Here is a 115343-nt window from a genome sequence, read left to right as displayed (position 1 = left end):
ATCAACGTGCCGGTCCGCGCCCCCATAGCGCGTGACGCTTCGATGACCCCTCTATCCACCTCGCGTAAGGCGATTTCCACCAGCCTGGCATAGAAAGGGGCGGCGCCGACGATAAGGGCCGGCAATGCGGCATTGGCCCCGAGAATGGTGCCAATCACCACCTTGGTGAACGGGATCAGCAACACGATCAAAATAATAAACGGGATGGAGCGGAAAACATTGACCACGACCGACAACACCCCATAGACCACGGGACGGTGAAACAGACCACCGCGGGCGGTGAGAAATAACGCCATCCCCAGCATCAACCCCACTATCCCGGTCGCTACACCCGCTAACGCGGTCATATACAGGGTTTCGCCGCTGGCGGCCCAGAGCTGGGCCAGATTCACGTGGGGCAACAGAGGCTCAGCCATGTTTTATCACCTCCACGGCAACAGGATGCTGGCGTAAATCGGCCAATATCGACGGAAGTTGTTCGGCGCTAATCGCCCCATGAAGCCATAATTCGCCAAAAATGCCGTTGGCGGTCTGAGTGATAGCGCCGTGCAGAATCGTCAGTGGCAGGTTATAGCGCAGCATCAACTCCGCCACTACCGGCTGCTGTACGCTCAGGCCAACAAAGGTCAGTTTTAAAGTGACGCCGGGCAGGGTTTGCAGCAATCGCAGGTCTGTTCCGGCGCCGGGGTCACGAAACTGGCCGCCCTGGTTGACAAATTGCCGGGTGATGGGCTGCTGAGGACGGGTAAAGACATCCAGGACGTCGCCTTGTTCAACGATGCGCCCGTTTTCCATTACCGCTACCCGCCGGCAGATCTTGCGCACCACGTGCATCTCGTGAGTAATCAGTACAATCGTCAGATTCAGCCGGCGGTTGATATCCAACAATAAATCCAGAATGGCATCCGTGGTTTGCGGATCCAGTGCCGAGGTGGCCTCGTCGCACAACAGCACTGCCGGCGCATTGGCCAACGCCCGGGCAATACCGACCCGCTGTTTTTGACCGCCGCTGAGCCGCGAGGGATAGCTATTCTCTTTTCCCTGTAACCCCACAAGCGCGATCAATTCGGCCACGCGCTGACGTATGACGGCTTTGGGCGTGCCGGCGATTTGCATGGAGAAGGCGATGTTTTCACTCACCGTGCGCGACCAAAGCAGATTAAAATGTTGAAAAATCATGCTTATTTTCAGCCTCGCCTGTCGCAGCGCCTCGCCGCGGGCCTGGGCGATATCTTGACCGGCGATATGTATCGTTCCCGACGTCGGCGTTTCAAGGCCGTTGAGTAAACGGATTAAGGTACTTTTACCCGCCCCGCTATACCCGATAATGCCGTAAATCTGGCCCTTCTCAACTTCTAGACTGACATTATCCACAGCCATGATCGGCTGAGCGTGATGCATGAAAACTTTGGATACCTGAGAAAGCGCGATCATAAACGGATGATCCTTTTGCCGCTAACAAAATTATGACCAAAATAAAAGCAATAAAGTGATTATTGTTAATTCCTGTGAAGCGCTGGCGCTTGGCGGGATAATAAGTGAATCATAGGGCGCTAAAAAGAAACATTAACTTCTTAGATAGATGAAAATTGTCTATATCGTCGTGGTTATTTTATCTTGGCTTAATACTTGGATGCCGATTATCTCTTTCGCGCATTTTCTTTGCCAAAATTGTTATTTGTCCGCAGGCTTAACGCCATGAATTCGGTTATTTCATCGCACAACCCAGGCTTATTTAAAACCGGCGCGGTAAACACAGTAATGCGCCCCGCGTTCCCATACCCGATGACCGCGCTGGCTTAATGCGCAGCCAGGCCTTCATCGGGCGCAGGGTAATAACGTCCTGACCGGCGCGATGCTAGCGCGTTACCCAACCGAGAGGTTTCGGGTCAGAACATAAGGACTTTCGCCGGTCGGCCGGTGGCCAACGCTTTGCCGCGACGGGCCACCGCCCGGATATCGGCCCGGATAACGGTTATCGATCACCTCTTGTTTTAGGCCTGCTCCCGGCGCCCGCAGCCATCCGAGTCCGCCATCGCCTGCCTTATGCGCGCGCAGAGCATCGTCGACAACGGCTCGCCAGACGCGTCGGCAGCCACGGCAAGCCGCAATAATCCCAGCCAGGCGGCCATGAGGCGAAGCTCGTCGGCCAGCCGCGCCAGCGTCGACGGCGGCGCGCCCGGCTCGACATGGACGCGTTGCACCCAAAGCGTCGCGGTTTTGCGATCCGCTTTGAGATCTACCCGCGCCACCAGCGCGCCATCAAGCAGGAAGGGCAAGACATAGTAACCGTGCTCGCGTTTGTGGGCGGGAGTGTAAATTTCCAGCCGGTAGCGGAACCCGAACAGCCTTTCGGTGCGCGGCCGGTGCCAAATCAGGGGATCAAAAGGGGAGAGAAGCGCCGCACCCGCGATCTTGCGGCCGGCGCGCGCGTCACGGTGTAAATAAGCCGGCTGCGTCCACCCACGCACACGCGTCGGAATGAGGACGCCCTCTTCCACCAGTTGTTCAAGCGGCAGCCGAACGTCGGCGGCGGGGAGACGGTAATAATCGCGCAAATCATCCGCGGTCGCGATGCCCAGCGCCCGTGCGGCGTGCTGGAGGAGCCCGCGCCTGGCGTCAGTGTCATCCGGGGTGGGCAACTGCAAGACGGCGCGCGGCAATACCCGCTCCGGCAGGTCATAAACGCGCTCAAAGCTGCCACGGCGGTGGGTAGCGGCCACCAGCCCCGCCCAGAATAGCCATTCGAGCGCATGTTTGGCGTTGCTCCATACCCACATACCCTTTGCGGCCTTGCCCCCCGCCACGTCGGAAGCCGCCAGCGGCCCCTCAGCGCCAATGCGGGCGAGTAAGGCCTCCGCTTCAGGCCGTTTTTCATGCGCATAAGGGGCAAGCTGACGCCAGACGCCTTGGCCCCGCAGCGCGCGCGCCATACGCCAGCGCAGCAGCGGGTGAAGCGCCACCGGCAGTAAGGAGGCCTCATGCCCCCAATACTCGAAGTAGCGTTTGGGCCTGGCCGCGACCAGCGCATCAAGCGCGACGCGATCGTAATTGCCCAAACGTGAATATAGCGGTAGATACTGAGCGCGAACCAGCACATTGACGCTGTCGATTTGCAGCAGCCCGAGTTTGGCCAGCGATCGGCCTAACTGCGCCGCGCTAACGGGCTCGCTGCGCGTCAAGCCATTAAAGCCTTGGGCGGTAAGCGCGATACGGCGCGCTTGCGCAAGGGAGAGGTCCAGCTTCACGGCTTCACCTCCCTTACCAGGGCGAGGCAAGCGCGCCACGTCGCCTCTACCCTGCCCGGTCGCGCCCGGGCGATACAGCGGCATCCCCTGCTCCATTCACTTCCCGGCTCCGCGTTCTCACCGCCGCCGGCATGGCCTTTGCGCCACGCAGCGCTGTCGAAAGGCCGACGCTCACCCCGGAGGGTACCATTCACCGGCCGAGTAGAGGGTCGTGCATTGAAAATAAGGAAAGTGCAAGGGAAAATCATCGTCATCTCCTGGTGGGTGCCGCCGAGCCGACGTGGGAAGGTAAGCTATCGCGACTCCCACTATCCTCTATCTTGTAGTTTAGACACGATGAGGGTCAAGCGTGTGGCGAGCCGGGCTTTCGTCAAGCCAATTTCCATCAAACGCTCCGTTATGCCACCGCCCGTGGCGCGACGCCTGCCACGTTTGCAACGATTAACCCCGCCCTCGCTACCGTTTACCGAAGCACACTGACACGATTCAAGGTGAAAGCCTGATGGCGCCTTGCCGGCGGGAATTGCATAGTGATGCGCCAGAGGGCGGCGCTCCATGCATCGATTCCTACGCGGTCAATTAACGCCCCTAACGCACGGGCGGCCGCGGTTCCCTTGCCGTTTTCTTTTTGCATCCTGATATGACCCCTTGCAGCCTAGGCCGAAAGCGGTGTCGCGCGATATTGCTTAACACACCGCCCCTTTCGGCCTAGGCGGCACAAGACGATGGTTGCTATCAGGCGCCTACTATCGAGGTAAGAATGCCATGTCTCCCGTACCCGCCATCGCGAAAGATCTTTCAGCCGCACATTTACAACGCATCGATCCCGACAACTCCCCCGACGATGCCAGACTCGTCCGCTCGTTGATTGCGGCGACCGCCCCGCCCGCAAAGGCCCCGCCAAGCGTACCCAGACTGGTAACCCTGGCAGCAGCCCGTTATTTACAGCCGGCGTTTCGCCCCTTCGATCTCCGCCAATACAGACGACTTTGCCTACAAGCGCCACCGATGTGCTGGCGTCAGTTGAGGCGAGTGGCCGGTGAAACGTTACGCACCATTCCTCTATGGGGCTATGTCGGTATGGCCAAGGTCATCGCCGATGAACGGGTCATACAGGGCGAATCCTGTCATAACGTGGGACAAATCCTGGGCGCATTGACCCCGCAGGCTAAAGAAGCGCTAGAGATGGTCTCGGTAGAAGGCCCGGCGGGGCAGCGGGTGAAACAAGGTGAATCTTGCCTCAAGGTCTCTGACACTTTCGGCATCACTACTTACACGGCTATTAACGTGCTCGAAACGCTTTCGATGGAGGGTCCGGCGGGCGAACGCGTTAAACGCGGTGAACACTGCCAGAAGGTCGCTGACGCCTTCGGCATAACCCATTGGAAAGTGAAGAATGAGCTAGAGCTTAAAGCGGTGGAGGGACCGGCCGGTCAGCGCGTCAGGCAGGGTGAATCCTGCCGGACCGTCGCCGCGGAGTTCGGCATGCTTGAGTATCTCGCCAATGAAGAGCTTGAATTGATAGCCGTATCGGGCCTGGCCGGAGAGCGCGTCAAGAACGGCGAATCCTGTGAGACCGTCGCCCAGGCCCACGGCATTGAGTTCTATTGGCCCAGAAGGGAGCTTGAGTTGATTGCGGTGGACGGCCCGGCAGGGCAAAGCCTGCGCCGGGGTGCCTCTATTGAATCGGTTGTCGAAAGGTTTGGCCTGGTGGACGAGGATGCTTTAGCGATCCTGGGTGAAATCGCCTTGGAAAATGCCGCCGATAAGCAATTAAGCAGCGACGAAGAAGATAAGTAGCTGGCGTCGCATTCGCCGGCGCGCAAGCCCGCGTCTCGCGTTCGTCATTCCGGGGCCGGCCGCGTGGCTTACCATTGTGCTTTGCGCAACCGTTGGGGCGTGGTATTCAGGCAGCGTAAAAAGGCTTTACGCATTAAGGCGGTGTCGCTAAACCCCGCCTGCGCCGCAATGGCCGCGGGCGTTTCATTACTGCCTTCCAGGCGGCTGCGGGCATATTCTACCCGTAATCGCTCTACCGCCCGCGCGGGGGTCAGGCCGGTATGGGCAACAAACTCGCGCGTGAATTGCCGGGTGGAGAGATGCGCTTTCTCGGCCAGCGTAGTGACGTTGAGGTTGCCGTGAAGGTTGTCGCCAATAAACGCCAGCACGCGCTGAACGCGCGGGGACGGCGGCGTAATGTCCCGTAGGCGCATAAACTGTAATTGCCCCTGCGTGCGGCGGTTGGGGATGAGTAGCTCGCGCGCGACCTGATGGGCCAAGGATGCACCATTTTGCGCCTCTATCAACGCCAGCGCGATGTCCATGCCGGCGGTGGCTCCCGCCGACGTCCAGATATCGCCGTCCTGCACCACAATGCTGTCAGGCTGCAAGCGGGCGTCGGGCACCAGGCGCTGGAGCTCCGCGGCGCGCCGCCAATGGGTGGTCACCCGTTTTCCCGCCAGCCTCCCCGCCGCCGCCAGAAGGAACGCCCCGGTACAAACGGAAACATAACGCCGGGCGCTATCGCTTTGCAGCAGCGCCAGTAAGGCACTATCGCGACTCGCCTGACTGACGCCGCTCCCGCCCACCACGATGAAGGTGGTAAAAGGTTTATCCACCGCGCGGGCCTGCACCCGCAAGCCGTTGGAGCTGCTTATCATGCCGGCGGTCGCCGCGCAAACCTGCAAGAGATAGCGATTTTCCCCGGCCAAATGCTGATTGGCGGTCTCGAATACGCTAAGCGGCCCGCTAAGATCGAGCAGATTAAAACCGGGAAATATCAAAAAACCGATGCGCTGCGTCATGTCCGAAAAAAGCCGAAGTATGTCATTTAAGACAAAATATGCTGCGATATACTCGCTGATGTCAACCCATACCCGCAGGAGAATCGCGATGACCTATACGATGGATCCAGAACTCGCCGCCCAACTCGCCCGGCTACAGCCCCGCTTTGATCGGTTCCCCGCTTATCAGGTGGGCGATGTGATGAGCTGGCGCACCCGCAGTGAAGCGTTTTACGCCTTAGTCAACGACCAACTGCCCGAAACAGCGGGCATCAAAACGCAGGATGTGAGCCTTCCCTTTGGTGAAGAGACGCTCTTGGCGCGCTGGTACCATCCCGCCGATAGAGCCTCCGCCGGCGCGGTACTCTTCATCCACGGCGGTGGCGGCGTTGCCGCCGACATTGCGCTATATCATAAGATAGTGGCGAAGTATGTCGCCCACAGCGGGGTCAGCTTTTTGGCGCTGGATTACACGCTTGCCCCTGAGGTTACCGGAGATGTGCAAACGGAGCAGGCATTAAGCGCTCTGATCTGGTTGCGCAATAATGCCGCGCGCTGGCGCATCGATCCGGCACGCATTGTACTGATGGGCGATAGCGGCGGCGGCGGTATCGCCGCATCGACGGCAATACTTGCGCGCGATCGCGGCATTCCCGTGGCCGGTCAGGTGCTGATTTACCCAATGCTTGACCATCGCACGGTGGAACAAAGCGCGGCGATATCCCCTTTTTTGACCATTACCGCCGATGAGATTCAAACCGCCTGGCGCGCCAGACTTCCGCCGACCCCCCGCGACGCGGTTCTTCCCTACATTAGCCCGGCTCGGCTGGAGGATGTTGCGCGACTGGCGCCCACCTATCTCGATGTGGGTGAATTGGATCTGTTTTGTGGGGAAAACATCCTCTGGGCGCAAAAATTGTCCGCAAGCGGCGTGCCGGTGGAGTGCCATCTTTATCCGGGCGTCAACCACGGCTTCGAGCTACTCGCGCCGGACGCGGCTATCGCCCGTCAAGCCCTACAGCTGCGCTGCGCGGCGATTGGCCGTTTCCTAGGCACCTCCCCCGCGGCCTGATACGCCGCCGCAATTCTTCTCTAGGCGAGAACCGTTGTTCCAGGCGCCAACAGCACCTGTTGCCGGGCCCGCCGCGCGCATGCACCCGGGCACGCCAGCTTCCCGGGAAGCGCCGGCTAGGTTAATCACTTCGGGACAGGGCGTAACGGCGGCAGCGGCAGCGGCAGCGGCAGCGGCAGCGGCAGCGACAGCGACAGCGACAGCGACAGCGACAGCGACAGCGACAGCGGCAGTCTGATGTACGGTTAGCGCCTTGTCACGCTAATTTGAATACTCACTCCAGGAAAGGGCGTAACGGCGGCAGCGGCACTCTGACGTATGATCAGCGCCTTAGCCGTGCCCGCGGGTGATACCGCCCAACGGTGGCCGCCCCATCGCTTCCCCCAAACTGCGCCACGGCGCCCGCTTTGCGCTCTTTATCCTGTCATCGCCCCACCTATTGACCGCTGCGGCCCGTGGCGATTTTCCACCTGTTCGGCAAGACCGACGTTTGCATGAAATTGGCTCAACCCGTCACAAAACGGCAATATGGGATAAAAAAGAATGGATCTATACATTATTTATTGGTATAGAATATTTCATACATAAATAATTGTATCGTTTTATTCATTAAGGGATGCGTTATGTCTGCTGCTGAAATGCTTGAATTTGACGTGCCAGATCTGGATATACAGTTCAGAGCCCGGCTCTTACGTGAACAAAACCCCGATGTGGTTGAGCAGGTGCTGGCGCAACTCCCGCTGAAAAGCGTGCTCGGCCATGTAGTGGTGTCTGGAGAGGCGATCTGGATGCCTACGCGCATTGTTCATCTCGGTCGCAGCAACATGGTCCAGCGATCCCCCGGCGCGGTTTATCTTTACGCCCCTGGGCAGACAATTTGCCTGACCTATGGCCGCATTACCGAGAGCGCCACCGTGAATCAATTCGCCGAGGTGCCGGCGGAGGATCTCGCGCAGCTTGAAAAGGTGGGCACCTATGTCTGGGAAAACACCGTCGCGTTACCGCGGCGCAAAGTGATTGAAATTAACGTCAAGAGGGCGTCCTGATGTCAACTTTCAGCAAATTTGACGGCGATTGGCAACAGGCCAAAGCGCTTATCGAAGCGGAAATTGATCGCGTATGGCGGCATGAGCCGGAAGAAATCCAGAAGATCCGCTGGGGCATTATCGATAGCGGCGCCGGCAGCGCGGAACAGTCCTTCTCCGTCCTGGTCCATCTTGAAGCCTATCTGATGTTGGTGGGTGCGGACGTGATGTACCGCTTTCTAAAAATATCGCAATACGACGATTTGCCGCTGGCCACGCTCAACCGGATTACCCGTGAGTTTCTTACGGCGACCTTTAATGTATTCGAGTTCATGACCGATCTCGGCCTGACAAATATGCATCAGATCGGTCAGATGTATTCCGACGCGTTAGACAAACTAGAGACCAAGGAAGACTATGTTAAGCTTACCGGCGCAATGATGACGTACGTTATTCGCATGCACCGCTGGATCCATTATATCTTCCCGTGGAACCTGGGCGTGGCGTTTCCGCACCGTAAACCCGCTGAAATGCAGGGGATGGCGCAACTGCTGTCGCTGATTGAGAAACCTTATTAACCTTGCATAGCCACGTTAACAGACGTACGCGCAGGCCAAAGAAAAGTTGCATTACGCTGTCAAATGCGGGAATGATGGCGGCGAATGGCGGGACAGCGTGATTGTGATGACGTTAGCGAAGTAAATAACCTAGGGATAATGATGGCTGATAGCGAACTGACTCAGGATACGGTTTTCGTCGACGCGGCCGCCGAAAAGGCAGGTCAGGCGCCGAATGAGCGTAGCGCTATTTATGGTGAGCTTGAGCGGCGCGCCAAAGGTAAGCGGCTCACGCCGGCACAGCGCAGAATCGCCCAATGCCTGATAGAGAACAGAAACGAGATAGGCTTCCTGTCCAGCCTGGAGGTGGCCAAACTCGCGAACGTAAGCCAGCCGTCCGTCACCCGTTTTGCGACGTCGCTGGGGTTTAACGGCTATCTGGAAATGCGGAAACACCTGCGCGCCAACCTGGTGGCCTCCGACGCGCCAATGGAGCCGACTACCAACCGTTATCAGGCGGCCGCGCTGGCCGAAATACAGAACCTGGAGATGCTTAACGCTGTCCTCGGCGATGAAGCGCTCATCGACGGCTTCGGCAAAGCGATGGCGACGTCACGTCCGCTGGCCGTTCTTGGACTCAGAGCCGCCGCGGGGTTGGCCGCGCAATTTTCTTATTTCGCCGCCAAAGTTCATCCGGATGTCCGATTACTGAGCGGCGGCGGGTCGATTATCGAAGATATTCTTGAACAGGTGAAAGCGGCGGGGGGAAAAACGCTGCTGGCGTTTATGATGCCGCTTTATCCCCGAGAAACGCTCAAGGCGATGGAATTCGCCAAAGAAATTGGTTTAACCGTGGTACTCGTTACCGATGTCAGTCTGGCGGATAATTCGGCCTGGGCGGACCGGGTATTACAGGCGCCGATCAATACCGACCTGGTTTTTGATTCTTATTCTTCGCCGGTGTTGTTGGTGTCGGTATTACTCGACGCCATGTGCAACCACATGAAAACGGAATCTCAAAAAAGGCTGGATCAAGTCGATATTTCATCGCGGAAAAGAAAAGTCTTTATCCGCTAAATAAATGAAGCGACGCAGGGCCGCATTAATTGCACTCCGTGCGGCCCCGTCAATAAGCGTGAACAGAACTGAATGACATTCCCCGATAAGGGGCGCCGTGGCGCTTGCCTATTGCCCCGTATCTGAAGGGCGAACGGCACATAACTTTCTGAGCTGACGACAATTTAATACATGATGGCTGGCATCGATTCTGTCGCAATGGCGATAGGACTTTGTCTGCGCTGCGCGCGCTCGCCGTAAAGAGAAGAGATGAGGGTGATATGGGCATGATAATGAAGCCGGGCGAAGTCACGCTGGCCATGTTGCAAGCCATTTATTGGCAGGGGGAAATAGCGCGACTCGACCGCAGCGCGGACGCTGCCATTATACGCGGCGCCGAACGTATTGCCGTCATTGCCCAAGGAGAGGCACCCGTTTACGGCATCAATACGGGATTTGGCAAACTGGCTTCCATTAAAATCAATAGTGGCGATGTGGCAACCTTGCAGCGAAACTTGATTTTGTCCCACTGCTGCGGTTTCGGCCTGCCTTTGCCGGAAAACGTCGTCCGGCTTATCATGTCGCTGAAACTCATTTCGCTGGGGCGCGGGGCTTCCGGGGTACGACTTGAGCTGATACGCCTGCTCGAGGGGATGCTGGCGCAAGGGGTTATACCCGTGATCCCCGAGAAAGGCTCGGTGGGCGCCTCTGGGGATCTGGCCCCCCTTGCCCACATGAGCGCCGTGATGATCGGCGAAGGCGAAGCCGATTACCAAGGGGCGCGCCTGCCCGGCGCCGTTGCGCTGGCAAAAGCGGGCCTGTCGCCGGTGACGCTGGCCGCCAAAGAAGGGCTGGCGCTGATTAACGGCACCCAAACCTCCACCGCCCTGGCTCTGGCGGGCCTCTTTCGGGCGCATCGGGCGGCCGTGTCCGCGTTGATTACCGGGGCAATGTCAACCGAAGCCGCCATGGGCTCGGCGGCGCCCTTTCATCCCGATATCCATGCGTTACGCGGTCACCAGGGGCAAATTGACGCCGCCGCCATGTTACGCCATCTGCTGGCGGGTTCGGCCATTCTGGCAAGCCATCTGGAAAACGATGAGCGCGTACAGGATCCCTATTGTATCCGCTGCCAGCCGCAGGTGTACGGCGCCTGTCTGGATCTGCTGCGCACCGCGGCAAAAACGCTGCAAACGGAAGCGAACGCGGTCACCGATAATCCCCTGATTTTATCGGATAATACGGTGATTTCGGGGGGCAATTTCCATGCCGAGCCCGTGGCGTTCGCCGCCGATCAAATAGCCATCGCGGTTTGTGAAATAGGCGCCATCACCCAGCGCCGTATCGCGCTGCTGGTTGACCCCGCCCTGTCTTATGGCCTGCCTGCGTTTTTGGCCAAACGTCCCGGGCTGAATTCCGGCATGATGATTGCCGAAGTGACCTCTGCCGCGCTGATGTCGGAAAACAAACAGATGGCGTTTCCGGCCTCGGTGGACTCCACGCCAACCTCAGCCAATCAGGAGGACCATGTTTCCATGGCCTGCCACGGGGCGCGGCGTCTCCTGCCAATGACGGAAAATCTCTATGGGATCGTCGGTATCGAAGCCATGGCGGCGGCGCAGGGTATAACGTTCCGCGCCCCGCTCACCACCAGCGCCATCCTGGCCGCCGCCGTCGCGACGTTAAGGGAGGTTATCCCCCCGTTAGAGGTGGATCGTTACATGGCTACCGATGTCACCCTGGCGGCTGAACTGATCGCGTCAGGCGCGCTCAATGCGTCGGTTCCGGTGCCAGAGGCCCTTGTTCTGTAATCTGTTTTGCTGATTTCTCCGTCGGCGGCGCCGCCGACGAAAAAGTAAAAGAATCATTTTATACATAACTTTTTAATATTGTATTTTTCAATTCACCTAATTTACTTTACTCACACGGACGAGGTCGTATTTCACAGCCGGCAGGGCGGCGTTAACGCACTCTGTCGGTTTGACTAGCAGATCCAGCAAACGGTTCTCCGGGCGGATATCAATGTGAACAGTGAAAGCTTTGTGACGTTACTCGGTTTCGGTCAGCAAGGATGGGGAGCCATTCTGTTATCAGGCGTACGGGTGACGCTGGCCGCCGCCCTGGGTGGGCTTATCCTCGGTCTTGTTATCGGGACCGTGGTCGCCTGGGCCAAGCTCGCCGGCGGCAAGGTCCTGCGCCTGCTGGCGGAGGGTTACACCACTGTGCTGCGCGGCGTGCCCGATCTGTTGGTCATTTACCTGTTTTATTTCGGCAGCAGCGCGGTGATGACCCAATTAGCGGATTATTTCGGCCGTCAGGGTTTCTTCGCGTTGCCGGGCTTTCTCGCCGGCACCCTGGCTATCGGCGTCATCGCGGGCGCATTGAGCGCCGAAGTGCTGCGCGGCGCCTTCCTGGCGGTCGCCAAAGGCGAACTGGAAGCGGCAACGGCGTTCGGCATGAACTTTTTCCTCCGCTTTCGCCGGATCATCGCGCCGCTGACGTTACGGCATGCCATTCCCGGCATCAGTAATGTTTGGCTAGGGCTGTTAAAAGAGTCGTCGCTGCTTTCCGTCACCGGCGTCGCGGAGCTGATGCGCCAGGCGCAGGTGGCGGCGGGTTCGACGCGCTTACCCTTCAATTTTTATCTGGCCGCCGCCGCGCTGTATATCCTGCTGGCGTGCCTGTCGAGCATTCTGGTCCACTTGTCCGAGCGCCATTACTCGCGCGGCGTGAGGAGGGCATAATGGATTGGGTCTTTCTGCTCGACTGCATCAAACGCATGGCCGCCGGCATTCCGCTAACGCTGGAGCTGGCCGCCTTGTCATTGTTATGTGGCGCACTGTTGGGACTGCTGTTTGCGCTTATTCGCCTGGCGCGCAACCCCTTTGCCGCCACCGTTGGCTGGGTGTATGTCCAGGTCATTCGCAGCACGCCGCTGCTGGTATTATTATTTCTGATTTATTACGGCGTCGGGCAATTCGCCGCCGTGCGGCATAGCATCCTGTGGCCCTTTTTACGCACGCCCTATTACTGCGCGCTGCTGGCATTGATTATCAATAGCTCGGGATACGCTGCCGAAATCATTCGCGGCGGTTTGCAATCGGTGCCGATTGATGAAATCGAAGCCGCCCGTGCCTGCGGTATGTCCGGCGTGGTGTTATACCGCAGGATTATTCTCCCCATTGCCATTCGCCAGGCCTTACCGGCTTTTAGTAATGAGGTCATCGCTATGATCAAGGCAACCTCAATGGTGTCGCTGGTGACTTTGATGGAAGTGACCGGCATTGCGGGTGAAATAGCGTCAGAAACCTATCGTCCTCTTCCCGTGTTTATCGCCGCCGGCGTTATTTATCTGGTCATCAACTTTATTCTCACGCGGCTAATACAGGCCATCGAATACAAACTTAGCGCCCATAAGCGCCCTGTTACCGTCAATGTCAGGTTAAAAGCGCCCGGTTCCGATTTTCATTAACGCAACCCGAAATGCAGTCCATTACGTTCACTTACACACAGGAAAAGTCATATGAATACGCTTGTTGCCTCGCGGCTTGCTGTCGCTGTCGTCCTGATCTTCATGGGCTGTCTTTCCGTTCAGGCTGCCGATAAGAAATGGACAGAGGTCAAAATTGTCACCGAGGGCGGGTTTTACCCGTGGAATTATACCCAGGCAGACGGCACGCTGGCCGGCTTTGAAATTGATCTCGCCAAAGATCTCTGTAAGCGGATGGGGGTAAAATGCACGCTCACCAGCCAGGCATTCGACAGTATGATCCCGGCCCTTAACGCCGGCAAATTCGATGCCATTCTCGATGACGTGGCCATTACGCCAAAACGCAAAGAATCCATCGCATTTTCAATCCCCTACGCGTCGTTATGCTATACCTTCGCCACCACACCCGGCAGCGATATCGCCAAACGGTTGCCGCCAGAGGATAGCATTATTTCGCTGGAGGACAGCGCGGCGTCCGCGTCCGCCCTACAGAAGGTCAATGCCGCTTTAAAAGGCAAAACCATGGGAACGCTGGCCGCCGGGACGTCGGTGACTTTCGTCAATACCTATCTGAAAGACGCCGTGCAAATCCGCCAGTATAAAACCCCAGATGCGCGCGATTTGGATCTCGCTTCCGAGCGGGTCGATGTCATCGTGGGCTCAAAAGATGCCTTGTTGGGCGTCATCAAAAAACAGGGTAGCGACGCTATCGCGTTGGCCGGCCCTTGCTTTCAGGGCGGCGTGGTGGGTGAAGGCGCCGGTATCGGCTTGCGTAAAAGCGATACCGATCTGAAGCAGATGTTTGATGAAGCCATCAAAGCCGCCCGCGCCGACGGGACCATTAAAAGGCTATCGCAGGCCACCTTTGGCATGGATGTCACCCCACTTTGACGGTTCATTTCAATCCTTTAACGCCCGTATCGGCCGCGCGCCGGGGGGCGCACGATGACGGTCGTCCCGCCGCGCTGTGCAGCACGGCAGGACGGGCGGCCAACACGCATGAGAATGAGGGGAGCAAATGACGATGGAGCCGAAGGCAAACGTGCAACGCCACGTCAGAATAGGGGTCGATTCCGGCGGCACCTTTACCGACATTTGTCTGTATGACGAAGCCGAAAGGTCGATGAACGTTTGGAAAGTGCGCAGCACGCCGGACGATCCGTCGATCGGTATTACCGAAGGAATTGCTCAGGGCATCGCGTCACTCGGCCTGCCGCAGAACGAAACCTTGCAGGTCACCTATCTGGGGCACGGCACTACCGTCGCCACCAACGCGCTTATCGTGGGGCGCGGTGCCCAAACGGGGGTCATTACCACCCAGGGATTTCGCGACGTCATCGAACTTCGGCGTCAGAAACGCGATGCGCTCTACGATGTCCAGACGGAGAAACCCCGGGTGCTGGCGCGCCGCCATCAGCGGCTTGAGGTCAGAGAGCGCGTGTTATTCAACGGCAGCATCATGACCCCTTTAAACGAGGACGATGTGCGCCAGGCGGCGCGTAAATTGTACGCCGACGGTATTACCGCCATCGCAGTATGTTGCCTCTTTAGCTATTTAGAACCCCGGCACGAACTGCGTATCCGCGAGATTGTGGCTGAGGAGATCCCCGGCGCGTTTATCAGCGTCTCCCATGAGGTCAATCCAGAGTTTCGCGAGTATGAGCGTTTCTCCACCACGGTGGTGAACGCCTATCTCGGGCCGATTATGAAGCGTTATCTGCAACAGCTACAGCCCCGCCTCAACGCCATCGGTATCACCGCGCTTCCCCATCTCACGCAGTCAAATGGCGGCGTTATCTCCTCGGAAACGGCTCAGCAATTTCCCGCGCGCACAGTGCTGTCCGGGCCGGCGGCCGGCGTCATGGGCGCCAGTACTCTGGCCACCCTGGCGGGGATTGGCGATGTCATTACCTTCGATATGGGTGGTACCTCCACGGACGTTTCGCTTATCGCCAACGGTAAGCCGCGGATGGCCAATGAATCACAGGCCCATGGCTATCCCCTCAAGCTGCCGATGTTGGATATTCACGCGGTCGGCGCCGGCGGCGGCTCCATCGCCGCCATCGATGCCGGCGGGCTATTGCAGGTGGGACCGCAAAGCGCAGCGGCCGATCCGGGCCCTATCTGCTACGGCATGGGGAATGAAGATCAGCCCACCGTCACCGATGCGAACGTGGTGCTACAGGTGCAAAACCCCACCCATCTTCTAGACGGCCGTCTCGCCATCGATCGCGAAAAAGCGCAAGCGGCGATTGCACGCCTTGGCGACCGGCTGGGTATGGATGCCATGACCGCCGCGCAAGGGATCATTAGCGTGGTGGTCAGCAATATGGCGAAGGCCATCCGCGTCATTTCCGTCGAGCGCGGCTATGATCCGCGCGATTATACATTGTTCGGGTTTGGCGGCGCGGGTCCGATCCACGCCGCCCGCCTGGCCCGCGCCCTCGACATGCCGCGCGTGGTCATTCCGCAGCATCCAGGCATCCTGTGCGCTATCGGCCTGATGCTCATCGACCTGCGCACCCATTTTGCCATCAGCCGGCGGCTAACGCTTGAGAAGCAAAGCGCGCCGGCTATAGCGGGCTTTTTCTCCGAACTGGCGCAGCGCGCCGAAGCCTGGTTCGACCAAGAGCGCATCCCGCAGGACAGCCGGGTGACCGCCCGCGCTGTCGATCTGCGCTATGGCGGGCAAGGTTATGAGCTCACCATTCCCTGTCCTGACGGGGCCATTGATGCCGCCGCTATTGCGGCTTTGGAAAGCGAATTCGCCAGACAGCACCAACTGCAATACGGCTATGTCGCCAAGGGTGAGCCCGTGCATTTGACGACCCTGCGCCTGGAGGTAATCGGACGCGTACCGAAAGCCGAGCTCAGGCCCGCCGCGCCGGCCACCGCGCCGGTCAGCTCGGCCGTTCGCGGAGAGCGCGAGGTCTGGCTGCCTGAGACCAACGGCTTTACGCGCTGTCCGGTTTACGATCGCGCGCGCCTGGGGGCCGGCCATCGCCTCACCGGGCCGGCTATCATCGAGCAAATGGACTCGACAACGCTTATCCTGCCGGGTCAAAAGGTCGCTATCGATCCGTTTCTGAACATCATCATCGAGGAAGCCTAGATCATGTCTGAGGACTACGCTTTGAGATCGGAGCAGACAGACCCCGAGCGGGCCTGCGATCCCATTACCGTCGCGGTCATCGCCAGCGCGCTGTCAACGATTGCCGAAGAGATGGGTAAATCCATCATCCGCTCCGCCTACTCCACCAATATTAAAGAACGGCAGGATTGCTCCACGGCGGTGTTTGACCCGCAGGGACGGACCGTGGCGCTGGCCGAGCACATCCCCATACATCTGGGCTCGCTAATGGGGATTGCCAAATACGTGCTTGAGCATAGTGATGTGTCCGATTTGCGCGCGGGCGACGCCTATATCGGCAATGATGCCTATACGGGCGGCGGCACTCATTTGAATGATTTTGTTCTGATGGAGCCCGTGTTCTTTGGCGGCGCGCTGGTCGCCTGGGTGGCCAACCTGGCTCATCATTCCGATTTCGTCGATCGCGGTCATAAGCATATCTTTCAGGAGGGGCTGCGCATTCCGCCGGTGCGGCTCTACCGCGCCGGCGTGCTGCAGGCCGATATTCAAGCGCTGATTTTGCTTAACTGCCAGGTACCGAAAGAGCGTATTCACGATCTTAGCGCGCAGATGGCCGCCAACCGCCTGGGTGTACAGCGGGTACAGGGGCTGTGTGCCAAATATGGTGTACCGCTGTTGGCGCAGGCGGCCAATGAATTCCTGCTGGCGACCGAACGCCGCACCCGTGCCGGCATCGCCGGCATTCCCGACGGTGTTTACACCTTTAGCCACCCGTTTGATTCCAACCTTATCGACAACATTATTGATTTGAAGGTGGCGGTGACGGTGCGAGGGGAGGAGATTTTTTTCGATTTCCCCGACGCGCCCGCCCAGATGCCTGCGCCGATCAATATGGTGTATACCGCCCTGTTGGCCACCGTTTATTTCGCGGTGAAAGCGATGATCGATCCGGCGATCGTCGTCAACGAGGGATTTTACCGCGCCATTCATGTCAACGCCGCCGAAGGCAGTGTGTTGAATGCACGGGCGCCAGGCGCGGTGTACAGCCGGACCGATATCGCCACGCGCCTGGTGGATATGATTTTTGCCGCGCTGGCGCCGGTCATTCCCGAGCGTGTGGCGGCCGGCTCGACGGGCGGGACGCTGCTCACCACCAGCGGTATTCATCCGCGCACCGGGCGTTTTTATGTCTATAACGAAATGCAGGGTGGCGGCATGGGCGCCCGCGTCGGTAAAGACGGATTGGATGGCGTACAGGTTAATATTACCAACACGGCAAACCTGCCGGTGGAGGCCTTGGAAACCGAGCACCCCATCCAAATCGAAAGTTATGCTCTGGTACAGGATTCAGGCGGCGCCGGTAAATTCCGCGGCGGAATGACCCTGTGTCGTCGGGTACGCATTCTCGATCATGAGGCCACCCTTTCCGCCGGCGGCACCAGCAGTGAGATAGCGCCCTTCGGCCTGGAGCAGGGGCTTGCCGGATCCGTGGCGCGCGTCGCCCTGCCGCCCGGGGCTCAACCCCTCCACCACCGCAGCGGCGTGCTGCAGGCCGGCGAATGGATAGAAATGATCGCGGCGGGCGGCGGCGGTTTTGGCGATCCGCAGCAACGCGACAGGCAACGTGTCTGCCGCGACCTTTTGGAAGAACGCATTTCACGCCAGGCCGCCATCGAGATTTATGGTCTCACCGACGCCGAATTGAAGGAAGCCGGCTTCGGCTGATGGCGCGGGCCGCAACACCATGAATGGCGGGTTGCTGCGGCCACAGCGGCAAACTCGACGCTTCGCTGATAACGACCTCCGCAGCCGTGGCCGCGATCCGATTTGTTTTGTACGGCTTTGATGCCTAACTTGGACGGAGTAACTGTTGATATGGCTGAACCGATAACGCTCTCAATAAGTGATATCTACAAATCCTTCAATGGGCATGCCGTATTGCAAGGTATCTCTCTGGACGCCCGTCGGGGGGATGTTATCGCCATTCTTGGCGCCAGCGGTTCAGGAAAAAGTACCTTTCTGCGCTGCATCAATCTACTCGAAACGCCGGATGCCGGCACCGTGGCGGTGGGAGGCGAAGTCTTCCAGATGAAACGACGCGGCGATGGCAACCGGGTCGCCATCAGCCGGCGGCAGGTTGACCGCTTACGCAGTAAATTGGGCATGGTCTTCCAGGGATTTAACCTGTGGTCTCATAAAACCGCCCTGGAAAATGTAATGGAAGCGCCGCTCTATGTACAAAAAAAACCGCGAGCGGCCTGTAGAGAGCAGGCGGAAAACATGCTGCACCGGGTCGGTTTATACCCTCGCCGCCACCATTATCCCGCGCAATTATCGGGTGGCCAGCAGCAGCGGGTCGCCATCGCCCGGGCCCTTGCCATGGAGCCTGAGGTGATGTTGTTCGATGAACCCACCTCCGCCCTGGATCCGGAGCTGGTCGGCGAGGTCCTGAAGGTGATGAGAAGCCTGGCGGAAGAAGGCCGCACCATGCTGGTGGTGACCCACGAGATGGGCTTTGCGCGCCATGTCTCCACCCGCGTGGTGTACATGCATCAGGGGATAATTGACTGTCAGGGCGCGCCGGAAAAGCTGTTTGCATCGCAAGGATCGTCACGTTTCCAACAGTTTATTTCCCATCATTAGGCGGGTTGAGAGGCGCCGAGGGATGATGCCGCCGCACCTGTCCCCCATGGCGTCAAAGTAATCGGTAATGCCGCGGCGGCCTGAGTCGATGCCGCGGCCGCCTGAGTCGGTAGTGGCGCAAAAAAACCGGAATTTCCTCTGATGCGGCGTAAACGGTAGTCGCGCAAAAACCGGCATTATCTGTGATGCAGGGTAATCAGGCTTATTGATCCTGCGGGACAGCGAAAGGATCGTCCGCGGCGTCTTCGTGCCAGCGGTATTCCATGCCGTTCGCGAGTTGATACGCCCGCGGGCGACGCAATCTGTCGGCAATAAACCCCAGCGACATATCCATGCCGGCAGAGACACCCGATGAGGTGTAGTATTTGCCGTCGACACACCATCTGGCTTTATGCTGCCAGTTCACCTTATCTGACGAGTCAATCACCGCCTGCCAGGCGCTTTTATTGGAGGTGGCCTGTCGACCATCAAGCAGGCCGGTTTGCGCCAGCAATACCGAACCCGTGCACACCGTCAGCATCCACTCAGCCGCGTTAGCAAGCCGCGTTAAGTGATGCAGAAAAACGGGATTGTGTTGCAACGATAACGTGGATTTGCCACCCGGCAGCAGGGCAATATCCATCGGCTCCGTCCAGTGCGACACGGGATGGGTCATGACAACAACGCCCTGCGCGCTTTGCACCGGCCCGCCGTCTAACGACAGGCAGTGAATCGCGGTATTGGGTAAACTACCGAAAATTTCAGCAGGCCCCATCGCATCCAGGGTTTCATATTGGTCGAACAGCAAAATTGCTACATCCATAAGCTTACTTTCTCCCTTGGCGTCTTCCCCGGCGCCGTACCGCCTGCAGCGTCGGTTGTTTTCAGTCGGCGCAGGGTCGCGCAGCGTCCGCGCCCTGCCGTGGCGACCAGAATGACGCCGCGCCTCGCTTCATGCAGCATTTCACTATGCGTTAAGCCCTGGCACGTCACGGCGGCGCCGTTAGCACCCTTTGAATACCGGCTTGCTTTTCGCCGCCAGCGCCTGCATGCCGATGCGCCTGTCTTCGCTTGAGGCGATAAGCGCAGATAAACTGCGCTCGTAGCGGATACCCGCGCTCAGCGGCATATCGAAGCTCGCCAGCACCGCCTGTTTCACCATCAGCGCCGCTAGCGGCGCAGCGCGGGCGATTTTCTCCGCCACCCCAAGGCAGACGGGTAGCAGTTGATCCCGGGAGGTGATCTGGCTGACCAGCCCTGCCGCCAGCGCCTCCTGAGCGCTCAGCCGGCGGCCGGTCAACAACATTTCCATCGCCAGCGACTTGCCTACCGCCTTGACCAGCCGCTGGGTGCCGCCGGCGCCCGGCACGATACCGATATGCGTCTCCGGCAGCCCAAGCGCGACGGTATCGTCAGCGATAGCGATATCGCACAATAGCGCGAGCTCCAGGCCGCCGCCCAGCGCATAGCCGGACAGCGCCGCGACCAGCGGTTTTTCCATCGCGGCGAGACGATCCCATTTCTCGCTAAAGCCGCTCACATACAGCGCCACGGCGGACACTTCCGCCAATGCGCCCAAATCCGCGCCGGCGGAGAAAGCGCGCGCCGTCCCGGAAATCACCGTCGCGCGGATGTCGGGATCCCGTTCCGCCTCGTCCAGGGCCGCAATCAGCGCGTCCAGCAGTGCGACGCTGAGCGCATTGTACTTCTCGGGTCGATTGAGGGTGATATGCAGCACCGCCCCCTCGCGACGACTCTGGATTTCCTGGCTCATTCCGCGGTCCTCTCCGTTAGCAGGCGCACAATCAGGTCCCGCTCACGCAGCGCGCGCGGGATCTCCTCGGCGTCCCAGGAATAAAAGCCGCTACCGCTTTTAATTCCCAGCTGGCCTTGTTCGACTTTATCAAGCAGCCAATCCGGCAGCGTTAGGTCGTGACACAACGCCGGCAGCAGGACTGCCGCCACATTTTTGACCGTATCCAGCCCCGCGCAATCCATCAACTTTAGCGGCCCCATGGCCGACCAGCGCGGCGCGAGGGTGGTTTGCACCGCGCGATCCACATCCTCGATAGACGCCACCCCCTGCGTCACTAAATACAATGCCTCACGCAACAGCGCATACTGCAGGCGATTGACGATGAATCCCGGCAAATCTTGCTTGACGCTGACGGTCGCTTTTTCCAGCCGGCGACATAATGCCGCGGTGCGCGCAAAGGTCGAATCGTCGGTTTGCGGCCCGCGGACTATCTCAATCATGGGCATCACGTCTGCCGGATTAAACCAATGCATGCCAATCAATCGCCCGGGATAGCGCAAGACGCTGGCCAGTTCGCCGATCGGCACGCTTGAGGTGTTGGTGGTCAGCAGACATTGCGCGCTCACCTGCGCTTCCAGTTCACGAAGCAGCGCCTGTTTGACACTGGTCTGCTCGGCGATGTTTTCCGAGATGATATCCGCTCCCTGCACGCACGCCGCCAGCGACGTGGTATAATGGATCTCGGCCCCGGGCGCCAGCGAGTGGATGAGCTCTCGCGCTTTGGCGAGCGACGCCTCGCCGCGGGAATACAGCCGGGTGGCATAGCCGTGCGCGGCGAAAACCGCCGCGATACGGGTGCCCATGGTGCCGGCACCGATTATCGCCACCTGTTCTGAAGATGTTGACATGGTAATGACTCCCGTTAACCAATCACGCCGCGTTGCTGCAACTCGTCCAGCGTTTGCGCATCAAGATGCAGCGCCTGGCTTAAAATCTGCCGCGTGTGCTGCCCTAGCGCCGGCGGCACCATGTCCTCCGGCGGCGTCATGCCGCTCATCTTCACGGGTTGGGTGAACATGGCGATCTCACCGGCCGTGGGGTGCTTGACCGGTTTCAATAATTGGCGCGCCGCGGCGTGGGGGCTAGCCAGCGCCTGATCCAGCGTCCACACCGGGGCGGCGGGTACGCCGGCGGCATCCAGCAATGCGACCGCTTCGGCGACGGTCTTGTCGCTTAGCCAGTCTTCGATGACCTCCCGCAAAGGCGCTTGATGGGCCAGCCGCTGTGGGTCGGTGATAAAACGCGGGTCGCGGGTCAACGCCTCGCGGTCCAGCGCTTGCGCCAAACGCAGAAATAGCCGATCGTTGGCGACGGCAATCACGACATGGCCGTCTTGCGCACGGTAGCTGTCCATCGGCGCGCTGATGGGATGCGCGTTGCCAATACGGCCCGCCGAGGGCTTGCCGCCCATCCATTGGGTAAGCGAGACCATTTGCAGCGCCATCATGGTATCGAGCATCGCGACGTCAATGTGCTGCCCGCGGCCGCTCACGCCGCGCTGCAACAGCGCCGCCAATATGCCCCAGGCGCCGTACAGTCCGGCCACCACATCACCGATGGCGTCGCCGACGCGGGTGGGCGCGCCATCTTCCCAGCCGGTCACTTGCATAATGCCCGCCATCGCCTGGATAACATGATCATAGGCGGCTTTATGGGCCAGCGGCCCTTGTTGGCCGAAGCCGGAAATACTGGCGTACACCAGACGCGGGTTGACGGCGCTCAACGCGGCATAATCGATTCCTAAGCGCGCGGTGACGCCGGGACGGAAATTCTCCACCACCACGTCAGCCTGCGCTACCAGGCGCAAGAAAAGGGCATGTCCGTCGACGTCCTTGAGATTGAGCGCCACGCTTTTTTTGCCGTGATTAAGCAGCATAAAATAGGTACTTTCGCCACCGAGGTGCGGCGTAAAGGCGCGGGAGTCGTCCCCGCCCTGCGGCATTTCCACCTTGATGACCTCCGCCCCCAAATCGGCCAACAGCGAAGCGCAATACGGCCCCGCCAGCACCCGCGATAAATCCAGCACCTTCACGCCCGTAAGGGGTCTTCCCAACGCCATTATTCCCTCTCCTCAAGCAGAGGTTGCAGCGACTGCAACAAGACGCCGCCGGTCATCAACTGACGCAGGGCGGCCAGGTCGCGCCACAGCTCGCGATCCTGCGTCAAAAAAGGCACCTGTGACCGTATCGCCGCCAGCATCGCGCGCGCGCCGCGAGAAGGGCGCAGCGGCCGATGGAAGTCCAGCGCCTGCGCCGCGCATAACAGTTCGATCGCGACGATATCTACCGCATTTGCCACCGCGTCCAGCGCTTTGCGCGCGGCATTCACGCCCTGGCTGATGTGATCTTCCTGACCGGCGCAGGTCGTCACGGTGTGCACGCTGGCGGGGGCGGCCAGACTGCGGTTTTCCCCCGCCAGCGCCGCCGCCGCGTAGGGGGGGATCATCAGGCCGGAGTGCCCGCCTGCACCCTCCAGCAAAAAGGCCGGCAGCCCGCTGAGATGGCCGTTGGTCAAACGGTCGGAACGGGCTTGCGAGGCGGTACTCAACGCGGCGATGGCAATCGCCAGCGCGTCAAGGCTTAAGGCTATTGGCGCCCCGTGCCCGTTACCGCCGGGCAGCACGACCAATTCCCCCTCCTCGACCAAAAACACCGGATTATCGGTCACCGCATTGAGCTCGGTGTGCACCACGTGCTGACAGAAAGCGAGCTGATCGCGCACCGCGCCATGGATTTGTGGGATACAGCGCAAGCTAAGCGCGTCCTGCACGCGATAGTCGCGATAGCGATCAAGTATTTCGCTGTCGGTCAGCAGGCGGCGCAATAGGTCGGCGGTGGCTCGCTGCCCGGCATGCGTGCGCAGGGCCTGCAAACGCGCATCATAGCCGCGGGTGTTGCCTTTTAGCGCCTCCAGGCTCATGGCGCCCGCGGCATCTGCCAGCGGCACCAACGCGGCGAAGTCCACCAGGGCCAGGCAACCCAGTGCCGTAATCTCGTAGGTTCCGCTGACCAGCGCGTGGCCTTCACGCGGTCCGGGTTGACGACATGCGATGCCGGCCTGAGCCAGCGCCTCGTCTGACGGCAGCAGTTGCCCCTGGTACCAACACTGGCCGTAACCGAACACCGCGAGGCCGATATGGGCGGTGGCGATAAGATAGCCCACCGAGCCTTTTGCCGGCGACCAAGGGATCACCCCCCGGTTCAGCATTTGCGCCATCACGGTGACCAGCGCCGGGCTAACGCCGCTGTAGCCCTGTAGCAGGGATTTGATCATCACCGCCATCATCGCGCGCACTTCCCGTGGCGCAAGCGGCGCGCCGACGCCGCAGGCGTGACTTTTCAACATGTTTAACTGCACGGCGGCCACGTCAGCGGCGTCCAGACGCGACGTCACCAAATCCCCCACGCCCGTGGTCAAACCATAAATGACGCGGCCCTGCGCAATAGCCTGCTGGATCAAGCCTTGAACATGGTCCATCGCCGCCAGCGCGTCTGCCGCGAGCGCAAGCGGGGCGCCGTCCGCAATAGCCACAATCTCGGCCAAAGTGGTGTCGCCCTTGCCCAGCGTCACGCCGTGTGAAGCCGTCATCGCCGTCCCCTTACTTAATCAGCTTGTGCTGGACCAGCCAGTCGTGCGCAACCTGGTCAATACTGGCGAAATCAGCCAGCTTGCCGTTCATCTCGATTAAATCTTCGGTGGTCAGCGCCTTGGAGATCGCGTTGAGGGTGGTTTCCACCTCCGGGCTTACCTTGTCGGCGGCAATAAGCGGCACAATATTCTGTGCCGGGAATAAATGCTTGGGATCTTCCAGCGCCACCAAATGGCTGGCGTTGATAGCGGGGTCGGTAGAGGTCATGTCCGCCGCCTGGATTTGGTTGTTCACCAACGCCGACAGCGTCAACGGCCCCGCAACATCGAGAACCTTGAACGACTTGAACGTCAGGCCATAGACCTCTTTCAAGCCGCGCACGCCTTCACGGCGGGTTTTCCATTCCGCCGGACCGCCCAGTACCAGTTGCCCCGCCACCGGTTGCAGATCGGCAATGGTTTGCAAATGGTATTTTTCAGCGGTTTTCGCCGTTACCGCCAGGACGTCGCTGTCCTGCGCCGGTGAGATTGCCAGCATTTTGATTTTGGCCGGTAAGGCCTTTTCCAGCGCTGCCGCCACGTCCTCGGTGCTGTGCGCTTCACTTTTCTCATCCAAATAGCTCAGGGTGGCGCCGCTGTACTCCGGGATCAGATTAATAGAGCCATCCAACAGGGCCGGCAAATACACCTCGCGGCTGCCAATATTGAGTTTTTTCTCCACCTTGATGTTTTTATCGGCCAGCGCCTGGGCATACAGCGTCGCCAGCAATTGACTTTCCGGGAAATCCGCGGAACCGACGATGAGAGTGTCGGTCTGCGCCGCCAGCGCCTGCGGCGCCTGGCTTAACGTAGCGGCAACTAATGAAGCGATAAGCAATTTGGCTAATGTCATTTTTCTGGCTCCCCGAGCGTAGTGGATGAGAATGGCGTTTGCGAGTGTGGTTGGTTTCTTTGTGACATTGTCACTTTAGCGCTCCGGCGCAACAGGCCGGGCGAGACAAAATAGCGGATAAGCAGGATGAACAGGCAATCGGTGACCAGGGCCAACAGCGCCACCAGCACCGCGCCGGCGACCATTTGCGGATAGTCATTCTGGGCGCGGCCGTCGATAATCAGCCTGCCCAGACCACCAAGGGAAACATAGGCGGCGATGGTGGCGGTGGAAATAATTTGCAGCAACGCGCTGCGCACGCCGGACAAAATAAGCGGCAGCGCGCACGGAATTTCGACCAACAGCAGTCTGCGCCAGGGGGAATAGCCTATGCCTATGGCGGCATCAATAACTGCGGGGTCGATAGCGGTAATGCCCGAATACACCCCCACCATAATCGGCGGCAGCGCCAGGACCATGAGCACCACCAGGCACGGCACAATAAAGGCGAGATCGGACTCGAATAACGGGCCGCACAGGATCACCAGTAAAATAATCAGCCCGAACGACGGCAGCGCGCGCAGCGCATTAGCCAGGCCCACCAGCGCCACTCTGCCGCGGCCGGTATGCCCGACATAGCATCCCACCGGAAAAGCGATGACCAACGACAGTCCTAAGGTAATAACGCTAAACACCACGTGCTGCATGATAAGCGTTATCGCGCCCTCTTCTCCCAGCCAATGGCTGCTGTCCATAACCCAGTCAATCATCGGCGGCTCCTTTGCGGTTGCCAGGCGGTCAAACGGCGCGCCAGCGCCAGCACCAGACCATCCAGCGCCAGCGCCAGCGCTATGCACAGGACGATGCCGGCGAGGATGGGAGTAAGAAAATGCAGTTGGAAACCTTGGGTAAATAGGCTACCCAGCTGCGGCGCACCCACCAGGGCGGCAATCGAGACAATGCTAACGTTCGCCACCACCACCACCCGCAGACCGGCGGCGATAACCGGGATGGCGACAGGGAGTTCGATTTGTAAAAAGCGCTGCCAAGGACGATAACCCAACGCCACCGCCGCTTGTCGCGTGTCCGGCGAGACGGCGTCCAGACCATCGCATACGGTGCGCACCAGCAGCGACAGGGCGTACAGCGTGAGCGCTACCACAACATTGATCTGATCCAGGATCTTGGTGCCCAGAATGCCGGGCAGCAGCACAAACAGCGCGAGTGAAGGAATGGTATACAGCAGGCCAAATAGATTAAGCACCAGGGGTTTGATCACCGTGCAGCGGTGCAGCAGCCCGCCCAGCGGTACGGCAAACAGCAGACCGAGCAGAACCGGTACCACCGAAAGATAAAGGTGCCAGCCGAATAGGGTCAATATATGTGGGCTTTGTTGCGCCAGCCAATCGAAACGGATCATCGTTTACCCCGCCCGGCGTTCGCGTAGTGCCAAAAGCACCGCATCAAATGTGACCGAACCGCGCAACCGTCCCTGTTCATCGACGACGGCGCCGCGCTGGCAGGGCGAGCTCAGCACCGCATCCGTCAGCTGGCGGAGGGTGCCAGAAAGCGGCGCAAAGGTACTGCCTAAATTGACGTCGGAGCGGCTGATGCGCTCGTTCACCGTCGCCACATTGACCCAGCCCAGCGGTTTGCCGTGCTCCGTCACCAGCAGCCAGTCACCGTCGGCGACGGCCTGCGCCGCGGCCCGAGGCGTCGCCAATTCCACGCAGGGCTCCGCCCGCACCGCCAGTTCGGGATGGACCGGGCTGAAACCCAGCTGGCGATAGCCGCGATCGCGACCGATAAAATCAGCGACAAAGGCATCTTTCGGCGCCCGCAACAGCTCGGCCGGCGGCGCGATTTGCGCCAGCTTACCACCGGGACGCAGCACCGCCACCTGATCGCCCAGTTTCATGGCTTCGTCGATATCGTGGGTGACCATGATGATGGTTTTGCCGATATCGCGCTGCAAGCGCAGAAACTCTTCCTGTAATTGATCGCGCACCACCGGATCCACGGCGCTGAACGGTTCATCCATCAACATAAATTCGGGGTCGGCCGCCAGCGCTCGCGCTACCCCGACCCGCTGTTGCTGGCCGCCCGATAGCTGCCAGGGGTAACGCTGCGCCAGCGCCGGCGCCAGCCCTACGCGCTCCAGCAACCCTAGCGCAGTCTTGCGCGCCGCCGCTTTGCTGGCGCCGTTGAGTCTGGCCGTCACCGCGACGTTATCGACAATCGTTTTGTGTGGGAACAGGCCGGCATTCTGAATGACATAGCCAATACGCCGGCGCAGTTGCACGACATCCATCTCCGCGGCCGATTGACCGTTGAGAAATATAGCGCCCGATGACGGTTCAATAAGCCGGTTGATCATCCGCAGCGTGGTGGTTTTGCCACACCCCGACGGGCCAACCAGAATGGTCAGCTTGCCGGTCGGGGCGTCGAACGAGAGCCCGTCCACTACCACCGTACCGTCTTCATAATGTTTGGTCACATTGTCAAATGAGATCATGCTCGGTCCTTTAGTACCGTCCGCTCAGGTCTGCGCGGTAATGTATAAGCTTGTATAGATAAGTGCCTGAGCAGAATTTGCAATGTTCGTGCCATGCCGTTAAGGAACGCCATGGGCCCACCACGGCCGCCGAAATGGAAAAAAGGGAAACATTAACGCACCAAAACGAAGCAGGCTGCTCCTTGGGCGGGCAGTAAGCGGGTAACGTTAGGCTGCAACGCGCGGAAAATTGCCTTTACAGGCGGATGAATTGACAACCGGCGCCCGCCGGGTAAACTTGAATAGGCAGCAACATGCCTTCCGCTGCCGTAGGCGTTACCGTTATCCAACGCGTCCTTTATCGAGAGGATCCCCGCTGGGAAATCTTGAGGGTAAAAGACGTCACGGTATGCCACTAGCCTGTCCTTAAGCGGCCGTTTAGCGCCATAGATTGCCTATCGGCGGCGTGCCCTCGTTGGGGTAACCGCTGGCTTAGAGCCTACGCTGCCGTGGCCTTTCCCATTGTCCCCCTTTGGAAAGGTAATCCCATGAAACTGACCAATAACACCATTCTTATCACCGGCGGTACCAGCGGTATTGGCCGTGCATTAGCTGAAGCGCTTCATGATTGCGGCAACCGCGTCATTATTTGCGGACGGCGTCAATCGTTACTGGATGAGATCGCCGCATCGCGGCCCGGTATGACCGGTTTGACGCTCGACATTAATGACGCCAGCGCCCTCCGCCGGCTGGCCACCGAGTTGCGCGCGCGTTTCCCCACCCTTAACGTGCTTATCGCCAACGCCGGCATATCGCGGCCGGAGGACATTACCTCCGACGGGTGGGATGGCACCGATGCGCAGGCGATGATCGAAACCAACATTCTCGGCGTGCTGCGCATCACCGCGGTATTATTGCCGATGCTCAAAGGCCGGCCGGACGCGACTATCATGGTCACCAGCTCTAACCTGGCGTTTATACCGCGCGCGAACTATCCGACCTATTGCGCCAGTAAGGCGTTCCTTCACTCCTGGCTGCAATCGCTGCGCCATCAGCTCAAACGGCTACCCATAGAGGTGCTAGAGCTTGCGCCGCCGCTGGTCCAGACCGAGCTCACCGGCGCCGAACAGGCGGTAAACCCGCGCGCTCTGCCGCTTAGCGATTATATCGCGGAGGTGATGCAGCGGCTGGCTCGCCGTGATCATCCCCGCGGTGAAGTGTTGGTGGAGCGGGATATCGCCCGGCGCTGGGCCGAACGTGATGGAAAATACGATGCTATCTTCGCCACCCTCAACCCGGACTGACCGCGGCGGGATCCGATAACGGATTGCCGTCGCGACCCGGGCCCGCCAGCGCGGCGGGACATTGGCGTCGTTTCCGCCTGGCGTGCCTCTGGCTGGACGTGACGGTGAGCGGTTGGGTGCGCCAAACCGGTGCGCGTTTCCTGTCGGCCAGCGGCATTGGGCGCGTTGGCCGACCCCTCTGCACGTGTAGGATGCTGGCTCGGTGGTGCCAGGCGCTGGCCGTTAGGCCGTTAGGCCGTTAGGCCGTTAGGCCGTTAGGCCGTTAGGCCGTTAGGCCGTTAGGCCGTTAGGCCGTTAGGCCGTTAGGCCGTTAGGCCAACGCTAATCGCTCTGATCGGGCGACGGGGGGATTTTTTCTTCTACCGCTTCGATAATTTCCCCCCATTCATTTTCTCCTGTTTCATTCATCTCAAGCTTTTCATCCCACTCGCAGCTGAAGTAGTCGTGCTTAATATTCCTGATATCAATGGGAAAAAACATTTTCGATTCGGCATCCCAAAGAATATTTTCGGCGTTCAGATCGCCATGGATAATGCCGGCGCGAGTCAGTCGTTCCAACATATCAACGAACCGTTGGACGGCATCCGCAGGCAGTGATCCTGGCGCCAGCGCGTTCAGCGTTTGACCTGGCACCTTATACATTCTCAAATAGGGGGTCTGCTTCTCATCATAAAACACCTGCGCGCCCTGCTCGCCGTAATAACGTTGAAAGGCTTCAGCCTCATGTTGTGCGATAGCCGAGGCGTTATTGTCAGAAAAAAAACGCTTGATGACGTAGTCATTATCATCCGCGTCGAGAAACACTTCACCGAAACCACCCTCGCCCAATTGCTCACCGAGCCTTAATTTGAGTTTATGCAGTGCGAAATGCGGATTCAGGACGACAACGGTTTCTATAATCTCCTCAGTGAAGGCGCCGGTACGGGGGGGTTTTTTGTATCTGGCGGCCCAGGGCGGGATGATGCCCCATTGTTCAACATCCAGCGCGAACATGTATTCGCTGTACACACCGTGGTCTGGAAAATGGTATTGGGACAGCAGGCGTCTAGCGCTCTCTTCGGTAAACCCGGTCTGCTCTTTTAAGACATCTACCGGGTGTTTCCTTTTTCTGCCCCCGAGTCCCACCGTTAAGATATTTTTCAATCTTTCACGCAGGCCCTCAATAAAAAAAGTATTCTTCTTTAATTTCAGGGTTATCTTGCGGTGTGGTTCGGCGTCGTGCAGGGCGTATCGATTGCCGTTAAGTTTGTTGATTTTGATAAAGATATCCTTGACTTGCAGATAAGCACCACCACATTGATGCCATCGTAAACCGTTGCCTTCAGGCGCGGAGAGAATTTTGGCCACCTCCGCGCCGACCGCCATGCCGGAATGGATCTTTTTCAGCAATTGTCGAGAAAGACCCACCGCTATCGGCCTGCCAGTCCGATAGCGGGTCGGGTCAAACGTCGTGGGTCGCACGGGGTGTTCCCGGCTGACCTCCATCTTGGGCAGCGCTTGTACCGCCTTGATGAGATGCGTCAAACAGCCCGCCGAGCAGGGCCTCGATGCCATGCGGCCATCCTCTCGTCGTCCTTGCGGCGCAGAAGCGGCTTGTCGGCAGGGGCCGGCATGAGCATGAGCAATCATTTCTGCGTTGGCGCGAGCAACCGTTTGCGTATCGGCTTGGGCTTCTGTTGTCGCATTGGCTTGAGATTCGATTTTTGCTTTCACTCGGGTATCCGTTTCGGCGCTCACTCGGGCATCGGTTTTGACGTTGATAGAGGCATAGCCTTTGTCTGACCGGGGGAGTGACGGATTTTGTTTGCAGCCTGTAATTTGACATCCAACAGCAGCCCCGGATTAAAAACACTGTTATGTTACATTGTCGGGGTTATTTCTATAAAAAAGCACTCATTTTTGCAATAAATTCCCTGTTCTAACGATAAATGCACGTTAGCTAGCGACTCCCGCGCTCCCGGCGCGGGTTAAGGTTAAACCACGGCGCACAGAGTAACGCGTCACTCCGGCATGCGCTGACGACAAACGGCTAAAATCAGCTGTCTGAGCCAACGATGGGCCGGATCGACCTCAAATCGCGGATGCCACATCTGCGATACGGTGATGCCGGGCGTCTTGACCGGCAGTTCAAACGCACAGAGCAAAGGAGGCGCGCCGTGGTTCTGCACCATGGGATGATGGCTGATGAAAGAGGCGGGCACCAGCGCCACCAAATCGGACGCTAGCGCCACCGCCAGCGCGGCGGGGAAGCTCGGCACCACGGCGACAATATTGCGCTGTAGCCCGAGCTCAAAGAGTGCAGCGTCAACCGGCCCGTCGCGCTGCCCGCGGCGGGAAGCGACCACGTGACCGCAGGCGGCATATTCTGCGGCCGTCACGCTCGTGGCCCGCGCCAGCGGGTGGCCCTGTCTGACAAGGCCGACGAAGCGATCATAAAACAGCGCCTGGAGGCGTATTTCCGGGCCGGTGTCGCCTACGACGCCGATCTCAAGATCGACACGCCTTTGGCGCAGCATACCGGCGGTTTTATCCGGTTTGGGCGCAAAGCACAACCGCACCTGCGGAGCGGCAGCCGCGGCGGCTGCGATAAGCGGCGCACCCAATGCTTCAACAAACCCCTCGTTAGTACACAGAATGAAGGTCCTCGCCAGCGTCGCCAGCTGCAATTCCGCCGTCGGCGGCCGCAGAATGGCGTGTGCCTTATCGAGGACTTGACGCGTGCGCGGGCGGATCTCTTCGGCATAAGGCGTGGGCACCAACCGCCGCCCGGCTCTCACCAGTAGGGGATCGCCGGTAACGGCGCGCAGGCGGCTCAGCGTCCGACTCATGGCTGAAGCGCTAAGTCCCAGACGACGGGCGGCACCCGCCACGCTGGCTTCAGCGAGCAGCGCATCCAGCGCGATGAGTAAGTTAAGGTCGGGTTCGGTCATGCCTCAGTGTAGCCCGGCCGGCGCAAGGAGGAAAGGCATCCGCGAGGGGCAACATCCCCCACCGCCCGCCATCTGGCGCGGCATTTCGTCAACGGCGCGCGGCGCCCGTTTAGACAAAAATCGTGAGTAAGGCAACCGCTACCGCCATCGCCCGCCGGCGTTCAGGGCCGCACCCAGATTCAGCGTGTCGGCTGGCCTCAACCAGGTCAATCAGCGTTTGCACCGTCAACGTCCGTCGGGTGGCCAGGGCGGTCACCACCGCGGCGCCGATTTCATGACATATCGCCTTGTCGGCGGCATTTTCACTCATTGCCATCGCACCTTCCCCTTTCCCCGTTTTACCGCGGATGCAAGCGACCGGAAAACGTTGGCGCGCCCGCAACGGAGGGCGCACTTGCATCGTAACCTCACCGCTGGGATGAGCGCGCGTCCGCCCGCCAAAGTCCCGCGGCGATAGCCAAGGCGACGCCTGCCGCCGTGGCGCCCAGTAAAAATACGCTGTCATATCCCGCCCGGTCCGCTAGCACGCCGGCTACGGGCCCCGACAGCCCGTAGGCCAAATCCTGGAAGGCCGAAAAGCCTCCCATGGCGGTTCCGCGCAGGTCTGCCGGTACCTGCTGGACCACCTCCCGTCCCATCGCCGGAAAAATCAGCGAACAGCCTATCCCGGTCATCAATGCGCCGACCAGGGCCACCTCCGGCGTCCCCGCCCCCCACAGCAGGAGCTGACCCACGGCCTCCACCGCCAGGGAAACTGTCGCTACCGGCAGAGCGCCTCGGGTGTCCGGCAAGTGCCCCAGGCATAAACGCACCAGGACAAAACCGGCGCCAAACGCCGTGATGCCGAAACCGGCGTGCGCCCATTCGCGATGCAGAAACAGCAGCGAAAAGAAGGCGCCCAGAATGGCGAATCCCACTCCCTGCAAACACACGATCAGCCCGTGGCGCCAGATACGCCCCAGCACCGGGTAAAGCGCCGCGCGCCGGGGTGGCGCCGCAGCCGGCGCGATTTCGGCCAGAGGCGCTATCGCCAAGATGCCCACGCACGGCAAAACAACGCTTACCGCCATAACACCGAGAAAACCGACATGGTTCAACAGCACCAGCCCCAGCGGGCCGCCGACGGCCAGCGCGCCATAGATGGCTGCGCCGACGATAGCCAACACCTTACCCGCCTGCGCCGGGCCAGCCAGGCCAATGCCCCAAGTGATAATCCCCACACCGACCAGGCTTTCGCCCCACCCAACCAGTAACCGACCGGCGACAAGGATGAAGTAGGCCGCCAGCGGCGGTAGCGTCGTCACGCCGGCCAACGCCGAGATAAACGCTCCCGCCCCATAGAACAGCAGCCCGCGTCGAGTGGCGCTTTTGCTGCCCGCAGCGTCGGATAGCGCACCCGCGCGGCCGCGGGTCAGGAGGGTGGAAAAAAAAGCGACCCCCACCGCCAGCCCGGCCCAGCTATTGCTCAGGCCAAGTTGACGAGTGGTAAACACCGGCACCACCGGCAGCGGGATGGCGACACACAAATAGGATACAAATAACACCGCGGACACGATCCACAGGCGAACCTGCCCAGCATCCCGTCGAGATAACTTCGTCATGGCTTTTCACTTGCCTGGTTAAGGCGTCGGACAAGCATCAGTTGCGCCCGCCGTTCGTCTTGTTAATTTGACCGCTGATAAAGCCGCCGTCGGGGTCATTCACCACCCGCTGATAACCTTCGGCGACTAAGCGCAAGGCCAGCACGGCGCCGATCCCCTGAAACGATCCGTTGACGATGGCGATGCTTCTCCTCTTTGCCATAGGTTACTCCTGGGCGGGGAAATTCAGGCCGGGTGAAACCTCAGCCAAGATAGGTGGAGATCTCACAGCCGTCATCAAAGGCTGTCGACATAAACTCCGCCGGCGACGAACGCACCACCTCAAGGTAATCGGGGCAAAAATCCGCATCGTCCGCGATGATCAGCGCCCCCGGTCTCAGGCGGCGTTTAACCAGCGCTAAAATGTCTAGATAAAGCCCTTTCGCGCCATCCAGAAACAGGATGTCGATGGCGATCGGCAGACCGGCGCTCAAGGTTTGCAGCGCATCGCCCTGGCGTATTTCAACCAGACCCGCCAGCCCGCTTTCTGCGAGATGCTGACGCGCAAGCTGCACTTTGGCGGGTTCAAATTCGGTGCTGATAAGCTTGCCACCGCCGTTATCCTTAAGCGCGGCGGCCAGATGAAGCGTGGAAAGACCAATAGAGGTGCCAAACTCCACGATATGGCTAGCCCGGTTGCTGCGCGCCAGCATGTACAGCATGCGCGCCGTATTGCGGGAAACCGACAGCGGCGCGTCTTTCAGACGGCTATAAAATTCCCGGTATTGGGTTTTACTACGCACCAATTGGTTTTGTTCCTCGGCGGTTAAACCTTCCCAATAGCGCGATGACGGCGAGTCGGCCGACCAAGCCAAGTCGGCATCACCGAACAAGCGCGCCAACAGGGTTGCGACCGGTTGAGTCAATAAGGTATTCACAAAGTCATCCTTCTCAGAAAGTCAAAGGGAGTAAGCTGTAACAATAATACGATGTATTACTCGCATTTTTTATTCGCATTCACTCACGCTAAGCAAACCTTCGGCATAACTTACGGAAAATAGTCGACAAAATAACGCCGTTTGCCACCGCCAACGCGGCTGGCGGCGGCCTTTTTCGCCCGGGTATTCAGGTTTTCCACACGGGGACATTATGCAAAGGGATGGATGGAAAACGTCCCTCATCGCCTTACAGAGCGTTGAGCGATAAAACGGCGCGGGAAGCGGCGAGGCGGCGAGGCGGCGAGGCGGCGAGGCGGCGAGGCGGCGCAGAGCATTTTCGGCCCGCGTCCTGAGGGCACCGCGTCGCCTTACTATTGCGGGGTGAGGTAAGGCATCGCAGGCGATCAGGTAGGGATCTGCGGCGGGGGCAGCGGGGGGATATCGGCGGGATAGCCGCGGTATTGGCGTGAACGCCGACGCCGGGAGGGTGACATAACCGACCGCCGGACCTGTACAGCGACGGGAAAACACGGCCAGATCGTGATCCTTTTCTCCTTTTAGGAAATTAGCTGCGCAAACCATAGACAGTTTCCCATAGTGGCTTTATCGTTAATTTGAATAATAAATCATTATTGAATATATATTCAATGTGGAGAAAAAATGATGAACAAGGCCTTACTGAAATCCGCCCTACTCGCTTCACTGTTCGCTGCATCCGGCTCGCTGTTGGCCGCCGATAACGGCCTCATTGCGATAATCACCCCTTCGCACGACAATCCGTTCTTCAAAGCGGAAGCCGATGGCGCAGCGGAGAAAGCAAAACAATTAGGCTATACCACGCTTATCGCCTCCCATGACGACGATGTCAACAAACAAAACCAGCTGATCGAAACGGCGATAGCCCGTAAAGCAAAAGCGATAATTCTCGATAACGCCGGGGCCGATGCTACCGTCGGGCCGCTGGAGAAAGCCAAAGCCGCAGGCGTTCCCGCTTTCCTTATCGACCGCGAAATCAACAAAACCGGGGTCGCCGTCGCGCAGATCGTTTCCAATAACTACCAGGGCGCGCAGCTGGGGGCGGAAAAGTTTGCCAAACTGCTTGACGGCAAAGGGAAATATGTCGAGCTCCTCGGTCGTCAGTCTGACACCAACGCCAGCGTCCGATCGCAGGGTTATCACGATGTGCTTGACGATTATCAGGATATGAAAATGGTGGCACAGCAAACCGCCAACTGGAGCCAGACCGAAGCCTTTACCCGTATGGAGGCCATTTTACAAAGCAACCACGATATCGCGGGGGTCATCGCCGGTAACGACACCATGGCGCTGGGGGCGGAAGCCGCGCTGAAGGCCGCCGGCAAGACCAACGTCATTGTGGTGGGATTTGACGGCAGCGATTACACCCGCGACGCCATCCTGAACAAAGGCAATATCAAAGCCACCGTGCTCCAGCCCGGCTGGCAACAGGCGCAAATGGCCGTTGAGCAGGCGGATTACTATTTGAAAAACGGCAAAGCGCAGAAGGACGAAAAACAGTTGATGGACTGCGTACTGATTGATGAAACCAATGCCGGTAAGCTCAGCATGTTCAACCTGAACAAATAAGCGGAGGCGCTATGTGGTTAACACAATGGGGTAGCGCGCTCATAGGGTGCTCTACCCTATTGCTGACGGCCTGCACGGTGGTGGATCTGGACGAAAACGGCAAGCCGATTTTACCAACCGACCCCGCGGCCAAAGCCAGCTTCGCTGACCAGACCCCGCAGCAGATCGCGCAACAGACCTGGCAATCCCGCGTCATGGATGCCGCGCAGCAGCACGCGCTAGACGCCGCCGCGCTCGGCGCGCAGCTGAAAACGTCGTCATCGACGCCGCGCAGCGTTTTTGTCCGCCTGACCAGTCGCATCGAACAGGTTGATCGCAGTAATGCACGCGAGCAAAAACTGACCTTTAACGTCAATGGTCAACCGCTGGAGGTGCAGTTGGGACCGGTCATGCGCGGCAATGCCATACGCGACGCCACCAGCTTCAAGTTTGAGGACTTCACAAACCAGGTGCAGTTCGCGCAATTGTCCCGCGCTTATAACCGCGAGGCGGTGAAACACTTGCCGCAGGTAGACGAAAGCTGGGCCAACACCACGGCAAGCGTGTTGATGGCGGTCACGCTCCTTGACGGCAAAATTACCGACGCCGCCGCGCTGACGTTGAAACAGGAGACACCCTAATGAGCGAAAGCCCTGCGGATGAGATCATCTTGCGCACCCGCGGCATGTCGATGCTCTTTCCCGGCACCGTGGCGCTGGATAACGTCGATTACAACGTGTGGCGCGGCAAGGTGAACGTGATTATCGGCGAAAACGGCGCGGGCAAATCCACGCTGATGAAGATCCTTGCCGGCGTGCAGCAGCCGAGCCTGGGCGAGATGTGGCTAAACGGTAACGCGGTACGGTTCGCCAACACGCGGGAAGCGGCGGCCCACGGCATCGGCATGGTGCATCAGGAGTTGAACCTGTTTGAAAATCTCAACGTCGCCGAGAATATTTTTCTCGGCCGGGAATTACAACGAGGGTTGGCGCCGATTAACCAACAGGAGCAGGAAACGCGCACCGCTGAGCTGTTGAAGCGTCTCGACCAACCGATCTCCCCGCGGGAAACGGTCGGCACGTTAAAAGTCGGTCAGCAGCAGTTGGTGGAGATAGCCAAAGCGCTGGCGGAAGACGCCGACATCTTGATTCTCGACGAGCCCACTTCGGCGTTAAGCAAGACCGAAGTGGATATTCTGTTCCGCGTCATTCGCGAGCTGACCCGTCAGGGGGTGACGATTATCTACATCTCGCACCGGCTGGAAGAGCTGATGGCTATTGGCGATGTCATCACCATTTTGCGCGACGGCAAATTCCAGGCCGAGGCCAACGTCTGCGACATCGACGTTCCGTGGATCGTGCGGGAAATGCTCGGCAGCGAGCCGGTTACCCAGTTTCTGCCGCCCGGGCGAACCTTCGGCGCGCCGGTGCTCGAGGCGGAGCATATCACCTATGTCAACGCGGCGGGCAATGCGGTAGTCAATGATGTCAGTTTTAAGGTACACGCCGGGGAAATCGTCGGTATCTATGGGCTGATGGGCGCGGGACGGACCGAGCTATTCGAGTGCATGCTGGGGACGCAACGTAATTACCTCGGCAAATTGTGGCTCGACAGTAAGCCGTTGCCGCAGCGCCTGAATACCGCTGAACGCATCCGGATGGGCATGAGCCTGGTGCCGGAAGACCGTAAGCGCACCGGGATTTTCCCCATTTCGTCGGTGGCCGCCAACTTGACCATCGCCAGTCTTTGGCGGCGGTTGCAACGCGGATTCGCCATTGCGCATAAAGAGGAAGAGCAGGTGGTCGCCAGCACCATCGGCAGCCTGTCAATTAAGGTCTCGTCGCCGGAGGTCGAAATTCAGGCGCTAAGCGGCGGCAATCAGCAGAAGGTGGTGATCGGCCGCTCCCTGTTGACCAATCCCAAAATTCTGTTTTTGGACGAACCGACGCGCGGCATCGACGTCGGCGCGAAGGGAGACGTGTTCCGCATGATGGTACAACTGTCCGAACAGGGGATCGCGGTGGTGTTCTCCACCTCCGATCTGAAAGAAATTATGGCGGTATCTGACCGCATTCTGGTGATGTCCGGCGGCAAACTTACCGCGGATATCGTACGCGATCAGGCCGAAGAATCGGCGCTGGTGACGGCAAGTGCTCAGGGGTTTTGATATGAAAACAACGCAATCTGTTGCTGTCGCGCCGCAGGCCGGTACGGCGCTAACGCGTGAACATCTGTTGCTATTACTGTTAAAGCTGCGCACCTTTATCGCGCTGTTTCTGATTGTGGGTTTTTTTACTTTTACCGTGTCGGGTTTTCTCTCCGCCGGCAGCTTGGTCATCATGATCAAGCACATCGCCATCAACGCCTTTTTGGCGCTGGGTATCACCTTCGTTATCATTACCGCCGGGATTGATTTGTCGATCGGCGCCACGCTCGGCTTATGCGGCATGATTGCCGGCTGGCTTATCACCAAGGGTATTGTTCTGCCGATGTTCGGTATCGCGATTTTTCCCAGCGTCTGGGTCATCGTGCCGTTGGTGCTGCTTATTGGCGGGCTGATAGGCGCGGTTAATGGCTGGATCATCACCCGCTACAACGTCGCGCCGTTCATATGTACCCTGGGCACGATGTACGTCCTGCGCGGCGCGGCGATGCTCACCTCGGACGGTCAGACCTTTACCGGCCTTTCGGGCAACCCGCTGCTGGGCAATACCGGCTTTGATGAAATAGGCGCCGGTACGTTGCTGGGGATCCCCTGGGCTATTTGGATCATGATTGTCCTGGCGCTGGCGATTGCCTACGTCGCCCGCCGCCTGCCGTTTGGCCGCCATGTCTATGCCATTGGCGATAACGAGCGCGCCGCCGAGCTGTCGGGGGTGAAAGTCAAACAGGTCAAGATCTGGGTCTATACCCTGTCGGGTTTCTGCGCGGCGATTGCCGGGATCGTCGTGTCCGCCCAGCTGTCGGCCAGCCATCCTGCCAACGGTACCGCCTTTGAAATGAACGCCATCGCCGCCGTGGTGCTCGGCGGCACCTCGCTGGCCGGCGGACGCGGCACCCTGCTCGGCACGCTGATAGGCGCATTCGTGATAGGCTTTCTCGCCGACGGCTTGGTCATGATGGGCGTAAGCGAATTTTGGCAAATGGTGATCAAAGGTTTGGTGATTATCGTCGCGGTGATTATCGACCAGATGCAAAATCGAATGCAGCAAAAAGCGGCCGTGGTCGCGCAAAAGGCGGTGATTGAGGGCAAGTAAACCGTTTACCCCTTTCGCGCCGCAGGAAGGGTATGGCGCGCCAACGGTTTACCCGACGGCGTCGCTGGCGTTATTCGTTAATGATGGTCCGGGCGCAGGGGGGAGTGTTCCCCGCCCGAAAGATGCCCCGCTGCGCACGGGAATGTTCCACACCTGAGCATTGTTCCGCCGCACGCGGGGATGTTTCCCGCAGTGAATTGCGTCGCCGCGCGCGGATCGGTCTCCCGCCTACAGACCAATCGCGCCGTACGCGGGGCTGTTTCCTGCCGGTGAATTGTTCCGCTGCGCACGGGAATGTTTCTCGCTTGAACACAGTACCGGTTCTCACTTTTACCCTGGGGAATTAACCAGGCTGCGCGCCATCGGGTAATCGGTAATTAACACATCGATATACTTGCCTTCCAGCGCGCCGCGAATGGCGTTACGCTTTTCCGGGCCGCCGGCCAGCGCGATAACGTGCGGACAGGCGCGGATTTGCGCCAGCTCCATACCGATCACCGGATCTTCATCCGGCGCAAGAACCGGCTTGCCCGCCGCGTTATAGTAGTGCAGGCAAATGTCCCCCACCGCGCCGCGCGCCGCGAGCAGTTGCAGCATGGCTTCGTTATAGTAGTTGCCGGAATTTTTCAACAGCTGCGAGGGCTCAAGCTCGCCGATACCGACAATCGCCACATCCACTTCAGAGAATTTCGCCACCGCCGCCGCCACCTCCGGGCTATTGACTAGGCGGGCGCGCTCTTGCACCGAATGCTCTATGCTTTGCGAAGGCAGCAGCCACGCCGGACAGCCGAGATGCGCCGCCAACTGTTGCGTTAGGATCGTCGCCTGGACATTACCGTTGGGCCCGACGCCGCCCAGAAGTTGAATGACGCCCTCGGCGCGAACGTTTTGCGGATGCATTTCATCCACCATGCAGCGAATGGTGCTGCTCCAGGATGAGATACCCACCAAGTCTTCCGGGCGGATGCGCGTCTCGACATAGTGGGCCGCGGCGCTGCCGATGGCATGCTTGATTTGCGCATGGGTCGGACTCTCCCCCACATCGACGACGATCGCCTGGCGAATGCCGTACTGTTTTTCGATGGCTTTTTCCAGCGCCACGAAAATATTGGTCGGCTGCACCACGGTGATTTTCACCAGACCTTCTTTCTGGCAGCGCGTGAGCGCGCGCGACACGAATGACTGGGAGAGGTGCAGCAGGGAGGCAATTTCCGATTGTTTTTTGTTCTCGCTGTAGTAAAGCGTGGCAATTTTTACCAGCAGACGTTGTTCATCCTGCTTTGACATAAGGTTTCCTCAGATTCGCTGCCGGTTATTTTTATGCATAGTTGAATAGATAACAAGTCGGCCTGCCCGGTACCCCGCATTCCGAGTGTGATCCTATTCTCTTTTCTGTCAAATTTGACGTCGGAAAGCGTAGACAAAGCGTTTAACAAAGCCTATCTTGAATCATGAATAATAAATCAGTAGTGAATATTTATTCACGGTAATACCAGGTCCGTCGTTATTTCCAGGCATCACGGCGGTAATCCACCTTCTATGGACATGTTTATACCCTATTAGAATATTTATTCACACAAGATTATACATTCAAGAGGTGCATAATGAATCCGTTTTCGTTCTCCGTTGAGGAGCTTGAAAGAAAAGCACGCGCGATACGCCGCCGCATCATCGTGTTGAACGCCGAAAGTCCGGCAGGGGGGCACACCGGGGCTGATTTATCCCAGGTTGAGCTGTTAACGGCATTGTACTTCCGCGTGCTGAATTGTTCGCCCGCGCTGCAAGTTAGCGACGAACGCGACATTTATATCCAGTCGAAGGGCCACGCAGTGGGGGGTTATTACTGCGTGCTGGCGGAGGCCGGGTTTATCCCCGTCGACTGGCTTGCCACCTATCAACACGCCGATTCACATCTGCCGGGCCATCCGGTCAGGCACAAAACCCCCGGCATTGAACTCAACACCGGCGCGCTGGGTCATGGTCTACCGGTGGCCGTGGGGATCGCCCTGGCCGCGAAGCGGAGCAACAGCCGACGCCGCGTGTTTGTGGTGACCGGCGACGGTGAACTGGCGGAAGGCAGCAACTGGGAGGCTGCGCTGGTGGCGGCCCATTACCAGCTCGATAACCTGATCATCATTAATGATAAAAACAGCCTGCAACTGGCGGGGGCGACCAAAGACATCATGAACACCGATCCGCTGGATGAGAAATGGCGCGCTTTCGGTCTGGCGGTTACCGTGTGCCGCGGCAACGATATGGCCGACGTGGTGAACACCCTGGAAGCGCTACAACCGCAGGGCAAGCCACAGGTGATCATCGCCCATACCACCAAAGGCGCGGGCGTCTCTTTTATCCAGGGACGTCCTGAGTGGCATCACCGGGTGCCGAAAGGAGATGAAATCGAATTGGCGCTGGAGGAACTGAAAGATGAGTAATAGCGAACATCTCGCCACGGTCATGGTGAATGCGTTTATCGACGCGGTAGCGCGCGGCGTGGATCTGGTGCCGGTGGTGGCGGACTCCACCTCGACGGCCAAAATTGCGCCCTTTATGCAACAATTCCCCGGCCGGGTGGTTAATGTCGGTATCGCCGAGCAAACGCTGGTCGGCGCGGCGGCGGGCCTGGCCATCGGGGGTAAGGTTGCCGTCACCTGTAACGCCGCGCCGTTTTTGATTTCGCGCGCCAACGAGCAGATCAAAGTCGATATTTGCTACAACAATACCAACGTGAAGCTCTTCGGCCTCAATGCCGGGGCGAGCTACGGCCCGCTGGCCAGCACCCATCATAGTATCGACGATATTGCGGTGTTGCGCGGTTTCGGCCATATCGAAATTTATGCGCCCTCCTGCCCGATTGAATGCCGGCAAATTATCGATTACGCCTTAGAACATGTCGGCCCGGTTTATATTCGCCTCGACGGCAAAGCGCTTCCAGAACTGCATGATTCTCACTATCGGTTTGCGCCGGGGGCCATTGATGTCCTGCGCGCCGGCAGCGACGTCGCGCTGGTGGCGATGGGCTCCACCGTCCATGAAATTGTCGAGGCCGCCACACAACTGGCAGACGCCGGTATTAGCGCTTGTGTGATCAGTGTACCGTCTATTCGTCCCTGCGACACGTCGCAGCTGTTGACCGCCCTGCGCACCTGTAAAGTGGCTGTCAGCGTAGAAGAACATAACATCAACGGCGGCGTGGGTAGCTTGACGGCGGAAGTGCTGGCGGAGGCCGGATGCCCTATTCCGCTGCGCCGGCTGGGTATTGCCGATGGGCACTATGCCATCGCCGCCGATCGCGCCGCCACCCGCGCCCGGCACGAGATAGATGCGGCAGGCGTCGTAAAGAACGCCACCGCCCTGTTGCGGGCGCAACACTAACTGCGCCCGACTGAACCCTATTGGAGAGAAAGCAATGTCCCGAATTCCGCAACAACTGACTATGGCGATTATCATCGGCAACCGGGGCTTTTTCCCCAGTTATTTGGTGGCAGAAGCGCGTGAACAGGCGATCGCGCTGTTTGCGCGCGTCGGCATTAACACTATTATGCTCGACGAGACGCAAACCGAACTCGGCGGCGTGGAAACACGCCAGGATGCCAAAATCTGCGCCGCGTTATTCCGCGCGCACCGCGATGAAATTCACGGCGTTGTAGTACTGCTGCCGAATTTCGGCGATGAAAAAGCGGTGGCGGAAACGCTGCGCCTTTCCGGCCTCAACGTACCGGTGCTGGTCCAGGCGGAAGAGGATAATCTGGACAAAATGGGGCTCGCGACGCGGCGCGACAGCTTTTGCGGCAAAATCTCCCTGTGCAATAACCTGCGGCAATACGGCATTCCCTTCACCCTGACCACACAGCATGTGTGCGCGCTCGGTGGTGAACCTTTTGAGCAAGACCTCCGGCGCTTCGAGCAAATTTGCCGGGTGGTAAGCAGCATGCGCGGCGTACGCGTCGGGGCGATTGGCGCGAGGCCGGCGGGCTTTAATACCGTGCGCTACAGCGAGAAATTGCTTGAGCGTTTGGGTATCGCGGTAGAGACGCTGGATCTTTCGGAAGTGTTTACCCGCATCAAACAGCTGCGCGACGACGATATTCGCGTCGACGAAAAGCGTCGCCTGCTGCTCGATAATGCCGACGCCAGCGGCATTCCCGCCGACAAAATCGCGACCATGGCGAAATTGTTCGTGGTTATCAGCGAATGGGTGATCGCCAACGACATCGACACCACCGCTATTCAATGCTGGACGTCGCTACAGGAAAACCTCGGCATCAACGTCTGCTCGATTATGAGCATTATGTCCGGCCAGTTGATGCCCAGCGCTTGCGAAGTGGATGTTATGGGCGCCCTCTCCATGTACGCGCTGGCCAGCAGCAATATGAGCCCGGCATCAATTGCCGACTGGAATAATAACTTTGGCGAAGATCGCGACAAATGCGTCCTTTTTCACTGCGGTAACTTTGCTGCCGCCAGTCTGGAATCACCCCATATGGGGACCGCAGATATCATCGGCACCACCGTCGGTAAGGAAAACACCTGCGGCGCGGTCCACGGCCGTCTCAAGAGCGGTCAGCTTACCTATTTCCGGCTTAGCACCGACGATCTAACCGGCGACATCAAAGCCTATGTCGGTGAAGGCCTGTCGGTAGATGATCCGCTTGATACCGTGGGCTGCCGCGCCGTTATCCAGGTGCCCCACCTGGAAAATCTGCTGGCGTGGATCTGTCGAAACGGCTTCGAGCACCATGTTGCAATGAACCATTCCAACAGCGCGGCGGTTTTGGAAGAGGCGTTTAGCCGCTATCTCGGCGTCAATACCTACCTGCATCGTTAATCCGCCGCGGCGCCGGGAGGTTTCCCATGACGATTGAGAAAGACATGATTATCGCGCTCGACGAAGGGACCACCAATGCCAAAGCCGTGGTGTTTGACGGTGACGGGCGCGCGGTGGCGAAGTTTTCCCGGGCGCTGTCGATCCAGACCCCGCGCGAAGGCTGGGTGGAGCAGTCCGCCGAACTGCTTGTCGAGGCTTCGCTGGCGGTTTTGGCCCAGGCGGTTGCGGCCGTCGGCGCCGAACGTGTGGCGGCGCTGGCCATCAGCAATCAGCGCGAGACCGCGGTCGGTTGGTATCGTGCCAGCGGCCGACCTCTTGGACCGGCGATCAGCTGGCAATGTTCACGCGCGGCTGAATTTTGTCATACGCTCCGGTTGCAGGGGCACGAAGGGCGGATAAAGGCCGTCACCGGGCTACCTATCGCGCCGCTGTTCTCCGCCTCGAAAATGCGCTGGCTATTAGCGTCGGTGCCGAACGGCGATGCACAGGCGGCAGAAGGTGAAATTTGTTTGGGCACGGTGGACAGTTGGCTTTTATGGCATTTAACGCAGGGCAACGCGTTCCGCTGCGATTATGCCAACGCCTCGCGCACCCAGCTATTGAACCTGCAGCACGCCGAATGGGACGATGACATGCTGGCGCTATTCCAGATCCCCCGCGCCGCTTTGCCCGAAATCCGCCCCTCCAGCGGCCTTTTTGGTTATACCCTGGGGCTGGCGGGCTGCCCGGACGGTATCCCGATCATGGCGATGATAGGAGACTCGCACGCGGCGCTGTTCGCACATGGGCTGGGCGCAGCGGGGTGTGTCAAGGCCACCTACGGTACGGGCTCGTCGGTGATGGCACCGGTCAGCCCGATGCAGTGCGGCGTGCAAGCGCTGGCGACCACCCTCGCCTGGCACGACGGGACGCAGTTGGTGTATGGTCTGGAAGGCAATATCCCCCATACCGGCGACGCGGTGGCCTGGATGGCCGACAGCACCGGGCTGAGCGATCTGCCGCAGGAGGAACTCGCGCAGGCGTTAAATACGCTTCCCGCCACGGTGGATTCAACGTTAGGCGTCTATTTCGTGCCGGCGCTGACCGGCTTCGGCGCCCCCTGGTGGGACGACAATGCCCGTGGCCTCATTCAGGGTTTAAACCGCGGGGTAAAACGGGCGCACCTGATCCGCGCCGCGCTGGAATCAATCGCTTACCAGATTGCCGATGTGGTCGAGGCGATGCGCCAACAGGGCGAATTCACGCTCAAGGCGTTGATGGTCGACGGCGGGCCGACAAAAAATGACTGGTTGATGCAATTTCAGGCGGATCTATTGGGTTGTCCGGTGATGCGCAGCGAGGTCGCGGAACTGTCGGCGGTGGGCGCGGCGCTCCTGGCGCGCAAAGCGCTGTTACAGATCGAGACTCGTGCGCTGCGCCAGTACTTGCCTGGACATGCGGCCTACCATCCCGACGTTCTTCGCCACCAGAAGCTTAAGGGCAATTACCGGGAATGGCGCGCGGCGGTGAACACCGCATTGGGCGTCCCGGCGGCGCCAGCAAACGTCGAGGCAAAAGTGACCCTGTCACCTTAATTCGTTTCCACCAGCTCCGGCGTAAAGGTTAATTGCATCGCGCTTTTTATATTGCTCGCCTGATCCGAAAAAACCCAGGCGGGCGTGCCCAGCGATAAAGACGTGGTCAAATGCGGCTTCAGGGTTAAGGGTAACACCATGCTGCCACTGGCGCCGGTAACCGGTACGCTCAGCGTCAGCGTGCCGGTGGGCTTAAGGGTGCTTCCGCCATAGGACACACCTACCCCCAGACCCGTTTTATCCGTGGCGAAATAGTCGCTGTTGCCGCTAAACGCCGTGCCGGTTGCCTTTAGCGTACCGCTGATGGCCCGAAGATGTTGCAGAATGTCCGGCGTGTCGGTGCTGCAACTGATGCTAAGGGTAGCCGCCATGATATTCGCCGTGGCCCCGCCCGTTAACGCCTTGTCCGTGTCGATGGAGGGAAGTTGAGTACTTTTCTTCTCAAGGGTGGGGTTGCATCTGACGCTGCCGATATTCTCCCAGCCGGTAATCGATAAATTGTAATTTTTATTCGCCGCTTGATTGATGCCTTTCACACCGTCGAGCTGAAACAGCGTCACATCATCCACCCCGGTGGTTTTGATTTCACCGTCTTTAAGCAGGTAGGCCTGGAAGGTAGCGGTAAATTCTTTTGCTGAGTTTTTTTTGACGACATAGCCGGTATCGACTCGACCAGCGTTAACATCGCCGGCGGTGCTGAAGACCCCGAGATCTTTACCATTAAATATCAACCCCATTTTTACCCCCGCCGGGAATGTTTGTTCCGCTCGCTTTGGAAAGGGATACACATACACCGATTCCTGATCGGCCTCGTTCGCGGTTAAATCCGACTTACAGGTGATGGTGCGGGTAAATGATTGGGATCGCCAGACCACTTTGCCATTGTCGCTGCCGGCAAGATAAGCGGAAACCCCCAGCGCCTCCGTGTCCGAGACCGAGCCCGTACTTGACTGATGGCAGGACAAGGCATAGGCATTCGATGCCGACATAAGCAGCGCTATGGCCCAAAACATCAACAACAGGGTCATTTTAGCGGTTTTTTTACACATCATATTTTCCTTTCACCGTGGTCATAGCCACGGCGTATTGTCATGAATCAATCGCGCATTTGCCTGCTGCGGCGCCGCAAAGGCCCGCGCTGCATTGCGTTTAGGAGGACACGTCGAACGTCAGGGCCAACGATTGGGCATACACCCCGACCGCAGCGGACTGAATCTCCGTTAACCGATTGCCGTTAACGGCGACGCCCAGCGAGCCCAACCCCGGTTTGGTGGCGGTAAAGGTGGCGGTATACACGCCGTTTTGTTCGTTGACGGCGCTTAATTGCCCCTCGAGTCCGTCCTGTACAAATTCCACCTTCAGGCCCGTGACGGCATTGTCATAGCGATCGCGTGCGGTGAACGACAGGGTTATCGCGCGGTTACCGTCGGAGGCGATAATCGTCTTGTCTGCCGTTAGCGATGATTTAACGCTCTCTACCTCGCCGGCGACAAACGCGATCGGTGCCGTTTTGCGGTGGCCATTGGTCGTGGCGGTGACGTTGAACGTACCGGAGGCGGTGCTGACGGCACTGAAGGTAGCCATACCCTGGTTATCCGTCGTCACGCTCTCTGCGGAAAGTTGAACGCCCTTTTCGGCCTGCAACTGCACCTGACGATCCTGGATGGGGTTGCCATTGGCATCGGTCACGCTGACCGTCAACTGGTTTTCCGCTTGACCATCGGCCGTGGCGCCGTCCTGCACCACCTTCAGCGCCGCAATCATCGCGGATTTGTTGTCGCTAACGAAGGTGGTCTTGACGGTTTTGGTCGCCGTATTGGCGAGCGCCGCCGTCACGGTCGTCTCCCCGGCCTGCAAACTGGTCACCTCGGCGACGGCCTCACCGGCGGTATCGGTTATCGCACTGGCGGTAACCGTCGCGTTGTTATCCGCAGAGAAGGACACCGCCAGATCGGGTACCGGATTGTGAAAGGCATCAACGACGGTGACTTTGACCTTATTGGTTTCTTCACCGTCGGCGGCGGCATTATCGTCCACCACCACCAGCCGTTTGATCTGTGCCGTGGCATTGTCGGCGGCAATCGTCACGGCAGCCGAGGCAAAAGTCACATTGCGGGCGTGGGGGGTCAGTTTAACCACATCGGTACCCGTTCCCGCCGTCACCTCCATCGTGAAAGTGCCGACATCGTGACGTTGCAAAGCGGAAACGGTAGCGCCTGATTTTTCCTGCTCCTTGTCGGTCGTGACGCTGATTTCATTCTCGCCAATATCGATAGGATTGCCTTGAACATCCTTGATTTTTAATACCAGCGTTTGCCGCGAGGCGTTGTCGGCCGGCAAGGTGCTGACAGCCGGCGTAAATTCGCTAGTGGTGTCGTTAATCGCGGGCTGAGTTACCGTAAGAATGGTTTTCGCTCTGCGTGAAACATTGCCGTGCGTGTCGATGGCGACCCCGCTGATTTCATAGACATTGCCGCCAGGCGCATCGAACTGATAATCGGGCAACACAACGCTAACATTGCCGACGTCTTCCTGAACGATTCTGCCGCCGGCGGCGAGCAGCGCCGGCGCCGCCCAATCAATGCGTTCCAGCCCGTATTTGCTGTTAACCGATACATTCAGCGACTTCTGTTCACCCGCATACCCCGCCAGACGATCGACGATAGACAGGAAGATGACATCCTTCTTGCGGTATTCCAGAATAATGTTGTTATTGCGCTCCACCAGATCATAGCGACTGCCCGCCAGCTGGCGCATGGCGCCGACCGCGCCCGGATCCAGTTGCGCCCGCCACGTTTGACCCAGTTGGATATTCATCTGTAGGCCAATACGGGTATCGTTTTCCCCCGCCTTACCCTGTCGCCGCTCGGCGCTCAGCGTCAGCAGCGGAAACGGCGTGTAGTTGATACCCAAAGTAAGAGCATGAGGATCGCGCTGCCGGTTGTCCTTGCCAAACAACGCCACTTCCTTACCGTAATACTGTTCATACATTAATTTGGCTCCCAGCTGCGGCAGCGCCGGCAGCCAGCCTTCGACCCGCATATCCCAGCCGTTGGCCGGTCGTTCCTGATAATCAGCGAAATCTGGCGTGTCTTTCCAGTTCGTTAACCGCAGATAGCTGTTGGCGCCCAGTTTCAGGAAATCACGCCAATATTCCACACCCATACCCATCCGCGCATGATCACGTGACAGGTCATAATCCAGGAAGGTGTTACCGCCCAGCATATAGCCATCGTTGAACCAGCGCAGGCCCAGTCCCAGATTGGATTGGGTGCGATCATCGGTGCGGTGCAGACTGCCCTGGGTAAAAATAAGCGTTTTCTGTTGATCATGCAGGGGCACCAGCATATCAAGCTGTGAATTTTTCAAAGAGAACCGGCTATCTACATCCAACTGTATGCGGGCCGTACCAAACTGGCTTAACCATTGCTGAGCCTCGGCGGTAGCGACACTTGCGGCCATCCCGCGCCCCATCGCCGCCGCCGCTTCCCCACGGTCGTTATTGCCGAGAAAAGCGCCCGCGCTCGCGGCCAGGCTCGCTATTTTTTGCGCCTGAGCGTCATCCTGTGACGGCAATGCCGATGCCTGGAAATCATCGCTCCATTCCACGGCGGGCAGCGGCGCCAGCGGCACCTCAAGCTCATCACCGGCCTGCAGATGATCAAAACCGCGGGCAAAGGTGCGAAACTGATTAAGTTTACGCAGCTGATTAATGTCCATATGGTATTGGCGCGCTACCGAGGCAGTGCTTTCCCCTGCGGATAAGGTGTACACCTTAGTGTCCAGCGTAGCTTGACCTGCCGGGGCCGTTAAAAATCGCGACTTCTCCGCGGCGTGAACCAACGCGGGCGCAAACGCGGAGAATATCGGTATGGTTGTCTGAACGCCGATAGTTAACCAGGCAAAAAGGGTAAGACAACGCGGAAGCTCTTTTTTATTACAAACTCTTTTCATATTTAAAAGCACTCATTAATTCCCCAGCGCGCGCAGCAGGATAGAAAAATACCTATCTCACCCAGCGCGATTACTGAGTAATAACGGTTTAAATCAATTTGGATAAACACGCTTGGCCGACACCTTCGCCACCGCATTACCGCCAATGGTTATTGCAGCATCTTTGCGGCGAAGGAGATTCAATCGGCGTAAGCGAAAACCTCACCCTTTCCGCCAGCACGCCTATTAGCATTTTTGAATATTTCAATTATTGTATTGGTTGTTATTCGCCTAGTTCATATACCTCCTCCCTTCAATGGATAAGGGGCAATACGTGGATCAAATTCATTACGAAATCACTTCTGTTGATTAATAAAATAACGTTCACCGGCATTCTTTTCGCTACAAATTAGCAATAAAAGCCACCTTGCCGCAAAGCGGGCGGATAGATCGCCGTTTAGGTATCATTTCCCCTACACCGAAGGTGTCGGCCATCTCGACCGCAGCGGCTTTAAGACTTACGTGGCATCTGCAATACACTGGCTTGTGCAACTTAACGGTTGCAACTCATTCAACGGCCCAGACGTCATCGTCAGTATCGGCGTCAACATCAGCAGCCCGCCGACAGGATAAAAATAGCTTAGAATCATCGGCTTATTCTTCACGTCAGCGAATCCGATGTCTCGTTCACTTAACGTCTACGGGTGCAGAACGCAACGCAACGCAACGCAACGCAACGCAACGCAACGCAACGCCGACAAAAAGACATCGGGTTAAACCGATGTCAAGAATAAGGATCTATTTCTAAAGTTTTCTTCACATTGCATTTATTAAAAATAAACGCAGGAGAACTTTACCTGATATTAATGTCTTTTGCTAATTCCCGCCCGGATTGTCTCATTACGCATCAGATCAAGGAGCGTTTTTTTATATACTTTTTTCAGGAAAAACCAAATAACCAGAAAGAGTGCCACTTCAATAATGTATTATGTTTTCCCAATAGCAGACCGCTGATTATTTTCTGCAACGGGATATTACATGAGAATAGAAGATTTTCAAATTCGTTTCTATAAAAATATTCTGTTACCGACCATCACGATTGCAGTTAAAGTTTCTCGTAATGATAAAACAGGCTAAAAAAATGATTTTGATTCATCACGTTAGAAAGGAAGGTTTTCAGCTAAACCTGACCCTTAGGGATATTATAATACCGCGTGGCATACTCTTTATAGCGCAATAAAATCAACTCTCGCGACGGGTGCGGAATTTAGACCCTGTGCCGCATAGCGGCCATGTCGAGGCATCGCCAACAAGCCGACAATGACAAACGACACCGGATCAACAGCGCGACGGCGGGAAGCCCCTGTTGCTTTGCGCCACAACAGGCCTGGCTAAGGTGAGCGATGCCGGGTGATAACATCCGCCATGGTGTTGCGGTCGCCTGCCGCCCGTGGCCGGCAGTCATCGTCAGCGGCAGCTTCACGTCGCTATGGCGTGTTGGCTAAGTAAGCTGATATCCCGCGCCGGGGGATTACCAAACATACGTGCATATTCGCGGCTGAACTGTGACGGGCTTTCATAACCCACCTTCCAGGCGGCGCCGGCGACATCCATTTGCCGCGACAGCATCAATGCCCGCGCCTCGATCAGGCGCAGGGATTTTTGATACTGCAGCGGGCTCATCGCCGTCACGCTTTTAAAATGGGCATGAAAAGTGGAAACGCTCATATCCGCCATCTGCGCCAGCGCAGCAATGGACAATGGCTGGTCAAAGTGAGTCTTAAGCGTTGTGATAACCCGAGCGATACGGTTAAGGATACTGCCGTTAAGTGCCAGTTGCGCGACCTGCCGACCGTCCTCTCCCGCCAGCACGCGGTAGAGGATTTCACGCAGGGTCTGCGCCGCCAGAATCGGAATATCCTCCGGCGTGTTAAATAAGCGGGCTAAACGGACTATTCCATCTATGAGAGGCTCATCGCTGCGACCGATAAAGAGACCGCGCGGTGGCTTTGTCACCGTTTCACCAAGATGGGGGGCCTGCAGTAAAATATCGGCGATTTGCTGCGGGTCGATATCCATTCTCAGCAACAAATAGGGTGAGCGGGGCGTAGCGGCGGTTATCAGATTTATCATCGGCAAATCAATTGACACCATCAGGTATTGACCGGGCCGATAACGGTAGATGGCCTGGCCGAGCATTACCTGCTTACTGCCCTGGGCGATAAAGCACAGACAGGGCCGATAGACGCTGGGTAACGGCACATCAGCGCTACTGGCCCTGAACAGGGTGACGCCGGCGACCGGCGTGCTGTGCTCCCCGTCCACGATGGCATGCTGAGCAAGCAGCGCCGCCAGTTCATCTTCTGGTGTCATTCGTTACCTCGGTGCCGTCTTCCATTTCCGCGAGTGTAGCGTAGTTTTGGGCAAAGTCGTGAGGAGATATCCGCCAAATAAGGCAACTATCATCGTCGTCTGAAAGAATAACTCAGAGGATCAGGCAGAAATCTCGGCGCTCCAGGCATTCCGCATACAGGCCGCTGGCGTTACTCTTTCGCTCGTCCTTCATCAACCGCGAAGGCCCTTTGTCACTACATTGAGGAGAGCTTCATGAGTAAAATAGCTATCATCACCGGCGCCAGCCGAGGCCTGGGTAAAAGCATGGCGCTGAATCTGGCGGATAAAGGCCGCGATATCATTCTAACCTATCGCAGCCAGCAAGAACCTGCGCAGGCGGTGGTGCGCGAGATTGAACAAAAGGGGCGTAAGGCCGTCGCGCTTCGGTTGGACGTCCAACGGGCGGACAGCTTCGACGAATTTGCGGCGCGGGTGCGTCAAGCGCTAAGCGAGACGTTTCAACGCGATAACTACGACATCCTCATCAACAATGCCGGCACCGGGTTATTCGCCAGCTTTATGGAAACCCGTGAAGACGACTTTATGCAAATGATGAACGAACACATCAAAGCGCCGTTCTTCTTGTCACAAAAGTTGTTGCCGCTGATGCAAGACGGCGGAAGGGTACTTAATGTCTCGTCTGGTTTGACACGCGTTTCCTATCCCGGATTCGCCGCCTACAGCATCATGAAGATGGCGGTGGAGGCGCTGACGCTGTATATGGCCCGCGAGTTAGGTCCGCGGGGTATCACGGTGAATACTCTTGCCCCCGGCGCCATAGCAACTGATTTTGCCGGCGGCGCGGTGCGAGATACCCCAGGGCTGAACGATGAGTTCGCCCGAATGACCGCCTTGGGACGGGTGGGCATAGCGCAGGATATTGGCGGTGCTGTGGCGGCGCTGCTCGAGGATGGCGCGGGCTGGGTCAACGCCCAGCGGATTGAGATTTCCGGCGGGCAAAACATCTAAGCCTGTCCCCCTAGCAAAACGCCTACGCTGGACGTTGGGCATGACACACGTCTGATCACAGGCCAGGTCTTACTGCCCTGGCCTGTGCGGGCGCCCTTAATCGGTAAAGACGCCCTGCCGCCGAGGGCGGCGGCGCACGTTAGGCGATGAGCGCGTTGATCGCCAGCACCATCAGCAGGCCAACCACCGAGTTAATCAACTCCAGCAGGCCCCAGGTTTTGAAAGTGTCTTTCATCGATATACCAAAGGTTTCCTTAAACAGCAGGAAACCGCCATCGTACATCAGCGTAATGGTATTGCTGCCGCAGGCCACCGCCAGGCACATCAATGCGGGGTTAAGGTTGAAGGCCCCAATCATTGGCGCGACAATCCCGGCGGAGGTAATGGCGGCCACCGCGCCCTGCCCCGTCAGAATTCGGATAATAGCGGTAATAACCCAGGCGACGATAAAAGGCGACAGGCTGGCGCTACCCACCACATGCACAATACTGTCGCCAACACCGGAGTCGATAATCACCTGTTTTAATATACCGCCGGCGCTGATGACGAAGAGTACATTGGCGATTTTAGCAATCGCATCGGTCACGCAATGGGTAATACCTTCGCTGGTCATACCGCGCCGTACCCCCAGCAGACCTATTGCCACCAGCGTGGCCAACAGCATACTTATCTCGGCGCTCCCGAGGAAATCGCAAATTTTCGCCGCTTCCGATTGTTTGCCCATCAGGGTTTTTATCAGTGAGGATGCAATCATCAACACCGCGGGGATAAGCGGCACCAGAATGCTGGCGCCAAACGACGGGAGATCCTGTGAGGCTTTTTCCTCGACGGGTTTCATAAGCGAATTAAGCGGAATAGCTTTGATACCGGGCAACAGCCGCGGCAGTAACACGCCCGCGCAAAATAAGGCCGGGATAATCACCAGGATCCCGTACAGATAAACCTGAACGATATCGGCATGGAAGGCGGTGATAAGCGCCACCGGCCCGGGCTGCGGCGGAAAAAGGCTGTGCCCCATGGTGGCACCCACGACCGTCGGCACTACCAGTTTCATATAAGGGATATCGGCTTTCTTGGCAATATTGAGTACCAACGGCATGGCAATCAAAAACGCCACTTCATAAAACATCGCGATGCCAAAAATCACGCCGATAAACATCAAGCCGACGGACAAAAAGCGCGTGCCGCAGCGCCGAATTACCGTATCGGCTATTTGCTGGCTGGCGCCGGATTCGGTCATGAACTTACCGATAATGGCGCCGAATATGATGATAAGCGCCAGGTGGCCCATGATACTGCCAAGCCCCTCTTGCACCACTCCTATTACTTTATCAATCGGGATTTGCTCCATGATCGCCACAAAGATACCGGCAATCAGCAGAGAAAAAATATTATGGAGTTTATATTTCAGGTTCAAGACCACCAGGATGGCGATCCCCACCAAAACCCAAAACAATGACAGCAATGGCGACATAGGTTTCTCCAAACAACATTCAACAGCGCCCGCGGCGATCTAGACGCGTGCGCATTCCTGCCGCTGCGACAGGCCTATTCAATGCATTTATCGGACGAGAGTGGTGCGTCCCAAAGCAGAAACATGCTTTGGGACGTAGCGGGCGGGATTACCGTTTTTGCAGGGCTTCCCACAGGCCCAACAGATAGTTGGTGCCGACGGCGCGGTCGTACAGACCATAACCCGGGCGGCCGGTTTCGCCCCAGATGAAGCGTCCATGGTCAGAACGGATATAACCATCGAATCCGTTGTCGTACAACGCTTTCATCACCTGATACATATCCAGTGAACCGCAGCGCGACAGGTGGGCCGATTCATAAAAATCCTTATCCTGAATCAGTTTGATATTGCGTACGTGGGCGAAATGAATGCGTTTACGTCGCGTGAATTCAGCCAATATTTGATAAACATCATTGGCAGGATCTTCGGCTATCGACCCGGTACACAAGGTAATGCCGTTGGCTTCAGAATCGACGACTTGGCAAATCCAGTCAAGATCATCACGGTTTTTCACAACCCGCGGCAGACCAAAGATGGAATATGGCGGATCATCGGGATGGATAGCCATTTTAACACCGACTTCTTCACACACCGGAATAACCGCTTGCAGAAAATACGCCAGGTTTTCGCGCAAACGGTCGTCATCGACGCCGTCATACTTGGCAAACAGCTGCTGGACCTGCGCCAACCGTTCCGGCTCCCAGCCGGGCAGCGCAAAACCATTGGCGTTGTCCAAAACCTCTTTCACCACCTCTTCCAGACTTTTGTCGATGCCTTTTTTCTCAAACGCCATCGTCACGGAGCCATCGGGCAGCACATAGTTCATCTCGGTTTTCATCCAGTCGAAAACCGGCATAAAGTTATAGCAAATCACTTTCACGCCGAATTCCGCCAAATGCCGAATGGTCTGCTGGTAATTAGCGATATACCGGTCGCGGCTGGGCAAGCCAATTTTAATATCATCGTGAATATTGACGCTTTCGATGACCTCCATCGTCAAACCCGCCTGATGGGCTTGATCCACGAGCGCCCGAATTTTGTCTTTGGGCCATGTCTCTCCGACCGGAACGTCATATAATGCCCCAACCACCCCTTCTACCCCCGGCACCTGACGGATGTACTCTAAGGGGATTTTGTCCTGTTCAGGCCCAAACCAGCGCATTGTCATCTGCATGACGATATTTACCTTTTTCGGTTGATTTCTAGACTGCCATACTAGTATATAAAATAGCGCAATCGGTTCAATCAATAAATGATCCAGGTCACAGAAATGACCGCTGATAGCATGCCGATGAATCTGTGCGGGCGGGTAGCAGGGTGTAGAACGAAACGGGCGAGTCAGAAACACCGGTAGCGGGCTTAAGGCGTGACAGCAGCGTCGGGAGACCGGCGCAACGCTTCAGGTGATGTATAACGGCAAACACCGATCGTGTCGCGCCCGCGTAATATAGGGCGACATGACACGGGTATCATACGCGCGGCACGCGCGTCCCATTGGGTGATGTGACGCGGGTAGGGGCATAGTACCCGCGTCAATAGGCTATAATGATGCGGGTATCACGGGCGTGGAGCGACACCCTACCTTTAGGCGGCTTTCACCGCGCTGATTTTCTTTTTGCCTGCGTCGCCATCATGCCGAGGTTCGCTCTGGACATCCGCCGTACTGGCGGTGGTAGAAGCAGGAGAATCGTTGCCTACAGTGGGAATGCTGCTGGTACGCAGAATATGCTGAACGATATCTTTATGTTCCGCTAAAAATAGCCCCAGATTTTCAGCCTGCGCCTCATCGAGTGACAGCGAGCTATGCGCTAGCCAGTCGGCGAAGACATCTGCCATATCAAGCATTTTGTCGTAAGCGTCGGCTTCCTTTTTACTGGCAAATGTCATTTTTTCTTCACCCTTTCTTACGACGACAAACTTAGTTTCAACCGCCATAGCCACTCCCCTGATACTGTTTTTATATACAGTATAACAGATGCCTTTGACCGGCGTCTAGGCCTGCGCGATCATTTCTGCGAGCATCATCATTCAAGACGGCTGAGCATTACGGGAGGGCAATACCAACTGCCCCCCTCTTCATTATGACGTCTCGTCAGACACTCATTCACACATCATTATCGCGCGACGCCGCCATCATTGATTTTCCGCCGCGCCACCCGTCTGATGCAAGGTAGCCCACACGTCCTCTTATAGACCATAATGCGCTTTCCCTCACGACATTCCCCCGATTGCTAGTGAGGTCCCACAGGCGGGTATACGCCTATTTAACCTTGCTTTCAACGGCAAAAACAGCTGATGTTAATGGATGCTAACAAACCGGTTGGTCGGTGTTATTATAAAAGGGAGGTATTTTCAGTAAGCAGAAGAGGTCTTCTTGATAGCGGGAAATTTTGTTAGTTAAAACCTTGCAATATTGGTGAAAATGCTTAGCGTTTAATTCTATAAAGTCATGTCTCTCAGCTGCAGATAATGAGAGACCCAAAGTTTGTTCAATTTTGGTAAAATTGAGATCATCACAAATTTTTACCATCATGACATCTCCTTTCAAGCCTTCAAGTTGTTCGAGAGAAAAAGAGGTTGTCATCAGCTCCTGTGTCAGAAAATCTTGTGTTTTGGCATTATCGGGGTCATGCTTAATCCAGTGACAGAAATACAGGTCGGCGTCGCTTAACTTTATACTCTTAAATATACCAAAGTTTGCAAAGGAATATTCCTTTTTCAGCCTATTTTGAGATGTAAACATAATTTTTTCCGGACACGTCCCGCTATCCATGGTTGTTTTAGCGGCCTCAGCAGCTGGAAATGTTAGGGGATCGTATAGCAACGCCGTGAAATCGAACAACGTCACCAAATGAGTGACGCCGCGCTTTGCGGCAGTCAACATGCGGTCAATCCCTTCTCTAGAAAGCGCTGCGCATGACCGATAATGAACGTTGACTATATTGGATGACTTTACTACCTTCACCTCGGCTTTTAACGCTGGGCAAGCGGTTTTTTCGTATGTTTGTACCCTGTGCGGAATACAGGTTTTATTTGTACTTAACGCATAAATCAACTTTGTTTGTAATCGCTGGTCCTCTCTAAAGTCCGTTAAAACTGGCGGATCTTTCGTGATAACGTTAAGACGGGTATTTTGCAGGGGCGTGTTGCCCCGTTGTATCGCACTCGTTCTTTTGTTACTGCTATTCTGAACTGCGCTGAGTAAAGCGATAACTTGTAGCAAGGCATACGCATTCATTCTTTTCTCATAATTATCATGATAAAGCCCTGGTTCCCTTGATAGGAGTATTAATTTTTCATTTTGCGTTTTTTGGTTATCGCGCGTGAAACATGTTCCTCCCGCGTGCAACCCTATTCTCTCACGATGTTGTTGATATGATTGCACAATCTTTGGCATAAAATTTCTCCCTTTTTTTTTAGCCTATTAAGGTGTTTTTATGCATAAGCCCTGATGACTCGGCCTATCATCTCAGGTAAAACTATTGAGTTCACCTCACCCTCCCTTTCATCTCGCCTATTTCCTTTCGCGAATACATAGCAAGTGAATATTGATAATTCCGAACGATTGAAACTAACATGTCACACAGTAATGAGGTTTTTGAAGCGATCAAAATACCCCAAAAATCCAACGATTTTAATATACACGCGTTTCATGACTCTTTACCCCGCTGCGCGCATCACGAATTTCATAGTTTAAATAATGTCATAAGAGTTACATCTTAAGAAGAGACAACGGATAAAAGCAAGATGAGGTATCACGCTGCGGAATTGCCCCTGCGTGGTATGTGCATCATTGGACTGTTAACGAAGGGGATGACCTTGAATTGATAAACATTGATTGACAGAATTATGGCGAATGCAAAGCCGGTTACGTTTAATTATCTAGGCTAGGGGGTACTCCTGGTTGAAAACCATTGCCGCTTTGGCGTCCGTATCACGGATAGACGCCTTATTTTCATTTTAAACTACCTTCGCTCTAGCGAGAGAAATGATCGATTCTGCGTTTATTACGGAAAGTTATTGACGGGAAAGCATATCCAACTCTTCATCCGTCAAGCCAGTAGCAAGTTTCACCACCGCACGTTCAACGCCATTGACAATAAGCTGATGAGCGATCTTCAACGTTGCGCAATGTTCGCCCTCCTGATGACCTTCCGCTTTGCCAAGTTGCATACCTTTTTGCATACCCTGCTGCATGCCTCTTCGCTCGCCTTCCTGGCGAAGTTGCTCTGCTATTGTCATCACATCCTCCTGATAATCACCGGCCCGCTCCGCCATCGTCTGCCAAACTGGCCAGCAGCCGGCGTGCCGGCGTATTGCCCTATATCACAACACAGACTTTACCCGGTTCATTTGCATGTATACCGGACCCTTACATGAGGCTATAGTCTGGGAGCGTTGCGGTTAGGGCGAATGCATAATCGCACTCGCCTTGCGAGGGTTAGTCGTGGCCACCTAACCTTTAATGTCCTGATGTTTCAAACAGACCTGAGCGTGGGGACAATCAACTCATCGCTCTGAATACCGCTTAAACCCATCTATCGCATTTCCGATCTGCAAAAGAAGAGCGTTATTGATGGGTTAGCGTGTCCAGCTCCACGTCGGTCAAGCCGGTCGACAATTTGACCACGGCATGATCTATACCGTTGGCGATAAGCTGACGGGCAATCTTCAACGACGCGCTATGTTCACCCTCCTGACGACCTTCCGTTTTGCCAAGCTGAATGCCCTGTTGCATGCCTTGTTGCAGGCCCTGCTGCATGCCTTGTTGCAGGCCTCTTCGCTCACCTTCCTGGCGCAATTGCTCTGCTATTGTCATCACGTCCTCCTGATAATCACCGGCCTGCTCCGCCATCATCTGCAGAAACTGTCCGGCAGCCGGCGTATTGCCCTGCATCACAATATAGTACATCAGGCTGCGAAACTGCTCCTTCGGCAGCGACCACTCCTTCACCAAGCGGGCAATATCTTGGACCATCTCCAGCATATCCCGCGTGCGTATATGCTTTTGCACCAGCTCCAGCAATGCCACCCGTCGGTGGGTCAGTATTTCATCATCCGTCAGCGCCGTGACATCCACCAGCGGGAACGCCTGACCATAAACCCATTCTGCCAGCACGGGGTCGGCAAAGCAATCCAGCCAGCGCATGCTGTACGGATAGGGCGATGTCCGCCCGTGATAAAACAGTAACGGCACCACCACCGGCAACCGATCGTTGCCCTGTTCGAGATGTCGCTGCATCGCCGCCAGACTGTAACGCAGCAGACGGTGCGGCATCAGCTTTTCCGGACGCGATTGATGCTCGATAAGGCAGTAGATGTAACTGGTCCCCGCGCTTGTCTGGACTTGGTACAGCATATCGGACAGCTGATGGCGCAAGTCCGCTTCCACAAAACTGCCGGGCGCCATCGCCAGCGTGCTCAAATCGCAGCGCGCGCGGATGGCCGACGGCAGATGAATCTCCATAAAATCCCGTGCCACCTCGATATCCCCGAGGAATTTCTTAAACATGGCGTCATGATGGGACAGTGAATGCGACATGCAACCTCCCTGTTAAACCGGGCGGTATCATAGCGCCTGTCGTTGCCGGCAGCTATAGCGCATCAATTTAAGGGTATGGCTAACTCATTAGCTTGGCCAGAATGAAAACATTGCCGGTTTGGCTAAGCGCTCAATTACACATGATCAGGCCGGCGGCCATACTTCGTTTATGCTTATAAAAGCAATACTCCCCTACAGAACAGATCGGTTTAAAATTTATTTCATCACGATCGCTGATTATACGGTAGCAGAAAGCTGAGGCAGTAAGTTATACCACAAAGGATAGCCATTCGACCCAGAGAAAGGCGAGGGCAACGTACGCACAAGAAGTTTTTTTAACATATCAGAAGTGTTCCAAATGTAGACTAATGAGTAGAACAAACATAAACGTCATAGCAATTGATTGATGACTATAGTGAAACCATCCTAAAGGCGGGGCATTTTAATAATCCCAAAACATATTCAACATCATATTCTTTAATACCCTCCATTGTAAACACTTTGCTAAGACTTATAAAAAATCAAATTATTTTACTCAGAAAGTACTCAACCGAAAATACACTTTTTAAATGCATAAGGACATTGCCATGTTAGAAACGACCCGTTCATCATACCGCCATTCTGATCTGATAGAGCCGCATGATGTTTGCCAAGACGAAATTTATTATGATTGCTTAGATTATAGTGATTTTCCCCCACCTAATGACATGCCGAACGAGGCGCTCACGACAACTATTCTACAAGCCAGCCAAGTCGCCTTAAGTGAAGACGGCCGCCGATGTCTTGTTCATTTATTTTCGGCGCTGGCAGAGCAACATCAATCCCGATTGCTGCAAGTTCTATCTTCCAGTGCTTTTTTAGGATTGCCGATTGAAATTGCCTCTTTAGCACATTGCCTTTACACAGCGGTCATGGAGGGTAAGCGTATCCCTGCGCTGATAGCAGGAACTTTAACGTGCGCGGTCAAATATGGGTTGGAGGAATGTAACACTCTAATGTTGTTGGCTAATTACCTTAAGCAATGTCTTCATGAGGCGCTGGGCGCCGACTTGGCTGATACGCTGTTTAACTCAGACAGGCCACAAGAAGAAGTTTGTCCGAGCATTTTGGCATTAAGTAGTTGTGCGTTAGCGCTCTATCTCTGCCAGGGCCTTTCCGGTTCTACGCCAGCTCCCCAACGGCTTTATCTGCGGCTACCCACTGCTCTGGTGACTATTTTTTGCCAGGCGCAGATCTACTGCGGCATGTTATCTGCCATCGCCCAACGCGCATCAAAATGCCTTCCCTCACAGCGCCTCCTCACGCAATGCGCCAAAAAAACGCTATCCGGTGCTTCTGTTAACCGCGGTAACGCCATATCGCTGTCGTGGATAGGGGCGTTAAAAAAAAAGCTGGTAGCGAACCCGACGCCCTTGAATGAGCAGAGGGCACCTGCCCCGCATAGGCCAGCAGTAGCCAGCAGCGGTGTCCGTACAATCAATTACTTTACTTCCGCAGCGCTGTTACCAGCTGTTATCCCGCTATCCATTAGCTCGCTTTCCTGGCCTAAAAAAGTTTTATGGTCCGCTGTGGCGATGAATTGTTGGGCAACAGCTTATCAAGGCAGGCAGTATCTTTTACGCAATACACCAAATCGTAACCCGCGTTCAAAGCCATTGACGACTCTCGATTCTGCCGTCTTGCGCTTGCGGCATGAGTTCGCTGAGGAGCATATCGCCGAGCCTTTTTCTCGCCTTTATTTTAATTCTTTATTGAATCGTGCAAGCCAGCGATCCGCTATCATAGGATGTCCCAAATGCACTTATGAATCCTTTGTTAATGAGGTGTATTATCAAACGATAGATGAAATCAATTTCATTCAGACATTAAGATACACCACTCACATCCCCCTCCCCGACTTTCTGCAAACCCTGTATAACATACATCATGATATGCAGCGCGTGTGGGCTCCACTGAATAAAGTGAATTATTCCGTCAATAAGGATAAATACACCTTTAATGAAAGTTACCTACGCAATACCACCCGCTTCACTGAATTGGAATCAAGATCTCGCAGTGTATTACTGCATTACGACTTACCAGCAGTTAAAAAACAGATTCTTGCGCTGGCATTCTATAAAGGGGAAGAAAAACGTAGCGATATTCTCATTCCAATGGAGTTCTGCCGACAGATATACCCTGAATTATCAATTGCATTGACCAAAAACAGCCCTGTCGCACAAAGTATAATCGATTACCTGACGGACACGCTTCACCGAGAATTATTCGAGTTTCAGAATGCATATCATAAAGAAAATAAAAATGTCATGGATTTCCATTATGCCAACCAAAGAGAGATATACCTCACCTTCAATGACAACGACCGTTACAACGTTATAGCAACGCCTCTAATGGCGATGCTGGTTTATAAAAGGGTTCTTCCAGCACTGGAATACCTCCAGACCAAAGGTACATCGGGTAAACCCAGTTTGCCCCTATGGGCCCTAGAACATCTCATTGACGCACTGATACAAGGCGCTGGTCCCCTGCCGATTCAAATAAAATTTCCTCGCATAGCGGTGGGACAACAACCCAGCAACGAAACCGATTCAATGTTAACGATGACCAAATATATGGTGTCTCAGGGCTCGCCAGTGACCCGATCTATCCCGATGCCCGCTGCAACAACGCCTGCTCCGGCTACTGCAACCCACAACCAACCCGGTCCCCTCCTGGCAGGTTTGACTCTAGCAGGCCTGGCAGCGGTGGCCACAATCTATGGTTACAAAGCTGCTTTTGGTCTGAAAACGCCTTCCATTGTCATTTTTGGCGGAGCCGTTACCGGAACAACAACCGGAGCGGTAACCGCGCTATGCACCAACGATATGGGCGTCATCGGTCTTGCCGCCTTTAATACCGGCTTGTTAAGTGGGCCAGTGCTTGGCGATGTGTTGAAAGGGAGAATTAAGCCAGGCAGGCAAAAAAGAGAGTCTACTTATCCAGAGCTTCAGGAAACTCTTTTTCCACGTCGTAACGAGGCGACACGCGCCGCACTGCCCTCCCTACAGCAAAACTGCCCATTGATAACAGACACACAGCGGGTCACAATGCCTGGACGCCATCCTTTTCATTATGTGCAACAATTGCTGGAGCCCTCCACATCCAAAGCCTTATTCTTTGGAAATCAGAGCGCTATTGCAGATCCTCAATACGCCTTTATGAACCCGTCCATTGGCTTAGCACATCAATACCTGGGTCAACTGGGTGAGATATTTGAAAGACTGATGGGGAAATTTATTGAGAATCCTGCGGACTTCAGGCTACACGTGAGGGAATGTTTGCAAACGGTTCTTGGTAATCAGAATGAGGAGATACTGAGCCGAGCAGAAGACCAATTGATGAGTTATTGTCAGCGTGGACACCGGTTCCTCAGCTGGTCTCGCTCGGTAAATTACACAAATATCGTGATTGCTTCGACTCTTCCTACCGACACCAATCCTTTATGCCTGCATAAGCGTGCAGGGGTTAATATCAGGCAATTACCCATGGTCTATGGCGCACAATTGCATGATCTTAAAGGATTAGTCTTTATTGTTGATGCGTTGGCATGCCATCCGCATCGGGAGCAAACTGCTGCTTTCCCCCAACGAATAAACCGAATTCTGGAAGATATATTACGAGCCACGTTACAAACGAGTTCGGTGCTAAGCAACTTTATTCCGCTGGCACCGGACAGTCTGGCGTCATTACCCGACAATAATACCTATCCGTATGCAATGACACATAGCCTAACCAGCCTGAATAACCATAGCAGCCTTTTCGAGCTTATCAGTGACTATACAACCTTACATAACTCAGCTTTACCCAATGATCTCAATGCATTTCTCGCGCAGCAGCCAGGCTTAAAAGCCAATATTATCATGAATAACGTTGATCATGTGGCTATGATGCTCAAAGAACTGTTTATTATAGAGTTTACAAAATCCTCAACCAGGGTCGGGCGATAATTTCAATTATTCTGCGTTGCGTCGAAGGTGTAGCAACCTAACTGTATTGGATCATGACAGTAGGCTTAAACCGGTTGATTTGCATCCACACCGGCCCCATACACATAAGGACATATTCTGGCAGCAGACGTTAAGGGCGAACGCATCAGGGCGCATGCTTTGCGAGGCTTAGTCGTGGCCACCTAACCTGGAATGTCCTGATTTTTCAAACAGACCTGAGCGTGGGGACAGCCTACTCATCGTTCTGAATACCGTTTAAACCCTTCTATCGCATTTCCGATCTGAAAAAGAAAAGCATTATTGATGGGCTAGCGTGTCCAGCTCAATGTCGGTCAAGCCGGTCGACAATTTGACCACGGCATGATCTATACCGTTGGCGATAAGCTGACGGGCAATCTTCAACGACGCGCTATGTTCACCCTCCTGACGACCTTCCGTTTTGCCAAGCTGGATGCCTTGCTTGCAGGCCTCTTCGCTCACCTTCCTGGCGCAATTGCTCTGCTATTGTCATCACGTCCTCCTGATAATCACCGGCCTGCTCCGCCATCATCTGCAGAAACTGTCCGGCAGCCGGCGTATTGCCCTGCATCACAATATAGTACATCAGGCTGCGAAACTGCTCCTTCGGCAGCGACCACTCCTTCACCAAGCGGGCAATATCTTGGACCATCTCCAGCATATCCCGCGTGCGTATATGCTTTTGCACCAGCTCCAGCAATGCCACCCGTCGGTGGGTCAGTATTTCATCATCCGTCAGCGCCGTGACATCCACCAGCGGGAACGCCTGACCATAAACCCATTCTGCCAGCACGGGGTCGGCAAAGCAATCCAGCCAGCGCATGCTGCACGGATAGGGCGATGTCCGCCCGTGATAAAACAGTAACGGCACCACCACCGGCAACCGATCGTTGCCCTGTTCGAGATGTCGCTGCATCGCCGCCAGACTGTAACGCAGCAGACGGGGCGGCATCAGCTTTTCCGGACGCGATTGATGCTCGATAAGGCAGTAGATGTAACTGGTCCCCGCGCTTGTCTGGACTTGGTACAGCATATCGGACAGCTGATGGCGCAAGTCCGCTTCCACAAAACTGCCGGGCGCCATCGCCAGCGTGCTCAAATCGCAGCGCGCGCGGATGGCCGACGGCAGATGAATCTCCATAAAATCCCGCGCCACCTCGATATCCCCGAGGAATTTTTTGAACATGGCGTCATGATGGGACAGTGAATGCGACATGCAACCTCCCTGTTAAACCGGGCGGTATCATAGCGCCTGCCGTTGCCGGCAGCTATAGCGCATCGACTAACGATAACACGCCCGCTTTAGCGGGTTGGGAGGGCCGCCAACCGTACAACACCCTGCCCCCGTCGGCGCTGGATAAGCAGGGATGCGCCGCAGTCGCACGGCGAGTTTGTGTGTTACCAACCTGTCTCCTTCAGAGCTAAAGGGCCACGGTAGCCTAGTCCTCCTCCATGCTAACGTGGCTCGCGGTCGACGCCCCCCTGCACAAGCACGCGGATTGTCGCGGCCCTGATATCGTTGGCGATACAATTATCCATCGGTGACATCCGTGATCGCAACAGGCCGCCCCACAGGCCGCGTTAGCGCGTTACAGCGTGCACCAAGCGTCAACGCGCCGGCGTCAGCTCGGTTTTGATCCAGCCCGGCTGACGCTTGTCAAATGCCCGGTAGGCGGCAAGTACGTCACTTAATGGCTCCCGTTGGGTCAGAACCCTTGCCGGATCGATGGCGCCGGTGCTAACCAGCTTAAGCAGATGAGGAATAAGGGTATGATGATTACAGTTACCCATTTTAAGAGTCAGGTTTTTGTTCATCGCCTTCCCGATTGGAAACGTTTCTGCCTGCGGCGGATAAACGCCGATAATGCTGAGGCGGCCGGCTTTTTTTAGCGTCTCGATCGCCCATTCCAATGCCTGGGTTGGCGCATCGCCCGGCATCCAGTTGCCGTTTTGCTCATGGGTTGTGGGCGCCACCTGCGCCACTTCCTGGCGGAATTTGTCTCTCTTGTCCTGGGCTTCTTGCCGCGCCGGCCCGTGGTGAGCATGCTGGCTGTCCACGCCGACCGCATCTATCGCGCAATCCGCCCCCGTGCCGCCCGTTAGCCTTGCCAAGGTCGCTAGCGGATCTTCGCGTTCAAAATTCACGGTAAAAGCGCCTTGCCGGCGTGCCATTTCGAGTCGGTCTTCATGACCATCAATGGCGATAACGCGAGCGGCACCGAGCAAGAATGCGCTGGCGATGGTGAATTGTCCGACAGGGCCGCAGCCGAAGACCGTCACCACATCGCCGCGTTTCACCTCCGCGGCCTCCGCGCCGAACCAAGCCGTCGGAAAAATATCGCTTACCATAATGGCTTGGTCGTCGGTGACATTATCCGGTATTTTGACCAGCGTATTCGCGGCATAGGGAATGCGCGCCTTCTCGGCCTGGAGCCCATTAACCGGGCCCGTCGCCGCCGGGCCGCCGAAAAAACACGTTCCCCCCGCCGGGCCATTGGGGTTGGCGTTATCACACTGCGCCGTATTGCCTTGCCGGCACGGTGTACAGCAGCCACAGGAAACGGTGGAACACACCACAACACGATCGCCGATGGAAAAATTCCGTACGTCAGACCCCAACGCTTCGATAATCCCCACCCCCTCGTGACCGAGAATCGTGCCTGGGCGCATGTCGCTGAAGGTGCCTCTCACAAAGTGCAGATCGGTGCCACAAATAGCCGACGCGGTCAGGCGAATGACGGCATCGGTGGGCGCCACTATTCTCGGCTCGGCCACCTCATCAAGGCGGATATCGCCGACCGCATGCCATACCAGTGCTTTCATACTCTCTCCTTATGGGATTTAAGACCTCGACATTTGCAAAGGGAAAGTATAGGAAAGAGAGGCAGCGATGGGGGCGATATGATGTTTCCCGACACGACCCGGTTATCCCGTACGCGCGCGCTTAAACGGCGAAGGGGCAAAAGCATTCCCGCGCCCAACGTCTCGGTGCACACCGCGGTCAGAGAGCCCATTTGCGCAGCGGTCTCTAATGCGGCGGGGTTAGGCTTGCACTACGGGCGGAAAAGGGCCGTCGGCGATCGACTCGCGCATCACCAGCGATGCGGGAAAGGTCTTTTGCGCATTCCAATGACCGCCATCGAGCATGGCGATGAGCCTGGTAAACGTCTCCTCCATCATTTCCGTCACCGGCACTTTCATACTGGTCAACGACGGCAGGGTAAATGGCGCCAGCGGCATATCGTCGAAGCCGACCACCGATACGCTGGCGGGCACCGCGACGCCTGCCGCCGCAAAGGCTTTTAACGCGCCCATCGCCATGTCATCGTTACTGGCGACCAGGGCGGTGAAACGCGCCTGCTTTTGCAACAAGTGCTGCACCGCTTCCAGCCCGCTTTGCGCGGTCCATTTCCCCGCCACAATCAGGTCATCGCGCAGGGGAATACCTTGCTCCTCTAACGCGGCTTTATAGCCCGAAAGGCGCTCGACGCCGGTAGGTGAATCCAGGGAGCCCGTGACGAAGGCTATTTGGCGGTGGCCTCGCGCAATCAAATGGCTGACCGCCAAGCGGCTGGAGGCATGCTGATCGGAAAAAAGGCAGTAACTGTGGTTTTTACGCAATCGTCGATTTATCACCATGATGGGCTGATTATGCCGGGTAATGATCTCATCCATTGCGTCAATGCTGAGAAAGCGTGGATAAATGATAATTCCGTCGCAGCGCAGATCGAGCAGGAAATCTATGGCGGCCTTTTCCTCTTCCGCGCTGTGCTTGCCGTCGGCCAAAATAAGCTGGCGGCCGTGCTGCTCCATCAGACGGGCGGAGTGGAACAGGATCTCGCTAAAGTAATTCCCGCTGTAAAGAGTATTGGTGACCACTAAACCAATCGTTTGCGTGGTTTTTGTCGCCAGGTTGCGGGCCAGTAAATTGGGCCGGTAGTCCGTCTCGGCAATGGCGCTATATACCCGCGCTCGTGTCGCCTGACTCACATAACCGTTGCCTGACAAAACCCGTGAGACGGTGGCTTTTGATACCCCGGCTTTGTTTGCAACCTCAAGGATTGTCGTCATCTTGCCTTCCACGTCAAATGTTTATCCCCACAGTCTACCCAAGCCATTCATCGGGGTGAATTTTTTTTCCGCGCGGGAGAGTGAAAAGAGTGCGGGTTGTTCAGGTGATCATGTTCACAATACTAATAAATAAAATTTAAATCTCTTGTTATTTGTTCATTGTAACAACATGATTTTGTGAAACCGGTTTCCTATGGCCTGTCCTCGCCGCTGAAACAGGTGCCGTGCTAGTGCGTCGGTAGAACGAGCCGCCAACGTGTCGTCACCATCGGTCGATGCCATTAGAAGCGCCGTCGATCGGGAAAACCGGCTCGATTCGCTGCTGATCAAACCAAGAGATGAGTTCATCATGCCAAAAAACTATGCGCAGATTTCCCGGGCGATCGTTAACGCCGTGGGCGGGCTGGAAAATATTGAAGCGGTGACCCACTGCATGACGCGGCTGCGCTTCGTCGTCAAGGATCGCGCTCAGGTGGACAATGCCGCGTTGAAAGCCATCGACGGCGTGATGGGCGTGGTGAATACCGACACCCAATGTCAAGTCATCATCGGCAACAACGTCGGGAAAGCCTACCAGGAACTCTTGAATCTCGGCATGCCCAGCGCCGACGGTGGCCGACCGGCCGCTCCGCGCAAATGGTCCCTCAAGCGCGTTGGCGCCGGGATCCTGGATGCGCTGATAGGGACCATGTCGCCGCTGATCCCGGCCATCATCGGCGGCTCAATGGTGAAGCTTCTGGCGATGATCCTCGCGATGGCCGGCGTGTTTGAAAACGGCTCCACGACGTTGCAATTGCTCAACGTCATCGGCGACGGCGCCTTCTTCTTTTTACCGGTCATGGTCGCCGCCTCGGCCGCGGTAAAATTCAAAACCAATATGTCGCTGGCGATCGCGATTGCCGGCGTGCTGGTTCATCCCAATTTCATCGATTTGATGGCCAAGGCGGCCCAGGGACAACCCGTTGAATTCACGTTTATTCCCGTCACGGCGGTGAAATATACCTATACGGTTATCCCCGCGCTATGCATGACCTGGATTTTGTCTTATATCGAAAAAGGGGTCGATCGCATCACGCCCGCCGTGACGAAGAACTTCCTCAAGCCGATGCTTATCGTGCTCATCGCCGCGCCGGTGGCCATTATCATTATCGGCCCGCTGGGTATCTGGATCGGGACCGGCATTTCCAGTCTGGTCTACACCATACATGGCTATCTGGGCTGGTTGTCGGTGGCCATTATGGGGGCGCTGTGGCCGCTGCTGGTGGTGACAGGTATGCATCGCGTGTTCACGCCTACTATCATCCAGACCATCGCTGAAACCGGGAAAGAGGGCATGGTCATGCCTTCCGAAATCGGCGCCAACTTATCCCTTGGCGGTTCATCGCTGGCCGTCGCGCTGCGCACCAAAAACCCTGAATTGCGGCAAACCGCGCTGGCGGCAGCCGCCTCGGCGATTGTCGCCGGAATTTCCGAACCCGCGCTGTATGGCGTCGCGGTGCGTTTGAAACGGCCTTTGATCGCCAGCGTCATTAGCGGGTTTGTGTGCGGCGCGGTCGCCGGTCTTGGCGGCCTGGCCAGTCATTCAATGGCCTCCCCCGGTCTCTTTACCAGCGTGCAGTTTTTCGATCCCGCCAATCCAATAAGCGTGGCCTGGGTGGTCGGCGTTATGATATTGGCGGTCGTACTCTCTTTTGTGTTGACCCTGATATTGGGTTTTGAAGACATTCCCGAGACGGAAGAGCCACCGCGCGCGGCGTCGGCGCAGGGTACGGAACCCGTTAACAGGCCGGCGCCCGTTCGTTAATACCCGAGTAGGAAAGAGAAAGAGGTTATCAATGTCAGCATCGACATTCCCGGCAGGTTTTTTATGGGGTGGCGCATTGGCCGCCAATCAATCGGAAGGCGGCTATCTTGAAGGGGGGAAAGGGTTGGCCACGGTCGATATGCTGCCGCTCGGTCCCGAACGATTGCCGGTTAAGCTCGGGCAGCAGAAACGTTTTACGCTGCGCGACGACGAATTTTATCCTAGCCATCAGGCGATAGATTTCTATCACCGCTACAAGGAGGATATCGCGTTAATGGCAGAGATGGGGTTTCGCGTTTTTCGCACCTCCATCGCCTGGAGCCGCCTATTTCCCCAGGGAGACGAATTGTCCCCCAACGCACAAGGCATTGCGTTTTACCGGGATCTGTTCACCGAATGCCGCCGCCACGGCATCGAACCGTTGGTAACGCTCTGCCACTTCGATGTGCCGATGCATTTGGTCATCGAATACGGTTCCTGGCGCAGCCGAAAAATGGTCGACTTCTTTACTCATTATGCGCGGACCTGTTTTACCGCGTTCGACGGCTTAGTGAAATATTGGCTGACGTTCAACGAGATTAACATTTTGCTGCACAGCCCGTTTTCAGGCGCGGGGCTGGTCTTTGCAGAGGGAGAGAACGTCGAGCAGGTAAAGTATCAGGCGACGCATCACGAACTGATCGCCAGCGCGCTGGCCACCAAAATCGCTCATGAGGTGAACCCAGCCAATCAGGTCGGCTGCATGCTGGCCGGCGGCAATTTTTACCCCTGGTCCTGTAAACCTGAAGATGTCTGGGCGGCGCTGGAAAAGGATCGTGAAAATCTGTTCTTCATTGATGTTCAGGCGCGCGGTGCCTATCCTGCCTGGACCGCTCGCCTCTTCCGGGAGAAAGGAATTCAGGTGGCGATGGAAGAAGGGGATGACGCAATTTTAAGGCATACCGTGGATTTTGTCTCTTTCAGCTATTATGCGTCACGCTGTGCCTCGGCAGAGATGAACGAACAGAACAGCAGCGCGGCGAACGTGGTCAAATCGCTGGCCAACCCGCATGTGTCACGCAGCGAATGGGGCTGGGGTATCGATCCTCTCGGACTGCGCATCACCATGAATATGATGTACGATCGCTACCAAAAACCGCTGTTCCTGGTGGAAAACGGCCTGGGCGCGCGCGATGAGCCCGACGCCAACGGCGCTATCAACGATGACTACCGCATCAGCTATCTCCGTGAACATATTCTTGCCATGGGCGAAGCGATTGCCGACGGCATCCCCGTTATCGGCTATACCACCTGGGGCTGTATTGACCTGGTCGCCGCCTCGACCGGTGAGATGAGTAAACGCTACGGCTTGGTGTACGTCGATCGCGACGATCAGGGCAAGGGTTCCCTGGCGCGCAGCCGGAAAAAATCATTCTGGTGGTATAAAAAAGTTATCGCCAGCAACGGAGCGGATCTCGACTGAGCGCCTGAAGCGCCGGGCTGACTCGGCCCGGCGCGGCGTGCGCTCAAATCGCCATACCGCCTGAAACCTCAATACGTTGCGCGTTCACCCAGCGATTCTCTTCTGACAACAGGCTGGCGATCATTGGTCCGATATCGTCGGGCAGGCCGGGACGGCCCAGCGCCGTCATGTCTGAAACGGCCTTGTTCACCGCGGGATTATCGCGCACCATGCCGCCGCTAAAATCGGTCTGAATGGAACCGGGAGCGACGACATTGACGCGGATACGCCGCGGGCCAAGCTCTTTGGCCAGGTAGCGGGTAAAGATCTCCACCGCCCCTTTCATAGCGCCGTAGGCGCAGCTGCCGGGATAGATAACGCGGGTCAGCCCCGTCGAAATATTGACGATACCGCCCCCGTCGCGGATGAGCGGTAAGAGGCGTTGCGTCAAAAAAAAGACCCCTTTGACATGCACCTGATAGAGCGCATCCAACTCCTCTTCGGTCGTCAGGGCGACACTGTTATGGTGCGAAATCCCCGCGTTGTTGACCAGATAATCGAAACGCGTCGCCTGAAACGACGCGAGCGCCTCTTTTACCCGGTCAACGAACGACGCGAAGGTTCCTGTGTCGCCCGTATCAAGCGGTAACGCGACGGCACGCGCGCCCGCTTGTTCGATAAGCGCTACCACTTCATTGGCCTCGGCGTGGCGAGAATGATAGGTGAAAATGATGTCTACTCCCCGTTTGGCGAGATGTAGGGCGGTATTGCGGCCCAGTCCGCGGCTGGCGCCGGTAATGATGGCGATCTTGGCAGAATTCGGAAGCATGCAGGTGTCCTCACGGCTGAAAAATGTATTTTTAAGTATTCAGCCTCCCTTTCACAGCGTAAAATATCGCTGTTTTATGCCTATTCCTGTCACGCGCCGTCAACGCAGCGTTAGCCTCAAGGAGGTTATCTTGACATCAGAACTTGCTCGCACTCTGAAGCGGATTACCGATGCCTTACCGGGCGAAAGTCCCTACCTTACCGCCATTAATGGAGTAATATTGGTGCGGGCCGACCAGGAAAAACCGCCGGCGCATCTGCTGGCCAAACCGGCTTTATGCGTGGTCGCACAAGGGACGAAGTGGACCAGCTTCGGCGACCAGCGCCATCGCTATGGCGCTGGTCAGGCCCTGCTGGTCAACGTGGAAATGCCCTCCGTGGGGCGTGTCGTGCAGGCCAGCGCCGACTGTCCTTTTTTGGGCGTTATCATCGAACTGGATCCTTATCGGGTGAAAGCGACGCTCGAAAGCCTTGCCGCTCCGTCGGGGGATACCGCCGCGGCAGTGAACGGGAGCAGCGTTGCGCTAGCGACGGGGAGCGCGGCCACAACGGGGACGGGGGCCGTGGTCACCGCCATCGACAGCGGGCCACTGGCGCAATGTATTTTACGTCTGGTACAGCTTCTCGAAACGCCGCAGGCCATTCGGCTACTTGCGCCCATGGCGCTCAGCGAGCTTTACTACTGGTTGTTGACCGGCCCCCACGGCGCCCATATCCTTAATATTACGCTTGAGCGGGGACACCTTGACCGCATCATCCGAGCGATCCAGCAGTTACGTACCCGCTTCGCTGAACCCATCCGCATCGCCGATTTGGCCAACGCCGCCGGCCTGAGCCTGTCCACATTCCATCGCCAGTTCAAAGCCGTTACCGCGATGAGTCCCCTGCAATACCAAAAGCAAATTCGTCTGCTAGAAGGCCGGCGGTTGATGGTGTCCGAGCGCGCTAATGTGGAAACTGCCGCCTATGCCACGGGCTACGAGAGCCCTTCCCAGTTCAGCCGGGAGTACCGGCGCATGTTTGGCCAGTCGCCGAAACGCGATGCGCGCGTGACCCATACCGGGATACTCCAGCCCACCTTGCCGGCGGTAGAGGGATAAATCGGCCCAGCCGGATCAGACAATCCAACGGGGCGCATGAGGCAGGGTTGCGCTTTGCTCGGTGTCATGATTGAACCACACCGTGGCCTGCGTTGCGCGCTGTAGACGATCTATTTTTTCCATCGACGCCCGCGTGGCCGTCTCGTCAGCGTTTAAGGACGGTACGCACCGGCAGCGGAAGTTAAACCTATTGTGCGCCATATCGCCGCTCAGGATAACCGGACCGGAGCGGGGCAAACGGATCATTAGCGAACAATGCCCCGGCGTATGGCCCGGTGTGGCCAGCAGGCGCACCGCATCATCACCGTAAACATCGTAATCCCCATCGACCACGACGCGCGGATTATCCAGCAGCGTGGCATACAATTCCGGCCGGTAGCCGAACTGCGTGGGATCGGCACCGAACATGGCGTCATACTCGGCCTGTTGCGCGATCCAACGGGCGCGAGGAAACAAGCGGCTATTGCCCGCGTGGTCATAGTGCGCATGAGAAAGGACCAATGTGTCGATATCATGTGGTCCTACACCAATATCAGCAAGCTGGGCGGCGAGCGTTTGGCGGACCGTCCCGCGGATGCCGTGCGCTATCACCCGGCCTTCAGGCTCCGCAATCAGGTCATCCTGGGTGCCGGTATCCCACAGCAGCCATCTGCCGCGGTGGCGTATCAGATACGCGTTGCAGCTCAGCACCATGGGTATACCGACATTGATCCCGGGTGAATAAAGTGAAGCGTCATCGACTTGGGCCCGCCCGCCGTCCAGGATGTACACTTTTTCAATACACGCGTTACTGTTCATGATGCCTCCTGTCGAAGCAGCGGTTCAGCAAAGGGAAACCTGCAGCTCCCCTAACCCTTCGATGGATGAAACTACCTGGTCCCCGGCCTTCAGCCACCGCCGCGTTGCGCGTGGCGTCTTCTGGCCCCAGATCACCCCTTGCGGCGTCCCGGTGAACAAGATATCGCCAGGTTGCAGGGTCATAAAACTCGACACGTACTGGATAAGTTGTCGGCAGTTGAAAATCATATCCCGTGTCGTGCCGTCCTGGCGCAGCTCGCCGTTAACCCGGGTCTGTATGCGCAACGCGTTAGGGTCGGCAATATTGTTCCGCGTCACCAGCCAGGGGCCGACAGGGGCGAAACCATCCGAGGTTTTCCCGGCCATAAACTGCGAGGTGACATTTTGCAGCCGGCGGGCGCTGAAATCATTGCCGGTGGCGTAACCGGCCACCACGTCAAGGGCGTCGGCCTCGCTAACGCCGCGGCACCGGCGACCAAAGACGATTACCAGCTCCGTCTCATAATCGAACTCGCTGTCTACCGCGGTCGGTAACACAATCGTGCCGCGGTGGTGGTTCAGAGTATTGTTGAATTTGCCGAAAATCGGCGGCGCCTTGGGCACAGGCGTTTGGGTTTCCTCAGCATGATCGCGGTAGTTGAAACCGACGCAGATGATCTTTTCCGGCCGCGTCACCAGCGGCGCGAAGGACAGTGCCGCCGGGGGGATCAGGCGGGCACCAGTGCCATGCGCCGCAGCCGCCAGCACTGCGCTCACTTCTGCCGCACGACAATTTTGCAGCAGATCGTCCATATCGCGCGGTGCGGGCAGGTTAAGCGCAGCGGCGGTAGCGCAAACGTCCAACACCCCTTGCGACGTTGCCACCGCCAGCGTTAACTCCCCTTTCACGCGTAAATTAGCCAGTCGCAGGCCCAGATCGGCCACCTCAGTCGCGTGCTGATTGTCTGTTTGCATTCTCTACCTCCAAAAAGGTTGCGGTCTTTTGCAAAAGGCAACAATAAGATATTATCTCCTATAGAAGAATATCGCCAGTTTTTCGTTCCTATCGTTGAAATAATTCCCCGATAGAAGATAATTTTAGCCATGAGCATCAGGCGTCTAAGGAGAAGGTATGCAGGAAAAACAGACTCAGGCCGAGGCGCCAGACGATGACGCGATCGCCATTGCTTTCGGCGTTCGCATCCGCAAGCACCGTAGCGCCGCGGGGTTGACGCTCGAGCAGCTTTCACGGCAATCGGGCGTGAGCCGCGCCATGTTGTCCAAGGTCGAGCGCGGAGAAAAAACACCGACCATCGGTATCGCCACCCGTATCGCTCAAGCGTTGAACACGCCGCTATCGGCATTGATCGGCGGGGATGTTACCGGGGGATCACCGGTTGTGCTGCGCAAAACCGATCGCCCCATCTTTCGCGATCCGCAAACCGGTTTTGAGCGCCATATCGTTTCCCCTGCCACAGGTGGAGGTCACGTGGAATTGGTTTATCACTATCTGCCGCCGGGGGTTTCCACCGGCCTGTTACCGGCCTATCCGGCGGGTACCGAAAAGCAGGTGGTGGTCACCACGGGGAATTTGGTAGTGGTGTTCGAGCACGGTAAACAGCACCTTGGCCCTGGCGACGCGCTGTTTTTCCAGGCCAATGTCGATCACGCTTTTGAGAATACCACCTCGGCGCCCTGCGGCTATTATCTGGTGGTATCGCGCCAGCCCTGAACGGCGGCGGTGTGGCGGCGCTGGGTTCAATTAGAGCTTTAGCCTCAGCCAGGAAGTCTTTCCACGTTCGACATCCAGCGGCAACGCCGCCGGTCCGGCGCCAGCGTTTACTGTCCCTGCTCGCGGACAAAATCAATGAACGCCTTAAGCGGCGCCGGCGTCAAGCGCCGTTGGGAATAGTAAAGATAGGGGCCGGTAAAAGGTAGCCACCACGGGGTCAGGATGGCTTCCAGCGCGCCGCTGTCGATGGCCGGTCTGAGCCACTCTTCAAACAAATAGACAATACCGCCGCCCGCAATCGCCGTCGCCACCGCCAGGTCCATTGCGCTGCCGATGCTGAGCACCAGCGGCCCGTTAACCTGTATGCGGATGATTTCACCTTCACGCTCGAACTCCCATTCGGGGGTCACGCCGGTGGCATAACGTCCGCGGATACAGCGGTGATGCAACAAATCATGGGGATGCTCGGGTCGGCCGTTCCTGTCCAGATACGCAGGCGCAGCGGCCACGGCGAACCGCTGTTGGCGCGGCCCTATCGGCAACGCCACCATGTCTTGCTCCAGGCATTCATCGTAACGGATGCCGGCATCGCAGCCTTCGCGAAACACATCCTGTACGTTGCTTTCCGCCACGATATCCAGTTGAATATCGGGGTAGCGCGCCAGGAACGCCGGAACGATGGCCGGCAAAACCAACCGCGACGCGCTCACCGGGACATGCAGCCGCAGCGTGCCGGCGGGGGTTTCGCGATAACGGTTGATATCGTCCAGCGCCGCATCCACTTCGCTCATCGCCGGCAGCAGGCGATCCATCAGCGTTCTGCCCACCTCGGTCAGCACCACCGTGCGCGTGCTGCGGTGAAAAAGGCGCACGCCAAGTTGCTGCTCGGCGCGCCGCACCGCATCGCTCAGCCGCGAGGCGTTGCTGCCCGTGACGCGGGCAGCCTCACGAAATCCGCCTGCTTTGGCCACCGCCGCCACCGCTTGCAGCAAACCTAAATCGAGCCGCATTGTCCGCCACCTCGTACAGCCTGTCGTCATTTAGCCGGATAGTCGCACAGTTGCGGCAACGTTACAATCCTCCCCACACACTGAGGAGGTATGCCATGTTTGAATCCGCTCTCACCTATCGCTTGGGCAATCGTCAAATCGGTCGCATGGGTTATGGCGCTATGCAATTGGCCGGTCCCGGCGCCTATGGTCCCCCCGCCGATGAAACAAAAGCCATTCAGGTGCTGCGCGATGCCGTCGAGGCTGGCGTGCGCCATATCGATACCAGCGATTTTTACGGACCGCATATCACCAACCGGCTCATCAAAAAAGCGCTTTACCCGTATCCCGATGATCTGTGTATCGTCACCAAGGTTGGCGCCAAACGGGATGCGCAGGCAAACTGGTTGCCCGCCATGAGCGGCGCCGAGCTTACGCGCTCGGTGGAGGATAACCTGCGCCATTTAGGTCTGGAGGCGTTGGAGGTGGTGAATCTGCGCAGTATGCTTGATGCGCAGCAGCCGACCGAAGGATCTCTGGAGGCCGCGCTGGAGGCGCTCATCGCGCTGAAAGACCGCGGTCTTATCCGTCATATCGGTTTGAGCAACGTGACGGCGCGGCAAATTACGGATGCGCAGAAGATAACGCCCATCGTCTGCGTGCAGAATTTATATAACGTGGCGAACCGCCATAACGACGCATTGATCGACTCTTTGGCCGCCCAGGGCATAGCCTGGGTGCCCTTCTTCCCTCTCGGCGGCTTTAGCCCGCTGCAATCTACCCAGCTCAATGAAGTCGCCCAATCCCTTAACGCCACGCCCATGCAGATTGCGCTGGCCTGGTTACTGCAGCGCGCGCCGAATATCTTGCTTATTCCCGGCACCTCCTCCCCCGTGCATTTACAGGAAAATCTGGCGAGCGCCCGGCTTGCCCTTCCCGCCGACGCCCTCGCCAAACTTGATGGTATCGCCACCCCCGGCGTCTGACGCGGCGCGCCAGAGTCCTGGTCAGGGCGGCGCGACGTCAAGTGAACGGAAACCTTGCAGGCCCGTTAAACGCCGGGCCTGTCAGTGCCCCAGCGGCCCGCCGCGATCGGGAAAGCCACTATTTTCATTTTTCTTGCGCCGCCTTTCGCTATCCTTATAGGTTCCTTAAAACGACCCGAGGGAGACTATGCGTATAGCCGCTTGCACACACACTGCCCCGTCCGCCGGCATCGTTCATCCACCCGCGGCAGCATCAAGCGGTGCCGTCAAACGGCTTGTCCACGGGCTCAGAGCAATTGACTCGGCCGCGAATCACGGCGCCAACACCGTCTCCTATGCCTCAGCGCAGGCTTCCGCCACGCTACGGCAGCGCTTGATTAACCGTATCATTCAAATGCATCCGAAAACCAAACGCCCCAAAAGCTGCTTTCGCTTGGCGATAAAATATGGATTGAGTCCGCAAGAGTTCCATGCCCTAGAAATGAAGGTAGTACAAGGACCCGCCGCCAAACGTCTTCGCCGGGGTGAGTCATGCGATACGCTCTCGCGAGACTATGGCGGGATGGGCGGCTTGAGTTATGAGGCGCGGACAAGACTGGAAATCATCGCCGTCAACGGTCCTGCGGCACAGTGCCTTCACCGGGGTGCAAGCGTTAGCAGAGTGTGCCGCAAATGGGGAATTATTACGCAAACCGCACGGGAAGCATTGCAGCGCCTGGTGCTTGCCAATCAAGCCAAGGGCGATATCTTGCCTTCCACGCTACACGTTGAGTCGGATCCCGTCAATGCCGCCATTAGCCACCCGCGCTCCAACGGTGGCGGCCGGTCTGATGACGCCGTTGTGCCAACCTCACAGATCACTGCTCTGCGGTAAAAAGGTGCTTATTGTGTGACGTTGTCACTCAGTAGCGACGTCTATAGGGCTCATGGTAGCCTTGCCGCCGGCGTGGAAAACCAAACGGCTCATCGGCCGCGCAGGCTCGCGGTAACACGGTCAATGCGCGTCGCGCCTGGTTGGCGTCAACAAGGCTATTGCCCATCGCGCCGGGTCGGCGTCAACAAGGCTATTGCGCATCGCGCATGGTCGGCGGCGGCACCGCCGTTGCCTGAAAAGCTACCGCGCGAAGAATACCAGGCCGTCATCCCGTTGTCATAAATGCCCCCTATGCTGGCCCCCAACGAAATCCCAAAGAGGATAACAATATGTTGGCTCCCCTGTTAACGATACAGGTGAGTGCGGCCCGTTGGGTGTTGACCACGGGTAACGCGGATTGCCCCGCTATCGAGGGACAATGATGCGCGCATTCACTTCTCTCACGCTAGAAGGCGTGTCCTACGCCTTCGGCGCCCAAACCGTTCTCGACCAGATTGATTTACACATCGAACCCGGCGAAATCGTGGCGCTCCTCGGGCCATCCGGCTGCGGTAAAAGCACCCTGCTGCGCCTGTTGGCGGGGCTGACACAACCGGCCCGCGGCACCATCCGCTTCGGTGAGCGCGTGGTGGCCCGACCGGGATGGGCGCTGCCCCCGGAGCAGCGTGACCTCGGCATGGTATTTCAAGATTACGCCCTGTGGCCGCACATGACGGTCGCGCAGAACGTCGACTTCCCGCTGCGTATGCGGCACGTGGCGCGCGAAGAACGCGCGCGTCGCGTCGTTGAAGCGCTAGACCGGGTTGGCCTGACGGCTTTCGCCGCCCGCAGGCCGGCCGGATTGTCCGGTGGCCAGCAGCAGCGCGTGGCGCTAGCGCGCGCCATTGTGGCGGAACCCGGCGTTCTGTTGTTCGACGAGCCGCTGTCCAACCTGGATAGCGCGCTGCGCGATTCGTTGAGTCGGGAAATGGCCCGCCTGCTGCGTCAGTTAGGTACTACTGCCGTCTATGTTACGCACGACCGCCATGAAGCCGAGCGGCTGGCGGATCGTATCGTGCACTTATCCACCGGTCGCGTTCAGGCGGTCCGTCAGGTTTCTTTATCCTCAGGGGGATCCCATGCAAAGGTTAATGTCGGTTAAAAAAGGAGTGGTGTTAGCCATGATGTTATCAGCGGCCATGATGTCCAGCGCCCAGGCGCTGACGGTGTATACCGCCGGACCGGGCGCGCTGGCGAAAAAGCTCGCGGCCGGCTATGAAAAGCAGACCGGCGTAAAGGTAAATGTATTCCAGGCCACCACCGGTAAAGTCATGGCGCGTCTGGAAGCCGAACAGGCGAATCCGCAGGCGGATATCCTCATCTCCGCGTCAGTGGACACCGCGGAAGATCTGCATCAGCGCGGTTGGTTGCTACCCTACCGCAGCGCCAATGCACAACAGGTCCCGGACTGGCTACAGGCCGAGGATTATGTCGCCCAGGGCGTCTCCGCGCTGGGGATTGTCTGGAATACCCAAAGCGGCACGCCAGAGCCGAAAGAATGGCGCGATCTGACCCTGCCGGCGTACAAAGACAAAGTGACCACGCCCGATCCGGCACTTTCCGGCGCCTCGCTCGATTTGCTGATCGGGCTGCAAAACAGTTTGGGCGATCGCGCTTGGCGGCTGTTTGCCGATCTGAAGCAAAACGGCATGGTGGTCAGCGGGCCGAATGCGCAGGCGGTGACACCGGTAATGCAGGGCGCAAAGGCGGCCGTCTTTGGCGCCGTGGATTATGTGTCTTACGGCAACATCAGCCAGGGTGAGTCGTTAAAAGTCATTTTCCCCGCCAGCGGCACCGTGGTAGCGCCGCGACCGATGATGATTTTGAAATCTACCCAGCACGCCGGTGATGCCAAGGCGTTCATCGATTATGTGCTGTCGCCGGACGGACAGGCGTTGGTGGCCGATGCCTGGCTAATGCCCGCCAGCACTGACATCAGCGCTAAGCGCCCCCTGCTCAACCAATTGACCGTTCTGCCTACCCGCAGCGACGGCAGCAGCGCACGCAATGGCGTACTCAAGCGCTTCAACAGCCTTTTTACCCAGTAACTGACCAAGTCCGGCGGGCTCGCTCTCCGCCGGCGGGAACATCGCTGTGAAAACACTAACGCTTTGTGTTGTTACCGTGACGCTGCTAGTGATATTGGTGGCGCTGCCGCTCGCGTTTATCGTACTACAGGGGATTTTCCCGCAGTTCAGCGCCGGATCGCTTCGCGGCGCCTTTAGCGGTGTCGTCCCCCTTGTTCACGATGCGCAGCTACCGGCCATGCTGGGCGGCACGTTACGCATTGCCGCCGGCGTGGCGCTACTGAGCGCCCTCATCGGTTTGCCGCTCGGCGTCGTACGCGGCCTGTTTGATCTGCCGGCGCCGCGCGTGTGGGATCTTCTCTTGCTGATCCCCTTTCTCACCCCGCCTTATATTGCCGCACTGTCCTGGATCCTGGCGCTGCAAACCCGCGGTTATGTGATGCAGTTGACCGGCGTCGATTTCAACGCCTTGCTGTTCAGCCAGGCAGGGATGATAGCGGTGATGACTTTCAACATTTTCCCGGTGGTCTATTTCGCCGTGTCGCGCAGCCTGCTGGCCAGCGGTCAGCGTCTGGCCTGGGTGGCGCGCGTACACGGAGCCAGCGCCTGGCTGGCATTTCGGCACGTCACGCTGCCGCTGCTGGCGCCGGCCCTGGCCGCCGGTATGCTGCTGGCGTTTACGCTGGCGATCGAAGAATACGGCGTGCCGGCAGCCCTCGGCAACCGCGCTGGCGTAGTGATGCTGACGGTGGGCATTGAAAAAAAACTCGCCGACTGGCCGATTGATTTGCCCGGGGCGGCCCTGCTCTCGCTGCTGTTGATTGCCATTGCGCTGTGCGGCTGGTGGTTACAGCGCCGGCTGGTGAGCGATAACGATGTCACCAGCATTACCGGCAAACCGGCGGCCTTCCACGGCGCGCGCCTGGGCGCTGCACGTACGCCGGTGATAATCGCCCTGGCGGCGGTGGCGCTGCTGGCCGTGGGCGTGCCGGTAGTATCGATGACGCTAACCGGCGTGATGTCCACGTTATCGGGCGGGCTGTCCTGGGCAAATCTGACCGGTGGGCATTATGCGGCGTTATTTGATCAAGGGGGCGATGCTCTGACGGCGCTCAGTACCAGCTTATCGCTGGCGCTGGCGGCGGCCATCATCACCGGTCTGCTGGGGTTATTGGCCGCCTGGCTGACGGTGGTGGCACGGATTACCGGTCGGACGATGATCGATGCGCTGTCGCTGCTGCCCGCGGCGCTGCCGGGAATTGTTGTCGGCGTCGGGCTGATTTTGCTATGGAATCGCTCTTTTTGGCCGATTTCGCCCTACAACACCTGGGTTATATTACTGCTCGCTTATTGTTGTCTACTGATCCCCTGGCCGGTGCGTTATGTCGGCAGTGCGCTGCGCCAGTTAGGCGCTAATCTGGAGCCCGCCGGCCGGGTTCACGGCGCTACGCCGTGGCAGGCGCTTTGGCATATTGTGCTGCCGCTGGTATTTCCCGCCTTGCTGGCGGCCATGCTGATGGTGTTCGCTATCGCTGCGCGCGAACTGGTCACCTCGCTTCTCCTCACCCCCGCCGGGACACAAACCGTTGCGGTCTTCATCTGGCGGCAATTCGAACAGGGCTCAGTGGGCCAGGGGATGGCCATGGCGACGCTGACGTTATTTACCGGGCTTGCGTTGATGCTGGTCGCCCTGCGGATCTTGCAGCGTAACGGACAGCAATGACCCCTCATCTTCTGAACTTATTGCACCATAACGTGGCATAGGCGGGGGATTTAGCACCAATACAGTGCAATCCCATCGCTGACGTACGCCTGCACCCCGCGCCGGTGCGGGAGATCTTTTCTGGCACTAATCTTGCAGTCTCATTTTAAGGTTCTTTGTCCCATTTTATGAGACTTCACATGTCTATCCTTGAAACTAGCGCCCAAATTTTGCAGCTAATGATTTCTCTACAGCGCGGCATCCGCGTGAACGACGTCATCAGCCACCTGCAAATGCCGAAAAGCACCGCGTCACGCGTCGTGAATCAACTGGTACAGTACGGTTATCTCGAAAAGGACGAGGCGCAAGGGAATTTTATGCCCGGCGCGCTGCTATTGGGCGCGGCACATATTGCCCGTCAACAGGTGCCCCTCAATGAGCGAGTGGATGCCGCGCTGCGTTCGCTTTGCGAGCGTACCGGCTGCACAGGCTATATTTCGCTGCTGGATAACCGCGAGATTCTGGTGTTGCGCGTCATCCATGGGCGTCATCCCCTACCGGTGGTGACTTGGCCTGGCTCGCGTTCTCCGGCCTGGGGTACCTCTACAGGACGGGCCCTGCTGGCCCGGTTCAGTGACGACGAGCTTGATGAATTCTTTGCCTCTCCCCACGTCGCGACACAACTTAACGGCGCCCACCAGAGCGCCGACGGTGTCCGACGTTTGATTCAGCAGGCCCGACAAGAGGGTTATGCCACCGCAATTAATGAATCGGTGGCCGACACCGCCTCGGTGAGTTGCGCCGTCGGCGATCCCGCCACCCATGAAGCGGTAGCGTTTTGCCTCTCGCTACCCCAGTCGCTGGCGCACCCGGAAGAAATTGCTCGGTTGGCCGGCCTGTTGCGCGACGCCGCCCGCCTTATCGCCTGTAAAACGGGCGACACGCGGGTGACCGAGACCCCCTGATTCCATTTTCAATACCAGGAGAAACACCCGTGAGTCCATCCACCACCCCCAACGGGGAACAACAACCCGAGCAGGAAGCGCACCCGCGCAGCTTTGATCCCGCGACCCTGCTGTTGCTGCTGGCGCTTAGCGTATTTGGGGCGATCATCGGCGTACAACTGCTCACCACGCTTGGGGTAACGCCCAATACCGCCATTATCGGCGCGATGGTGGCGATGATTATTGCGCGTATTCCACTCAACAGTTTCCTGCGCTTTCGCTCAATCCACATTCAAAATCTGGCCCAAAGCGCCACCTCGGCGGCCACGTTTGGCGCGGCGAACTCCTTGTTGCTGCCTATTGCGATCCCATGGCTGTTCGGCCGGCAAGATCTGGTGATGCCGATGTTTATTGGCGTGGCGCTGGCGATGCTGCTGGACGCCTGGTTGCTGTATCGGCTGTTCAATACGCGCATTTTCCCGGCCGTCGGGGCATGGCCGCCGGGTATCGCCGCCGCTGAATCCATCAAGGCCGGCGATAAAGGCGGTAAACAGGCGGCACTGCTGAGCGTGGGTATCCTTATCGGCGCGGTGGGCTCCTGGTTTAAATTCCCGATGGCGGCGCTGGGCACCGCATTTATCGGCAATATTTGGGCGCTATCGATGCTGGGCGTGGGTTTCTTGTTGCGGGGATATTCCGCGCCGCTGTTTGGCGTAGATATCAACCAACATTATCTGCCGCATGGCGTCATGGCCGGCGCCGGCCTGGTCGCCCTGTTTCAAATCGTCAAACTCATCCGTCACAATAAGCACGACGCCGCGCCGGCAGACGCTGACGAAGTGAATGCGCTGGCGATAGACCAGAACGCGCATATCGGAAAAACGCTGCGTTTCGGTGCGCTGGGTTTTATTGCGATCGCCGCGTTGATCGCCCTCGGCGGCGGTCTTTACAGCGAGCTCTCGCTACCCTGGCTGCTGGCGTTTGTGCTCTATGCCGCGTTCGCCGCCTTCCTGCATGAAATCATCGTTGGCTTAGCAGCGATGCACTCCGGCTGGTTCCCCGCGTTCGCCGTGGCGCTGATTACTCTGCTGGTGGGCATTTTGATCGGCTTCCCCCCCGTGGCGCTGGTGATGTTGTGCGGTTTTTCCACCGCTACCGGCCCGGCGTTCGCCGACATGGGTTACGACCTGAAAGCGGGTTACATTTTGCGCGGCAAAGGTCAACATACCCGACTAGAGCTGGAGGGCCGCCGCCAACAACTGCTGGCGGCCATGTTGGCCTTTGTCGTCGCCATCCCGGTGGTGCTGTTTGTGTTCCAGGACTATTTCAGCCGTGGTCAGGTGCCGCCGGTGGCGAAAGTGTACGTGGCGGCCATCAACGCCGGCGTGTCCGCCGATATTGCCAAATCGTTGCTTATCTGGGCCATCCCTGGCGCCATCATCCAGCTTATCGGCGGTCCGGGTCGCCAGATGGGGGTGCTGCTGGCGACCGGCCTGCTGATTAATAATCCCCTGGCGGGCTGGGCGGTAATGATCGGTATCGCTATCCGCGTGTTGGCCCTGCGCATCTGGGGTGACGCGGCGCGCAACAAGATGGAAGTGCTGGCGGCGGGTCTTATCGCCGGCGACGCGATTTTCAGTTTCTTTAGCTCGGTATTGCCGGGCGGTAAAAAATAAGCCCTACAGAGGACACCACCATGAGCTTACAGCAAACATTGCAAGTTTTTGAATTACTAGACAGCGCCTGGGCCAGCGGCGAGAAAGTGCAGGCCCTGCTGGCTGATTATCCCGATGTCACCGTAAGCGTGCAGACGGTGAGCGGCGCCAAAGGGAAAACCGATTTCGTCAAAATCGTTATCCCCGGCAGCGCCGGCAAACGCGGCGGCGGCAGCGCGCCGACGTTAGGTATCGTCGGCCGTCTGGGCGGTATTGGCGCGCGGCCGAGCCGTATCGGGCTGGTATCCGACGCCGATGGCGCGGTGGCGGCCATTGCCAGCGCGTTGAAATTGGCGGAGATGCAGCGCCAGGGCGACAGCCTGCCGGGCGACGTTATCGTTACCACCCATATTTGTCCGGATGCCCCGACCCGTCCGCACGATCCGGTGGACTTCATGGACTCGCCGGTGGAAACCGAAGACATGAATGAACAGGAAGTGTCGGCAGAGCTGGACGCCGTGCTCTCAATCGACACCACCAAGGGTAACCGCATTATCAACCATAAGGGCTTCGCTCTCTCACCGACCGTGAAAGAAGGCTACATTCTGCGCGTGTCGGAAGATCTGCTGCGGATCATGGAGATGACCACCGGCCAATTGCCGGTCACCTTTCCGATCACCACTCAGGACATCACCCCCTACGGTAACGGCGTCTATCATCTGAACAGTATTTTGCAGCCCTCTATTGCTACCCGCGCCCCTGTGGTCGGCGTCGCTATCACCGCCGTCAGCGCGGTAGCGGGCTGCGGCACCGGCGCAAGCCATGAAACCGATATCGCCCTGGCCTGCAAATTCGCCGTGGAAGTCGCCAAAGAGTTCACCCGCGGCACCTGCCGTTTCTTCGATAGCGCCGAATATCAGCGCCTGCTGGATCTCTACGGCTCGCTGGCGCATTTGCAAAAACGTCAACCGGGGGTCTGAAGATGGCTATCAGCAAAATCGGCACGTTAACTATCGGCCAGGCGCCGCGCCCGGATATTGCGCCCCTGTTGGATGCCGCCCTGCCACCCCAGGTCGCCTGTATACATGCGGGTCTGCTGGACGGCCTTGACGATGAGGCCATCGCCGCCCGTTTCGCCGTACAGCCCGGCGGCGCGGTGCTCACGTCACGCCTGCTGGACGGCCGCGCGGTCGTAATGGACAAAGCGGCGGTGGGTACGGCCGTGCAGGAGAAAATTCATGCGCTCGACGCGCAAGGCTGCGACATTATCGCGCTATTGTGTACCGGCGAATTTCACGGTTTAACCACCCAGCGGGCCTGGCTTATGGCGCCAGACCTGATTCTCCCCGCGACGCAAACTGCATTGGTGGGCCAACGCCGTGCCGGGATCCTGGTGCCCCTGGCCTCACAGATCGACAGCGAAAAAGAGAAGTGGCGTGGTTTGGCGGTCGCGCCGGTGTTCGCGGTGGCCTCGCCTTATACCGCCCCCGAAGAGGAGGTGGCCGCCGCGGCGCGCTCGCTGGCGCAGCAGGGCGCCGAGGTTATTTTGACCGATTGTATGGGCTACACCGCCTGGCACAAAGACATTTGCGCGCGCGAAGCCGCGCTGCCGGTGCTGCTGGCCAATCAATTGCTGGCGGATTTGATGCGTAACCTGTTATGAGGCAAAAGTATGGATATCCTGCTGTTCAGTAACTCGATGCTGCCCGGCGCGTCGTATCTGGCCTATGCCCAACCCGTGATTAACTCGGCGCTGCGCCGGCGTCGCAACGTAGTATTTATTCCCTTTGCCGGCGTCACCACCTCTTGGGATGCCTATAGCGCTAAAGTTACCGACGCGCTGGCGGCGCTAGACCTGAACATCGTCGGCCTACATCAGCAAAAAGATCCGCAGGCGGCGATTGCGCAGGCGGATGTGGTGATGGTTGGCGGCGGCAATACTTTTGCTCTGCTGAAAGCGTGCCGGGAGCGCGGGCTGCTTGAGCCGATGCGCCAGGCGGTTGCGCGCGGCGCACTCTATATCGGCTGGAGCGCCGGCGCTAACCTTGCCTGCCCGACCATTCGTACCACAAACGATATGCCGATTGTCGACCCTGGCGGCCTGGATGCGCTGAATCTGGTGCCGTTGCAAATCAACCCGCACTTCACCAACGCGTTACCCCAAGGCCATCAAGGGGAAACCCGCGAGCAGCGCATTCGCGAACTGTTGGCGGTCGATCCTCTTCTGGAGGTGATCGGCCTGCCGGAAGGTAACTGGATAGCGGTGAGCGACGGCCAGGCGCGGCTGGGCGGCGCTAATCCGACGTTGCTATTCCGCGCGGCACAGCCGGCCGTCACGCTGGCCAACGGCCATCGTTTTTACTAACAGGAGTTCACTATGCTGGGTATTATCCGGGTGTTAACCCATGATGATCCACATTTTGTGGAAGAGCACGGTCGCCTCATTCACCAAGCGTACGCTATCGCCTCCGTCAGCCGCTGTATTCCCGATCAGCGCAAAGGCATCTATGATGCCGAAAGCCAGGCGCTGGCAATACCTAAGATTGTGGCGCTGGGACAGGCGTTGGAAGCTGAGGGCTGCAATGCCCTGTTTTTAAGCTGCGCCGCCGATCCGGGACTGGCGGCGCTGCGTCAGGCGGTCAACCTGCCCGTGATCAGCGCCGGCAGCGCTTGTGCAAGCGTCGCCGCCCTGCTCAAGCGCCCGGTGGCGGTGATGGGCATTGGCGCCGAGGCGCCCTTGCCGTTTAAACAGTTGCTGGGAGCGGCGGTCAGCTATGCACGGCCTGAAGGTGTGCTTAACACCACCGATCTCTTAACCGCTCAAGGTCGAGAAAGCGCGCTGGCCTGCGCCGACGGGCTTTATCGCCAGGGGGCCGAAGTCATTGCCTTTTCCTGTACCGGTTTCTCAACTATCGCCCTGGCCGACAGTATCCGGCAGCATTTGGGCAAAATCGCCATTGACGCGGTCAGCGCGGCAGGACTGTTTATCAGTCAGTTGGCGCCCAGCCGCTAACGTAGTCCCCAGGGGGGGCGGTGGCCCAGCCGATGTTGCACCAGCAGCGACGCCGCATGCCCGTCACGCGTCAAGGACGGCGCTCGCCATCGACCAGGACGGTACCGGCATCACCCCGCGATTTGATGCAGCGCCTGGGCCAATTGAATGATGCCCGGTTCGATATGGTCCGGCGCGATGGCGTGAAAACCGAGCCTAAAGAACGGCTCTGGGGCATTCGTCCCGAGAAAGTGGGGTTTACCCGGCTCAATCAACACCCCCCGGTGCGCCGCCAGCCACGTCAATTGCGGGATGCTTACCCCTTGCGGCGCTTGGAGCCAAAACGCATTGGCGTGATCGCTTCCTTCGCTGCGTCGGCACTCCGGTAGCCAGCATGTCAGCGCGTGATCCAGGCTATGCCAACGTCGGGCAGAATCCTCGCGATAGCGGTGTAAATAGGTTTCGTAATACCCTTGGGCAAGGAAGTGCGCCATTTGATGTTGGATATTGGTCGGAGGATGACGATAGGCAAGCCGGCGCAGCGCGCGTAGCTCATCCACCAATTCCGCCGGCGCCACCAGATAGCCCAGCCGCAACCCCGGCGACAGCGATTTTGACAGACTGCTGACATAGATCACCCGGCTGTGGGTATCTCGGGCTTTAAGCGCCGTCGGCGGATTGGCCGCGAAATTAAGTTCGGAATCATAGTCATCTTCAATGATGATCTGATCGTGGCGACACGCGTGCGCCAGCAGCGCGGCGCGGCGCTCCTGCCCCATACAAACGCCGGTGGGGGCCTGATGACTAGGGGTGACATAAAAGTAATCGCAGCGACGGGAAGCCTCGCTGAGGCAGAGTCCGTCGCTATCAAGATGATGGGGTACAATTTGCGCCCCCTGTAGCGCAAAGGCGTTAATGGCTTCACGAAACACCGGATTTTCCACCGCGATGCGCGTCTGGTGATTGAACAGCAGCAGCGACAGCATATGCAGCGCATTCTGCGAGCCAAGGGTAATCAGGATTTCATCGCTGCGGGCGATAATGCCGCGCTTAGGTAGGATCCGCTGGCGTATCTGCTCCACCAGTAGCGGGACATCCTGATCGATATTGTCGTACATCCAGCGCTGATCCCGCCGCACGCCGGTAATTCGCCGTAACGTGTCACGCCAGTGGTCATAGGGAAACAGCGTGCTATTTGGCTGCCCGTAAATAAAGGGATAAGGATAATTCATCCACAGCGCCGGTTTCATCACGGCGAAAAAGTTGCCGGGGCTGACATTTAACCGCTGGCTCCAAACCGGCGCATGCTGCGTTTGCCTGACGGTCAGCGCATCCGGCACCCGCTCTGCCCGTCCGTCCGCGGCGTGGTCGCGGCAATAATTCTGATGCAGGTAGTAGCCGCTGCGCGGCCGGCTAACAAGATAGCCATCGTTAAGCAGGCTTTCGTATACCAGCGCGACGGTATTACGGGAAATCGCCAATTGCGATGCCAGTTTCCGGCATGAGGGCAGCGGCTTGTCGGGCAAAAAGATCCCCGCCAGGATGGCGGCGATCAATTTTTCCCGCAGTTGTTCCTGGAGGCTGCGGTTTACCACAAAATCGACATGAATACTGTGTGTTGTCATTCCACTGCCTCGGTTGCCGCATGATGAAGATAACACCGTCGCTGAGCGCGGTAGGGTCGCGTGTGCGGAAGGGATTAAAAAGGACAGCAAGGGTATACGTTAGGACACGACCTAGTCCCTCCCCGCGTTAACGCGGAAGCGAAACGCGCGAATTGACAGCAGACTGTCGCCACCTACCCTCCTGAGATCTCCCGCGTTGCGCCCCTACTTTACAAACCGCCGCGCTGGCATGAATAGGGACAGTTGGCAGGCAATCCTGAGACACACTCAGCGACAACCGAGCCTCAGCCCTAGTCCGGTAGCGGTCAATCTGTCCACACCCTGCGCGCGGTAGAGTGAATGCCGGCGGTCGGTCAGTTTGACGGCGATAAGCGGGACAGGTTTATTCGTCCAAGGGTAAACGGATAGTTCATTACTTTATTATTGGGGAAATAATGAATGAAACAACCCCGCCCGATAAAAACATAAACAGTTCTGAAATGAAAAAAATCTCAATTTAAATAATTTTTGTTTTAAATAAATAATTCTTTTATGATGCAAATCATCTGTACAACACCCTTTGCCGCGCCCGTCGCCGATAAGCTATTCGACGCTATTCCCTTTGCGCGACGACGGGGCGTTAATGCCGCAATGAGATGATCTCATCCACCGTCTAATAAAAAAAGAAGCGTAACGACAACTATGTGTTATAGGAGGAAAGTCACCTTGGAAATCATCACAACAAAATTAAATAATGGCATCGCCGTGACATTGCGCACTGCGGCGGCGCAGGTCCCGGGACCGATAATCATTCTTTGCCATGGGTTTTGCGGTATTCAGCCGATCCTGCTACCGGCCTTTGTTAGCGCATTCACCGACGCGGGATTTCACACTATCACGTTTGATTATCGTGGCTTCGGCGACAGCGATGGTGAACGCGGCCGATTGGTGCCGGCAATGCAGATTGATGATATTCTCGCGGTCATTGCTTGGGCCAAACAACAGACGGGGGTCGACGGGACGCGTATCGGTCTGTGGGGGACATCGTTTGGCGGGTGCCATGTCTTTGGCGCGGCGGCGGATAATCCCGATATCAAATGTATTGTCAGTCAGTTAGCCTTTGCCGACGGCGAAAAAATCGTTACCGGCAAAATGAAAAATGCCGAGAAAACCGCGTTTATCGCCACCCTGGAAAAAATGGCGGAAAAACAGCGTCTCACCGGAAAAGAAATGTTCGTCGCTATTACCCGCGTGCTCAGCGACGATGACTCAAAAGAGTTTTTTGAGCATAATAAGATCCTATTCCCGGCAATGGATATTAAAATTCCCTTCCTGACGGTACGGGAAACGTTGCGCTATAAACCTAAAGACAATGCCGCCAAAGTGACTTGCCCTACGCTGGTTGTGTTGGCGGAAAAAGACAGCGTCAATCCCCCCGAGCAGGGTATAGAATTATATAATGCCCTGCGATCCCGCATCAAGCAGCTCTATATTGAGCCCGACGCCCGTCATTATGATATTTATAGCGGTGCGTGTTTCACGCATGTCATTGCGGCCCAGACCGCATGGTTTAAACAACATCTTTGATGTTGTTAAGCCGGGGATAAAAATATCAACACGTGTTTTTGATGTCGCAGCCTGCTGATGCAGGGTGCGTCGATAAAACGTTTTCATTCTAACGGGACCGTAACGTTCAGGAATAACCCGGTGATGGTAAGGCGCCGCGGCATTCGGGCCAGCGACGAACCGTTTTCACGCTGCGCTTCGGCGCGGGTAACTTCAAGCGCATTTCCCCGCAGTTTACGGGCCTAAGGAACAAGGCGCGGTAAACTGCACACCTCCCCGTTAAAGCTTCCTTATTGGGCAAACTTTTGCCCGGTTTTGGTTCACGTTCTGCGATAGTGGCAAAGACGCACGAGACGCCCCCTGCTGTCCAATCAACATTACGGCAAGAAAAACCTCAGGTTAAGACTGCGGTTACCCTAGCATAATAAATCTTATCATCCGCAAAATCCCTTTTGACGACATTAACGTTTCTAACATCCACGTGAACCGTCAATCAATAATATAACACGTTTACTTTATACGAGAGACCCTGGTAAGAGAATGTATAAAAGCGTTAAGAAATTTAACACCTACCTATTCCAAAAGAAAAGAAATCAAGGAGATTTATGATTATATCTCAGGTTATTCATTTATTTATTGGTTGCTATGCTCACTTTAGACTGCATGTAAGGTTTATGAGAATTAATGAATAAATGATGTTTCCCAATGGGTATTATTGAAGTGACATGCTGGATAGGCTAACGACTCTATGAACCTATAGGAAAATGAACACAATAATAATATACAGGGGTAGTTCCGGAGCTGGACATGGATTGTATGAATAGACAAGATCTTATGTTTATCCTCGATAAGGGGGTAGTATTTATTCCTGAAAAACGACGATTAGTCTCAAATGGAGGAAGATCAATTGAGCTATCTGAAAACAGTTATCGTTTTTTGCTGTTACTACTTAAAGGTGAGACGGACAAACAAAATCTGATAAATCAAGTATGGGCAGAACAGCGAGGTTCGGTCAGCGAAAGTAGTTATTATGGCCAGCTTTACCTTTTGCGCAAGGCATTTAACTTGGTAGGACTGCCCAACTCACTGATCAAAACAATCCCTCGGAAAGGTGTCAAGTATGTTGGTCATGTCACCAGCAAAGTTTACCAAGAATCATTATTGACGACACTTGAGGACCGCGCGTCTGCTCCCACCCACACATACGAAGAAAAGGAAAAAAAATATACCAGCACGCCCGCGCCAGTTCACACAGGAAAAACCAGCCGAATAACCAAACAGCTCAAAGCCACCATGTGTGATTGGTACCAATGCCGCAGTTGGGATATTTTTGTTTCTCTCCTGGCCGTGCTGGCGATGTGTTGGCTTACCACCCTGATTTTCACCATATTTTTCCTACTCAATAAATGATGGTGAAATGCTGAGACTTTCTGAGGTCGCGATGAGGACAATTAAGAGTGACACGGGTAAGAATAAGGGCTTCAACCAGGGTGTGGTTACCCGAAGATACAGTTTGTAACCATTCGTTCGTTAGTCTTCTCGCTTGCTAACGTGTCGCACCCTGTGTTGTCGCACCGTATCGACCCCCATTGCGGGGGCGAACAAAATAACCTAATCATATAATATACATTAATGGAACAGGAAATGCTGTCAGGAATGAAAGCAAAGAAGATCTTTATCGGTTTCCCTATGCGTTGTCGTCATCTCATTAGCGATCAACGCGGCGTCACGACCATCGAATATGCCTTAATCGGAGTGGCGATGGCCTTATTAATAACGATGGCAGTGGGCAAAGGCAGTGTCTTTAGCGATAAAATGAAATTAGCGTTTGACAATATAGGCAATGGGGTCGCAAACGCCACAAGTCAAATAGATCAAGATCTTGTAGGCGGAAAGCAGGGTCCAAAAGGCTAGATAAACAAGGCCTAAGCTAAATTTTTATTAGAGCCATAGTCAATTAAATTTAAGCATCGGGATCAATGATTTCCTCGGAATACGCCGTTTACTAAACTAACGACGGCGGTGAAGATCTTCCGCTAGATGATCCTGGGTAATAAAGGGCGGATTAGTTGGCCAGAGGCTGGCGCAAAATGTGAGAGAGACTCAATAAGGAGGTGTAAACATGGCAAGGGTGGATAAGCGAACTCACGTGCCACCCTTTTGCAAATGTGACACCCTGCTGAGGCAAGCGGTTAAGTACTAGGGATCATGCAAAGGAAGAGAAGCGGTGACGATAGCGATTCTATTAACCAGTGGTATGGTGATTTGCTTACTGGTGCGCATCGCGGTGACAGATATTCGCGCGCGGATTATCACTAATTGCGATATTGCCTTACTGTTTGCCGTACTGTGCACGATAAATTTAATCACGGGAAAGATGCCAAACATGGTTCTCGCGCTAGTCGTGCTCGGCACAGGGCTGCTGCTTTTTATGGGAAATTTAATGGGGGGAGGCGATGTTAAGCTATTAGCGGTTATGTCATTAGCTTTTGACTGGCGTGCCTACCTGTCATTTCTCTTCCTCACCGCACTGATAGGCGGATTCATTGCACTGGCAGGCATCCTATTTTTTCGACAAGCAACATTACGCCATGGCGTACCCTATGGCGTTGCAATAGCCGCCGCATTTCTGTTGTCTGACACCTGTCATGCGATTATTTTTAAGACCGGGATTTTTTCATGAATTACAGATGGTTATTTATATTATCTATTGTGGTGACGGCGGTAGGTTTTGTCGGCATATTTATGCAACTGCAACAGACTAACGAAGTCAGTCAGGACGCTGGAAGCGTCATCCTGACGGCCGAGGCGTCAAAAGACCTGAAACCAAATGACCTTTTAACGGAACAAGACTATACCTTAAAATATATCAAGACCCCAGATGCTGATAATGACAAACGCGATATCAGCAAAATAAACAATGGTGTTATTGCAGGCTATCGACTCAGAGAACACGTAGCGAAAGGAGCACATTTCACCATGGCGGTCCTCGAACAACCGATAAGCCACATCGTTGCCGGTCATCATCAACTTCCTTCTGGGGTGATTTACCATTTCCCCATTAGTAAAAAAGACGAGTATCTACTGACCTCTGTAAATAACGGAGACACCCTCTCGCTTTATATCAGACTTACTGAAGTGCGCAGCGCAAACCAGATTACACTTAATAGCGGTGAAAGTGAGAGTTATGGCGTCAATGAAAATAAAGACCATGTCCTGTACCGTCTCTATGAGCATATTCCGATTATCAACATCGAGCGACACCCTCCAGAGGGGAAAGCTAAAATCACGGATGATGAGCCTTTGGGAACCGTGGCATTAAAGCTCACCACTGCGCAGTTAGCCGAGATAAAAGTTCTGGAAAGCATGGGCGAGATATTACTTTTACCCAACGATGAGAAACAACTTGTCTCATCCAGAGTAAGTATCAAAAAAGTTCTACCTCAATTCAGCAACGTAAAGGAATTGAGAGGATAACGGCAATGCCTATCTACAAAAAACAAACATCACGTCACCCTTTAGGTTGTCTTATAGCCATAGGCGTATGGATTTTCATTAGCTCGATTTCTTATGCCGGTGCAGCTGAAACTTACCTCGCACCGGGGGATACTCGCGTCATTCAAGTGCCACAGGCGGTTGATACCATTTTTATTTCGTCACCTGACATTGTCGATTATAAATTAGTAGGACAAAACAACATTATTACTTACGCAAAAAAGGCCGGCCGGGGGGATCTTATCGCGTTTGATATACAGGGTAAACAGATATTAAAAACAACATTAGTGGTAGATCAGCTGCTCAGCGAGCTACATAATCGAATTTCCAAGGAATTTCCTGACACTTATGTCCATTTGTCAAAGATAGGCGATACTTACATTATTTCGGGTGAGGTTAACACGGAGGACGCTTACGACAGGGTTAACCAAATTGTCGCTAATACCCATGGCGCAGAGAAAACCATCAATAAATTACATAAGCCATTGACCAACCAGATAAACGTGAAACTTTCAGTGGTCGAGGTAAAGCGAAGCCTAAATGAGCAATTAGGTATCGATTGGAAAACCCTTACCGGCTTGAATGGTATGAGCGATAAGACTTCGGCCGTCCCTATTTTTAAGAAATTCAATGCTGAATCGATAATCAAACTGGTACAAGCCATCAAAGATGAAAACATGGCACGAATCTTAGCGGAACCGAATCTGACGGTACTGTCTGGGGAAACGGCTGAATTTCTAGTCGGCGGGGAAATCCCCATCGTCACCAGCTCGAATAATGGCAGTACCGTCACCTATAAGTCTTACGGCATCAAGCTTAAAGTGGGCGCTAAAGCGCGCGATAGCCAGCATATTCGTGTGACGCTGAATGAGGAGGTCAGCAGTCTCTCTAAGGATTATGTCGCCGGCACCGCCACGACGTTACCCGGGCTGACAACGCGTCAAGCAAAAACCACGGTAGAACTGGCCGACGGCGAAAGTTTCCTGTTGGCCGGGCTCATCAGCAATGAAGAAATGCAAAGCATGTCGCAACTCCCTTTCATCGGCGATGTGCCTATATTAGGGCCATTGTTCCGTGTTGCCAACACCGAGCAAGAGCGCAAGGAGTTAGTGGTTGTGGCAACCGTAAATTTAGTACAGCCAAGCTTTTCCCATCACGTCCCGTTACCGAATCTTAAACGCTCACCGACGTGGGCCAGATTTCTCAATCTCAGTAAGGTTGCTGATGAGAATGACCGCAAACGGGTACAGGCTTTTATCGAAAAAGGCGGATTCATTGAGTGAACTTTTTAAAGGTTTTACAGCACTTCAATTCTATGCTCAGTTGCAAAAGGGAAAATAACCAATCAGGGAGACTATTATCGTTGATTGACTACCAATTCCGGTGTTAGTACAAATCAGTATTGTGGGGTGCCATTGGGGACGAAAACAATAGAGAGCCAATAAACAAAGATCACTTGCCTATTGATTAAGGATATATAATGTTATTATTCCCGCGAGCATCCAGTACCCACAGTAGTAAAGAAGTGAAGCCATTTTATCTATTATCGCCACGATCGGAGATTATCCAACAATTAAGTCAACAGCTGCGCATGACTGGGCTTGACTCCATCCAAGGTATAGAGGGCGATATCTTACATCAAGATGCCATTACCGTACCGGCACAAGCGCAGGGTATCATCATTGATATCGGTGATTGTGATCAATCAGATCGGGTGATACAAGCGATACGCGCGCGCTTTCCTTGTGAAACATGGTGCAGCGTCATAGGAAATAGCGACTCGATTGCGCTGGCGCAATCCTTTGCGCATCATAACATTTGCTATTTTAATATCCGCTCACAGCTAAATGAGCTCATTCAGGGGGCTGTGGCTGGAGTGCATGCGAAAACCAACCGTCTGGCGATTGGCATCAGTGTATTAGGGTGCAAAGGAGGGGTAGGCAGCACAACCATAGGCTACCAACTGGCTAATCAAATTAGTTCCCTCAAAAAAATGTCGGCATTATTTGTACAAGGGGCTTATGGTTCGCGCGACCTGGATTTGCATACCGGGAAAAAAATGACCGCTGAAACCACACCGGTACATAAGCATTTGGACGTCATGAACGGCAAAACGCCATTGCTACCCGATCTGTCTCAAGACATTATGCAAAAGTATAATTTTGTCGTTTTTGAACAATCCATTGGCTTCGCCGAAAAAGAATTGCTGCGTGACCTCACCGAAAGCTCTTCATGGGTCATTTTAGTGATTGACAGGTCGATGGCCGCAGCGCGCGTCGCCCATAACATGGTTGAAACTATGCAGATAGCGCAGCGTACGAGCCCTATGTCCAGACGATTAGTCATATGTTTGAATGATATCCGACCTATTGTGATGGATACATTGGCTCAGGATGATATTCAATCCCTTATAGCGCATCCCATTGACGTGGTTTTCCCCTACAGTGCCTCTGGACTCAAAACGCCCACATCGCGCTCACGCTTTGGCCGTAAAGTGGCTCCCATTGAGCAGCTCGCCAATGAGGTGCTTGGCGTTAACCCACCGCGCCGTTCGTTGTTTAACGCACTCTGGACTAATAGGGAAAGGTCGCGCTAATGGATATCAGTCTGTCATTGCAAGCAACGTTACGCACTGAAGTCCTGCAAAAAGTGGAACTGGATAAAATTGAAAAGTTGGTACACAACCGTTCTGCCCTCGTTGAGGAAATGAATCGGGTGCTGGAACGTCTAAGTGAATTACGCAACGATTACCTATCTACCTCCTCACAGCGTCAAATGGCGGAGTTGATGGCGGATGAGATTATCGGTTTTGGCCCATTACGTCCCCTACTTGAAGATGAGACTATAAGCGACATTTTGGTCAATGGCCCCGATGATATTTATGTCGAGCGATTTGGTAAGTTGGAAAAGGTGCAACAACGTTTCATCAATAATGCTCAACTTACCGACATAGCAAAACGATTGGTCCAGCGGGTTGGCAGGCGATTGGATGAAGGACAACCGCTTGTGGACGCGCGGCTTGCCGACGGTAGTCGGCTAAATATCGTCATATCACCCATCGCTATTGATGGAACATCTATTTCGATACGCAAGTTTGGTAAAAAGCACCTTCATTTACAGGATCTTATCAACTCAGAAGCTATAACAGCACAGATGGCGAATTTCTTAGCCATTATCGCGCGTTGTCGCCTTAACATTATCATCTCGGGCGGTACGGGGTCGGGAAAAACCACGCTGTTAAATGCATTGTCCCATTACATTGAAGAGAGCGAAAGAATTATCACCCTTGAAGACGCTGCTGAATTACGGCTTATGCAGCCTCATGTCGTGCGCCTTGAAACTCGGTTGGCGGGCGTGGAGCATACCGGCACAGTCAATATGCGCGCTCTGTTAATCAATTCATTACGGATGCGGCCAGACAGAATCATCGTCGGTGAGTGTCGCGGCGAAGAAGCCTTCGAGATGCTACAGGCAATGAATACCGGTCACGACGGTTCAATGTCTACACTGCATGCGAATAATCCCCGTGATGCAATAGCCAGGCTGGAGAATATGGTCATGATGGCAAGCGATAATATTCCGATGACCACGGTAAGACGTAATATAGCTTCAGCTGTCAATATCATTATACAGGTATCGCGATTAAGCGATGGCACACGAAAAATTATGGATATTAGCGAAGTCATGGGCATCGAAGGGGATCATGTTATTTTACAATCTATCTTTAGCTTTGAAGGACAAAGCGGCCGTAACGAAGAAGGAAAAATTAGAGGAAGATTTATCAATAATGGTCTCCTGGTACGGTCAGCAATTATGCGAAACGCAGTAATGTTTAATCTCGACAATGAGTTGAAGAAAATATTTTCCCTGGAGTAGACATGTATTTCCTCATATTAACCATAGGCCTGTTGTTGTTGATATACAACCTCTGCCGATGGCGTCGTTTCAGACTTGTTTTTAGCCAGGCTCAGCTTAGCGGCGTTGAACACTCTTCACTACGCTTACCCTGCAAGAAGGTGTTCACGGAGTGGTATGGTTATGCATTAAAGGGAAAGCAGGGTCACGAACGTTTGGGACTGATTATCAGCATAGTCATGTTTGCCATTGCTCTTGCCATCAATAGTGTTTGGCTGCATATCCGCTGCTGGTGGTTTTTTCCCGTCCTGATATGGGTACTCTTTATGGGTCAATTGCATTTAGGTCGCAGGGTACATCGTAAAAATTTTGAAAATAATTTTCCCGAAGTACTTTCCATTGTTAATGCGGTGGTGTCAACAGGCAATAGCGTGCAACAGGCGCTACAGCGCTGTGGCAACGCTATCCCCGGTCCGCTAGGCGCTACCTTTGATCGCATTGACCGCAGATTGAACCTTGGCGAGGAGCCTGATCGCGTATTTTCTGACGCCAGGCAGGAATTTCGCTTCCCCGAGTTTCATTTTTTTTCGATTGTCATACTCGTCAGTATGGACCGCGGAGGGCAACTCAAAGGTCTCATAGGCCAAATATCACGTATCATCAATAACAACAAAAAGATCTCAAGAAGAAAAATAGCATTAACCTCAGAAGCGCGCACGTCGGCTAAAATAATAGCCAGCTTGCCTCTCCTTTATTTGATCGGCATGAAATATTTCAAACCGGATGACCTTGAATTCATCTTATCCGACCCTATCGGGAGATATGTTTTATATTACACCTTGGGGAGTATTGCGCTCGGTAATCTCGTCAATTGGTGTCTGCTGAAAAGGGCAACTTAATGCAAATAATTTTCGGCTTATCCCTAATTTTAGGGAATACCTTATTGATGCTGACTTTTTTTGAACGTAGTAAGGTCACGCGTTTGAAAGACGCCATTGAGCAAAGGCCAGAATCGGCCTCTGAATCGGATGAGAAAGCTTACGATTATGTTAGCGTAATCGTTAGTCTCAGCCCGGTTATTTCGTTCTTCTACAGCATAGATCAAAAAGTCAGCCAAAAAATAAGGGTGCTTTTAGTGACTCTCTTTTCTCTGTTAGCTTTAAAATATTCGGCAATTATCGATATAACGGTAGACGCTTTAGCTATGATGATGGGTTTAGCCTCAGCGTTGATTATTTTGCTTCCCGGTTTGATAGTAAAATATCTGGTCAGCAATAGAAAAAAAGCCTTACAAGATGCCTTACCCTATTTCGTTGATTTGGTTGCTGTTTGTGTACAATCGGGCATGACGGTCGAAAGCGCGCTCAAATATACCAGTCTTCAATTCACGCCGCTGGATGTTAATTTGGCCACACTGATCACCCATGCGGGAAAAAGAGCTGAAGTGAGCGGCCTTGAAGATGCTTTAGGCAGTTTATATCGCGCTATCGATCTTATTGAGATGCGGATGTTTTGCTCATGCCTGTTACAGAGCGTGCGCTATGGTGCATCGCTTTATGAGGCGCTCTCTGAGTTAGCCAAAGATATGCGTGAAATGCAACTTCTGCAGATGGAGGAAAAAATCGGCAAGCTTTCGGCAAAAATGAGCGTGCCCCTCGTTATTTTCATCATGCTTCCTATCGTGGTTTTGATTATCGCCCCTAGTCTTCTAAGGATTATGCAAAATGGCATTTCATCATAAAAACATTGGTTTGTGCGTTATAGTCTTACTGTTAAGCGCCTGCGCTTGGTTCAAGGACAGCACCGGCCTGACCTCGTCTCTGCAAGAAGACATTTACATTAAAACCAAGAACTATGCCGATCTTATCTCTCTTTATCGCAACGAATTAAAGAACAATGAAGATAAAAAAGTTCGTTTTAAGCTGGCCAAGCTTTATTACTTAGATGGCGACTATCGCTCATCCCTTCTCTATTTAGAGCCTTTACTTAAGGATCAGGAACTACCGGTTTATCATTTGCAAGCGCAAAATTTGATTTCGATGAAAAACTATAACATCGCGATAAATGTGTGTGCAAAAATACTCAAGATCGACCACAAAAATGCCGAGGCCTATAATTTGCAAGGCGTGGCGCAATCACTCTCAGGCCGGCTCTCGGACGCTAAACGATCTTTTATCACCGCTCGTCAATTTTTCATCGCTGACGAAACTGCCAATAACAACCTGGCCATGGTTTCATTGATGAATCAGGAGTATAAAGATGCGGTCAATCTTCTTTTACCCTTATATGTTAATGGACATAAACACCCTCAACTGGTGCATAACCTGATCTTTGGTTTGGTAAAAAGCGGTGATCTTTACCACGCCAGGCTCATTCTTGAAAAAGAGAAAATATCAGGCGATATCGATACCTTGTTGGGTGCCCTTGAGCGCGTTGACTTACTAGAACTCAGGAGAGGCTGATCTTGCGCCTGCGGCAATTTATTTCAACGCGACGTGGTGTTGCAACCATTGAATTTTCGCTTACCGCATTGTTGTTCTTTACGCTCATGTTATTTTTTGCTGAAATGATGTCTATCACATACATTTCCGCCGCAATGGACTTAGCCATTTCGGAAGCCGCCAAAAAGGCTAAAAATTCGTCACCCGCAGCGAATACACACTACGCGGACGCATTTGAACACGCTTTATCTCAAAGACAAGGCTTGCTGGAGCGTTTAATGCCTGCCTCGGACATCACGGTTGAAGCGCATTATTGCAACTCGATTGCTGAATTAAAAACCGCATGTTCGTCAAAACAGGCTGAGCATAACCGTATCGCTCGTTACAAATTTAGCTATCACTATCGGCCTTTGTTTTTTCCTTACCCAACGTCCTGGGCGAACAAAATTACTACGCGAGAGGTCATCTTTGTACAAGAAAGTCAGAATATGCCCAATTATCACTAATCAGCATGCCTCAGTTGCCGTCGAATGCTGTTTGATGATTTCACTTTTTGGTTTCTTATTAATTTTCTTGATATTTATCACGGTGTGTATATCGACACAAGGAAAATTAGACCGCCTGAGTTATTCTCTGGTCGGCATACTGCGTGAGCGTACCGTCCTTTACCCACCCCATCAGCCACTGTCATCCGCAGACGTAGAGGAACTTTATGCGGTCGCAAAAATAATATTGCACGACATGCATATCAACGGCGATTTATCGAATTTATCAATCAAAGCAGAGGAATTGGTTTTTCGCGGCGATAAAGAAGCCAACAATACCCTGGTAAACCGCACGTCCCTAGCTACCGGGAGCGCCATTGCCGAATATCGCTTTTTCCGTGCCGGCAAGAAGAACAATAACTGTGAGGCCCCCGCCAGATTGGATACGCTGGGGACACTGTCTCCTGATAATAACCTTTATGGCAAACAGCCTCTCTACCAAGTCACTCTTTGCTATCAAATCGGTATGAGTAACACCTTTAACAAGCTTGGCAACATAACCGCTTACGCTATTGCAGTTGCGCGATAACCTGCGCAAATACATAACGCAGAATGACAGGAATAACCATGTGGAGAATAAAAGTGAAGCAGCGTCTTCGTCTGTTATACCATAACGAACGCGGCTCCTATGCCGTGTGTTGCGCATTATTGTCAACGCTCATGGTCACGCTCACCGCATTTGGCCTAGACGGTGCCCACTTCTTGAACCAAAAAGCCCGGCTTTCGGATGCGCTAGAGCAAGCGGCGCTGGCGCTCACCGCCGAAGATAGCCCTGAAAAGCGCGGCAATGTTGAGCGACATCGCCAGCTTGCCACGGAATATGTTCGGGCGTATATGCCGCAGCTGAAGGGAATGCCGAGCATTGAAGTTAGCGTTAAGCCCTCGGGCAGCGATCGGGCCAATGCAGACTATGTTGAGTATCATGTCCAGGCGCAAACCGTTCACCACGCTTGGATTGCATCCGATTTGTACCAAACTTTTCCCGCCTCCGTGGGCGTTGCTGACAATGCCGTGGCACAAAAGAAATTTACCTCTAACCAACGAAAAGACATTGTCTTTGTTTTAGATGTTTCTTCCTCAATGAATGATTTTTGGTGCGAGGACGAGAACAACAAAGTTCGCGCTTTAGACTTTGAAAAAGGGGGCATGAGTGAAGATGTCATAGAGCAAAACACCGGTTGTATAAAAAAAATTAACCGATTGAAGCGTGATGCTATGAGGGAATTCCATAACATTCACCGTCTCGATAAAAACAGCCGCATCGCCATTGTGCCTTTTGATGCAGGGGTACTTTACCAAGAAAAGTGTTATATGCCGTTAGTGATGAACACAGGTTATCACCCTATACAAATGTTTTATCTTTCCGATAAGGCTCGCAGTCTGCAAAATATTCCTGAAAGTCTAGTCAATAAGTATCAATTATCAACCTATGCAGATGCTCACCGCACTCTTTCATTGTACCAACTTGTGGATATCAAAAATTCACTAGAATATAAAAATAAGCTTTTATTCACTAAATCTGGTATAAATTCTGCTGGTCAACTCCCTTTTTATCAGGAGGAGGCCGGAAGGATGATGCGTGTTGCTGGTGTTGAACATTATAATCACCTGTCCCATCTATTGCTTATGGGCTTTCATCGACCGTTTAAAGATAAACACGGTGATATATTTCAGGATTCGCTAGTTAACGATCATTACTTGCCAAAGCTTTTCAGAAATCTCTGTTTAGGTGGTTCCCCCAACAATGAGGCCTTACTGCTTACCAATAACATCACTCAGTTGGAACATAAAATCAAGGGTATCGGCGGAGGCGGCAATACCGTGGTGTTGTCCGGGATCCTTTTTGCCTCACGGCTTTTGAGTGAAGAAGACGATAAGCACACCGTCAAAAAAATAATTTTCATTAGTGACACTGAAGATAACCATATTGACTTCACTAATGACTTTATCCGTCAAGGTCTCTGTCGGGATGTCAGGTGGCAACTTAGCGTGATACCGATATCTCACACGCCTAAAATAAAATGGAATGCGTGCTTACTCTCTCCAGAGACCCGAACTAAGACCGTAGATGGCATGGATATACCCATACCAGCAGTGACAAAGCCTTCAGAATTTGCGACCTCCTTAAAAGAAGCTGTTCATGGTAGCGAAAAAATAGGACACAACATCGTAAAAGACTAATAGTGACAACGTTCTTTTAGCCTGGCGTCGCCATGGGGCCCTATTGGCGGCGCCGTCGAAGACAGGGTCTACCGTCATTGCGCGCGCCTAAGCGACGTTAGCTGCCGTTAGGTGTTTCCTCCAGACGACCATCTTCGATAGCCGCTGGAGAGGGCGCCCTTAACGCTTCGCGCAGCGCCTTGACCCTGGCGGGCGTGATCGTTGCCGCAGACGGATGACCAAACTGTGCGCTGACAAAATTGCTCAGCGCCGCGACCTGTTCATCCTCGAGCCATTCGGCAAACGCAGGCATCATCACCGTGGTAGTTTGGCCGCGACGCGACACGCCGGTGAGGATCACCGCGACGACGTTGCGGCTGTCGTAAGCCCCTGTCGTGGTATGGTGAAACAGCGAAGGAAAACCCTCGCCGTCGCCGTTACCCTCCCCTTCGCCGCCGTGACAGGATGCGCAGTGGCTATTATACAGTCCAGCGCCGGTTGCGCTGGAGAGCCGTCCGGCGCGCAGGGCGTAGACCGTGGATGAGGCCGTTCCCCAGCGATCCCGCGGCCGCGTTTGCCTATTATCTCGCACCGCCGCCAGGGAGCCGATGTATTCCGCTATGGCCAAACGGTCCGTTTCCGTCAGGTATTGCAGGCTTTGTTCAATTGCTTCGGCCATGCCGCCGGCGGCGGACGCTTTACCCTTAATACAGCCGCTTTTTAAATAGCTTGCCAATTCCGTTCGGCTCCAGGTGCCGATGCCGGCGTTACGATCCGGCGTAATATTGAAGGCCACCCAAGCTCCCAAATCCCCTCCCCCGAAGGCTTTGGCATTGTCCATGCCATAGGTGAAGGTACGAGGGGTATGGCATGTGCCGCAGTGTGCCAGCGCTTCGACCAGATATCGGCCGCGGTTCCAGGCCGGCGTTTGTGCGCTTTCATCTCTTAATTCGCCGCGCGCCAAATGAAGCCAGCGCCAAACCGTTAATCCCCAGCGTTGATTAAAGGGGAAGGAAAGCTCCGTTGACGGTACGGAGGATACCGCCGGCGGCAGCGACATGAGATAGGCTTTAATCGCCAGGACATCCTCGCGTTTCAGCTTGGCGTAAGCGTCATAAGGCATGGCGGGATACAACAAATGGCCATCTTGGCTGACCCCTTCGCGAACCGCGCGGACAAAAGCCTCGTCGCTCCAGCCGCCGATCCCGCGGATCTTATCGGAGGAAATATTTGTGCTGTAAATGACGCCAACGGGCGTGGCCAACGGATAACCGCCGCCAAAATCGAGCGCTGCGCCCGGCGCGGTGTGGCAGGCGCCACAATCGCCGGCGAGCGTGAGGTAACGGCCGCGGGCGATGAGATCCGCCGCGGGGGGCTGCGGCGCCTGGGCTTGCGCCCCGCTAACCGCCAGGAGCAGGGCGAGCAAGCGTGTTCTTAAGCCATCATTGCCCATCGTGTCCTCACGTCGCCAACGACTGTTCACGCCAAATGGTCCAGTACCGCATCGGCCATGCGCAGCGCCAGGGCGGTGCCGGTCAGCGTTGAATTTACCGTGGCGGCGGAAGGCATGATGCCGGTGCCGGCAATAAACAAATTCGGATGATCGTGGGCGCGGCAGTCGCCATCGACAACCGAATCCGCCGGATCCCGACCCATGATCATCGTGCCGGTAATATGCTGGTTGTTGTCATAAACACCCCGCTCGCTGTATTCCGCCTCTGTACCGCCCAGTAGTCCGACAATATTTTGAAAATCCCTTAGAGATTGGTCATAACCACGATGCACATAGTCGGGAAAACGGTAATGGACTTCCAGGCGGGGGAGCCCCCAGGCATCCCGAGCGGTCTTGCTTAATACCACGCGATTGTCAGGATCGGGCAACATCTCTAGTAAAGATTTAAGCTGCACGTAATGCGCCGACTGATATAGCAACCGTTCGTTTAACTGCTTGCCATAATAACCCTGGCGAATAAGCCGCTCGGTCAAAAAACGAACCGGTGAGGTATTGGCGACATCAATGCGCACGGCGGAACGTTCCCGACGAAAGGGCCCATCGCGGGTATTATTAATGCTGCCGGGGCGCATCGGCCCGCGGCCGAAATAGACCGGTTCGTCGGCGAAAAAGATGACCGAGGCGCCGGGATGATCCATCAAATTACGGCCAACCATACCCGAGCGGTTGGCAATACCGGCGGGGAAGCGCTTGCTCTGCGACATAAGCAATAATTTTGGGCTTTCGATGCCGTTGGCGGTGAGAACAAAGCATCGCCCCCGGACTTTATGGCTTTGTTTATTGGCATCGAGATACTCTACCCCGCGAATATAGCCGCCGTCATCGGCACGGATGGCGTAAACCACCGCATTGGCCACAACCCGCGCCCCGGCGGCGATGGCTTTATTTACGGCAATACCGCCATGGTATTGCGCATCAATGGGGCAGATGGGTAAACAGTTGTTATTACCGCAACAGGCTGGCCGGCCGTCATAAGCGATACTATTGCGCGCCTGCGGGCCTATCCCCAGCACGTAACCCTGGCCGGCGATGCGTTGACGAATACGCTCAAAGCCATAGGGTAGCGGTAGCCCCGGCAAAGGGTATGGCTGGGCGCGCGGCGATCCCAGCGCATCGTCCCCAGACACGCCCATGAATACTTCTGCTTCATAGTAATAGGGTTCAAGATCCGCATAACTTATCGGCCAATCACGCCCGACACCGTAGAGCGTGCGCAGCTTCATGTCGTTGGGCAGCAAACGAAATGCCTGACCGGCCCAATGCCAGGTGGTGCCTCCGACGCCGCGTAGATACTGGGCCAAATAGGGGTCTGGCCCTTTTTGTATAAGATACTGGTTATCGTGCGGCTGAAATTTTGGCTGCGGCGCCCAGGGTGTCGCGGGATAGGGCTCGGTAAAATCCCCTTTCAGGGGAGACTGACGAAATCTCTCAACGGCCTGCGCGCGCTTGATGATCGGGCCGGATTCCAAAACGACCACCGAGGCGCCGGCTCGGGCTATTTTCAGCGCGGCAAGCGCTCCGGCGATGCCCGCGCCAATCACCACCACATCCGCACTTATCGCGTTAGCCATGGGCACTGACCTCCGCGCCGGGCTTTTTGACCCAGAAATTTGGCGGACCGGGGGCATAGCTCGGCGGCAGCAGCACGTGATGTAGGAGGCGATAACTGACCAGATTCTCAAAAGCAATACAGCGCAGATTGTCGCCCTGTCCGACCACGCCGAGATACCACCCGTTGATAAGCTGATGGTATAGCTGGCGCAGTGGCGGCGATTGCTGCGCCAGTACCTCCAGCCACGGCGGTCCTGCGCTGCCGTGCTGCTCATCCAGGCGTGACAAGAGCGCTTCCAGCTGGGCGTCCAATTGGGGATGATACAGCGAACGATAAAGAGCGAAGGCCAGATCTGGCTGAAGTTTGTCGATACCGGTCAATTTTTTTGACACCGCCATAAACGGCGCGGAAACCGGCAGCAAAGGCGCCGCTGTCGGCAAGGCAGCGGGTTGTAGATAGGTGAAAAACTGGCGCAAATACTGGCTGCTTATCGCCGCGGCCAGTACGCCGGCGGCGCCAACTAGCCATTGGCGACGGGATAAAAGGCGCATTGTTCCCTTCCGTTTAAGAGGTCCCAACCACGGCCTTGCGCAGCGGCCGACCTTGCGGCGCAACGAATCCGGTTGTGATGTCTCGAAAAGAGTATCAAGTGGTTAATGTTAAATGATGTTTGCCAAACCGGTGTGCAGGGACTCTTTAGCCGGCAAGCAGGTGAGGCACACATAGCGAGGCTGAGGCCGCAAACTCGCCTTGCCCGCGCTCCTTTATTGCGCCGCGCCGCTCTTCGGCGCAGCGCTATCATTGCCTCGTTACGGCGCGCTAGGGACTTTAGAGAAAGTGGATGAAGGAATAAGGGGGATCGCGGGTATTAGCCGAAACTCTGTGAACGCCTCTTAGGCGCGCGCAGGGCAACATTGATCAGCCAATAAAGCGCACTGGCGGCAAATAAAGAGTTGAGTGAAGACACACCCGCCTCTACGGCAAAGCCCACGATGCTTCCCGTTAACCAAGAAACGATCGCACACCAGCCTATAGCGGGCGTAGCGGCGCCATCCGGCAAGGTATGATTAAGGCGCGTTGCGTCAAGCACATCTCGGTGCGATCGTAAAATGTAGTAATCCACCAGCATTATGCCGATAATCGGCGGGAACAAGATGCCGAGGAAGTTGAGAAAATCCACAAACCGCTCCAATATGCCCATCGCGGAAAAAGCCGTACCGGTAAAGCCTATCAATAGCGTTATCCAGACATAGCGGATTTTTTTACCCACCAGCATCTCCACCGCATTGGCGATACCCAACGACGAGGAATAAAGGTTGATATCGTTAATGCGGAGCGTTGAAAAGATCACCGTTACGAGCCCCATGCCGCCTGCGGTTTGTGCCATGATGGTTACCACATCCGACATGTTGAGCGCGCGTGCAATCATTATCGCCACGCCATTGATGATGAATTCGCCAACCACAATGGTCAGTGTGGTCATCCAAAAGACGTGTTTCCCATTACGACAATAACGGCTCATATCCGGTGTGATCAACCCGGCAACAATACTGCCGCCGACGACCATGGTGATACCCTCGCCAATACTCATGGCGGATCCGCCGGGGGTACGCTGAAATAATTCGATAGGGTTGTGCCCCGACAGGGTGGTGACGGAAATATAGCCCACCACCACAATGAATATCGGCACCGCCAGCTTGGCGGTAACTTTCAATGCATCGAAACCATAAGCCACCAGCAGGGTGATGGCGGTACCGGAAAGGATAGCCGCCCCCTTGAAGCCCAGCGCATCATTCAAAGCATAATTCAATCCTTTGGCAAACACTGCATTTTGCACGCCAAACCAGCCGAGCAAACTTATCGCAATCACGATACCGATCAAAGCGGATCCGATCCGGCCAAAACCGCACCAGCGGGCCAGAAGGCTGCCGGATAATCCTTCGCGCATGCCCGCCAATCCCAGCCCAAGCGTCACCACACCGAAAATCAGGCTACCGATGGCGATGGCGATATAAGCATCGGTAAGCGTCATCGCATGGCCCAATACCGCGCCAAGCATAAACTGATCCAACGCGGTTAACATGCCCATATGCACCAACGCTACGCTTAAAAAAGGCAATCGCCTGTTTTGAGGAACGCGGCATAATGAATAATCAGTCAGTGAAATCATGGTATTATGATCCGAAATAATCCATTAACAAAAAACAACGCCCTTATGCAGGAAGTTGTGCGGTATATAGTTATCCAGCCCCGCATTTTTACAAAACTCAATAAATTGAGACAGGGAATGCACGCCGGCTTTTTGGTATATCGAGAAAACGCGATTTTCCACGGTTCGATAAGAAATTTGCAATATTTGCGCTATCTCTTTCGCCGAAAACTTTTGCTGCAAAAAAAACACCAGCTCCAATTCTTTTTTAGTAAAAAGCGTTTGCGACTGTTCCGTGTGGAGTACGGAAGGCCGCTTGTTATTGATTAATAGCAGCGGTGATACCAGGATCACTTCCCGGGCGTTCCACACCGTTCCTAAACACTGGCGTTGGGCATCGTATATGGGAAATTTACTGCTCAGGAAGGGTTTCAGCGTCTGCTCGCCGTACCAATAGTGGGTTTCTATAACGGTAGCGCTTCGTTGACTGTTCTCTGCGATTCTATCGTGTTCTTGCAACGCTTGGGCCATTTCCGACCAGGCGACGGGAAATTCATCATCTTTCCTACCGGCAAAATCAAACTTACTTGGCGTGCTGGTGTAATGCAGCGCGGCGCTATTCATGTAAACGTGTCGAGACTCCCCATCTTTAATGCCCCAAGGCTCATCCAACTGCTCAAAAAACCCAATCAAGGCCGTGATGCTTTGTGGATCGTCTTGTTTGAACATTCGCGTTTGCTTCCCGGTAAAATTGTCGATAAACCTACGCGTACAGGTAGGTAACGCCCCTTTGCGGCTTTTCCCCTTGCCGTCGTTGCCTTGCCGGAGGATCAGTTTCCCCGGCAAAAGAAGAAGGGGCCAAGGCACATTGAGGCCCTGATAGGCTAACGGTGGTATCGCGCATCGAACTAAAAGGGCGGGCGTCTCTACGGCGGACCCGTTTTGCACGGCGAACCACCAATAGTGAGCGTTAAGCGCCGTCGCCCCTTTGAGTATCTATTATCGCCTGGGCGTTGACCGATCATGGGAACAATGGCATTACCGCCACCGCAAACGACGTTGAGCACCTAGATAATTGAGGTATCAGGTTCAACCGTTTTCTTTCTAACATCAGAGGCGAAGAAAACAGATCATTCTGCGCGGAAGAAGCAGATATTTAATATGATGAGAGAGTAAATTAATATACCAAAAACATCATACACCGACATATTCCATATGCTAGATACCCGCCCTGCCTCATCTCAGAATATTGCCTCACAACCCACAATAACACGCAAAATACTGTACTGATTACTCCCGCTGTCGTCAAGATAGTCGGTTCACCCATGGCGACCTGTAATGACCTGTTCAACCCTGGAATAGGGGTTTATTATTGCCAACCCCCACATGAGCAAGTGCTATTGTCCGCTGCGTAGCAAAATGCATCACGCTAAAGGGGCGAAAAATATGACGCTGACCGTTGCGGCAATAAGTCAATATAATATCATTCACCTTTAGCATTAATTATTGAACGCACCCACATTATCACTTGCCCGATCTTCCCCCTGATTCCCGCTATGGCTAATACTTGCCAGAAAAGGGGATTCGCTCCGTCTCGGGCCACTAATTTTCAGCCCCCTTGTCCCCCTCCGTGATATAGCGACCCGGCGAGATACCGGTATGGCGCGTGAACGCCACGCCAAAGGCGCTGACCGAACTGTAGCCCACACGCTCGGCGATCTCGGCCATTGACGTCTCCTGTTGGTTCAGCAACCGTTTGGCGAGCGCCATGCGCCAGACCAGCAGATAGGTCATTGGCGCGACGCCTACCTCACGGCTGAAGCGTTCACAAAAGGCCGAACGCGACATCGCCGCCTCGCGGGCCAATAGCGCAATGGTCCAGCGCGCGGCCGGACGATCATGCAGGCGGCGCAGCGCCTGCGCCAATCGGGGATCGGACAATCCGCGTACCAGACCCGGTGAGGCCGCCGTGATGGCGGCAGAGCGAAACGCCTCGATCAGCAGCACTTCGAGTAGTCGCGTCATCACGATCTCTCGAGCCGGCCGGTCCGCGCGGTATTCATCGCCCACCATTTCGACCAGCGCCGACAGGCGCCGCTCACCGCGCACATGCACCCACTGCGGCAACAGCGATACCAGCAGCGCCGAGTCCGGCGACCCGAAGTCACAGTGACCCACCAGCATACGCACGTCAACGGCGCCGTCGGGATCCCCAACGCGCGCGCCGCCGGGCATTGGCGCGATTGGCGTCGAAAGGGTTTCCTGCGCGTGGGGTGGCAACCTGTCGAGGCTGGACGTCGCAAAACCACGCGTGGCGGGCAGCAAGGCAAAATCCCCTTCGTTAAGTATAAGGGTTTCACTGCCCTCCGGCCCCTCTACCGTTAAATGACAGCGCCCTTCGAGCACGACGAAGTAGAAAGGGCGACCCGTGTCGTTGCGACGCACCGCCCAAGGCGCCGAGGCCACCACCAGCTTCGAGAACGGCGCCGCGGGGCGCAATAGCGCAACCACCTCCGCCAACGGGTCAACCAGTCTGGACGATCTCAACATAGAAGCGGACCTGCGAATATAGTCAGTCCTGTGTCTTAACACTAAGGTAGCAGCACTGTCAAACCAAGGAGATGACGATGTCCTCTACCCCCACCGTTCTGATAACCGGCTGTTCGTCAGGTTTTGGTCTTGAAATTGCGCGGCGTTTTTTAGATAACGGCTGGCGCGTGGTTGCCACCATGCGTACGCCGCGCGCGCATGACCTACCGCGCTCCGACCAGCTTACTGTGCTGCCCCTTGACGTCACCGATGCCGAGAGTATCCGTCGCTGCATTGCAGCGGCAGGGCCACTTGATGCGTTAGTGAATAATGCGGGTGTCGGGCTGCTGGCGCCGCTGGAAGGGATTGCGTTAAACAACGCCCGCGAGGTTTTCGAGACCAATACGCTGGGTACCATCGCGATGACGCAAGCCGTATTGCCTCAGTTTCGCCAACGGCGAGCGGGGATCATCGTCAATGTTACATCGACAGTGACGCTAAGACCGCTGCCGCTGCTGGCGGTTTATACGGGCAGTAAGGCGGCGGTTAATGCCTTCACGGAATCGCTGGCGCTGGAATTGGCGCCCTTTAACATCCGGGTGCGGCTGGTCCTGCCCGGACGTGCGCCAGGCACCCGCTTTGGCGACAATGCCCGCCGTTTGATGGGCGACAGCGTACCCGCGCCCTATGCCGATTTCCAGCAGCATATTCTAGCCGGCGTACGCGACACCGCCACGCCGGTGACCCACGCCGAGGACGTGGCCGCCTCCGTCTGGACGGCGGTTACCGATCCTGCTGCGCCGATGCGCCTGCCGGCGGGTGACGATGCGCTGGCGCAGATGGGGATGTAGCGCCACCGCGCTTTCGCCGCCAAGGGCGTGGGAAGCAGGCATAAACGGCAGGCCAGGGCGCAACGGCGTAAGCACTCTTTGCGTCGGCGCTACTGGCCCACACGGGCGGCGCCAACCCGCTTGGGTTGGACTGCCTTTGCAGGCCGGCGCGGAGCGGGTAACAGCGGGCTGGCCCGACGTCCTGAGCCCGCCATACGCCCTGGCCCGGTCTCGCTCACGCCGTCATCTTTTGCTCGCGCCACCGTGTCTCTATCCCATCGGTCGCCGCACCAGCCATACCACCACACCCTATAGTGCTTTGCTGCTATCGGCTAGGGCGGGCTGATAATAGCGCTCGGTCGCGCCAACGCCTGTCGCCCCCGATAGCGAACCTGAATCGCTTCCGCCTATCTTTCCTTCCCTGGTCAAAGCCTACGCCGTTGTCAATTTAGCCGTGAAGTCAATGATTCACTTTAGCAAAGCAAAGTACAAAAAGTACTAAAGCAGCGGCAGATAGGGCTATTTAAATTCGTCCCGCTGTGTTTACAATATTACCTATTTCCTGAGCGCAATAAGGGCCGCTAATGGCAACGTTAACCTGGGATCATGTGGTCCATTATGTCAATAATCTGGATGAGGCTATTGCGGCATTTTCTGCTAATCAATTAATGGCGTTTGCCGGTGGCGCTCATCCTGGTTGGGGAACGCATAATGCGTTGAGCTACTTTGGATTAACCTATATTGAATTTTTGAGCATACGCGATCGGCAAGAAGTTGATCGGGCTAAGCATGACGCTTTATTAGCGCGGGATATAGCCGCATTATTACCCGACCAGCAGATTTTATATCGAATTGCGCTACGCAGCGATAACATTGATGCTACCTACCGTTCGCTTCAGCAACACGGATTATCGCTTTCGCCAATTCAAGCGGGCAAACGCCATGATGCCCAGGGGAATTTGATTGAATGGCGCATGTTCACCTTGGATGGAGAGTATCAGGGGGTAGCCTATCCCATTATCATTCAATGGGGTGAGCCCGATGAGCAGCGTCTGCGCACTTTACGCCAGCGTGGTATCGATCGCCCCCACCCGGCGGGCAGGGTAAGTTTATTCTCAGTTTCATTGCAAGTGACGCGGCCACAAGACGTCAGTCGACATTGGCAAAAGTTATTTAATTTCACAGCGGATGAACGCGACCCGACACAATTATACATCGGTCAGCAGAAATTGATTTTCACTCAAGGGCCGCAGAACCGTCTGACGTCAGTGCAATTGCAAGCAGATAATGCATCATTGAAAAACAAAACAGTTGTGGTGGGCGAAAGCGAATATCAATTCATTTAATGTGACATGGCAGTTAATAATATGCATAAGCAGGATACTCTCATCCTATTTTCGCCTGTCCAAGTGATGTTGGTCATCGGGATGTTTTAGCGTACCCGCTGATACGATCTATTTTGTTTTCTTTTCCAGCGGCAAATAAATCCGTTGAATTCCTACGCCGATAACAAGGCGCGTAATACGTTATTTGAGGTTATCAAAACAATGAAGGCTATCGTTTTGCGAGAACATGGTGATAACAGTCGCTTTGCCCTGGAAGAGGATTTCCCCGATCCACGGCCGGAAAAACACGAAGTTATCATTCGCGTCAAAGCAACTTCTCTGAATCACCACGATATTTTTACCCGGCGCGGCATGCCGGGCATTACGCTGTCCTTTCCCGTTATCATCGGTCTCGATGTCGCGGGCGAAATCGTCGCGCTGGGGGAGGAGGTCACGGGCTGGACTATTGGCGATCGGGTTTTGGTCGACCCCATCGATCGTGTCGATGGCGGGCTCATTGGCGAAACCCGCCACGGCGGGCTGGCGGAGCTATGTCGGGTGCCGGCGCATCAGCTCATCGCGCTACCCGATGCCGTCTCATTCGCCGAAGCGGCCGCATTGCCGGTCGCCTACGGCACCGCCTACCGCATGCTGAAGCATATCGGCCGCATCCAGGCCGGCGAACGCGTGCTGATTCTGGGCGCCAGCGGCGGCGTCGGCGTGTGCTGTGTTCAGTTGGCCAAACTGGCCGGCGCGGAAGTTATCGCCTGCGCCGGCGATGCGGAGAAAGCCGAGCGCCTGCGGCAGCTGGGCGCCGACGACGTCATCCTTTACCGCGACGAAGATTTTATGAAGGCTATCTACGCCCGCTACGGTAAGCCGCATCGACTCAAGGGCGCGGCGCAGCCCGGCGGGGTCAATGTGGTAGTGAATTTTACCGGCGGCGATACCTGGGTGAAATCCTTGCGCGTGCTGCGGCCGCGCGGCCGCTTGCTGACCTGTGGCGCCACCGCTGGTTTCGCCCCCACCGAGGATATCCGTTTTATCTGGTCTTACGAATTGCAAATTCTCGGCTCCAATATTTGGGATAGGGAGGATCTGCACGATCTGCTGCAACTGGTCGCCGAGCGGAAATTGCAGGTGGTAGTCGATCGGCAATGGCCGCTGGCACGCGGCATCGACGCGCTCGCCGCGCTTGAAGCGCGCCAGGTATTCGGCAAAGTGGTGATCGCATGACGCAACCTCTGACGCAGCCGCAGCTAGAAGCCTTGTTTAAATCGTCGCCGTTTATTGACTGGCTCAATATCGGCATTCACGCCATCGATTATGACGCCGAGACGTTAACTGTAGTGGTGCCGATGCGCCCGGAATTCGAGCGCGTCGCCGGCAGCGGACAATGGCACGGCGGCCCCCTCGCCTCCATCATCGACACGGTGGGCGACTTTGCGCTGGGCGTCCTGCTCGGGCAAGGCCTGCCGACAATCAATTTCCGGGTCGATTATTTGCGGCCGGCGGTGGATACCGATCTGCATGTCACGGCACAGGTACGTCGCCTGGGACGTCAGGTCGGGGTCGCGGATGTGGATGTTTTCAACGATCGCGGTCAATTGCTGGCTATCGGCCGCGCCAGTTACGCCACCGGCGGCGCAGTCGCCCGCGCCGGTTAGCCATTATTGCCTGCCGGACGAGGTGAGTTCCACGGTACCCGCTGCGGCAGGCTGCGCGGCGGTTCGCCCCCTGGCGGACACGTATTTT

General features: G+C 55.9%; 99 protein-coding genes and 1 pseudogene (1 of these 100 only partly in view). 57 read left to right on the top strand and 43 right to left on the bottom strand.

Going from position 1 to position 115343, the window contains the following annotated elements:
* The 3 genes from SANT_RS21660 to SANT_RS21650 all read right to left on the bottom strand — a co-directional run.
* Positions 1-416 carry the 5' portion of a methionine ABC transporter permease gene (locus SANT_RS21660; RefSeq protein ID WP_025424315.1) on the bottom strand. The gene continues 253 nt to the left of window position 1, outside the view, so the window shows 416 of its 669 coding nt (coding positions 1-416); its start codon is at positions 414-416; its stop codon lies off the left edge, out of view.
* Complete coding sequence (locus SANT_RS21655; protein ID WP_025424314.1) at positions 409-1434, bottom strand: methionine ABC transporter ATP-binding protein; 1026 nt, start codon at positions 1432-1434, stop codon at positions 409-411. Before SANT_RS21655 ends, SANT_RS21660 begins: the two co-directional genes overlap by 8 nt.
* Positions 1435-1994: 560 nt before the next feature.
* Entirely contained in the window at positions 1995-3248 is a 1254-nt protein-coding gene (locus tag SANT_RS21650) for a winged helix-turn-helix domain-containing protein (RefSeq protein ID WP_025424313.1), read from the bottom strand.
* Between the two features lie 765 nt (positions 3249-4013).
* Here SANT_RS21650 and SANT_RS23105 point away from each other — a divergent pair.
* Positions 4014-5048, top strand: a complete 1035-nt coding sequence (locus SANT_RS23105) for a hypothetical protein (RefSeq protein ID WP_025424312.1) — start codon at positions 4014-4016, stop codon at positions 5046-5048.
* Between the two features lie 68 nt (positions 5049-5116).
* Here the strand turns inward: SANT_RS23105 and SANT_RS21640 are convergent, their stop codons facing one another.
* On the bottom strand, positions 5117-6052 hold the full coding sequence (locus SANT_RS21640; protein WP_040133570.1) for a GlxA family transcriptional regulator: 936 nt from the start codon (positions 6050-6052) through the stop codon (positions 5117-5119).
* Positions 6053-6140: 88 nt separating this feature from the next.
* Between SANT_RS21640 and SANT_RS21635 the strand changes: the two genes are divergently transcribed.
* The 11 genes from SANT_RS21635 to SANT_RS21585 all read left to right on the top strand — a co-directional run bounded on the left by SANT_RS21635 (position 6141) and on the right by SANT_RS21585 (position 18965).
* Positions 6141-7103 (top strand): alpha/beta hydrolase, encoded by a 963-nt coding sequence (locus SANT_RS21635; protein WP_025424311.1) that lies wholly within the window; start codon positions 6141-6143, stop codon positions 7101-7103.
* Positions 7104-7726: 623 nt separating this feature from the next.
* Positions 7727-8149 (top strand): DUF3830 family protein, encoded by a 423-nt coding sequence (locus SANT_RS21630; RefSeq protein ID WP_025424310.1) that lies wholly within the window; start codon positions 7727-7729, stop codon positions 8147-8149.
* Positions 8149-8706, top strand: a complete 558-nt coding sequence (locus tag SANT_RS21625; protein WP_025424309.1) for a hypothetical protein — start codon at positions 8149-8151, stop codon at positions 8704-8706. The genes SANT_RS21630 and SANT_RS21625 overlap by 1 nt, the downstream gene beginning before the upstream one ends.
* An 84-nt stretch (positions 8707-8790) precedes the next feature.
* Positions 8791-9762 (top strand): MurR/RpiR family transcriptional regulator, encoded by a 972-nt coding sequence (locus SANT_RS21620; RefSeq protein ID WP_237234714.1) that lies wholly within the window; start codon positions 8791-8793, stop codon positions 9760-9762.
* 260 nt (positions 9763-10022) lie between these two features.
* Positions 10023-11552 carry a histidine ammonia-lyase gene (gene hutH / locus SANT_RS21615; protein ID WP_025424307.1) on the top strand — a complete coding sequence of 510 codons (1530 nt, stop codon included), beginning with the start codon at positions 10023-10025 and terminating at the stop codon, positions 11550-11552.
* Between the two features lie 213 nt (positions 11553-11765).
* Complete coding sequence (locus SANT_RS21610; RefSeq protein ID WP_025424306.1) at positions 11766-12485, top strand: ABC transporter permease; 720 nt, start codon at positions 11766-11768, stop codon at positions 12483-12485.
* Positions 12485-13213 carry an ABC transporter permease gene (locus SANT_RS21605; protein WP_025424305.1) on the top strand — a complete coding sequence of 243 codons (729 nt, stop codon included), beginning with the start codon at positions 12485-12487 and terminating at the stop codon, positions 13211-13213. Before SANT_RS21610 ends, SANT_RS21605 begins: the two co-directional genes overlap by 1 nt.
* A gap of 51 nt (positions 13214-13264) precedes the next feature.
* Entirely contained in the window at positions 13265-14122 is an 858-nt protein-coding gene (locus SANT_RS21600) for a transporter substrate-binding domain-containing protein (RefSeq protein ID WP_025424304.1), read from the top strand.
* A gap of 127 nt (positions 14123-14249) precedes the next feature.
* Positions 14250-16343: a hydantoinase/oxoprolinase family protein gene (locus SANT_RS21595; protein ID WP_025424303.1), complete on the top strand. Its 2094-nt coding sequence runs from the start codon at positions 14250-14252 to the stop codon at positions 16341-16343.
* Positions 16344-16346: 3 nt separating this feature from the next.
* On the top strand, positions 16347-18047 hold the full coding sequence (locus SANT_RS21590; RefSeq protein ID WP_025424302.1) for a hydantoinase B/oxoprolinase family protein: 1701 nt from the start codon (positions 16347-16349) through the stop codon (positions 18045-18047).
* Positions 18048-18197: 150 nt separating this feature from the next.
* Positions 18198-18965 (top strand): ABC transporter ATP-binding protein, encoded by a 768-nt coding sequence (locus SANT_RS21585; RefSeq protein WP_025424301.1) that lies wholly within the window; start codon positions 18198-18200, stop codon positions 18963-18965.
* Between the two features lie 202 nt (positions 18966-19167).
* Here SANT_RS21585 and SANT_RS21580 read toward each other — a convergent pair whose 3' ends face one another.
* The 9 genes from SANT_RS21580 to SANT_RS21540 form a co-directional block, all read right to left on the bottom strand.
* On the bottom strand, positions 19168-19767 hold the full coding sequence (locus tag SANT_RS21580) for a DJ-1/PfpI family protein (RefSeq protein ID WP_025424300.1): 600 nt from the start codon (positions 19765-19767) through the stop codon (positions 19168-19170).
* Positions 19768-19947: 180 nt separating this feature from the next.
* Positions 19948-20718, bottom strand: a complete 771-nt coding sequence (locus SANT_RS21575) for an enoyl-CoA hydratase-related protein (RefSeq protein WP_025424299.1) — start codon at positions 20716-20718, stop codon at positions 19948-19950.
* Positions 20715-21608 carry a 3-hydroxyacyl-CoA dehydrogenase family protein gene (locus SANT_RS21570; protein ID WP_025424298.1) on the bottom strand — a complete coding sequence of 298 codons (894 nt, stop codon included), beginning with the start codon at positions 21606-21608 and terminating at the stop codon, positions 20715-20717. The genes SANT_RS21575 and SANT_RS21570 overlap by 4 nt, the downstream gene beginning before the upstream one ends.
* Before the next feature lie 14 nt (positions 21609-21622).
* Positions 21623-22819 (bottom strand): CaiB/BaiF CoA transferase family protein, encoded by a 1197-nt coding sequence (locus SANT_RS21565; RefSeq protein WP_040133569.1) that lies wholly within the window; start codon positions 22817-22819, stop codon positions 21623-21625.
* On the bottom strand, positions 22819-24348 hold the full coding sequence (locus SANT_RS21560; RefSeq protein ID WP_025424296.1) for an HAL/PAL/TAL family ammonia-lyase: 1530 nt from the start codon (positions 24346-24348) through the stop codon (positions 22819-22821). Before SANT_RS21560 ends, SANT_RS21565 begins: the two co-directional genes overlap by 1 nt.
* 10 nt (positions 24349-24358) lie before the next feature.
* Positions 24359-25240 carry an ABC transporter substrate-binding protein gene (locus tag SANT_RS21555; protein ID WP_025424295.1) on the bottom strand — a complete coding sequence of 294 codons (882 nt, stop codon included), beginning with the start codon at positions 25238-25240 and terminating at the stop codon, positions 24359-24361.
* Positions 25237-25989 (bottom strand): ABC transporter permease, encoded by a 753-nt coding sequence (locus SANT_RS21550; RefSeq protein ID WP_025424294.1) that lies wholly within the window; start codon positions 25987-25989, stop codon positions 25237-25239. The genes SANT_RS21555 and SANT_RS21550 overlap by 4 nt, the downstream gene beginning before the upstream one ends.
* Complete coding sequence (locus tag SANT_RS21545) at positions 25986-26636, bottom strand: ABC transporter permease (protein ID WP_025424293.1); 651 nt, start codon at positions 26634-26636, stop codon at positions 25986-25988. The genes SANT_RS21550 and SANT_RS21545 overlap by 4 nt, the downstream gene beginning before the upstream one ends.
* 6 nt (positions 26637-26642) lie before the next feature.
* Positions 26643-27734: an ABC transporter ATP-binding protein gene (locus SANT_RS21540; RefSeq protein ID WP_025424292.1), complete on the bottom strand. Its 1092-nt coding sequence runs from the start codon at positions 27732-27734 to the stop codon at positions 26643-26645.
* Between the two features lie 527 nt (positions 27735-28261).
* On the opposite strand from SANT_RS21540, the gene SANT_RS21535 reads away from it, so the two are divergent.
* Positions 28262-29017 (top strand): SDR family oxidoreductase, encoded by a 756-nt coding sequence (locus SANT_RS21535; protein WP_025424291.1) that lies wholly within the window; start codon positions 28262-28264, stop codon positions 29015-29017.
* 321 nt (positions 29018-29338) lie between these two features.
* Here the strand turns inward: SANT_RS21535 and SANT_RS21530 are convergent, their stop codons facing one another.
* From SANT_RS21530 to SANT_RS21510, 6 genes are all read right to left on the bottom strand, one after another.
* A complete protein-coding gene (locus tag SANT_RS21530) occupies positions 29339-30730 on the bottom strand; it encodes a hypothetical protein (RefSeq protein WP_148296377.1) in 1392 nt (463 codons plus the stop codon).
* A gap of 287 nt (positions 30731-31017) precedes the next feature.
* The gene (locus SANT_RS21525) at positions 31018-31947 is read right to left on the bottom strand and encodes a LysR family transcriptional regulator (protein WP_025424289.1); all 930 of its coding nucleotides are present in this window, start codon (positions 31945-31947) and stop codon (positions 31018-31020) included.
* A gap of 109 nt (positions 31948-32056) precedes the next feature.
* Positions 32057-32263, bottom strand: coding sequence for a hypothetical protein (locus SANT_RS21520; RefSeq protein WP_148296376.1), 207 nt, complete (start codon positions 32261-32263; stop codon positions 32057-32059).
* 91 nt (positions 32264-32354) lie between these two features.
* The gene (locus SANT_RS21515) at positions 32355-33548 is read right to left on the bottom strand and encodes an MFS transporter (protein WP_025424287.1); all 1194 of its coding nucleotides are present in this window, start codon (positions 33546-33548) and stop codon (positions 32355-32357) included.
* Between the two features lie 37 nt (positions 33549-33585).
* Complete coding sequence (locus tag SANT_RS24550) at positions 33586-33750, bottom strand: hypothetical protein (protein WP_158500179.1); 165 nt, start codon at positions 33748-33750, stop codon at positions 33586-33588.
* 40 nt (positions 33751-33790) lie between these two features.
* A complete protein-coding gene (locus SANT_RS21510) occupies positions 33791-34465 on the bottom strand; it encodes an O-methyltransferase (protein ID WP_025424286.1) in 675 nt (224 codons plus the stop codon).
* Between the two features lie 663 nt (positions 34466-35128).
* Here SANT_RS21510 and SANT_RS21505 point away from each other — a divergent pair.
* The 5 genes from SANT_RS21505 to SANT_RS24545 are packed head-to-tail and all read left to right on the top strand — an operon-like array spanning position 35129 to position 39463.
* A complete protein-coding gene (locus SANT_RS21505) occupies positions 35129-36070 on the top strand; it encodes a D-ribose ABC transporter substrate-binding protein (protein ID WP_025424285.1) in 942 nt (313 codons plus the stop codon).
* Positions 36071-36081: 11 nt separating this feature from the next.
* Positions 36082-36690, top strand: coding sequence for a DUF2291 family protein (locus SANT_RS21500; protein WP_025424284.1), 609 nt, complete (start codon positions 36082-36084; stop codon positions 36688-36690).
* A complete protein-coding gene (locus SANT_RS21495; protein WP_025424283.1) occupies positions 36690-38216 on the top strand; it encodes a sugar ABC transporter ATP-binding protein in 1527 nt (508 codons plus the stop codon). Before SANT_RS21500 ends, SANT_RS21495 begins: the two co-directional genes overlap by 1 nt.
* Before the next feature lies 1 nt (position 38217).
* Positions 38218-39306, top strand: a complete 1089-nt coding sequence (locus SANT_RS21490) for an ABC transporter permease (RefSeq protein WP_025424282.1) — start codon at positions 38218-38220, stop codon at positions 39304-39306.
* Positions 39293-39463, top strand: coding sequence for a hypothetical protein (locus SANT_RS24545; RefSeq protein WP_158500178.1), 171 nt, complete (start codon positions 39293-39295; stop codon positions 39461-39463). The genes SANT_RS21490 and SANT_RS24545 overlap by 14 nt, the downstream gene beginning before the upstream one ends.
* Before the next feature lie 173 nt (positions 39464-39636).
* Here the strand turns inward: SANT_RS24545 and SANT_RS21485 are convergent, their stop codons facing one another.
* Positions 39637-40593, bottom strand: a complete 957-nt coding sequence (locus tag SANT_RS21485) for a sugar-binding transcriptional regulator (RefSeq protein WP_025424281.1) — start codon at positions 40591-40593, stop codon at positions 39637-39639.
* 317 nt (positions 40594-40910) lie between these two features.
* On the opposite strand from SANT_RS21485, the gene SANT_RS21480 reads away from it, so the two are divergent.
* Genes SANT_RS21480 through SANT_RS21465 form a run of 4 tightly spaced genes read left to right on the top strand, consistent with a single transcriptional unit; the run spans position 40911 to position 45708 of the window.
* Positions 40911-41741, top strand: a complete 831-nt coding sequence (locus SANT_RS21480) for a transketolase (RefSeq protein ID WP_025424280.1) — start codon at positions 40911-40913, stop codon at positions 41739-41741.
* The gene (locus SANT_RS21475; RefSeq protein WP_025424279.1) at positions 41734-42681 is read left to right on the top strand and encodes a transketolase family protein; all 948 of its coding nucleotides are present in this window, start codon (positions 41734-41736) and stop codon (positions 42679-42681) included. The genes SANT_RS21480 and SANT_RS21475 overlap by 8 nt, the downstream gene beginning before the upstream one ends.
* Positions 42682-42715: 34 nt before the next feature.
* The gene (locus SANT_RS21470) at positions 42716-44134 is read left to right on the top strand and encodes an L-fucose/L-arabinose isomerase family protein (protein ID WP_025424278.1); all 1419 of its coding nucleotides are present in this window, start codon (positions 42716-42718) and stop codon (positions 44132-44134) included.
* Positions 44135-44160: 26 nt separating this feature from the next.
* A complete protein-coding gene (locus SANT_RS21465; RefSeq protein WP_025424277.1) occupies positions 44161-45708 on the top strand; it encodes an FGGY family carbohydrate kinase in 1548 nt (515 codons plus the stop codon).
* Here SANT_RS21465 and SANT_RS21460 read toward each other — a convergent pair.
* From SANT_RS21460 to SANT_RS21450, 3 genes are all read right to left on the bottom strand, one after another.
* Positions 45705-46760 carry a hypothetical protein gene (locus SANT_RS21460; protein WP_148296375.1) on the bottom strand — a complete coding sequence of 352 codons (1056 nt, stop codon included), beginning with the start codon at positions 46758-46760 and terminating at the stop codon, positions 45705-45707. The two genes, SANT_RS21465 and SANT_RS21460, sit on opposite strands and share 4 nt — an antisense overlap.
* A 97-nt stretch (positions 46761-46857) precedes the next feature.
* A complete protein-coding gene (locus SANT_RS21455) occupies positions 46858-49482 on the bottom strand; it encodes an inverse autotransporter beta domain-containing protein (protein ID WP_237234713.1) in 2625 nt (874 codons plus the stop codon).
* 1638 nt (positions 49483-51120) lie between these two features.
* Entirely contained in the window at positions 51121-52014 is an 894-nt protein-coding gene (locus SANT_RS21450) for an AraC family transcriptional regulator (RefSeq protein ID WP_025424274.1), read from the bottom strand.
* Between the two features lie 234 nt (positions 52015-52248).
* Between SANT_RS21450 and SANT_RS21445 the strand changes: the two genes are divergently transcribed.
* Positions 52249-53004: an SDR family NAD(P)-dependent oxidoreductase gene (locus tag SANT_RS21445; RefSeq protein WP_025424273.1), complete on the top strand. Its 756-nt coding sequence runs from the start codon at positions 52249-52251 to the stop codon at positions 53002-53004.
* A 139-nt stretch (positions 53005-53143) separates the two neighbouring features.
* Here SANT_RS21445 and SANT_RS21440 read toward each other — a convergent pair whose 3' ends face one another.
* The 6 genes from SANT_RS21440 to SANT_RS21415 all read right to left on the bottom strand — a co-directional run bounded on the left by SANT_RS21440 (position 53144) and on the right by SANT_RS21415 (position 60059).
* Positions 53144-54478: a gluconate:H+ symporter gene (locus SANT_RS21440; protein WP_025424272.1), complete on the bottom strand. Its 1335-nt coding sequence runs from the start codon at positions 54476-54478 to the stop codon at positions 53144-53146.
* A gap of 148 nt (positions 54479-54626) precedes the next feature.
* Positions 54627-55691 (bottom strand): mannonate dehydratase, encoded by a 1065-nt coding sequence (gene uxuA, locus SANT_RS21435; RefSeq protein WP_025424271.1) that lies wholly within the window; start codon positions 55689-55691, stop codon positions 54627-54629.
* A gap of 410 nt (positions 55692-56101) precedes the next feature.
* Entirely contained in the window at positions 56102-56452 is a 351-nt protein-coding gene (locus tag SANT_RS21430) for a YebG family protein (RefSeq protein WP_025424270.1), read from the bottom strand.
* Between the two features lie 373 nt (positions 56453-56825).
* Positions 56826-57914, bottom strand: coding sequence for a hypothetical protein (locus SANT_RS21425; protein WP_025424269.1), 1089 nt, complete (start codon positions 57912-57914; stop codon positions 56826-56828).
* Between the two features lie 620 nt (positions 57915-58534).
* Positions 58535-58762 (bottom strand): hypothetical protein, encoded by a 228-nt coding sequence (locus tag SANT_RS21420; protein WP_148296374.1) that lies wholly within the window; start codon positions 58760-58762, stop codon positions 58535-58537.
* Between the two features lie 325 nt (positions 58763-59087).
* Positions 59088-60059: an Rpn family recombination-promoting nuclease/putative transposase gene (locus SANT_RS21415; RefSeq protein WP_025424267.1), complete on the bottom strand. Its 972-nt coding sequence runs from the start codon at positions 60057-60059 to the stop codon at positions 59088-59090.
* Between the two features lie 587 nt (positions 60060-60646).
* Between SANT_RS21415 and SANT_RS24365 the strand changes: the two genes are divergently transcribed.
* Positions 60647-64045: a hypothetical protein gene (locus tag SANT_RS24365; protein ID WP_148296373.1), complete on the top strand. Its 3399-nt coding sequence runs from the start codon at positions 60647-60649 to the stop codon at positions 64043-64045.
* Between the two features lie 297 nt (positions 64046-64342).
* On the opposite strand, the pseudogene SANT_RS21405 reads toward SANT_RS24365, so the two are convergent.
* The 3 genes and pseudogenes from SANT_RS21405 to SANT_RS21395 form a co-directional block, all read right to left on the bottom strand.
* Positions 64343-65279, bottom strand: a pseudogene (locus tag SANT_RS21405) (Rpn family recombination-promoting nuclease/putative transposase).
* Between the two features lie 392 nt (positions 65280-65671).
* Positions 65672-66886, bottom strand: coding sequence for a zinc-dependent alcohol dehydrogenase (locus SANT_RS21400; RefSeq protein WP_025424265.1), 1215 nt, complete (start codon positions 66884-66886; stop codon positions 65672-65674).
* Between the two features lie 219 nt (positions 66887-67105).
* Complete coding sequence (locus SANT_RS21395; RefSeq protein WP_025424264.1) at positions 67106-68134, bottom strand: LacI family DNA-binding transcriptional regulator; 1029 nt, start codon at positions 68132-68134, stop codon at positions 67106-67108.
* Between the two features lie 349 nt (positions 68135-68483).
* On the opposite strand from SANT_RS21395, the gene ascF reads away from it, so the two are divergent.
* Both ascF and SANT_RS21385 read left to right on the top strand, forming a co-directional pair.
* On the top strand, positions 68484-69938 hold the full coding sequence (gene ascF / locus SANT_RS21390; protein WP_025424263.1) for a PTS cellobiose/arbutin/salicin transporter subunit IIBC: 1455 nt from the start codon (positions 68484-68486) through the stop codon (positions 69936-69938).
* Positions 69939-69969: 31 nt separating this feature from the next.
* Positions 69970-71400: a 6-phospho-beta-glucosidase gene (locus SANT_RS21385; protein ID WP_025424262.1), complete on the top strand. Its 1431-nt coding sequence runs from the start codon at positions 69970-69972 to the stop codon at positions 71398-71400.
* A gap of 43 nt (positions 71401-71443) precedes the next feature.
* On the opposite strand, the gene SANT_RS21380 is transcribed toward SANT_RS21385, so the two are convergent.
* On the bottom strand, positions 71444-72208 hold the full coding sequence (locus SANT_RS21380) for an SDR family NAD(P)-dependent oxidoreductase (protein WP_025424261.1): 765 nt from the start codon (positions 72206-72208) through the stop codon (positions 71444-71446).
* Positions 72209-72338: 130 nt separating this feature from the next.
* On the opposite strand from SANT_RS21380, the gene SANT_RS21375 reads away from it, so the two are divergent.
* Entirely contained in the window at positions 72339-73307 is a 969-nt protein-coding gene (locus SANT_RS21375) for an AraC family transcriptional regulator (RefSeq protein ID WP_025424260.1), read from the top strand.
* Between the two features lie 15 nt (positions 73308-73322).
* On the opposite strand, the gene SANT_RS21370 is transcribed toward SANT_RS21375, so the two are convergent.
* Positions 73323-74105, bottom strand: coding sequence for an N-acyl homoserine lactonase family protein (locus SANT_RS21370; RefSeq protein ID WP_025424259.1), 783 nt, complete (start codon positions 74103-74105; stop codon positions 73323-73325).
* Between the two features lie 24 nt (positions 74106-74129).
* A complete protein-coding gene (locus tag SANT_RS21365) occupies positions 74130-75059 on the bottom strand; it encodes a fumarylacetoacetate hydrolase family protein (RefSeq protein WP_051440261.1) in 930 nt (309 codons plus the stop codon).
* 157 nt (positions 75060-75216) lie between these two features.
* Between SANT_RS21365 and SANT_RS21360 the strand changes: the two genes are divergently transcribed.
* Positions 75217-75816: a helix-turn-helix domain-containing protein gene (locus SANT_RS21360; protein WP_025424257.1), complete on the top strand. Its 600-nt coding sequence runs from the start codon at positions 75217-75219 to the stop codon at positions 75814-75816.
* A 107-nt stretch (positions 75817-75923) separates the two neighbouring features.
* On the opposite strand, the gene SANT_RS21355 is transcribed toward SANT_RS21360, so the two are convergent.
* Positions 75924-76826, bottom strand: coding sequence for a LysR substrate-binding domain-containing protein (locus tag SANT_RS21355; RefSeq protein WP_025424256.1), 903 nt, complete (start codon positions 76824-76826; stop codon positions 75924-75926).
* 95 nt (positions 76827-76921) lie between these two features.
* On the opposite strand from SANT_RS21355, the gene SANT_RS21350 reads away from it, so the two are divergent.
* From SANT_RS21350 to SANT_RS21300, 11 genes are all read left to right on the top strand, one after another.
* Complete coding sequence (locus tag SANT_RS21350) at positions 76922-77791, top strand: oxidoreductase (RefSeq protein WP_025424255.1); 870 nt, start codon at positions 76922-76924, stop codon at positions 77789-77791.
* A 187-nt stretch (positions 77792-77978) separates the two neighbouring features.
* Positions 77979-78665, top strand: coding sequence for a hypothetical protein (locus tag SANT_RS21345; protein ID WP_025424254.1), 687 nt, complete (start codon positions 77979-77981; stop codon positions 78663-78665).
* 418 nt (positions 78666-79083) lie between these two features.
* On the top strand, positions 79084-79806 hold the full coding sequence (locus SANT_RS21340) for an ABC transporter ATP-binding protein (protein WP_025424253.1): 723 nt from the start codon (positions 79084-79086) through the stop codon (positions 79804-79806).
* Positions 79784-80752 carry an ABC transporter substrate-binding protein gene (locus tag SANT_RS21335; protein WP_025424252.1) on the top strand — a complete coding sequence of 323 codons (969 nt, stop codon included), beginning with the start codon at positions 79784-79786 and terminating at the stop codon, positions 80750-80752. The genes SANT_RS21340 and SANT_RS21335 overlap by 23 nt, the downstream gene beginning before the upstream one ends.
* Before the next feature lie 46 nt (positions 80753-80798).
* On the top strand, positions 80799-82454 hold the full coding sequence (locus SANT_RS21330) for an ABC transporter permease (protein ID WP_025424251.1): 1656 nt from the start codon (positions 80799-80801) through the stop codon (positions 82452-82454).
* Positions 82455-82633: 179 nt separating this feature from the next.
* On the top strand, positions 82634-83398 hold the full coding sequence (locus tag SANT_RS21325; protein ID WP_025424250.1) for an IclR family transcriptional regulator: 765 nt from the start codon (positions 82634-82636) through the stop codon (positions 83396-83398).
* A gap of 29 nt (positions 83399-83427) precedes the next feature.
* On the top strand, positions 83428-85053 hold the full coding sequence (locus SANT_RS21320; RefSeq protein WP_025424249.1) for an OPT/YSL family transporter: 1626 nt from the start codon (positions 83428-83430) through the stop codon (positions 85051-85053).
* Between the two features lie 20 nt (positions 85054-85073).
* A complete protein-coding gene (locus SANT_RS21315; protein WP_025424248.1) occupies positions 85074-86012 on the top strand; it encodes a DUF1177 domain-containing protein in 939 nt (312 codons plus the stop codon).
* Between the two features lie 2 nt (positions 86013-86014).
* Positions 86015-86695, top strand: a complete 681-nt coding sequence (locus SANT_RS21310) for an AroM family protein (RefSeq protein ID WP_025424247.1) — start codon at positions 86015-86017, stop codon at positions 86693-86695.
* Positions 86696-86704: 9 nt separating this feature from the next.
* A complete protein-coding gene (gene pepE, locus SANT_RS21305) occupies positions 86705-87397 on the top strand; it encodes a dipeptidase PepE (RefSeq protein ID WP_025424246.1) in 693 nt (230 codons plus the stop codon).
* Positions 87398-87409: 12 nt separating this feature from the next.
* Complete coding sequence (locus tag SANT_RS21300) at positions 87410-88045, top strand: aspartate/glutamate racemase family protein (protein WP_025424245.1); 636 nt, start codon at positions 87410-87412, stop codon at positions 88043-88045.
* 110 nt (positions 88046-88155) lie between these two features.
* On the opposite strand, the gene SANT_RS21295 is transcribed toward SANT_RS21300, so the two are convergent.
* A complete protein-coding gene (locus tag SANT_RS21295) occupies positions 88156-89649 on the bottom strand; it encodes a PLP-dependent aminotransferase family protein (protein WP_025424244.1) in 1494 nt (497 codons plus the stop codon).
* Positions 89650-90354: 705 nt separating this feature from the next.
* Between SANT_RS21295 and uilS the strand changes: the two genes are divergently transcribed.
* The 14 genes from uilS to SANT_RS21225 all read left to right on the top strand — a co-directional run bounded on the left by uilS (position 90355) and on the right by SANT_RS21225 (position 103711).
* On the top strand, positions 90355-91215 hold the full coding sequence (uilS, locus tag SANT_RS21290) for a UilS family quorum-quenching N-acyl-homoserine lactonase (protein WP_025424243.1): 861 nt from the start codon (positions 90355-90357) through the stop codon (positions 91213-91215).
* Between the two features lie 795 nt (positions 91216-92010).
* The gene (locus SANT_RS21285; RefSeq protein WP_025424242.1) at positions 92011-92604 is read left to right on the top strand and encodes a winged helix-turn-helix domain-containing protein; all 594 of its coding nucleotides are present in this window, start codon (positions 92011-92013) and stop codon (positions 92602-92604) included.
* A 222-nt stretch (positions 92605-92826) separates the two neighbouring features.
* The gene (locus SANT_RS21280) at positions 92827-93108 is read left to right on the top strand and encodes a Flp family type IVb pilin (protein ID WP_335328944.1); all 282 of its coding nucleotides are present in this window, start codon (positions 92827-92829) and stop codon (positions 93106-93108) included.
* A gap of 313 nt (positions 93109-93421) precedes the next feature.
* Complete coding sequence (locus SANT_RS21275; RefSeq protein ID WP_025424240.1) at positions 93422-93877, top strand: A24 family peptidase; 456 nt, start codon at positions 93422-93424, stop codon at positions 93875-93877.
* On the top strand, positions 93874-94671 hold the full coding sequence (locus SANT_RS21270) for a hypothetical protein (protein ID WP_025424239.1): 798 nt from the start codon (positions 93874-93876) through the stop codon (positions 94669-94671). Before SANT_RS21275 ends, SANT_RS21270 begins: the two co-directional genes overlap by 4 nt.
* Before the next feature lie 5 nt (positions 94672-94676).
* Positions 94677-95972, top strand: a complete 1296-nt coding sequence (locus tag SANT_RS21265; protein WP_025424238.1) for a type II and III secretion system protein family protein — start codon at positions 94677-94679, stop codon at positions 95970-95972.
* A gap of 197 nt (positions 95973-96169) precedes the next feature.
* A complete protein-coding gene (locus tag SANT_RS21260) occupies positions 96170-97285 on the top strand; it encodes a hypothetical protein (RefSeq protein WP_025424237.1) in 1116 nt (371 codons plus the stop codon).
* Positions 97285-98565 carry a CpaF family protein gene (locus SANT_RS21255; protein ID WP_025424236.1) on the top strand — a complete coding sequence of 427 codons (1281 nt, stop codon included), beginning with the start codon at positions 97285-97287 and terminating at the stop codon, positions 98563-98565. Before SANT_RS21260 ends, SANT_RS21255 begins: the two co-directional genes overlap by 1 nt.
* Before the next feature lie 2 nt (positions 98566-98567).
* On the top strand, positions 98568-99443 hold the full coding sequence (locus tag SANT_RS21250) for a type II secretion system F family protein (RefSeq protein ID WP_025424235.1): 876 nt from the start codon (positions 98568-98570) through the stop codon (positions 99441-99443).
* A gap of 47 nt (positions 99444-99490) precedes the next feature.
* The gene (locus SANT_RS21245) at positions 99491-100285 is read left to right on the top strand and encodes a type II secretion system F family protein (RefSeq protein ID WP_158500177.1); all 795 of its coding nucleotides are present in this window, start codon (positions 99491-99493) and stop codon (positions 100283-100285) included.
* Positions 100269-101006 carry a tetratricopeptide repeat protein gene (locus SANT_RS21240; protein WP_025424233.1) on the top strand — a complete coding sequence of 246 codons (738 nt, stop codon included), beginning with the start codon at positions 100269-100271 and terminating at the stop codon, positions 101004-101006. Before SANT_RS21245 ends, SANT_RS21240 begins: the two co-directional genes overlap by 17 nt.
* A 2-nt stretch (positions 101007-101008) precedes the next feature.
* Positions 101009-101491 carry a hypothetical protein gene (locus tag SANT_RS21235; protein ID WP_051440259.1) on the top strand — a complete coding sequence of 161 codons (483 nt, stop codon included), beginning with the start codon at positions 101009-101011 and terminating at the stop codon, positions 101489-101491.
* Positions 101492-101525: 34 nt separating this feature from the next.
* Positions 101526-102059, top strand: a complete 534-nt coding sequence (gene tadF / locus SANT_RS23100) for a tight adherence pilus pseudopilin TadF (RefSeq protein WP_051440258.1) — start codon at positions 101526-101528, stop codon at positions 102057-102059.
* A 38-nt stretch (positions 102060-102097) separates the two neighbouring features.
* Complete coding sequence (locus tag SANT_RS21225; protein WP_025424230.1) at positions 102098-103711, top strand: TadE/TadG family type IV pilus assembly protein; 1614 nt, start codon at positions 102098-102100, stop codon at positions 103709-103711.
* A gap of 97 nt (positions 103712-103808) precedes the next feature.
* Here the strand turns inward: SANT_RS21225 and SANT_RS21220 are convergent, their stop codons facing one another.
* The 6 genes from SANT_RS21220 to SANT_RS21195 all read right to left on the bottom strand — a co-directional run bounded on the left by SANT_RS21220 (position 103809) and on the right by SANT_RS21195 (position 111436).
* Entirely contained in the window at positions 103809-105143 is a 1335-nt protein-coding gene (locus tag SANT_RS21220) for a cytochrome c (RefSeq protein WP_025424229.1), read from the bottom strand.
* Positions 105144-105169: 26 nt separating this feature from the next.
* Positions 105170-106774, bottom strand: coding sequence for a GMC family oxidoreductase (locus SANT_RS21215; RefSeq protein WP_025424228.1), 1605 nt, complete (start codon positions 106772-106774; stop codon positions 105170-105172).
* Positions 106767-107306, bottom strand: a complete 540-nt coding sequence (locus SANT_RS21210; protein WP_025424227.1) for a sorbitol dehydrogenase family protein — start codon at positions 107304-107306, stop codon at positions 106767-106769. The genes SANT_RS21215 and SANT_RS21210 overlap by 8 nt, the downstream gene beginning before the upstream one ends.
* 317 nt (positions 107307-107623) lie before the next feature.
* Positions 107624-108925: a purine-cytosine permease family protein gene (locus SANT_RS21205; RefSeq protein WP_025424226.1), complete on the bottom strand. Its 1302-nt coding sequence runs from the start codon at positions 108923-108925 to the stop codon at positions 107624-107626.
* Between the two features lie 24 nt (positions 108926-108949).
* Positions 108950-109633, bottom strand: coding sequence for a helix-turn-helix transcriptional regulator (locus SANT_RS21200; RefSeq protein WP_025424225.1), 684 nt, complete (start codon positions 109631-109633; stop codon positions 108950-108952).
* An 873-nt stretch (positions 109634-110506) separates the two neighbouring features.
* Positions 110507-111436 (bottom strand): AraC family transcriptional regulator, encoded by a 930-nt coding sequence (locus SANT_RS21195; RefSeq protein WP_025424224.1) that lies wholly within the window; start codon positions 111434-111436, stop codon positions 110507-110509.
* Between the two features lie 95 nt (positions 111437-111531).
* Here SANT_RS21195 and SANT_RS21190 point away from each other — a divergent pair, with 95 nt between their 5' ends.
* The 4 genes from SANT_RS21190 to SANT_RS21175 all read left to right on the top strand — a co-directional run bounded on the left by SANT_RS21190 (position 111532) and on the right by SANT_RS21175 (position 115255).
* Positions 111532-112284: an SDR family oxidoreductase gene (locus SANT_RS21190; protein ID WP_025424223.1), complete on the top strand. Its 753-nt coding sequence runs from the start codon at positions 111532-111534 to the stop codon at positions 112282-112284.
* A gap of 563 nt (positions 112285-112847) precedes the next feature.
* Entirely contained in the window at positions 112848-113609 is a 762-nt protein-coding gene (locus tag SANT_RS21185; protein ID WP_025424222.1) for a VOC family protein, read from the top strand.
* A 201-nt stretch (positions 113610-113810) separates the two neighbouring features.
* Positions 113811-114824, top strand: a complete 1014-nt coding sequence (locus SANT_RS21180) for a quinone oxidoreductase family protein (RefSeq protein ID WP_025424221.1) — start codon at positions 113811-113813, stop codon at positions 114822-114824.
* Entirely contained in the window at positions 114821-115255 is a 435-nt protein-coding gene (locus SANT_RS21175) for a PaaI family thioesterase (RefSeq protein ID WP_025424220.1), read from the top strand. Before SANT_RS21180 ends, SANT_RS21175 begins: the two co-directional genes overlap by 4 nt.
* The last annotated feature ends 88 nt before the right edge of the window (positions 115256-115343 follow it).

This window comes from Sodalis praecaptivus (assembly GCF_000517425.1).
GTDB classification, from domain to species: Bacteria; Pseudomonadota; Gammaproteobacteria; order Enterobacterales; family Enterobacteriaceae; genus Sodalis_A; species Sodalis_A praecaptivus.
The sequence above is the reverse complement of the archived record's forward strand: the minus strand, read 5'-3'. Positions and strand labels throughout refer to the sequence as shown.

Excerpts from the sequence above, each read along its gene's own strand:
- SANT_RS21485 (WP_025424281.1), bottom strand. The coding sequence starts at position 40,593 with ATGTCAAAGCAGGATGAACAACGTCTGCTGGTAAAAATTGCCACGCTT.
- SANT_RS21600 (WP_025424304.1), top strand. The coding sequence starts at position 13,265 with ATGAATACGCTTGTTGCCTCGCGGCTTGCTGTCGCTGTCGTCCTGATC.
- SANT_RS21505 (WP_025424285.1), top strand. The coding sequence starts at position 35,129 with ATGAACAAGGCCTTACTGAAATCCGCCCTACTCGCTTCACTGTTCGCT.
- SANT_RS21350 (WP_025424255.1), top strand. The coding sequence starts at position 76,922 with ATGTTTGAATCCGCTCTCACCTATCGCTTGGGCAATCGTCAAATCGGT.
- SANT_RS21285 (WP_025424242.1), top strand. The coding sequence starts at position 92,011 with ATGAATAGACAAGATCTTATGTTTATCCTCGATAAGGGGGTAGTATTT.
- SANT_RS21185 (WP_025424222.1), top strand. The coding sequence starts at position 112,848 with ATGGCAACGTTAACCTGGGATCATGTGGTCCATTATGTCAATAATCTG.
- SANT_RS21215 (WP_025424228.1), bottom strand. The coding sequence starts at position 106,774 with ATGGCTAACGCGATAAGTGCGGATGTGGTGGTGATTGGCGCGGGCATC.
- SANT_RS21535 (WP_025424291.1), top strand. The coding sequence starts at position 28,262 with ATGAAACTGACCAATAACACCATTCTTATCACCGGCGGTACCAGCGGT.
- SANT_RS21550 (WP_025424294.1), bottom strand. The coding sequence starts at position 25,989 with ATGATTGACTGGGTTATGGACAGCAGCCATTGGCTGGGAGAAGAGGGC.
- SANT_RS21425 (WP_025424269.1), bottom strand. The coding sequence starts at position 57,914 with ATGCCAAAGATTGTGCAATCATATCAACAACATCGTGAGAGAATAGGG.
- SANT_RS21445 (WP_025424273.1), top strand. The coding sequence starts at position 52,249 with ATGAGTAAAATAGCTATCATCACCGGCGCCAGCCGAGGCCTGGGTAAA.
- SANT_RS21200 (WP_025424225.1), bottom strand. The coding sequence starts at position 109,633 with ATGTTCAAACAAGACGATCCACAAAGCATCACGGCCTTGATTGGGTTT.
- SANT_RS21590 (WP_025424302.1), top strand. The coding sequence starts at position 16,347 with ATGTCTGAGGACTACGCTTTGAGATCGGAGCAGACAGACCCCGAGCGG.
- SANT_RS21620 (WP_237234714.1), top strand. The coding sequence starts at position 8,791 with ATGGCGGGACAGCGTGATTGTGATGACGTTAGCGAAGTAAATAACCTA.
- SANT_RS21525 (WP_025424289.1), bottom strand. The coding sequence starts at position 31,947 with ATGACCGAACCCGACCTTAACTTACTCATCGCGCTGGATGCGCTGCTC.
- SANT_RS21565 (WP_040133569.1), bottom strand. The coding sequence starts at position 22,819 with ATGGCGTTGGGAAGACCCCTTACGGGCGTGAAGGTGCTGGATTTATCG.
- SANT_RS21490 (WP_025424282.1), top strand. The coding sequence starts at position 38,218 with ATGAAAACAACGCAATCTGTTGCTGTCGCGCCGCAGGCCGGTACGGCG.
- SANT_RS21245 (WP_158500177.1), top strand. The coding sequence starts at position 99,491 with ATGCTGACTTTTTTTGAACGTAGTAAGGTCACGCGTTTGAAAGACGCC.
- SANT_RS21560 (WP_025424296.1), bottom strand. The coding sequence starts at position 24,348 with ATGACGGCTTCACACGGCGTGACGCTGGGCAAGGGCGACACCACTTTG.
- SANT_RS21370 (WP_025424259.1), bottom strand. The coding sequence starts at position 74,105 with ATGAACAGTAACGCGTGTATTGAAAAAGTGTACATCCTGGACGGCGGG.
- SANT_RS21460 (WP_148296375.1), bottom strand. The coding sequence starts at position 46,760 with ATGATGTGTAAAAAAACCGCTAAAATGACCCTGTTGTTGATGTTTTGG.
- SANT_RS21210 (WP_025424227.1), bottom strand. The coding sequence starts at position 107,306 with ATGCGCCTTTTATCCCGTCGCCAATGGCTAGTTGGCGCCGCCGGCGTA.
- SANT_RS21345 (WP_025424254.1), top strand. The coding sequence starts at position 77,979 with ATGCGTATAGCCGCTTGCACACACACTGCCCCGTCCGCCGGCATCGTT.
- tadF (WP_051440258.1), top strand. The coding sequence starts at position 101,526 with ATGATTTCACTTTTTGGTTTCTTATTAATTTTCTTGATATTTATCACG.
- SANT_RS21585 (WP_025424301.1), top strand. The coding sequence starts at position 18,198 with ATGGCTGAACCGATAACGCTCTCAATAAGTGATATCTACAAATCCTTC.
- SANT_RS21500 (WP_025424284.1), top strand. The coding sequence starts at position 36,082 with ATGTGGTTAACACAATGGGGTAGCGCGCTCATAGGGTGCTCTACCCTA.
- pepE (WP_025424246.1), top strand. The coding sequence starts at position 86,705 with ATGGATATCCTGCTGTTCAGTAACTCGATGCTGCCCGGCGCGTCGTAT.
- SANT_RS24365 (WP_148296373.1), top strand. The coding sequence starts at position 60,647 with ATGTTAGAAACGACCCGTTCATCATACCGCCATTCTGATCTGATAGAG.
- SANT_RS21325 (WP_025424250.1), top strand. The coding sequence starts at position 82,634 with ATGTCTATCCTTGAAACTAGCGCCCAAATTTTGCAGCTAATGATTTCT.
- SANT_RS21380 (WP_025424261.1), bottom strand. The coding sequence starts at position 72,208 with ATGCTTCCGAATTCTGCCAAGATCGCCATCATTACCGGCGCCAGCCGC.
- SANT_RS21655 (WP_025424314.1), bottom strand. The coding sequence starts at position 1,434 with ATGATCGCGCTTTCTCAGGTATCCAAAGTTTTCATGCATCACGCTCAG.
- SANT_RS21475 (WP_025424279.1), top strand. The coding sequence starts at position 41,734 with ATGAGTAATAGCGAACATCTCGCCACGGTCATGGTGAATGCGTTTATC.
- SANT_RS21280 (WP_335328944.1), top strand. The coding sequence starts at position 92,827 with ATGGAACAGGAAATGCTGTCAGGAATGAAAGCAAAGAAGATCTTTATC.
- SANT_RS21265 (WP_025424238.1), top strand. The coding sequence starts at position 94,677 with ATGCCTATCTACAAAAAACAAACATCACGTCACCCTTTAGGTTGTCTT.
- SANT_RS21400 (WP_025424265.1), bottom strand. The coding sequence starts at position 66,886 with ATGAAAGCACTGGTATGGCATGCGGTCGGCGATATCCGCCTTGATGAG.
- SANT_RS21480 (WP_025424280.1), top strand. The coding sequence starts at position 40,911 with ATGAATCCGTTTTCGTTCTCCGTTGAGGAGCTTGAAAGAAAAGCACGC.
- SANT_RS21355 (WP_025424256.1), bottom strand. The coding sequence starts at position 76,826 with ATGCGGCTCGATTTAGGTTTGCTGCAAGCGGTGGCGGCGGTGGCCAAA.
- SANT_RS21240 (WP_025424233.1), top strand. The coding sequence starts at position 100,269 with ATGGCATTTCATCATAAAAACATTGGTTTGTGCGTTATAGTCTTACTG.
- SANT_RS21175 (WP_025424220.1), top strand. The coding sequence starts at position 114,821 with ATGACGCAACCTCTGACGCAGCCGCAGCTAGAAGCCTTGTTTAAATCG.
- SANT_RS21205 (WP_025424226.1), bottom strand. The coding sequence starts at position 108,925 with ATGATTTCACTGACTGATTATTCATTATGCCGCGTTCCTCAAAACAGG.
- SANT_RS21640 (WP_040133570.1), bottom strand. The coding sequence starts at position 6,052 with ATGACGCAGCGCATCGGTTTTTTGATATTTCCCGGTTTTAATCTGCTC.
- SANT_RS21220 (WP_025424229.1), bottom strand. The coding sequence starts at position 105,143 with ATGGGCAATGATGGCTTAAGAACACGCTTGCTCGCCCTGCTCCTGGCG.
- SANT_RS21250 (WP_025424235.1), top strand. The coding sequence starts at position 98,568 with ATGTATTTCCTCATATTAACCATAGGCCTGTTGTTGTTGATATACAAC.
- SANT_RS21495 (WP_025424283.1), top strand. The coding sequence starts at position 36,690 with ATGAGCGAAAGCCCTGCGGATGAGATCATCTTGCGCACCCGCGGCATG.
- SANT_RS21190 (WP_025424223.1), top strand. The coding sequence starts at position 111,532 with ATGTCCTCTACCCCCACCGTTCTGATAACCGGCTGTTCGTCAGGTTTT.
- SANT_RS21515 (WP_025424287.1), bottom strand. The coding sequence starts at position 33,548 with ATGACGAAGTTATCTCGACGGGATGCTGGGCAGGTTCGCCTGTGGATC.
- SANT_RS21335 (WP_025424252.1), top strand. The coding sequence starts at position 79,784 with ATGCAAAGGTTAATGTCGGTTAAAAAAGGAGTGGTGTTAGCCATGATG.
- SANT_RS21395 (WP_025424264.1), bottom strand. The coding sequence starts at position 68,134 with ATGACGACAATCCTTGAGGTTGCAAACAAAGCCGGGGTATCAAAAGCC.
- SANT_RS21255 (WP_025424236.1), top strand. The coding sequence starts at position 97,285 with ATGGATATCAGTCTGTCATTGCAAGCAACGTTACGCACTGAAGTCCTG.
- SANT_RS21575 (WP_025424299.1), bottom strand. The coding sequence starts at position 20,718 with ATGAGCCAGGAAATCCAGAGTCGTCGCGAGGGGGCGGTGCTGCATATC.
- SANT_RS21315 (WP_025424248.1), top strand. The coding sequence starts at position 85,074 with ATGAGCTTACAGCAAACATTGCAAGTTTTTGAATTACTAGACAGCGCC.
- SANT_RS21430 (WP_025424270.1), bottom strand. The coding sequence starts at position 56,452 with ATGGCGGTTGAAACTAAGTTTGTCGTCGTAAGAAAGGGTGAAGAAAAA.
- SANT_RS21520 (WP_148296376.1), bottom strand. The coding sequence starts at position 32,263 with ATGGCAATGAGTGAAAATGCCGCCGACAAGGCGATATGTCATGAAATC.
- SANT_RS21260 (WP_025424237.1), top strand. The coding sequence starts at position 96,170 with ATGTTATTATTCCCGCGAGCATCCAGTACCCACAGTAGTAAAGAAGTG.
- SANT_RS21300 (WP_025424245.1), top strand. The coding sequence starts at position 87,410 with ATGCTGGGTATTATCCGGGTGTTAACCCATGATGATCCACATTTTGTG.
- SANT_RS21630 (WP_025424310.1), top strand. The coding sequence starts at position 7,727 with ATGTCTGCTGCTGAAATGCTTGAATTTGACGTGCCAGATCTGGATATA.
- SANT_RS21415 (WP_025424267.1), bottom strand. The coding sequence starts at position 60,059 with ATGTCGCATTCACTGTCCCATCATGACGCCATGTTTAAGAAATTCCTC.
- SANT_RS21450 (WP_025424274.1), bottom strand. The coding sequence starts at position 52,014 with ATGACACCAGAAGATGAACTGGCGGCGCTGCTTGCTCAGCATGCCATC.
- SANT_RS21570 (WP_025424298.1), bottom strand. The coding sequence starts at position 21,608 with ATGTCAACATCTTCAGAACAGGTGGCGATAATCGGTGCCGGCACCATG.
- SANT_RS21385 (WP_025424262.1), top strand. The coding sequence starts at position 69,970 with ATGTCAGCATCGACATTCCCGGCAGGTTTTTTATGGGGTGGCGCATTG.
- SANT_RS21625 (WP_025424309.1), top strand. The coding sequence starts at position 8,149 with ATGTCAACTTTCAGCAAATTTGACGGCGATTGGCAACAGGCCAAAGCG.
- hutH (WP_025424307.1), top strand. The coding sequence starts at position 10,023 with ATGGGCATGATAATGAAGCCGGGCGAAGTCACGCTGGCCATGTTGCAA.
- SANT_RS21270 (WP_025424239.1), top strand. The coding sequence starts at position 93,874 with ATGAATTACAGATGGTTATTTATATTATCTATTGTGGTGACGGCGGTA.
- SANT_RS21605 (WP_025424305.1), top strand. The coding sequence starts at position 12,485 with ATGGATTGGGTCTTTCTGCTCGACTGCATCAAACGCATGGCCGCCGGC.
- SANT_RS21465 (WP_025424277.1), top strand. The coding sequence starts at position 44,161 with ATGACGATTGAGAAAGACATGATTATCGCGCTCGACGAAGGGACCACC.
- SANT_RS23105 (WP_025424312.1), top strand. The coding sequence starts at position 4,014 with ATGTCTCCCGTACCCGCCATCGCGAAAGATCTTTCAGCCGCACATTTA.
- SANT_RS21310 (WP_025424247.1), top strand. The coding sequence starts at position 86,015 with ATGGCTATCAGCAAAATCGGCACGTTAACTATCGGCCAGGCGCCGCGC.
- SANT_RS21340 (WP_025424253.1), top strand. The coding sequence starts at position 79,084 with ATGATGCGCGCATTCACTTCTCTCACGCTAGAAGGCGTGTCCTACGCC.
- SANT_RS21580 (WP_025424300.1), bottom strand. The coding sequence starts at position 19,767 with ATGGATGTAGCAATTTTGCTGTTCGACCAATATGAAACCCTGGATGCG.
- SANT_RS21295 (WP_025424244.1), bottom strand. The coding sequence starts at position 89,649 with ATGACAACACACAGTATTCATGTCGATTTTGTGGTAAACCGCAGCCTC.
- SANT_RS21180 (WP_025424221.1), top strand. The coding sequence starts at position 113,811 with ATGAAGGCTATCGTTTTGCGAGAACATGGTGATAACAGTCGCTTTGCC.
- SANT_RS21540 (WP_025424292.1), bottom strand. The coding sequence starts at position 27,734 with ATGATCTCATTTGACAATGTGACCAAACATTATGAAGACGGTACGGTG.
- SANT_RS21365 (WP_051440261.1), bottom strand. The coding sequence starts at position 75,059 with ATGCAAACAGACAATCAGCACGCGACTGAGGTGGCCGATCTGGGCCTG.
- SANT_RS24550 (WP_158500179.1), bottom strand. The coding sequence starts at position 33,750 with ATGGCAAAGAGGAGAAGCATCGCCATCGTCAACGGATCGTTTCAGGGG.
- SANT_RS21225 (WP_025424230.1), top strand. The coding sequence starts at position 102,098 with ATGTGGAGAATAAAAGTGAAGCAGCGTCTTCGTCTGTTATACCATAAC.
- SANT_RS21470 (WP_025424278.1), top strand. The coding sequence starts at position 42,716 with ATGTCCCGAATTCCGCAACAACTGACTATGGCGATTATCATCGGCAAC.
- SANT_RS21360 (WP_025424257.1), top strand. The coding sequence starts at position 75,217 with ATGCAGGAAAAACAGACTCAGGCCGAGGCGCCAGACGATGACGCGATC.
- SANT_RS21555 (WP_025424295.1), bottom strand. The coding sequence starts at position 25,240 with ATGACATTAGCCAAATTGCTTATCGCTTCATTAGTTGCCGCTACGTTA.
- SANT_RS21595 (WP_025424303.1), top strand. The coding sequence starts at position 14,250 with ATGACGATGGAGCCGAAGGCAAACGTGCAACGCCACGTCAGAATAGGG.
- uxuA (WP_025424271.1), bottom strand. The coding sequence starts at position 55,691 with ATGCAGATGACAATGCGCTGGTTTGGGCCTGAACAGGACAAAATCCCC.
- SANT_RS21635 (WP_025424311.1), top strand. The coding sequence starts at position 6,141 with ATGACCTATACGATGGATCCAGAACTCGCCGCCCAACTCGCCCGGCTA.
- SANT_RS21440 (WP_025424272.1), bottom strand. The coding sequence starts at position 54,478 with ATGTCGCCATTGCTGTCATTGTTTTGGGTTTTGGTGGGGATCGCCATC.
- ascF (WP_025424263.1), top strand. The coding sequence starts at position 68,484 with ATGCCAAAAAACTATGCGCAGATTTCCCGGGCGATCGTTAACGCCGTG.